Source organism: Pseudolabrys taiwanensis (assembly GCF_003367395.1).
GTDB classification, from domain to species: domain Bacteria; phylum Pseudomonadota; class Alphaproteobacteria; order Rhizobiales; family Xanthobacteraceae; genus Pseudolabrys; species Pseudolabrys taiwanensis.
Genome location: NZ_CP031417.1, coordinates 1,301,461 through 1,412,943, shown reverse-complemented (window position 1 = coordinate 1,412,943; position 111,483 = coordinate 1,301,461). Strand labels below are relative to the sequence as shown.

Below are 111,483 nucleotides of genomic sequence, written 5' to 3'. Positions count from 1 at the left end.
CCGACCAGTTTGAAACTCGCTTTGGCGCAGGTGCGCCGCGGCGCGACTTATGATTTCGTCACCTGCATGCGCACCGAATTCCGCATCGTGTCGCGCATCATCCACGATGAAGACTTCTACGAAGGTGTTCGCGCGGTGCTGGTCGACAAGGACAATACCCCGCGCTGGAGCCCGGCCTCGCTCGCCGACGTGAGCGACGCCGAGATCGAGCGTCATTTCGCCGCCCTGCCCGAAGGAGATCTTCCCCTGTCATGATCGATCGCGTCGAAACCGACGACCTGCGCAACCTCGAACCCGTGCACGAGCACGAGGACGAGGGACCCGGCCGCTGGACCAAGCGGCTGGTGCTGTTCCTGCGCGTGATGGCCGGCCTCGCCATGCTCAAGGGCCTGTATCACTGGTCGCGCGTCGTCGGCATCGGCGTCGGCGAGGACCTGTTCGAATATCATTCGATCGCCTGGCAGACGGCGACCATCTTCTTTGCCGTGATCGATCTCGTCGCCGCGGTCGGCCTGTGGCTCGCCGCCGCTTGGGGCGCGGTGATCTGGCTGATGTCGATCGCCTCCATGCTCGCCGTGGAAATATTTTTCCCGCAGGTGTTCGGCGGCGGTCTGGTGACCGGCTTTCTGGAATTCGCGCTGCTCGCGATTTATCTGTTGCTTGCCGTCAAGGCGGCGCAGGAAGCGCCGCCGTGATCAGAACATAACCAACAGGAGAGGGACGTCATGGCGCGCATCGGTTTCATCGGCTTGGGCAATATGGGGCTGCCGATGGCGCAGAACCTCATCAAGGCCGGCCACCAGGTCGAAGGCGTCGACGTCAATCCGGCTTCGGTCGAGAAGCTCAAAGCCGCGGGCGGCACCGGCGTCGAAACCGCGAAGGTCGCCGCGGCGCGCGCCGACGTCGTCATCACCATGCTGCCCTCCGGCAAGGAGGTGCGCGACATCTATCTCGGCGTGAACGGCATCGTCGAGAACGCCAATCCCGGCACCTTGCTGATCGACTGCTCCACCATCGACGTCGAGACTGCGCGCGCGGTCGCGCGCGAAGCCGAGACGCACGACCTGTTGATGATCGACGCGCCGGTGTCCGGCGGCGTCGGCGGCGCCAGCGGCGGCACGCTCACCTTCATGGTCGGCGGTCCGACGCAGGCATTCGTGCGCGCGCAATCGATCCTGGAGAAGATGGGCAAGACCATCGTGCATGCCGGCGGGGCAGGGAACGGCCAGGCGGCGAAGATCTGCAACAACATGATCCTCGGCATCTCGATGATCGCGGTGTCGGAAGCCTTCGTGCTCGCCGAGAAGCTCGGCCTCGAACATCAGAAGCTGTTCGACATCGCGTCGAAGTCGTCGGGCCAGTGCTGGTCGCTCACGAGCTATTGCCCGGTGCCGGGCCCGGTGCCGACATCGCCGGCGAACCGCGATTATCAGCCGGGCTTCACCGCCGCGATGATGCTGAAGGATCTCAAGCTGTCGCAGGAAGCGGCCAAGGCCGCCGGCGCGCGCACCGAGCTCGGCGCGGACGCGACGAAACTTTACTCACACTATGTTGAAAGCGGCGAGGCGGGCCGCGATTTCTCCGGGATCATAAGGTTTATGCGCGGGTAACCATCGCGTTGTTCCATGGCGCGCGGTTGCCACATTCTCCGTCGTGCCCGGGCTTGTCCCGGGCATCCACGCCTTTTCCGGAGTAAAACGGCGCTGCAAGACGCGTCACGCACGGCGCGCGACCCATCGAGGTGAATCGAATCTTTCCGCGAGCGTTTCAATTTGAGGCGAGGAACGAAGCGTTCACCGTTTCAAATAAACCTAATATTGATGCTGTTATTTAAGCCGTTTTTAGATCGTGCTGCGTAGGTTCGCGTCATGCTGGAACGAGGAAAACAGGGCCTCGTTACCGGGGACGTGAAGACAATAAATAGTAAGGGGCGTTGAACATGAAAGCCGTTGCCAAGACGGTCGAGCCCGCCGAACGTGAGGCGCGCTTTGATCACATCCGACCGCTGTATCTCGAAGCCTTGACTCTCGTCGAGCGTCTGCATCGCCGGCTGCTCGACGTGATCAAGGACGAGTTCGACCGCCGCGGTCGTTCCGACATCAACTCGGTGCAGGCGCTGCTGCTGTACAACATCGGCGACAAGGAGCTCACCGCGGGCGAGCTGCGCACGCGCGGCTACTACCTCGGCTCGAACGTGTCGTACAACTTGAAGAAGCTCGTCGAGATGGGCTTCCTCGACCATCAGCGTTCGCGCGTCGATCGCCGTTCGGTCCGCATCAAGCTGACCGACAAGGGCCGTGAAGTGCGCGACATCGTCGAGACGCTCTATCAGAAGCACGTGCGCACGGTCGAGCAGGTGGGCGGCATCACCGCCGACGAGTTCTCGACGCTCAACAAATCGCTGCATCGGCTCGAGCGCTTCTGGACCGATCAGATCCTGTATCGGCTCTAACCCTTCAACGCGTACCGGCGGAAGACTTGCCCCGGCTGCTCTCGGAGCGGCCGGGGTTTTGTCGTTGGCAAGGACGCCGGTCGCCGCGCTGGCCGTTGATATCGACGGGGCGGCCGGATCGGCCCGACAGCCCCGGGCCTCAATGCTGCGCCGGCCGCGTATCGCCGAAGCTGCGCTCCAGCGCCAGCGCTTCCTCGATATCGGCGCAGGGCACGGCGGTGGTCGTGTAGCGCGCCAGTTCCTCGTCCGAGGCGCCCGGCACCAGCGGCTTGCCCTTGATCAGATAGGTGTCGAAGCCGCGCGGCGTCCCATCCGGGTAGAGCGCGAACACGATCTCGTGCGACTCGATGGCCTCGCGCAGCGCCTCGGCGGGCGCCGGCGCGGCGGCGAAGCGGGCGAGGTTGTCCCGCGCCATTTCCAGAAGTTCGGCATTGGTCATGACGCTCCCATACGTCAGATCGCCGGCGAAGGCGAGTTGGCGGTGATGCGGGGGGGATGCGGTGAGGCGTCGGTGGGGTGGGAATGCGGGGGCGATGCGGTGAAGCGTCGGTGAGGGTGATGAGGCGGCGATGATGCGTTGGTGATGCGGCGGTGAGGCGGGGCAATCCGAGGTCTGTCTGGCGGCCTCGGCCGGCGACATCAGCGGCGACGTGTTCGCGGCGCTCAACAAATCGCGACACCGGCTCGCGCGGTTGTGGACAGACCAGATTCTTTATCGCCTCTAACCCATCAACGCGTACCGGCGGAAGACTTGGCTCGGCTGCTCCTGGAGCGGCCGAGGTTTTGTCGTGTCTGGCGAACTACGCGGCGCTCTGCGCGTGGCCGGGGTGTTGCCCTGCGCGTTGAGGTAGGATCAAGAGACAGCCGAGAATGAAGGCGGCGATCACTGCCGATGCGATCGGACGGCTCAAAGCGAGGCCGCCGTCCTGCAGGGGCTTGTCGAGAAAGTCGCCGACCGTCGCGCCGAGCGGCCGTGTGAGGATAAAAGCTGCCCAGAACAGCGACACGCGCGAAACGTTGGTGAGGTAATAGAGCGCGATCACGACAACCAGCCCGAAGGCAAAGACAAGCGCGCCGTCGCCGTAGCCGAGGCCGCCGGTGTCGGCCGCCCAGTCGCCGAGCGCGGTGCCTAAGGTCTGTGAGACGGTGATCGCCGCCCAATAGAACGCTTCGGTCTTCGGCGTCGACACGGTGTTCACCGAGATCGAGCCTTGCGACCGGTACCAGAGGCCGAGTGTCGCCAGCAGGCAGACGAGCAGCAGCGTCGTGCCGCCCGTGTAGCCAATGCCGAGCGAGCGATCGGCGAAATCTGCCATGGTTGTGCCGAAGGTCGTCGAGGCGATGATGGTCGCCCAGTACAGAAAGGGACGAAATCTCTTCGCCGCGATTTGGAGGAGAACGAGCACGACGAGCAGCACCAGAAACAGGGCGGTGCCGGCGAGATAGCCCCAATTCAGCGACATCGTGACGGTGTCGCCGCCGGTCTCGCCCAGCGTCGTCGCGGCGATCTTGATGATCCAGAAGACGAGAGTGACTTCCGGAACCTTGCTCAGTGTTGAACGCGTCGGGTCCTGCATGGGCGGACGCCTCCAATGGTGATCTGCACCTCGTCGCGTCGCCCCACTGCTTAGCAAGCGAAAGGATGTGGCCGATTTGTGAGGAGCTGTGAGTAGCGCCAGCGATAGGTGTCAACGCCGCCGCCACGGCCGGGTAAGAGAAAACCCAAAACACCCAATAGACCCAACATATTGCGGCATGCCGGGCCCGCCATCCTATCCCTTGGCGCTGCCGTCCCGATATGCTATTTCGCGCCCTTGAATCCTGACTTTTCCCAGTACGGGCGCCGCTGGCCGCCAGCCCCGGCGCCAGGAGATCGCAATGTCGGCCACATCCAGCCCCAAGCCCGTCAGCGACAGCGAGGCCTTTTTCACCGCCTCCGTGCGCGACACCGATCCGGAAATCGCGGAAGCCATCGGCCTGGAGCTCGGTCGCCAGCGCGACGAGATCGAGCTGATCGCCTCGGAGAACATCGTCTCCCGCGCGGTGCTGGAAGCGCAGGGCTCGGTGCTCACCAACAAGTACGCCGAAGGCCTGCCGGGTAAGCGCTATTACGGCGGCTGCCAGTTCGTCGACATCGCCGAGAAGCTGGCGATCGAGCGCGTCACCAAGCTGTTCGGCTGCAAGTTCGCCAACGTGCAGCCGCATTCGGGCGCGTCGGCCAATGCCGAGGTGTTCTTCGCGCTGATGCAGCCGGGCGACACCTTCATGGGCCTCAACCTCGCCGCCGGCGGCCATCTTTCGCACGGCATGGCGATCAACATGTCGGGCAAGTGGTTCAAGCCGGTGCCGTACAGCGTGCGCAAGGAAGACCAGCGCATCGACATGGACGAGGTGGAGAAGCTCGCCAAGGAGCACAAGCCGAAGGTCATCATCGCCGGCGGCTCGGCCTATCCGCGCATCATCGATTTCAAGCGCTTCCGCGAGATCGCCGATGAAGTCGGCGCTTATTTGATGGTCGACATGGCGCACTTTGCCGGTCTCGTCGCCGGCGGCGCGCATCCCTCGCCATTCCCGCACGCGCATGTGGTGACCACCACGACGCACAAGACGCTGCGCGGTCCGCGCGGCGGCGTGATCCTCACCAACGAGGAAGACCTCGCCAAGAAGATCAACTCGGCGGTGTTCCCCGGCATGCAGGGCGGCCCGCTGATGCACGTCATCGCGGCGAAGGCGGTGGCCTTCGGCGAGGCGCTGCGGCCGAGCTTCAAGGTCTACGCCAAGAACGTGGTCGAGAACGCCAAGGCGCTGGCCGAGAACCTCAAGTCGCACGGCCTCGACATCGTCTCCGGCGGCACCGACACGCATCTGATGCTGGTCGATCTGCGGCCCAAGCGGCTCACCGGCAAGGTCGCCGAGATCGCGCTCGGCCGCGCCCACATCACCTGCAACAAGAACGGCATCCCGTTCGATCCCGAGAAGCCGACGATCACGTCCGGCATCCGCCTCGGCACGCCGGCGGGCACGACCCGCGGCTTCGGCGTCGCCGAGTTCAAGCAGATCGGCGACATGATCAGCGAGGTGCTCGACGTGCTGTCGCAGAAGGGCGTCGAGGAAGACACCCTGGTTGAAGGCACCGTGCGCGAGAAGGTGAAGACGCTGCTGACGCGGTTCCCGATCTACAACTGATGAGGGGCGTGAGGGCATTTCAGTCGTCATGCCCGGCCTTGTGCCGGGCATCCACGCCTTCACGGCGGATGCAAAAGATAAAGACGTGGATGGCCGGGACGAGCCCGGCCATGACGGCGTGGGAGGGGGGAAGGTGATGCGCTGCCCGAGCTGCGGAAGTCTGGACACACAGGTGAAGGACTCGCGGCCAACCGAAGACTCCTCGGTGATCCGCCGCCGTCGCGTCTGTCTCGCCTGCAATTTCCGTTTCACCACGTTCGAGCGCGTGCAATTGCGCGAGCTCACCGTCATCAAGCGCAACGGCCGCCGCGTGCCGTTCGACCGCGACAAGCTGCTGCGGTCGGTGCAGGTGGCGCTGCGCAAGCGCTCGGTCGATCCCGAGCGCATCGAGCAGGAAGTCTCCAAGATCGTGCGCGAGCTTGAGAGCCTGGGCGAGAACGAGGTGACGTCCGAAACCATCGGGGAAACGGTGATGGAGCACTTGCGCAACATCGACGACGTTGCCTATGTGCGCTTTGCCTCGGTCTATCGCAATTTCCGCGAAGCCAAGGATTTCCGCGCCGCTCTCGACGAATTGTCGGAAGACGGCAAGCCCATCGTACCGGCCGAACGCAAGTGAGTTTCCGCATCGCGAGCCACACGCCGCAGCCTTTCCCTCCCCCCGCGAGCACTTGCGAGCGGTGGGGAGGGTCGGCAGCGAAGCTGCCGGGGTGGGGGGCTTTAGCGACGCTTGAACGAAATTCCCCCCACCCCCGACCCCTCCCCACCGCTCCGCTTTGCTACGCGGGGGGAGGGGAGCGCACACGCTTTGCCAAGACATGACGACAGACACCCCCATCACCACTGAAGACGAACGTTTCATGCGCCTCGCGCTCGCGCTCGGGCGCCGCGGGCTCGGCAACACCTGGCCGAACCCGGCCGTCGGTGCCGTCGTCGTCAAGGACGGCGTCGTGCTCGGCCGCGGTTGGACGCAACCCGGCGGCCGGCCGCATGCCGAGACCGAAGCGCTGCGCCGCGCCAAGCGTTCGGCGCGCGGCGCGACGCTCTACGTCACGCTCGAGCCGTGCTCGCACGAAGGCAAGACGCCGCCTTGCGCCGACGCCGTCATCCAGGCCGGCATCAAGCGCGTCGTCTCGGCGCTGGAAGATCCCAACCCGGAAGTCGCCGGGCAGGGCTACGCCAAGCTGCGCGAGAGCGGCATCCAGGTCGATACCGGCCTGCTGGCCGACGAAGCGCGGCTCGCGCATGCCGGCCACATCGCCAAGATCACGCAAGCGCGGCCGCATGTGCTGTTGAAGATGGCGCTCTCGTCCGACGACAAGGTCGGCTACGCCGGCAACAAGCGCGCCTTCATCACCGGCGACGAGGCGCAGGCCCGTGTGCACATGATGCGCGCGATGAGCGACGCCGTGCTCACCGGCATCGGCACCGTGCTGGCGGACAATCCGCAGCTCACCTGCCGTCTGCCCGGCATGTTCGAGCGCTCGCCGATCCGCGTCGTGCTCGACGCGAAATTGCAGACGCCGCTGTCGCTCGGCGTGCTGTCGACCGTGCGTGAGACGCCGACCTGGATTTTCTGCGCGACCAGCGCCTCCGAGGTCGCCGAGGACATCCTCGTGCACAAGGGCGCGAAGGTGTTCCGCGTGCCGGAGACCGACGGCAAGCTCGATCTCGGCGAAGTGCTCAAGGCGCTGGCCGGCGAGGGCATCACGCGGCTGATGGTCGAGGCGGGTCCCCGCGTCGCCGCCAGCTTCGTCGGCGCGGGCCTTGTCGACGAGGTCGCTTTGCTGCGCTCGCCCAAGCCGCTCGGCGAGGGCCTCGACGCGCTCGCCGACATGCCGCTGTCCGCGCTCACCGAAGGCATGCGCGAAGGCGACACCGAGCAGGTCGGCCCTGATACTCTCACCTGGTACGAGAAGGCGTGATGATCCTATCGACCGTTCGTTCCCGCGAAAGCGGGGACCCAGGGGCAAAGAGTTCTGAGTCTGAATTCCGGGCTCTGGATTCCCGCTTTCGCGGGAATGAACGGAGAATGTGATGTTCACAGGCATTGTCACCGACGTCGGCGAGATCCGTAGCGTCGAGGCGCGCGCCAACAATCTGCACCGGCTCACCATCTTCACGCGCTATCCGCGCGAGGAGCTCGTGGATGGCGCATCGATCGCCTGCAACGGCGTCTGCCTGACGGTGACCGGCAAGGGCGAGGAGGGCGGCCGCGCCTATTTCGCCGCCGATGCGGCGGACGAGACGCTGCGCATCACCACCGCGCAGCGGTGGCGCGAGGGCGGCAAGCTCAATCTCGAGCGGCCGCTGAAAGTCGGCGACGAACTCGGCGGCCACATGGTCGCGGGCCACGTCGACGGCATCGCCACGGTGATCGCGCGCGAGGACATGACCGACATGGCGCGCATCGTGTTCCAGGCGCCGCCGGACCTGTCGCGCTTCATCGCGCCGAAGGGCTCGGTCGCGCTCGACGGCATTTCGCTGACGGTGAATGCGGTCGAGGGCGACACCTTCTCGGTGCTGATCATTCCGCACACGCTCGCGGTGACGACATTCGGCGCGCTGAAGAAGGGCGACGACGTCAATCTCGAGGTCGATACCATGGCCCGCTACGCCGCGCGGCTGATGGGAAAGTGAGCCGTCACCCTGAGGTGCTCGGCGCGTAGCGGCGAGCCTCGAAGGGCGACGGCGGGCAATCACTGTGGCCGTCATCCTTCGAGGCTCGCCGCAAGTGCGGCTCGCACCTCAGGATGACGGTGAGAGCCCTTGTTCACACCGCGCTCGCTTGCTACACGCCGCGCTCAATCAGGAACGAGACTTCATGGCCAAAGCCCGGCGCAAGACCGCCCCCGTCACCAAATCCGCCGAGAAGCCGGCCAAGCGCGAAGCGCCGCCGCATATCGTGGTCGTGGAAGCGCGCTATTACGATAATTTCGCCGACATGCTGCTCGAGGGTGCCAAGCGCGTGCTGGACGAGGCGGGCGCGACCTATGATGTCGTGACCGTGCCCGGCGCGCTGGAAGTCCCCGGCGCCATCGCCATCGCCGTCGATGCGGCCGCGGCGAAGAAGGCGCCCTATGACGGCGCGGTGGCGCTCGGCTGCGTGGTGCAGGGCGAGACCTATCACTTCGAGATCGTGTCGAATGAATCCGCGCGCGGCCTGATGGACCTCACCATCCAGCGCAAGCTGCCGGTCGGCAACGGGATCCTCACCGTCGACACCGAGGCGCAGGCGCATGCCCGTCTCGGCGGCGCGCAGGGTCACAAGGGCGAGGACGCCGCCCGCGCCGCGCTCGCGGTCGTCCGGCTCAAACGCGACCTGGGTAGCAAATAATGGCACGCGCGCCGCAACCGGGCGACAAGGAAGCGCGCAAGGCCAATAAGCGTGGCGCGGCCCGGCTGGCCGCCGTGCAGGCGCTCTACCAGATGGACATGGCCGGCACCGGCCTCAACGACATCCTCGCCGAGTTCGAGAGCCACTGGCTCGGCCGTGAGGTCGAGGGCGCGCAGTATCTGCCGGCGGAGGCCGCGTTCTTCCGCGACATCGTTTCCGGCGTCGTGCGTGAGCAGCGCGCGCTCGATCCGCTCATCGACGAAGCGTTGCAGAGCGGCTGGCCGCTCAAGCGCATCGAGGCCGTGCTGCGCGCGGCGTTGCGCGCCGGCTGCTACGAGTTGAAGGACCGCCGCGACGTGCCGGCGCGCGTCGTCATCTCGGAATATGCCGACGTCGCCTCGGCCTTCGTCGAGCGCGACGAGACCGGCATGGTCAATGCGGTGCTCGACCTCATCGCGCGCAAGCTCCGCGCGGATGAGTTCACGCCGGGGTGAGCCGATGTCTTCGCCCGACGACAAACTGTCGGCCGAGGAACGCCTGATCGCGCATTACTTCAAGCCGGTCGCGACGCATCCCGGCGCGCTCGGCCTTGCCGACGACGCCGCCTTCGTCACGCCGCCGCCGGGGCACGATCTCGTGCTCAAGACCGACGGCGCCATCGCCGGCGTGCACTTCTTTCCCGAGGACGATGCGAGCACGGTCGCGCGCAAGGTGCTGCGCATGAACCTGTCGGACATCGCCGCCAAGGGAGCCAGGCCGCTCGGCTTCCTGGTCTCGGTCGCGCTGCCCCGCGACATCGATATGGCGTGGGTCGAGCGCTTCGCGCAGGGCCTCAAGGCGGATGCCGAGGCTTACGGCTGTCCGCTGTTCGGCGGCGACACCGACAAGACGCCAGGGCCGATCACGATCTCGGTCGGCATGTTCGGCATCGTGCCGACGGGCACGATGGTGCGCCGGGCAGGGGCAAGGCCCGGCGATCTCATTTTCGTCACCGGCACCATCGGCGATGCCGCGCTCGGCCTGAAGCTGCGCTTGGGCGCCGATTGGATGCTCGATGCCGGGCAGCGCGAGCACCTGCTGTCGCGCTATCTGCTGCCGCAGCCGCGCAACGCGGCGGCCGAGGCCGTGCGCACGCATTGCTCCGCGGCGATGGACGTGTCCGACGGCCTTGCCGGCGATCTGACCAAGCTCGTCCGCGTCTCGGGCGTCGCCGCCACCGTCGAAGCGGCAAAGGTTCCGCTGTCCGGCGCCGCGCGCGCGGCGATCGCCGCCGATCCGGCGATGCTGGAGACCGCGCTCACCGGCGGCGACGATTTCGAGATCCTCTGCACCGTGCCGCCGGACCGTGCCGCGGGCTTCCGCGCCGCGGCGCAAACGGCCGGCGTCGCCGTCACCGAGATCGGCGCTGTCGCGGTGGGCGAAGGCGCGCGTTTTCTCGATGCGCAAGGCGCGCCTCTCGCCTTCCAGCGCCTGTCGTTCAGCCATTTCTGAGCGCGGGGGCCGCTCGCGTCCGGCAACGGCCGGGTGCTATAACGCGCCGACTGGGGCAATGAGGAAACACCGATGCACGACATGACGGCGAAAAAAGAAGCGGCGTTCGTCGCCGCCGGGCCGCATCCGAACTTCGCCAAGTGGCACAAGCTGTTCCCGACGACCGCCTGGCTGCGCGAGCAGGCGCCGCGCAACGTGCCGCGCTTCTCGTTCGAATACGGCGACACCGGCGCCGGCAACGATATCGGCATCGCGCACAACTGGGCCGCCTTCGACAACATCAAGATCGTGCCGCGATACGGCGTCACCAACACGCTGCCGCCGGTCGATGTCGATCTGTTCGGCACGCGCTATGCGGCGCCAGTCGGCATCGCGCCGATGGGCGGTCCGGCGCTGGTATGGCCCGGCGCCGACCTGCTGATGGCCAAGGCCGCGCAGCGCGTGCGCATTCCCTATACGCTCGGCGTCGCCGGCGGCGCGACGATCGAAGAGATCGCGCGCGTCGCGCCCGACGTGTTCTGGCTGCAGCTCTATCGCTTCTATCGCAACGAGCACGCCATCGGCCTCGACCTGGTGCGCCGCGCGCACGATGCCGGCGTGAAGGTGCTCACGCTCACGCTCGACGTGCCGGTGCGCACGACGCGCTCGCGCGAGACCTATGCGGGTCTGGCGAACGAATTCAAACCGAACGCGCGCATGATCCGCGAGATGCTGGTGCGGCCGAAATGGCTGATGGCGCTGCTGCGCAACGGTTATCCGCGCTTCGCCACCATCGGCCCTTACGCCAACAGCACCAAGACCAACGAGATCATCCGCTTCGCGCGGCAGAACATGGGCGGCGCCTTCAACTGGGACGAGGTCGCGCGTTATCGCGACGCCTGGAAGGGGCCGATGACGGTGAAGGGCATCCTGCATCCGCACGATGCCGAGAAGGCGGTGTCGCTCGGCGTCGACGGCATCTGGATCTCGAACCATGGCGGCCGTCAGATCGAGGCGCTGGTGCCGTCGATCGATGCGCTGCCGGGCATCGTCGCCGCGGTCGGCAAGAAGGCGACCATCCTGCTCGACAGCGGCGTGCGCTCCGGCCAGGACGTCTTGCGCGCCGTCGCGCTCGGCGCCGACTGCGCCTTCGCCGGCAAGTCGTTCCTGTGGGCGGTGGCGGCGCTCGGCGACGAGGGCGCGGAGCAGCTGGTCGATCTCTACATCGACGAATTGCGCGCCTCGCTGGGCCAGATCGGCGCGCTGTCGCTCGCCGAAGCGCGCGAGGCGACCATCCTGCATCCCGGGGCGATCAAGTTCTGAGCTGGATGACCGCTGTATGGTGGGTTAGGCGCGCCGCGCCGTAACGCACCATCGAAACGTGCGGCAAATTCGGTCGGTGGGTTACGCGCCTTCGGCGCTAACCCACCCTACGACGTGCAAGGCAAGCCCGGCGACGCAAGCCCGGCTTCTTTCCCTCCCCCCCGCGAAGCGGTGGGGAGGGTCAGTTTGCAATCGCTTGCGATTGCAAACTGGGGTGGGGGGCTTTTCGGGGCCAGGTAGATTTTTCGCCCCCACCCCCGACCCCTCCCCACACGCGCGAAGTGCGCGCGGGGGAGGGGAGAGAAGCAGCCCTGCGCCCCGGGCAGTAGCTCCATTCTCCAAATCCGGCTAAGCGGAGAACGGCTTTTACCGGGAGAGCCTCGCAATGTCGGCGGTCGCTGAACCGATACAACACGCGGTCGCTGACGACCGCCTGGCGCGCCGCAACGCGCTGATCCTGTCGGCCGCGCAGGCCCTCGCCGGCGGTAATAACACCGTCATCGTCTCGACCACCGCCATTCTCGGCGGCATGCTGGCGCCGGAAAAAGGACTGGCAACGTTGCCCATCACCGGCATGGTCATGGGCATGTGGCTCGGCACGCTGCCCGTGGGCGCGCTCGCCCGCCGCTTTGGCCGGCGCACCGCGCTGCAGGTCGGTTCCTTCTTCGGCATCCTCTCGGGCTTCGTCTCTTACGCCGCGGTGATGCAGAACAGCTTCTGGGTGCTGATCCTCGGCACGTTCTGCGGCGGCCTCTATGCCGCAGCGCACCAATCGTACCGCTTTGCGGCAGCCGATACCGCGAGCGAGAAATTCCGCGCCAAGGCGGTGTCGTGGGTTCTGGCCGGCGGCATCTTTGCCGCGGTGATCGGGCCGCAGCTCGTCATCTTCACCAAGGATCTGATGGCGCCGCATCTGTTCGCCGCGAGCTTCATCGGCCAGTCGATCTGCGCGCTGCTCGCCGCCGTCGTGCTGCAGTTCGTGCGCATCCCGCGGCCCGTGGCCAGAGCAGGCGCCGCGCCGTCGCGGCCGCTGCCGGAGATCATCTGCAATCCGCGCTTCGTCGTCGCCGCCGCCTGCGGCATGGCCAGCTACGCGCTGATGAATCTAGTGATGACGTCGGCGCCGCTGGCGATGGTCGGCTGCGGTCATTCCGTGACCGACGCGGCGCTCGGCATCCAGTGGCACGTGCTGGCGATGTATGGCCCGAGCTTCTTCACCGGCGGCCTGATCAACCGCTTCGGCACCGAGCGCGTCACCGGCATCGGCCTCGTGTTGATCGCGCTCACCGCGGCGATCGCGATCTCCGGCACCAGCGTCATGCATTTCTGGTGGGCGCTGATCGCGCTCGGCGTCGGCTGGAATTTCGCTTTCATCGGCGCCACCACCATGGTGACCCGGTGCCACCATGCCGGCGAGCGCAACAAGGTGCAGGCCTTCAACGACTTCCTGGTGTTCGGCTCGATGGCGATATCGTCCTTCTCCTCCGGTCAGATGTTGGCCGCGTTCGGATGGGACGTGCTCAATCTGATGCTGGTGCCGTTCGTCGTCGCCGCCGCCGGGCTGCTGGCCTGGCTGCACTGGCGCACGCGACCTGCGATGGTGTGAAGAAACCGCGCGCGCAACGCAACGTCACGTCGCCCTTGAACAGCCGGTGCGAAAGCACCGTGGCCGCAGAGCGGTCGCGGTAAAATAGCGATCATTGGTATGATCGTAACTGCGTCTACCTCCATCGAGGTATCGCCGCGAATACATCCCGTGATCTATTGATCGCGTCGATGTTCCGCGTGCCGAGGCGTGCAATCGCACCGCAAGAAATCGCGCATCCGGATCATAAAGACGTCGTGCGTTTCGTCGCCGTTTGGCGGCGGCCGCGAGATCACGTGGGGGGAATTGGATGTCGGCAAGACGCTTGGTAACCGCCTTGGCCTGCACGGCCGCCGCTTTGTTCGTCCATGCGGCGCAGGCCCAAACGCAGCAGTCCGCGCCGCCGCCGAACATCGTCTATATCCTGGCCGACGATCTCGGCTGGAAGGATGTCGGTTTCCACGGCTCCGACATCAAGACACCGAACATCGACAAGCTCGCCGAAACGGGCGCGCGCCTCGAACAGTTCTATGCGCAGCAAATGTGCACGCCGACGCGCGCGGCTTTCATGACCGGCCGCTATCCGTTCCGCTACGGCATGCAGACCTTGGTCATTCCGGCGTCGATGAACTACGGCTTGCCGACCGACGAACGGCTGCTGCCGCAGGCGCTCAAGCAGGCCGGCTACACCACGGCGCTGATCGGCAAATGGCATCTCGGCCACGCCGACCGCAAATTCTGGCCGACCCAACGCGGCTTCGATTATCACTACGGCGCGTTGCTCGGCGAGATCGACTATTACAAGCATACGGTCGGCGGCAAGACGGACTGGTTCAAGAACGAGAAGGTGCTGAACGAGAAGGGCTATGCGACGACGCTGCTCGGCGACGAGGCGGTGCGTTACATCGACCGGCAGAGCCAGCAGAAGCCCTTCTTCCTCTATCTCGCTTTCACGGCGCCGCACACGCCGTTCCAGGTGCCGCAGAACTATCTCGACATGTATAAGTCGATCGGCGACGCCAATCGCCGCTCCTATGCGGCGATGGTCACCGCGATGGACGACCAGATCGGCCGCGTGATGGCCGAATTGCAGAAGCGCGGCCTGCGCGACAACACGATCGTCGTCTTTCACAGCGACAATGGCGGCAACCTGAATCCGCAGGCGAGCGGCGAGACCGAGGTTCACGGCAAGCTGCCGGCGGACAACGGTCCCTATCGCGGCGGCAAGGGCGATCTCTATGAGGGCGGCACGCGTGTCGTGTCGCTCGTCAACTGGCCCGGCAAGATCAAGCCCGGCGTCGTCGATCAGATGATGCACGTGGTCGACTGGTATCCGACCTTCGTGAAGCTCGCCGGCGGCACACTGGACAAGGGCAAGCCGCTCGACGGTCTCGATATGTGGCCGACGCTGAGCGAGGGTAAGCCTTCGCCGCGGCACGAGGTCGTCTACAATATCGAGATATTCCGCGGCGCCGTGCGCGAGGACGACTGGAAACTGTTCTGGCGGGCGACGTTGCCCTCGACGCTCGAGCTCTACAATCTCGCCAACGATCCGGGCGAGAAGAACAACGTCGCCGCGCAGAACCCCGACAAGGTGGACGCACTGCAAAAGCGGATCAACACGCTCGGCGGCGAGATGCAGAAATCGCTGCTGCTGCAGGCGCTGTTCAAGCAGATCATGAAGCAGAGCGTCGGGCAGGCGCCGCTGTTGCCGAACGAGGACGGCTTCTACGAGACGGTGGACTAAGGCAATTTCCGGCCAGGTTGAAACACTGTCCGTTCATTCCCGCCACCTTTAGTGCGCAAGTCGGCCCCGCTTTCGCGGGGGCGAGCGGAATGTGAGGCGATAGCTAAACGAGATACGCTCTAGGGGCGGGGGTTTATGTCCCGGTGTCGGCACGCCGCCACACCGGGAAGGGATCCTCGAGCCTTGCCCATGCGGCCGGGTGCATGCCGGGTTTGCCGGAGACGAGGCACGCATCGAGCCGCGCGCGCAGCGCCGCCTCGTCCATGCCGCTGCCGATGAAGACGATCTCCTGCCGGCGGTCGCCGTAGATCTCGTTCCAGTTCTTCTTGAGGTGCGCGCGCCATTCCACCTGGCGCGGCCAGCGCTCATGCGGGATCGCCGCCCACCACAGGCCCATGGCCTCGTTGCGCACGATCGCGCCGGCCTGGCTCAGTTCGCCGACCCAGTCCGGCCGGGTCGCGATCCAGAAATGGCCCTTGGCGCGGATCACGCCCGGCCAGTTCTCCTGCAGGAAGGCATGAAACTTCGCCGGTTCGAACGGCCGCCGGGCGCGATAGACGAAGTTGCTGACGCCGTATTCCTCGGTCTCCGGCCTGTGCTCGGCAAAGCCATACAGTTCCTTGAACCAGGTCGGATGCTGCTGCGCCTTCTCGAAGTCGAACTTGCCGGTGTCGAGCACGCGCTCGAACGGTACCTTGGCGAAGTCGCTTTCGACGATGTCGCAATCGGGATTGAGCGCGCGCACGATCTGGCGGGCGGCCTAGCGCTGCGCCGGCTTGGCGTCGTTGAACTTGTTGAGGATGACGACATCGGCGAATTCGATCTGCTCGACCAGCAGATCGACCAAGGTGCGCTTGTCGTCCGGTCCGAGCGACTCGCCGCGTTGCTTGAGGAAGTCGGTCGAGGCGTAGTCCTTGAGCAGATTGACCGTGTCGACCACGGTCACCATGGTGTCGAGCGTGGCCACGTCGGAGAGGCTGTCGCCGGCCTCGTCGCGGAAGTCGAAGGTGGCGGCGACCGGCAGCGGTTCTGAAATGCCCGTCGATTCGATCAGCAGATAATCGAAGCGACCGGCCGCGGCGAGCGCGCGGACTTCCTTGAGCAGGTCGTCGCGCAAGGTGCAGCAGATGCAGCCATTGGTCATTTCGACCAGCGTCTCATTCGTCCGCGACAGGTTCGCAGTGCCATTGCGGATCAGATCCGCGTCGATGTTCACCTCGCTCATGTCGTTCACAATCACCGCCACACGCATGCCGTGGCGGTTGTTGAGCACGTGATTCATCAGCGTTGTTTTTCCGGCGCCAAGGAAACCGGAAAGCACGGTCACGGGGAGCTTCTGCATCGGCATTGGAGTCCATTGTCGGGGCGGGATTATTGGCGGGAAGGGACGGAGGCCTCGAGGCAGCCGGCGAACATCGCCAGGATGCGGGCGGCATGTTCGGGACCGTAGGAGCCGGCGAGACGGGGGATGGCTTCGATGATGAGCACCGCCGCCAGCGTTATGTCGGGGAGGCCGGCCGCTTCGGCGTGGGCGAGCGCCGAGCGAACGAGGTCTTGCGCTTCCTCGAAGCGCGGCGGTCGCTGCATCGGCGCAATATCGTCCGACGCTTCGAGCATGGCATCGCGGAGACGTCGCATGGGTCCTGCCTGAGATAATGTTGTATGTAATGTTATAACATTACAATGATGGCAAGAAGAAGATGGGGGGCCGATACCGGACCGGTCGACGGGAAGGGTGCGCCAATATTCCTATCGAATATTGCTAAATATTCCCCGATAGAATATAGTCCTCATGTCCGGTTCGCTTGAGGGCGCTGTCATGAGGCGTGATGAGGGCGGAGCCGGATGCGGCGCTCGCGGGTCGGGAGACGAACGCATCTCCTGACGCTCGAGCGGCGGCGGCCACCGCCCGGGGGCACTAAGACCCCCTGCGAGGAGCTCGCTGACACCGAGGACCCACACCACTTGCGATGGGCCTCCGTTGAAAGCGCGGCCCGCCGTTGGAAGACGCCGCGATGGCGCGCCGAGAGGCGCCCGTGCTTCGGCAACGAAGCGCGGTCTTACGACCAACGTCGCGCCGCTCGGCGCGCCGTCTCCCTCTCATTTGAGAGGGCGAAAGGAATAGGGGCGTACCCGGCGCCTGCCAAACAATACGGGCGGCGGAGCTTTGGCGCTCTGAACGGCAACACGGTAGTCGCTTGCGCGCATCGATCGAACCGCCGTGCAAACCTGGTTATGGGCGCCTTTTCCGCGTTGCGCTCGTGCCGCGTTTTTGGCTTAATTCGGCCGCTTCGGTCGGGGTGAAGCGCAATAAACGGCGGCCATCCTCGACGCTCCCTGGGCTACGGCGGGAGCGTTCTTCTTCCGCCAAAGCTCCGAACAATAAGACATTGAGGAAATGGCCCCATGACTACACTGTGGCTCATCGTTGCGTGCGGTGCGCTTGCGATCTTGTACGGTATCTGGGCGACGATGTCGGTGCTCAGCGCCGACCAAGGCACTGCCCGGATGCAGGAGATTTCGGCCGCCGTCCGTGAAGGCGCACAGGCTTATCTCCGCCGCCAATACACCACCATCGGCATCGTCGGCGTGGTGATCTTCGTCATCATCGGCGTCACGCTCGGCTGGCTGGTCGCGCTCGGCTTTGCCGTCGGCGCCATCCTGTCCGGCGTTGCCGGCTTCATCGGCATGAACGTGTCGGTGCGCGCCAACGTCCGCACCGCGCAGGCGGCGACCAAGTCGCTGGCCGGCGGTCTCGACATCGCCTTCAAGGCCGGCGCCATCACCGGCATGCTGGTCGCAGGTCTGGCGCTGCTCGGCGTCACGATCTACTTCGGCTTTCTCACCGGCACCCGCGGCCTGGCGCCCGACAACCGCACGGTGATCGACGCCATCGTCGCGCTCGGCTTCGGCGCGTCGCTGATCTCGATCTTCGCCCGTCTCGGCGGCGGCATCTTCACCAAGGGTGCGGACGTCGGCGGCGACATGGTCGGTAAGGTCGAGGCCGGCATTCCGGAAGACGATCCGCGCAACCCGGCGACCATCGCCGACAACGTGGGCGACAACGTCGGCGACTGCGCCGGCATGGCGGCCGACTTGTTCGAGACCTACGCCGTGACCACGGTCGCGACCATGGTGCTCGCGGCCATCTTCTTCAAAGGCACGGCGCTGCTGTTGCCGATGATGATCCTGCCGCTCGCCATCGGCGGCGTCTGCATCATCACCTCGATCATCGGCACCTTCTTCGTGAAGCTGCCGGCGTCGCAGTCGATCATGGGCGCGCTGTACCGCGGCCTGATCGTCACCGGCATCCTGTCGCTGATCGGCATTGCCGGCGTCATCGCCTACGCGTTGCCGCAGGGCTTCGCCACTGCGCTGACCTCGGAAGGCAAGACCTATACCGGCATGACGCTGTTCCTGTGCGGCGTCGTCGGCCTGGTGGTCACCGGCCTGATCATCTGGATCACCGAGTACTACACCGGCACCGACTATCGCCCGGTGAAGTCGATCGCCCAGGCCTCGGTCACCGGCCACGGCACCAACGTGATCCAGGGCCTCGCCGTCTCGATGGAGGCGACCGCGCTACCCGCGCTCGTCATCATCGCCGGCATCCTGGTCACCTACAGCCTGGCCGGCCTGTTCGGCATCGCCATCGCCGTCACCACGATGCTGGCGCTCGCCGGCATGATCGTCGCGCTCGACGCCTTCGGTCCGGTCACCGACAATGCCGGCGGCATTGCCGAAATGGCCGGGCTGCCGAAGGAAGTGCGCAAGTCGACCGACGCGCTCGACGCGGTCGGCAACACCACCAAGGCGATCACCAAGGGCTACGCCATCGGTTCGGCCGGCCTCGGCGCATTGGTGCTGTTCGCGGCCTATAACCAGGACCTCGACTACTTCACCAAGACCGGCGCGGGCTACTTCCAGGGCGTCACGCTCGACTTCTCCTTGAAGAACCCCTACGTCGTCGTCGGTCTCTTGTTCGGGGGTCTGCTGCCGTATCTGTTCGCGGCGTTCGGCATGACCGCCGTGGGCCGTGCCGCCCAGTCGATCGTCGAGGAAGTGCGCCGGCAGTTCCGCGAAGACCCCGGCATCATGAAGGGCACGTCGAAGCCGAACTACAGCCGCGCGGTCGACCTGCTGACCAAGTCGGCGATCAAGGAAATGATCATCCCGTCGCTGCTGCCGGTGCTGTCGCCGATCGTCTGCTACTTCGTGATCTATCTGGTCGCGGGTGGCGGTGCGGCCGGCAAGTCGGCGGGCTTCTCGGCCCTCGGCGCCATGCTGCTCGGCGTGATCGTGACCGGCCTCTTCGTCGCCATCTCGATGACCTCCGGCGGCGGCGCCTGGGACAACGCCAAGAAGTACATCGAGGACGGCCACTTCGGCGGCAAGGGCTCGGATGCCCATAAGGCCGCGGTGACCGGCGACACCGTCGGCGATCCCTACAAGGACACGGCGGGCCCGGCCGTGAACCCGATGATCAAGATCACCAACATCGTCGCGTTGTTGCTGCTCGCGATCCTCGCGCACTAAGCTGGGCGACCGGCCGAAAATGAAAAGGGCCCGCGCGACGCGGGCCCTTTTTGCATCGGTGCTTGAGCGCTTAGCTGCGCGGCGCGATCGGGCCGACGCCGATGTTGCGGAAGATGTTGCGGATGTAGCTGAGTTCCTGGCCGCCGGTCGGGGTGGTCTGCGAGTAGAAGTCGAACAGCTTGCCGTCCTTCATGCCGTAATTGGCGAGCTTGGTGACGCGGCGGTCCTTGTCGAAATAGACCGCGATGACGCGCTGATCGACGACGCCGTAGGGCATGAAGGCCGCCGAGCGCTTGGCCGTCTGCGAGATGTAATAGAAGGCTTCGCCGCTTACGGTCGCGACGGTGGAGGGGGTGCCGAGCACGATCAGCACCTGGTCCTGGCTGGCGCCGATCGGAATCTGTTCGAGCGCGCCCTCGGGAAGCACGTAGCCGCGCTGAAGCGTCTCGGTGGTGCTGCCGCAGCCGGCGAGGGCAAGCGCGCCCACGAGCGCCAGCGCCAGACGAGAGTGACGAAAGTTCATGCGACCGGGCTTCCTCATTTCGACCTTGCATCCGGCGGGGCGTTGACGTACCCGGCGACTAAAGTCGCGCTCAACCCCGAACGGACAATGATATTTCCCCTGTTCCGCCGCAACCGGCGGGCCGACACCATTTCCGCCCTGTATGGCATGATCGTGGCGCAGGCGCGAATGCCGAGCTTTTACCAGGACTTCGTGGTTGCGGACACCATTAATGGGCGTTTCGACCTGCTGGTTCTCCACCTCGTTCTGGTGATCGAGCGGCTGAACCGGGAGGAGGGGGTGCGCGACTTGGCGCAGGGGCTGTTCGACCGCTTCTGCCGCGACATGGACGACAACCTGCGGGAAATCGGCATTGCCGACCTGAAGGTGCCCAAGGAGATGCGAAAGATGGGCCAGGCCTTTTATGGCCGGGCGCAGGCCTATCAGGCGGCTCTGGCGACGCCGGACAACGCGGCCTTGGTGGAGACGCTGGTGCGCAATATCTATGCCGGGTCAGCCCCCTCAGCTGCGGTGACGGACCGGCTCGCGGCCTATGTGCGGGACGCCATCCGGGCACTGGACACACAGGAGACGTCGGCGCTTGAATCCGGAAAATTGCATCTGCCGGATCCGGCCCGAAGTTTTGCCGTAGCTTGAGATGACGGCAGCAAGAGATTGAAGATCATGGATAAAGCATCTCATCCTTGGAGCGTTCCGGTGGCCGTCGAGGACATCCCGGAAACCGGGCTGCATCTCGAAATCGAGGCGCCGGACACCGTTCGTGCCGCCATTGCCGCGCTTGCTGGACTGCGCGAGGTCAAGCAGCTCTCGGCGGTGTTCGATCTCGCCCGGCGCGGTGCTGGCGTGCAGGTGGACGGCGCGATCACCGGCAGGATCGGCCAGACCTGCGTCGTCACCCTCGAGCCCATCGAGAACGATGTGGTCGAGACCGTGGATTTGCGCTTCACGCCGCAGACGGCGGCCGAGGAGGATCTCGAAACCGCGGCGCTCGCCGGCAGCGACGACGAGGACGCGCCCGAGCCGCTCATCGGCGGCAAGGTCGACCTCGGCGAACTGGCGACCGAGTTCCTCATGCTCGGCATCGATCCCTATCCGCGCAAACCGGGGGCGGAATTCGCGCCGCCGAAGGTTGAGGAGCCCGGCACGCACCCGTTTGCCGCGCTCGAGGCTCTTAAGAAGCGGCCAGGCGGCGGAAATACTTGAGCTATCCACATCCGCCTTGTCACGCGCGGCCGAGCCGCTATGGTCGCGCCGTGCTTACCCGCCTGACGACGACCCTCCTGTTGGCGCTCTACCGGACGCCGCCAAGGACGCCTTATGTCCGATAAAGTCCGTATCGCACTCGACGCCATGGGCGGCGATCATGGCCCCTCGGTTATTCTGCCGGGTGCGGACATCGCGCTCATGCGGCATCCCGATGTCGAATTTCTGCTGTTCGGCGACACCGCCCAGCTCAATCCGGTGCTCGATGGGTTGCCGCGGCTGAAGGCCGCCTCCAAGGTTACCCATACCGACGTTGCCATCCGCATGGACGACAAGCCGAGCCAGGCGTTGCGCTATGGCCGCTGGAAATCGTCGATGTGGCTGACGCTCGACGCCGTCAAGAAAGGGGAGGCCGACGTTGCCGTCTCCGCCGGCAATACCGGCGCCTTGATGGCCATGTCCCGCTTCAATCTGAAGATGCTGGAAGGAATCGAGCGGCCGGCCATCGCCGCGCTGTGGCCGACGCTGAAGGGCGAGTCGATCGTGCTCGACGTTGGCGCCTCCATCGGGGCCGACGAGTCGCATCTTATCAATCTTGCCGCCATGGGCAGCGCCATGGCCCGCGTGCTGTTCGACATCGAGCGGCCGACCGTCGGGCTGCTGAACATCGGCGTCGAAGAAGTGAAGGGTCTGGAGCAGGTCCGCGAAGCGGGCCGCATTTTGCGCGAGACGCCGTCGCTCGATTTCGACTATCACGGCTTCGTCGAGGGCGACGACATCGGCAAGGGTGTCGTGGACGTGGTTGTCACCGAGGGATTCGCCGGCAATATCGCGCTGAAGACCGCCGAGGGTACGGCGCACCAGCTCGCGTCTTATTTGCGGGCGGCGATGAACCGAACCTGGGCCTCGCGTCTCGGTTATCTGTTCGCCCGCGCGGCCTTCCAGGCTCTTCGCGAGAAGATGGATCCGCGCAAGGCCAATGGCGGGGTCTTCCTCGGCCTCAACGGCATTGTCATCAAGAGCCATGGCGGGGCCGACGCCGAAGGCACGGCCGCCGCCATCGATATGGGTTACGACATGGTGCGATATAAGCTGCTCGCCAAGATCGGGCAGTCGATGGAACGAGACCTGCAAGCGAGGTCCGCGCAGATTGCGACCGGAGCGGCCTCGTGAGTGTCCTGCGCTCCGTCGTTTTGGGCTGCGGCAGCTACCTGCCGAGCCGAATCCTGAGCAATGACGAATTGGCGCGATCGGTCGACACGACCGATGAGTGGATCGTGCAGCGCACCGGTATCCGCGAACGCCATATCGCCGCGCCGGGCGAGGTGACCTCCGACCTCGCCATCAACGCCGCGCGCGCGGCGCTCGCGCATGCGCATGTCGAGGCCTCATCGATCGACCTGATCGTGCTCGGCACCTCGACCCCCGACCAGACTTTTCCCGCGACCGCGGTGACGGTGCAAGCCGGCCTCGGCATCACGCAAGGCGCCGCCTTCGACCTTCAGGCCGTCTGCTCCGGCTTTGTCTATGCCTTGCAGGTGACCGACGCGCTGCTGCGCTCGGGCAGCTACAAGCGGGCGCTGGTGATCGGCGCGGAGACCTTCTCGCGCATCCTCGATTGGAACGACCGCACGACCTGCGTGCTGTTCGGCGATGGCGCCGGGGCGGTGGTCCTGGAAGCGCAGGAGCAGCCGGGAACCACCGAGGACCGCGGCATTCTCACCACGCACTTGCGCTCCGACGGCCGCCACAAGTCCAAGCTGTATGTCGACGGCGGTGTCTCTTCGACGCAGACCGTCGGTCATTTGCGCATGGAGGGTCGCGAGGTGTTCAAGCACGCCGTGGCCATGATTACCGACGTGATCTACGACGCCTTCAATGCCACGGGCACCAGCGCCGCCGATATCGACTGGTTTGTGCCGCACCAGGCCAACAAGCGCATCATCGACGGTTCGGCCCATAAGCTTGGTATTTCGCCGGAAAAGGTCGTCATGACGGTCGATCGCCACGGCAACACCTCCGCCGCGTCGATCCCGCTTGCTTTGGCCGATGCGGTTGCCGATCGCCGGATCAAGCGCGGGAATCTCATTCTTCTCGAGGCCATGGGCGGCGGGTTCACCTGGGGTTCGGCGCTATTGCGCTGGTAATTGCGGTTCGGCGGCTACGAAATGCGGCCGGGACGCTAAGTGCCTGCAAAATTTCACGTTCCCGGGTTGACCCATCCGGAACATGCTAATATCGTAGATTATTCAGCGAGATACCTTCCCCGGGGGGCAGGGCAGGCGATGACTGGAAAGACAGTGACGCGTGCGGACCTGTGCGAGGCGGTCTACCAAAAGGTGGGCCTCTCACGCACGGAATCCTCGGCATTGGTGGAATTGGTCCTGAAGGAGATCACCGACTGCCTCGAGCGGGGCGAGACGGTAAAGCTTTCCTCCTTTGGATCCTTCGTCGTGCGCAAGAAAGGCCAGCGCATCGGCCGCAACCCGAAGACCGGCAAGGAAGTGCCGATTTCGCCGCGCCGGGTGATGGTGTTCAAGCCGTCGGCGATTTTGAAACAGCGCATTAACGGCCACGACGTCCCCGACGAAGCGTAAGGCCACAATCGCTTCCCCGACTCAGGTTACAGTTAAACGTTCACGTGAGCGGAGGTCGTGCCTTGGACGAGAAGGCGCCTGACGCATTTCGCACCATCAGCGAAGCGGCGGAAGAGCTCGATCTGCCGCAGCATGTGCTGCGCTTCTGGGAAAGCCGCTTCCGCGAGATCAAGCCGATGAAGCGCGGCGGCGGCCGCCGCTATTATCGTCCCGAGGACATCGACCTCCTGCGCGGCATCCGCCATCTGTTGTACGGCGAGGGCTATACGATCCGCGGCGTGCAGCGGATTTTGCGCGAGCAGGGTATCAAGTTCGTCCAGACCGTGTGGGAAGAGGGCGCGCCGCAACCGCCGCACGGCAATGCTGACGAGGACGAGGAGATCGCTGAAGAGGCCGCATCCGCCGCCGAGATGCTGGAAGAGGAAAGCGGCCTTTCGGGCAAGCTCTCGTCGCTGATCGGTCGCGATCTCGGTGACCGGCATGACGATGTGACGGCGCGCCGTGAGCCGCCGATGCACGCGGCGCCGATGCCGCGCCTCGAGCCGGAGGATCGCGTCCAGCATCGGCCGATGCTGGAGGACGACGCCGAGCCTGAGGTGTCTGTGGCAATGCCCGTCGCACCGGTCGTGTCGTCCGTAGCGCCGGCCCCAACGGCCGCGGCCGTCGCGCCTGTTGTTTTCAACAGCGAGGAGCTCGGCCGGCTGCAGGCGGCGCTGAACGAGTTGGTCGAGTGCCGCAAGCTGATCGAGCTCGCGGTCGCGCGCCCGGAGTAGACGTTCGCGCGCTCTCTGCTCTTGTCGAATTCTGCACAATGCGGAGCGCTTTTCGCCCCGTGGCGCACATTGGCGGCTCATGTACAATCGCGCGACTTGGTCGCGAGGACGGGGCATGCGGCAGGCGGCGGCGAAAGTTCTGATGGCCATTGTCATGGCCACGGTGACGGCGTCGATGGTACGTGCCCAGATTGCGCCGCCGCCGCCACCACCACCGCCGCCGCCGGTCGTAACCCCGACCCCCACAGCGCCCGCGCCGCAGACGCCGCCGCCGCGCGCCAGTCAGCCGATCACGCCGCTCGGCTGGTACGTCATGGGCGGAATTGCCTGTGCGGCTGCGGCGCCGATCGCCGGCACCATCATTCTCGGGCGCGAAATGACCGCTGCCGAGGTCGGTCGTTCGACGCTCGGCTGCTTCCTCGGTCCCGTCGGCTGGGTGATCGGGCCGATGCTGTTTCCGGACGCACCGGTGACGACGGCCGGGCAGCCGCCGCAGGGACCGCGGCCGCCGCGCGCCGCCAACCGTGGCGGCAACCGTAACATCAGCATTCCGCCGGCAAGCGAGACGCGCTTCGTGCGCAATGAGATCTTGCTGCAGGTCGACGCAAATCTGTCCGAGCAGGCTTTGGCGCGCATCGCCGCGCGGCTGCAACTGACGCGCCTCGAGACGCAGAGCTTCACGCTGACATCGCGCACGCTGCAGCGCTGGCGCATCGACGGCAACCGCTCGGTGGCGCAGACATTGCGGCTGCTCGCGCGTTATCGCGGCATCGTCGCCGCGCAGCCCAATTATGTGTACGGGCTGACGCAGGCCGCGCAGGCCGCGCCGACCGACGCCGGCGCGCAATATGTCGTCGGCAAGCTGCGTCTCACCGAAGCGCATCGCATCACCAGCGGCGACAATGTGCTGGTGGCGGTCGTCGACTCGCGCGTCGATACGCAGCATCCCGACCTCGCCGGTGTGATCGCCGGTGAATACGACGCGCTCGGCGGCACATCGAAGCCGCATGCGCATGGCACGGCCATGGCCGGCGCCATCGCCGCGCATTCCAAGCTCATCGGCGTCGCGCCGAAAGTGCGGCTGCTGGCGATCCGCACCTTTGCCGGCGAGGGCGAGAGCGCGCAGGGCACGACCTTCAACATCCTCAAGGGCATCGACTGGGCTGCGGCGCAGGGCGCGCGCATCGTCAATATGAGCTTCGCCGGTCCGGCGGATGCGATGTTGCGTGAGTTGCTGTCGAAGGCGAGCGCGCGCGGCATCGTGTTGATCGCGGCCGTCGGCAATGACGGCCCGCGCGCGCCGCCGCTGTATCCTGCCGCCGACCGCCATGTGATCGGCGTGACGGCGACCGACGCCGAGGACAAGCTGATGCCGCAGGCCAACCGGGGAGCGCAGGTGGCGGTGGCGGCGCCCGGCGTCGATGTGCTCGCGGCGGCGCCGGATGGCGCGTACGCCATGACATCGGGAACGTCGGTCGCGGCCGCGCATGCGAGCGGCGTCGCGGCGCTGCTCTTGGCGGTCAAACCGGACCTGGGGCCGTTAGCGCTGCGGCAGACGCTGGTCCGCTCGGCGCGGCGCGTGCCCGGCAAGCCGGCCGACGTCGGCGCGGGCGTCGTCGACGCGCTCGGCGCGGTGGAAGCGGTGGGGCGGTAAGGTGTTGTGGCGGTGCGGGAATAATGGTCGGGGCGGCGGGATTCGAACCCACGACCTCTTGTCCCCCAGACAAGCGCGCTAACCGGGCTGCGCCACGCCCCGACCGGAACGGCGCGGACTATAGGGATGCACCTTTCGCGGCGCAACCTTTCAGCGGCCGTGGCGGCGATCTATCCCTCGGTTCGGCCCGCGGCGGCGATCCGGAACGGTCCGCGGACCATGTAGGACACGTACAGCGCGCCGCCGGCGATGTAGACGATGGCGTAGCCGGCGATGAAGCCGGTGATGCCGAGCCCGGCGCCGACCACGATGGCCGTCATCGCCGCCATGGCGATCACCAGGAAGGTGGCGACCCGCGCGATCTCGTGGAAGAAGCCGAGATGCAAAAGCAGGTTGTTTGCGACGTTCTGCGCCAGATTGGCGAGCAGCAGGACCACCAGGATCAAGGTGACCTCGTGCGGGATGGTGGCCGCGTTGCCGAGCAGGATCGCGAACAGACGGTCGCCGGCCACCAGCAACAGCGCACAGAGGATGACGGTCGGGATAGCACAGAGTATGGCCGAGGTGAGGGTCGCCTTCTTCAAGGTCGACACGTCGCGCGCGGCGTAGGCGCGTGTCTGCTGCGGCACCACGGGGTCGAGGCCAGCCGCGTAGATCAGCGTCGCGCCACGGAACACCTTGAACACAGTGTCCAGGATGATCATCGGCGCACCGAGGCCGAAGGCCGCCGGCACGATCATGTAGGGGAAATTGTACACGGTGAGTTCGCCGGCCGCGTAATTGCCGCTGCGCAAGAGCTCGCGCCTGTTCTCGTGCCAGAAGCGTTTGAGCGCCGCCGAAGCGCCGCGCAGCTTCAAGAGTAGCGCCTGCTTGTGGACGAGGCGCTTGATCGCGACCGCCAGCAGCACGAACCACAGGCCGTTGGCGAGCACAAGAAAAGCGGGGAGCGGTAAGCCGATCAGCATCGCCAGCATCAGTAAGATATGACCGATGCGGCGGATCGCCTCGAGCCCTTCGAAATGGACATATTCATCGACGGCGGCGCTGACATTGCGCAGCGGATACCAGACGAGGTTAAGCGCCGCGAAGCTGAAGAACAGCGAGAACTCGACCGCGTCGAGCAGCGGCACGGTAGGCCGCCGCAACATTACCGTGAGGCAGATGAGGGTGCAGAGCGCGACCAGCACGGCATAGGTGATGACGACGGCGGTCGATTGCGCGGCGATACCCGCATCCTTGGCGCCGGCAATGTAGAGCGCGCGCTGGCGCACGTAGAGGATCTTGGCCGCGCCGAGATCGAACAGCCACAGTGACATGCCGAGCGAACCGACGAGGATGTAAAGCGAAAAATCCTGCGCATCGAGCACGCGCGCAAACACGAAAGTTTGAACTAAACCGAACGCGACGGCAGCCGCGGCGGTCGAAGCCCGCAGGACGAGGAAGCGCAGCGACATCAGGCTGCCGAGCAGCCGGAGCGGTCGCCGCAACGCGGATTTCTGGTCGATCGTCGATATGTCCACACCCATGCCGATACAATAATCGGCGCCCCGCTGCATTCGCTTAATGAGCATGGTGAACAGAGTCTCAAGTCGATCGCGAAAAGTCGAAACGACCGTATTTCCCGGGATTAAGGGAAAATTGGGCGGAGCGATTTAAGGTGCGCACGCAATTTGGGACTGGCGGACAAGCAATGGATGCGACGGTAAAAGCGCTCGATGAGACGCGCGGCGCAGCGGACGGGAATGTTCCCGTCGTCAGCGTCGTCGTTCCGTGCTTCAACGGCGGTCGCTTTCTCGACGGCTTGATGGCCTCGCTCGATCGTCAGACCTTGCGCGCCTTCGAGACCATCATCGTTAACGACGGCTCGACCGACGAAGCGACGCTGCGAAAGCTCGCTACGTTCGAAGGCCGCGCGCGTATCATCCATCAAAACAATCGCGGTCTGTCGGCCGCGCGCAATGCCGGCATCGCGGCGGCGCGCTGCGAATTCGTCGCGGTGCTCGATTGCGACGACACCTTCGAGCCGCCGTTTCTGGAAGAGGCATCTGCGTTGCTGCGGAGCGCGCCAAAGGAGGTCGCGGTGGCGGTCAGCCATCTGCGTCTCGTCGGCGCGGTGCAGGGCCTGGTCGAGCGCTACTTCAATCCGTTCGATCTTCTGTTCACCAACACGATGCACTCGGGCGTGATGGTGCGCAAAGCGTCGTGGCAGGCGGTAGGCGGCTACGACGAGACCATGCTGCAGGGTTACGAGGATTGGGAGTTCTACCTGCGGCTTTCGCTGGCCGGCTACCGCGCCGTCGAAATCCCGAAGTACTATTACAATTATGCGCTGGCGACCGGTGGCATGCTGCTCGGACGCTCCTCGCAGGTTCACGCCGCGCTCTGGCGATCGATGCGTGCCAAGCACGCGGCGCATTACACGCCGCTCGCCATCGTCAGGCGGTGGCGGACGGCGCGCGGCGACAACAGCCACGTATCGCTCGCGAAAGCATTCATTGTCCTGGGTCTGGCGAAGATGCTGCCCGATGCCTGGTACAGCCGTCTGATCATGGAACACCGTCGCCGCAAGCTGCTCGAGGGGCGTTTGCCGACGGATGCAGGCCCTGTGAGCTACGACTATCCCGGTGTCGACGGCACCGTCAGCCACAGCCGATAGGCCGAACGTTAAGACCGATTTTGAAGGCACGCAGTTGCCGAGATGGAGAGTAAGAGCATGGCATACACGTCTACGACCCCTGCGTCCGTGCCGGTCAAGCGCCTGAGCTTCGATCGCGCTATCCGCAAGATTTTCCCGTCGACCTCGAAGCTGACGTTCAACCCGCTGTTCAAGGCGATGGTGAACGCGACCGACGTCGTGCCGCGCATGGTCTGGCCCGAGTTCCGCGACCTGCCGCCGAACCATCTGCGCATCCGCATCGGCGTGGGCAATCGCATCTTCAACAACCAGACCCACTTCCTGGTGCACGCGCGCGATTTCTGGATGTTCGTGTTCACGGAAAGGCTGGCCAACGCCAACTCGAACGTTCTCGACATCGGTTCGGGCTGTGGCCGCTGGGCGCACTGGTTGCGCGACTACAATTTCCGTGGGCGCCGATTCACCGGCACTTATGTCGGCATCGATATCGACGGCGAGGCGATCGCCTGGTGCGAGCAGCACTACGACAAGGAGCGCTTCCGCTTCCATCACTCGACGCATGCGAGCGTGTCGTACAATCAAAAGGGCGAGGCCAAGCTGTACCAGATCCCGGAGCCGGAAGGCACCATGGACCTCGTCGTGTCGAACTCGCTGCTGACGCACGTGCTGGAAACCGAGCTCGAGAACTACATCGCCGAAAGCTATCGCGTGCTGCGGTCCGGCGGCGCGATCATGCACTCGCATTTCAACCTCGACTATCCGCCGGCGAGCTACGGCACGCGCCACACCTTCCAGCACAGCATCGGCAACGCCTACGTCGAGTCGATGGCCCAGCCGGAGGCCGCGGTCGCCTATCGCACCGAATACCTGTTCAAGGTCTGCCGTGCGGTCGGCTTCAAGGATTGCGAGATCGTGCACATGCCGGGCGGCGCCCAGCATCAGCCGATCCTGCTGGCGAAGAAGTGACGGCGCCAGCCGTCGGCGGCTTCAGTGAGGAAGCGCACAATCTATCAGGTGTCATGGCCGGGCTCGTCCCGGCCATTTCATTTAAGGCGGATGGGATTTGTCTACGGGAAGGCACGGCGATGCCTTCCTGATCGGGGTTACCGGGACAAAGCCGGTGACCGCAAATACGCCGGCTGGCGCGCCTCGCGGAACGTCGCCGCCGCAAGGCCCCAGATGATGCCCAGCAGCAGGAAGAAGTGGCGCCAATGGTCCGTGTCGATCACGAAGCCCTCGGCCACCTCTCCGATGAACACGGCGACGGCGGTGATCATGTAGGGCTGCCACGGTGCGCGTACAAAGGCGCAGCGTAATCCGACGAGGATGGTCGTTATCAGCAGCAGGAAATAGGCCATCGCGCCGACCCAGCCGTAGACCAGGAAGGCCTGCAGATAGACGTTGTGCTGCTGGAGGCCGTGGACGCGCGCGAACTCGAACGGGCCCATGCCGTTCGGGAAGTTCAGGATCGAGGACAGCGCGATCTCCTGCAGCCGGAAGCGGCCGCCGGAGCCGACGTCGTAGGATTGGATGAGCTGCGCGCGTTCCTTGAACATGCCGCCGATGGCGTCGAACGACAGCAACAGCACCAGCAGGGCGGCGAGCGCCGCCGCCGCGATCGCCGTCAGCGTGATGATGCGCAGCCGCGTCTTGTGATCGGGTGCGGTCAATACCGCGAGCGCGAGCATGACCGTGATCGATACGCCGAAGTGAAACCAGGCGCCGCGCGAGAAGCTCAACAGCAGGCCGAACAGGATAGTGCCCGCGACGAGCAGGTCGGTCAGCGCGATGCGGCGGACGAGCAGACGTTCGAGCGTGATCAAGGCCGGCCAGATGAGGAAGGGGCCGAACACGTTCGGGTCTTTGAAGGCGCCGTTGGCGCGGCCGATCTTGGCGAACAATTCAGCCGCACCGGGGAATACATTGAGGTAGCCGATGGCGCCAAGCACCGCGGCAAAGCACGCCGTGCTCACATAGGCGACACGCATCACGGTGAGGCGCGGCATCGTATTGGTGGAAAACAGGCAGGCAAAGATGAGTGCCGCGACGGCGAGATAGACCGATGTCGCCGCATATTGCAGCGTCTTTTCGTATTCGAGCACGCGCAACAGCGAGCTCATGCCCGACATGTTCCAGATCAGCAGCAGGGCGAACGGCACGATCAGCGTACGGTTGAAGCGTACGCCGGCGATCACGCAGGCCACGGCCAGAACGCCCATCAACCCGTCGTGCGGCGAGGGCTCGATGAACGCGACGGAACTCGCGAACACCGTGATGAACAGAACAACGAGCAGGATACGTTCGGAAAGCGGGGTCGCGACCGGCCGCGGAATGGAATAGGGGCCGCTTATTCCGGCATATGCCGGCGTCCAGGCGCGGCCAGGGGCGGGCGCGTAGCTATTGGGGCCGCGGATGCCCGCGGGGGGCGGCATGACCGCGGCACGTGCTTGCGCCGACGGCATATTCGGCGCGGCCGCCGGCACCGCCATATCGCGGGCGGTGATCAATACGCGTTCTCGGTCTTGAGCAGCGAGCCGGGCGTGCGCCACAGGATCATGAGGTCGAAAAGCACCGACCAGTTTTCGATGTAGTAGAGGTCGTGTTCGACGCGCTTCTGGATCTTCTCGTGCGTGTCGGTCTCGCCGCGCCAGCCGTTGATCTGCGCCCAACCGGTGATGCCGGGCTTGACGCGATGCCGCGCGAAATAGCCGTCGACGGCTTCGTCGTAAAGGCGCGCCTCGGCCTTGGCGTTGACGGCATGCGGACGCGGGCCGACCAGCGACAGGTTGCCCTTGATGACGACATTGATGAGTTGCGGCAGCTCGTCGAGGCTGGTCTTGCGGATGAAGCGGCCGACCTTGGTGACGCGCGGGTCGTCCTTGGTGACGAGCTTGGCCGCGGTCGCGTCGGTCTTGTCGGTGTACATCGAGCGGAACTTGTAGACCTCGATGAGGTCGTTGTTGAAGCCGTAGCGCTTCTGCTTGAAGAACACCGGACCCTTGCTGTCGAGCTTGATGGCGATCGCGACGGCCGCCATGATCGGCAGGGCCGCGATCAGCATCAGGCCGCCGATGATCTTGTCGAACAACCACTTCATCACGACGTCCCAGTCCGCGATGGGACGGTCGAAGACGTCGATGACAGGCACGTTGCCGATGTAGGAGTAGGAGCGCGGCCGGAATTGCAGTTTGTTGGTGTGCGCGGCGAGGCGAATGTCGAGCGGCAGCACCCAGAGCTTCTTCAGCATCTGGAGGATGCGGCCTTCCGCCGAGATCGGCAGCGAGAAAATGACGAGATCGACGCGCGTGCGCCGGCCGAATTCGACGAGGTCGCTGACGCTGCCGAGCTTCGGCTCGCCGGCGCATGTCGCGGCGCTGCGGTCGTCGCCGCGGTCGTCGAACAGGCCGATAATCTCGATGCCGGCATCCTTCTGCCGGCGCAGGTCCTCGATCACGCTCTCGCCGGGCTTGCCGCCGCCGACAATGACGGTGCGGCGGGTGAGGCGGCCTTCGCGCGTCCACTTGCGGACGGCGTAATAGAGCGCTTTGCGCGAGGCGACCAGAGCGAGGATGCCGACCATGTAATAGCCGCCGAGCCAGACGCGCGAATACATGTCGCCGGCCTTGGCGAAAAACGACGCGCCGATGGTGATCAGGAACACGATCGACCAAGCCGAAGCCATGCGCATGTATTGCTTTTCGAGACCGCGGAAGGCCTGCACCTGATAGATGTCGGCGACCTGGAAGGCGAGCGTCGACAGGACCGCGACCACGAAGGACGCGATCAGGTAACGCCAGAACAGCGGCTCGAACGGCGCGACATACGCGCCATAGAGAGCCATGCCGACAAGGACGATGAGCGCGAACTCGCCCATACGGACGATGCCGGCGAGGACGATCGGCGACATCGGGGTGGGCATCGGCTTGGCCGCGACGGCCAAGGCGGCCGCACTAAGGCCGGGCGAACTGGCGTTGGAACGCGACGCGCCGGACCGCACATGCTCGAGAACGGCTGCAGCGTCGGGGGCGCTCAACGAGGAATGCACATCGATGTCGGTCATGACGTGACGCCACACATACGGAGCGCCGCAGGCGCGCGGCCGGTGCCGAGCCAGGGAGCCTTACTAATTCGCGGAAATTTCTAGGGAAAAACTCTCAAAAAAGGCTTATCGGGATTGCTGAAAATGTATTAACGGCGGCCCTTGAGGCGCAGGTTTTCGAGCGCCTCGCCATAGGCCGCGAGCACACCGTCGACCATCGTGTCGACCGAAAAAGCGGAGGCGACGCGCTCGCGCAGTCCGGCGGTCACCTCGGCGGTGGTTTCAGGGCGATTGAGAGCGCATTCGATTGCGGCAGCCATCGCGGCGGCATCGCCGGGCGGCACCAGGCGGTCGGCCAATGGGCCGTAAATCTCAGGGACGCCGCCGACGCGTGTCGCTACCAGCGGCTTGCCGGCGGCGGCGGTCTCCAGCACGACATAGGGCAGGGACTCCGCGCGGGAGGCCATCACCATGAGACGGCCGCGCGCGAGCGCCTGTCGCCCGGGCATGGCACCGGGCAGGCGCACCGCCTGTGTCAGGCCGAGCCGTGCGACCTGGGCTTCGAGCATGGCGCGATCGGGGCCGTCACCGACCAAGGTCGCGGTCACCGGGCGGCCTTTGGCGTGCAGCAGGGCGATGGCGTCAATCAACGTATCGACGCCTTTGACCCATTGCCGCAGTTCGCCGAGGAACACGATGTCGGTCGCGTCGTTGGCGACCGGCACCGGCTCGAACTCCTGGCACGAAACGCCGTTGTGCACGACACGCACGAGGCCGTGCGGCGCGGCGATCTTGCGGCGAAAGACGTCGGCGCTGAAGGCACTTTCGAATAGATAGAGGTCGCCGCCCAGCATCAGCAGGCGTTCGGTGCCGAGATAGAAGCGGCCGGCCAGATTGTCGTTGTTGAACAGCAGGCTGCCGCCATGCGGCGTGTAGGCGCGAACGGCGCGGCGCTGATTGAAAGCGAGCCGCGCATACGTGCCGCCCTTGGCGCCGTGGCCATGCACGACGTCGGCGTTGACCTCGGCGACGCGCCGCATGACGCGCAGCAAGGTACCCATGTCGCTGGGGCCGGCGTGACGCCGCATCGGCACGCGCATCAGCCCGAGCGCGAGCGACGGTTCGAGGCTTGCGAGAAGTTCCGCGGCACGCGGACCGCCCGTGCTGCTATCGGCAATGAGGCCGACGCGATGGCCACGCGCGGCTTGTTCGCGCGCGAGATCCTGCACATGCCGGAACAGCCCGCCCACCGGGGCGCGGAACACGTGCAGGATGTTCAGCGGAGTCATTGTCAAAAACCTCGTCGGCCCTTCTGGCCGGCGCGTGCGAAATCGGAACCGCGATTGCAGATACAAAAAGTTACGCGCTGATTACGCGGCGTCCTGGTTAACAACGGATAACCAAAGTGACGAATTGTGGGATGATGACACCTTGTCGCTCCGAAGTTAACGCGGAAGCAACCTTAATGGTTTGTGATCACGACGTTGCCGTAGAGCTGTGTGTCCGGAGTAGACATGTTTTTCCGTCGGAAGTCGAAAGTGAATGCCGCCCCGCCGGCTCCGGTGGCGGCTCCGTATGTACCCAGCGGTGAGCCCGATCTGCGCGGTTTAGGCCGCGTTCTCTGGCAAAAGCGGGCGCTGATCGGCGGTGTGACCCTGGTGGCCGCGGGCGCTGCATTCCTCGTCGTCAATGCGATCACGCCGCGCTATCGCTCCGAATCGCGAATCCTTTTGGAGACGCGGGAGAACGTGTTCTTGCGCGCCGAGGCCGACAAGAACAACGCCGACCGTACGACCATCGACGCCGAAGCGGTGGCGAGCCAGATCCAGGTCGTGTTGTCGCGCGATCTTGCCCGCCAGGTGATTCAGAAGGAGGGGCTCGCCGACAATCCGGAATTCGATTCGGGCGGCAGCCTGCGCGCCATCCTCGGTCTGTTCGGCATCGGCCGCGATCCGAGCGCGATGACCAAGGAAGAGCGCACGCTCGAGGCCTATTACGAACGCATCAATGTCTCGTCGGTGGAGAAGTCGCGGGTGATCGCGGTCGATTTCTCGTCGGCTAACGCCGATCTTGCCGCGCGCGTGGCCAACACTATCGCCGAAACTTATCTGAGCATGCAGCAGACGGCGAAGCAGGATCAGACGCGCGCTGCGGGCAACTGGCTGGCCGGCGAAATCGACAAGATGCGAAAGAAGGTCGAGGAGGCCGAGGCTAAGGTCGAAGACTATCGGTCGCGCTCTAATCTGTTCCTCGGCGCCAACAACACGCTGTTGCCGACGCAGCAGCTCACGGATCTTAACGCGCAGATCGCGGCGGCGCGCGGTCAGAAAGCAGACCTGGAAGCGCGTGCCAAACAATTGCGCGAGATGATTCGCAGCGGCAAGCCGATCGAGTCCGCCGATATCGCCAACTCCGACGCCATGCGCCGCTTGATCGAACAGCGCATCGCTTTGCGCTCGCAGCTTGCCGAGCAGTCGACGACCTTGCTCGATCAGCATCCGCGCATCAAGGAATTGCGGGCGCAGATCGCCGAAGTCGATCGCCAGATCAGGACGGAAGGCGAGCGCCTGGCGCGTCAGCTCGACAACGATGCGCAGCTTGCGGGCGACCGGCTCGACTCGCTCACCGCCAGCATCGATCAGGTCAAGCGCCTGGCGTCGCAGACCAACGAGCAGGACGTACAGTTGCGCGCGCTCGAGCGCGAGGCCAAGACGCAGCGCGACCTGTTGGAGTCGTATCTGTCCAAATATCGCGAGGCGTCCGCCCGCGACAACATCAACGCCGCGCCGCCGGAAGCGCGGATCATTTCGCGCGCCAGCGCCGCACTCAAGCCGGCCTATCCGAAGAAGCTGCAGACCGTGCTGATTGCCGCCTTCGCCGGCTTCGCTCTGTCTGCGGGCTTCACCGTGACCGGCGCGCTGCTGTCGGCGCCGACGCCATCGCCTTATGCCTATGGTTATGGTCCCGCCGCCTATGCCGCGCCGGGCTATGAGCCGACCATGGCTGCGCCGCCGGTGCAGCCAGTGCCGCCGATGGCCGCCCAACAGTTTGCTCCGCCGCCACCGATGCCGATGCAGCCGGTGCCGCCACCGATGCCGACAATGCCGCACGTCTCGTCGCCGTCGCTAACGCCGATGGCGGCTGCGCCGGCGATGGCCGCAACCGCAGCACCGGCGATGGCGCCATTGCCGGTGAGCACGGTCGAGCAGATCGCCAGCAGCCTGCGCACGGGCGGCGACACCGGCCGTCGTGTGACCGTCGTCGGCACGACGCGCAATGTCGGCACCACATATGCGGCGATCACGCTGGCACGCGCGCTGGCGCAGGAGGCCAACGTCATTCTGGTCGATCTTGCGTTCGGTGCGCCGAATCTGTCGGTCATCTCCACCGACCCGAATGCGCCAGGTCTTGCCGAACTCGTGCGCGGCACGGCGTCGTTCGGCGATATCATCACCCGCGACCAGTATTCCACGGTTCATCTGATCGCGACCGGTAACGTCGATCGCGACGGCCCGATGCTGACGGCTTCGCCAATGTTGGCGACGGTGATCGAGGCGCTGGTGCGCAGCTACGACCACATCGTTCTCGATATCGGCTCTGCGGCCGATATCGCGGTCGAGCGCTTTGCGCCGCTGGCGCAGCGCGCCGTGCTCGTCGCGGCCGATCCGGCCAATCCGTCGACACGGGCGGCGCGCGAGCGGCTGATGCTGGCTGGCTTTGCCGATGTCGCCGTGCTGACCGGCGTCAGCGCGGCTGTCGCGGCATAAGAGTCGTTACTAGATTTGCGGCTTGAGCCGTGCGCGCAGGCGGCGTGCACGGCCGACCAGTGACCACAGCATTGGCTGTTGTTTGACGACGCGCTTGACGACGGCGCTACCGCGAAAAGCGAAAGCGAGCAGGGTCCCTGCGGGCGTCAGCGGCAGATAATTGTCAAACAGCGGCTCGGCGTCTTCGCAGAACAGGTTCTTGTAGCGGGACTCGCCGATGCCGAGATCGAACGTTTCGAGGCCGCGCTCGCAGCATTGGCGCACGAGATTGACGATCAATTGTTCGCCCGGACTCTCGACCGCGTAGCGACCCGGCAGGATCGAGTTGAACATGGCGCAGAAGCGCCCGCCGCCGACGATGCCGCCCATGGTGGCGACGATGATGTTGTCGACGGAGAGCGCGTAGAGCTCGATCACAGGCTCGCCGTCATCGAGACGTTCGGTCGTCGCTGCCTCGATGAAGCGCCGCACGCCAGGTTCCGCGAACACGTCGGATACGCCGATCGCACGCATGCGCGCGCTCTTCTGCTTGAAGAATGCGTCGAGCACACGTCGGATCTCGTTCGGGCATTCGACGCGGCCGAAGTGAACCGTGCCGAGCTCCGCGAGCGCGCGTTCCTTCTTGCGCATCTTCTTGCGCGCGTTCGCATTGGTGCGCGCGCGCAGCAGCGCGTCGAAGTCGGGGGTAAGGCTGCCGGAAAAGCCGAAATTGGCGGAGCGCTGGTACGGCAGGAGGGCCAGCGGGTTTGTGGCACCGGTCCAAGTCAGCGGCTGGTTCATCAGCACCAGGAGGTCGGCGTGGCCGCGGAGCTGGCGAATGACCCTCTTCAACTCGGGCGCACCGACGCGCCCGGCAAGTTCCCGCCGCCACAATCCCATGTTGAAGTTGGCGTGCTTGCCGCCGAGGAATTCCGCGACCCGCAGGCCGCCGAGCCGCCGGATGCCAAGGGGCAGCAGAAAGAGCGGCGCATCGTCCGCGTTGAAACCGGCCACGATGAGCGGCGCGACGCCTTCGGCGGTACCCACGTGCGCCTGCCACGCTCTGAGGAAGTCATAGCGCTGATAAGGCGTGCGAAGGCGGTCGCCGCACTCCAGGGCGCGCCAGGCGGGTTCCGCCGCTTCAAAGGTCTCGAACACCGTCACCCGCGACACGTCGAGGTCGCGCACCGGTAAAAACCGGTCCTCGGCGGGCGGGATGCGCATCGCAACGACGTTCATGGTGTCCAATACGTGTGTGAGGGTGGGTCACAGCGTCGCAAAGAATTCTCAATAAAGATTTGAAACACTAAGGTGTTTTTGGCACTAGGCTTTTAAGAAACATGGCTAATTTGAAGAAAACCATCATCCGCTCGGGGCTGGAGACGCTCTATTTCAGTGGCCTTCATCACTGGTTGCGCCCGGTGGTGGGCGGCGTCGGCTCGATCCTGACCCTGCATCATGTTCGGCCGCCGCGCCCTGATGCGTTTCAGCCCAACCGGCTGCTGGAGATCTCGCCGAAGTTTTTCGAGCGGCTGCTGCGGCGGCTCAACCGCGCCCGCATCGATGTGATCTCGCTCGACGAGATGCACCGCCGTTTCATCGAAGGCGACTTCAAGCGCCGCTTCGTCGTCATCACCTTCGACGACGGGTATCGGGACCTCAAGGAGTGGGCCTATCCGGTCCTGAAGAAATACGAGATGCCGTTTGCGCTTTATATCGCGACCAGCTTTCCCGACCGCCTCGGCGAATTGTGGTGGGTGGCGCTCGAAGCGGTGATCGCGCAGAACGACCGTATCGGTCTCGTCATCAACGGTAAGGAGCAATTCTTCTCCTGCCGCTCGGTGCGTGAGAAGCGCGAGGTGTACGACGCGCTCTACGGCTATTTGCGCAGCTTGAAAACCGAGGAGGAGGTGCGCAAGACGGTGCGCGACCTCTGCGCCTGCTACAAGGTCGACATTGCGGCGTTCTGCCGCGACCTTTGCATGGATTGGAGCGAGATCGCCGAACTCGCCGACGATCCGCTGTGCACCATCGGTGCGCACACGGTGACGCATCCGATGCTGATGAAGGTGCCGAACGACGCCGCGGTGCGCTCCGAGATGGAGATGAGCCGCTCGGTGTTGGAGGCGGCGCTCGGCAAGCGGCCGGAGCATCTGGCCTATCCGGTCGGCGATCCGACCTCGGCGGGGCCGCGCGAGTTCCGCATCGCGGCGGAGCTCGGCTTCAAGACGGCGGTGACGACGCGGCCCGGCGTGTTGTTCAAGGCGCACCGCGACCATTTGACCGCGCTGCCGCGCATCTCCGTCAATGGCGAGTTCCAGCAGCAGCGCTATGTGAAGGTGCTGATGTCCGGCGCCGGAACGGCGCTGTGGAACGGCTTCCGTCGCGTCAACGCGGCTTAGGATCGCCGGGGCGCGGCCGCGCCATCCACGAAATAATCGGCATCGCCGGCAGCACCCAGCCAAGGCCGGCCACGACGTAATAGATCGTCGCCACCCAGCCGTTGATGTTGGTCAGGGCCGATTGCGCCAGCGCCATGGCGACCAGGGCCCAGACGCAAACCAGCGTCAGAAGCGCGACGGCGCCGATCAGTTTGCGAAGGCGAGGGTGCATGACAGGGTCTCTCGGCGGTCATTTGCGATGCTCGGCGAGGGTCTATATGGTCCGCGCCGCCTCCGGCAAGCAAGCATGCGATGACCGATTTGACCGACACCTCCCATACGCGCGCCGTGCGGCTGTGGCTGCTCTGCGCCGCCGCCATGATTTTCCTGACGCTGATCGTCGGCGGGGCGACCCGCCTGACCGAAAGCGGGCTGTCCATCGTCGAATGGAAGCCGGTGACCGGCGTTCTGCCGCCGCTGAGTGACGACGCTTGGCAGGCGGAGTTCACCAAGTACCAGGCCATCCCCCAGTACCAGCAGATCAACAAGGGCATGAGCCTTGGTGAGTTCAAAACCATCTTCTGGTGGGAGTGGTCGCACCGCTTCCTGGCGCGCAGCACTGGCGCCGTATTTCTGTTGCCGTTTCTGTTCTTCCTCTGGCGCGGCTGGATTCCGAAGGCGCTGACGTGGCGGCTGTGGGGCATCTTCGCCGGCGGCGCGGCGCTGGGCGCGGTCGGCTGGTGGATGGTGTCGTCGGGGCTCGTCGGCTCCGGACGCGTCAGCGTGTCGCAATATCGGCTCGCCTTCCATCTGACGCTCGCCTGCGCGATTTACGCCGCCATCGTCTGGACCGCGCAACAGCTCAGTCCGAAGCGTGCCAGCGAGGCGCCGCCGCGTCTGCGTGGTCTTGCCGTCGTGCTGGTCGTGCTTGTCCTAATGCAGATCTATCTGGGTGCGCTGGTGGCCGGGCTCGATGCCGGCCTGGTCTTCAACACCTGGCCGCTGATCGACGGGGCGCTCGTGCCGGACGCGCAGCGCCTGTGGTTCATTGCGCCGGCATGGCGCAATCTGTTCGAGAATACGCTGACGGTGCAGTTCAACCATCGCATGCTGGCTTATGCGATCTGGCTGCTGGTGATGTTCCACGCCTACGATGCCTGGCGTTTCGGGCGCGAGAAGCGAAGTGCGTTTCTGCTCGCCGGTCTCGTCACGCTCCAGGCCGCGCTCGGCATCGTCACATTGTTGCATCAGGCGCCGCTTACGCTGGCCCTCATGCATCAGATGTTGGCGATCATCGTCTTCACCGTCTCGATCGTGCACGCCGAACGGCTGGCGCATCGCGAGCCGTTCAAAGTGCCCGGCGGCGCCGTCGTGGAGCAGGGCGCATGATCGACGTCCGCAACGAGGGGGCCGTTGCCGTGCTGACGATGACGCACGGCAAAGCCAACGCGTTGGACGTCGAATTCTGCACGGCGCTCGCCGACCGGTTCGATGCGCTGCGCGGCGAGGCCGCCAAGGCGGTGATCCTCACCGCCGAGGGCAAGATATTTTCCGCCGGTGTCGATCTGAAGCGGTTGAGCGATGAAGGCCCGGTCTATGTGCGCCGATTTCTACCGGCACTGCACCGGCTTTATGAAGCCGTGTTCTTCCATCCCAAGCCGGTGGTCGCGGCGCTGAACGGCCACGCCATCGCCGGCGGCTGCGTGCTTGCGGCTTGTGCCGATCGACGCGTCATGGCGCAGGGCACGGCGCGTGTCGGCACCACCGAGCTCCTTGTCGGCGTGCCATTGCCGGCGCTGGCGTTCGAGGTGGTGCGCAGCGTCGTGCCGGAGCGCTTCCTCCCCGAGGTGATCTACAGCGGCGCCACTTACGATACCGACATGGCGCTCGAGCGCGGTTGGATCGACGAAGTGGTCGAAGCCGAAGACCTCATGGAAGACGCGCTGGCGGTGGCCGAGGAATTGGCCGAGCTCTCGCCGGCCGCCTTCGCGCTCACCAAGCAGCAACTGCGCATGCCGGTGCGCGAACGTCTCGACAGGGACCGCGCCGCGATCGAGGCCGCGGCCACCGAAATTTGGTGTGCCGACGACACGCTCAAGCGGGTCGCCGATTACGTCGCCAAGACGCTGCGGAAGTAAGGCAGCCGCGCTATCGCGGCTCAATCGCAAAATCATACGCGTTGCCGTTATCCGCGGCCGAATACGAGAAGTGCCACCATTCGCGCTTGTAGTTCACCAAGCCCTGGCGCCGCATGGCGTTCAGCAAGACGTCGCGGTTGGCGCGTTGCTGCGGCGTGATCAAGCCGTCCTGCGTGTGGCTCGTCGTATCGAAGCAATCGAAGCCCGTGCCCATGTCGAGGCTGTTGTCGGGCGCGCGGGTCGCGCTCGTGCAGGCGCCGTAGCGAAGCGTGGCGTCGTAAGGCGGCTGCTGCGAGCCCTGCGGCACCACGGTGAGATCGATGGCGACGCCGCGCGAATGCGCCGAGTGGCTGGCGATGTAACCGAGTGCAAACAGGCGGCTCTTTTGCAGGCGCGGATGGAAACGGCTGGTGTCGGGCAGGGCGTTAGGATCGTGCGCCCACCGCGCCATGGCCGTGACGGCGCGTGTTGGCCGATAGCAGTCGTAGACCTTCAGCGACAGGTTCTGCCGCGTCAGTTCCGCCTGCACGCGTTTGAGCGCTTCCGCGGCCGCCCGGCGTAAGGCGCACTCGGCCGCATTGTAGCCGGGCAGCGCATGGCCGGTGAAATTGTTCTCACCGGCATAGCGCATGTCCTGCGCGATACTCGGATCGATGTTGTGCAAGTAGACGAAGCCATCGGGCAGGCGGGTTTGATCCCTGCCTTGGGCCTGCGCGGCCCAAGGCGTCAGCGTAAGAGCGAACAGTGCGAAAAGCGAAGGCTTCACGCCCCCAACGCCTGCTCGAGGTCCGCGATGATGTCTTCCTTGTCCTCGAGCCCGATCGACAGACGCACCACGTCCGGCCCGGCGCCCGCTTGCACCTTTTGCGCGTCGGAGAGCTGTTTATGCGTGGTGGAGGCGGGATGGATGATGAGCGAGCGCGTGTCGCCGATATTGGCGAGATGCGAGAATAGCTTCACGTTCGACACCAGCTTCACGCCGGCGTCGTAACCGCCCTTGAGGCCGAACGTGAACAACGCGCCCGCACCCTTCGGCGCGTATTTCTTCGCTAGCGCGTGATACTTGTCGCTGGGCAAGCCCGGATAGCTCACCCACGCCACCTCCGGCCGCTTCGCCAGCCACTCGGCGACGGCCAACGCGTTCTCGGAATGGCGCTGCATCCGCAGCGGCAGCGTTTCGATGCCGGTGATGATCAGGAAGGCGTTGAACGGCGACAGCGCCGGGCCGAGATCGCGCAAGCCGAGCACACGGCAGGCGATGGCGAAGGCGAAATTGCCGAAGGTCTCGTGCAGCACGATGCCGGAATATTCCGGCCGCGGCTCAGACAGCATCGGATACTTCTTGTCGCGCGACCAGTTGAAGGTGCCAGCATCAACGATCATGCCGCCGATCGAGTTGCCGTGGCCGCCGAGGAACTTCGTGAGCGAATGGACCACCACGTCGGCGCCGTAGTCGATCGGCTTGCACAGATAGGGGGTTGCCAATGTGTTGTCGACGATAAGCGGCACGCCCGCCTTGCGGGCGATATTGGCGATCGCTTCGATGTCGGTGACGATACCGCCCGGATTGGCGATCGACTCGATGAAGATGGCCTTGGTCTTCGGTGTGATCGCCTTCTCGAACGTCGAGATATCGTCCGGATCGGCCCAGACCACGTTCCAACCGAAGTTCTTGAACGAGTGGTTGAACTGGTTGATCGAGCCGCCGTAGAGCTTCTTGGAGGCGACGAATTCGTCGCCCGACGTCATCAGCGTGTGCAGCACGAGAACCTGCGCGGCATGGCCGGAGGCGACCGCCAGCCCCGCGGTGCCGCCTTCAAGCGCGGCGACGCGCTCTTCGAGCACGGCGCAGGTCGGATTGCCGATGCGGGTGTAGATGTTGCCGAAGGTCTGCAGGCCGAACAGCGCGGCGGCATGGTCGACGTCGTCGAAAACGTAGGACGTCGTCTGATAGATCGGCGTCGCGCGTGCGCCTGTCGTCGGGTCGGGCTTGGCGCCCGCGTGAATCGAAAGCGTCGCAAAACCTGGAATGCGTTCGGCCTCGGCCATGAAATCCCCCGTTTGAACAAAACGGGCGTTCCCGGCCCGCCATCAGGCGGGATTAAGGGGGCGGGCCGGCCTCTCGTCAAGGCGGCGGCGCGGCCATGTGCAAATTCAGAAATTTGATCCAAGCGCTGGTGCGCCCGAAGTGCTTTTCTTCTCGCTTGTCGGCGCGCCGTCGGACGACCTCGATTTGGCTCCGCGACGCCCCGCAGATGCTGCGGCTCGGAAATTACAAGCCAGTCTCATCGCCCCTTAGTCGCTGCTCTCTTTGAGGCTCATGCGCTGCACCCCTTTACCGAGTGTCTGCGGGCGTCGCGAGGAGAGGGTGCGCGAGTTTACGCCGATCCAAGAGATTTCGGTCGACAGCCGGCCGTATTCTATTTTCGGACAGCGGTTCATGACCACTTTGATGCCGTTGTCCTCGGCAAGCTTGGCCGCCTCGTCATTGCGAACGGTGAGCTGCATCCAGATCACCTGCGGTTTGGGCGCGAGCGTGAGTGCTTCTTGAACCACCGCCAGCACGTGCTCGGACGCGCGGAAGATATCGACCATGTCGATGGGTTCAGGGACGTCGCTCAACGAGGCGTAGACCTTGTGCCCCAGCACCTCTTTGCCGGCATGCCCCGGATTGACGGGAAAGACCCGGTAGCCGCGCTCGATCAGATATTTGAACACGAAGTAACTGGGCCGGCTTTCTTTCGGGGAGAAGCCGACCATGGCGATGGTCTTTACGGTGTTCAGGATGCCGCGGATGTAGGCGTCGGGGTATGTGTCGTGGTTCATGGTGGCCTTTCCGGGTGGCCACATTATCACAATTGCGAGACCGAAAGTAAAAGCGCAGCGTTTTCGCTTCAGTCGGCCGGTTGCGGGCCCTTTCCGGCAGGATTGCGGACGGGAGCGACGCAAGAAAGACAATCTCGTTTGCTGCCATTGCCATGCCGAGGCACGCAGGCGTCGGCCTGCACAAGCAAAGGAGACACTCTATGTGTGACTACAGTCTACACGGTGTCGCGTCTCGCCCCGCCCGGGTGGGCGATAAGCTGGTATCGACCAGTTTTCGCAACTCGATCACGCGCGGCTTTGCGGCAAGCGGGCAGCCGGACGTGGCGGTCTGCCTGATGCCGGGCACGGAGCTGGCCTTTGACGGCGACGTCGAGGGACATGTTTTGCTGCAAGGCGGAGCCATGAGGAACTTCGGGCAGAAAGTTGCTCGTTTCCGGCAGGTGAACCTCGAAAACCCGGTCGCACATCACGACGCGATCGAGTTTCCCAACGGCGAGACCATTCTCGTGACGAACCTTCGTGAAGGCCAAACGGCGACAGTGTTGCAATTGCCGTCAAGCGGCCAGACCGTGCACGAAGAGCCGGAACAGCCGGCGGTCTCGACGCAGGAAAACCTGATCATCTCGAACGCTTAAAGCCTTCGGATGATCGGATCGCCCGAGCCGTTGTCAGGCCTGCGGCTCGGGTGGCGTGGATCTGGATGACTGCGCGAGCAAGGCGCGCAGGCGCGCATTCTCTGCCTGCAATTCTTCCATCTTGCTGCGCGCCGTGGCGAACGCTTCTTCAATCTCCGCTTCGGTGAACCGCGTCGTGATGTGCTGCGAGCAGTTGACGTCCCATGCATCGACGGTGAAGAGGATCGCGCGCTCGGGCTTGGCGCCATAGCCGGCATCGAACAACTTCTCGACCAGCGCCGGGTCGCCTTCGACCATGCGTGCATGACCCCAGATCTTGATGCGCTGGCGGCGCGCGGGGTCGAGCAGGAAGAGATAAGCGCGGTCGTTCTCCGACAGATTGGCCAGCGTGATGTATTGCCGGTTGCCGCGATAATCGGCGAAGCCCAAGGTCTTTTCGTCGATGACCTTGATGAAGCCCTTCGGTCCGCCCCGGTGCTGGATGTATGGCGCGCCATCCGCCGTGGCGGTGGCGAGAAATGCGGTGTCCTGCTCGGCGATGAAGGCGGCAAGCTCCGGCGTCACTTTATCGGGAAAGCCTTCGGCGACGCGTTGCGCGTAGGCCCGCGCCGAGCCGCGCTCGGCCTGCGCCTTCTGTACGGCCGGGGTGAAAACGAGAGCGCTGTTGTTTGCATTCGTCATGGTCTGAGGTCCCAATCAGCATGACGGGTCCGGCGCTCAGGCCGAACCCGTCGCAATCGATAAGGCGTCAGGCAGCGTGCGCCAGTTTAGCGGCCGGCGGAAAGTCGAGCTCGGTGTCGGCCGTGAGGTTGAGATAGTTGGTGAAGACATTCAGCGCGACCGCGGCAATGACTTCCAGAATCTCGGCGTCGCTGACCGAGGCGGTGCGCGCTGCGGCGATGTCGGCGTCGGTAGCGCGGCCGTGGGTCTCGACCAGCCGCCGGGTCAGCGCGACGATGCCGGCCGTACGCGTATCGAACGGCGTGCCAGCGCGGGCGGCGGCGATGTCGGCCGCGCTAAGGCCAGCGCCCGTGCCGAGCAGGGAATGGGCGGCCAGGCAATAGTCGCAGCCGTTGGCCTGGGCGACGGCGAGCGCAATCTGCTCGTGCAGTTTGGCGCCGAGCAGGCCACCTGACAGCGCCCCGCCAAAGCCGAGATAGGCGGCGAGCACGCTCGGGTTGGTCGCCATCACGCGCATCATGTTCGGCGTAGCGCCGAGCTTCTTCTGCACGCCCTCGAGCAGGGCCTTGGCGGCGGGTTGGGCGGCGGCGGGGTCGATCGGGGAAATACGGGTCATTTTGGTTTCCGGACGAAATGAGCCGGGTCGGCTCGGACATTCGGAAACATGGACTGTTTCGCATTCAGATATAATTGCGATAAAGTGAAAGACATTATTGCAGAACATGGAATTATCGTATGGACCGCATCGCCAGCATGGCCGTGTTCGTCGCCGTGGCGGAAACCGGCAGCTTCGCCGGCGCGGCGCGCCGGCTGCGCCGCTCGCCAGCCGCAGTGACTCGCGCGGTCGCCGAACTGGAACAGGTGCTCGCCGTGCGCCTGCTCGATCGCACCACCCGGGCGGTGAGCCTGACCGACGCCGGCGAGCGCTATCTGCCCGGCGCCAGGCGGTTGCTCGCCGATCTGGTCGAAGTTGAGCAATCGGCGACGGGGCTCGGCAGCGCGCCGCGCGGTGAATTGCGCGTGACGGCGCCGATTGTGTTCGGCCGCCGCCATGTGCTGCCGCTGGTGACCGAATTTCTCGGTCGCTATCCTGACATGAACGTGCGGCTCGAACTGACGGATCGCCCGGTCGATCTCATCGAAGAAGGGCTCGATGTCGCGATCCGAATCGGGGAACTGCCGAGCTCGACGGCGATCGCGACGCGCGTCGGATCGGTGCGGCGCGTGACGGTCGCAGCTCCGGCTTATCTTGCACGCCGCGGCGCGCCCGCTGCGCCGGACGAACTCGCCGCCCACGACGTGATTGCCTTTGTCGGACTCGAAGGTTTCGAACGCTGGCGGTTCCGTGACAATGAAAGGACCGTCGAGGTGGCGATCCGCCCGCGCATGATCGTCAACACGGCCGAAGCGGCCATCGACGTCGCATTGACCGGCTTCGGCATTACGCGCGTGTTGAGCTATCAGGCGGCCGATCTGATTGTCGGCAAGTCTCTGGTACGGCTGCTGCCTGCTTACGAGAACGAGCCGGCGCCGGTGCACTTGCTCTATCCGCAAGGGCGATACCCGGCGCCGAAGCTGCGCGCGTTTCTCGATCTTGTCGCGCCGCGGCTGCGTCAGACGTGTGAGCAGATCGCTACGATGCTAGGCGATGCGGCGGACTGACGATGAATTGATGCGCCTCGATACGGGCACGCCCGCCCCAGCCGTGAACAGCCGGAGCGGGGCAGGTGCCGGGACGCCGCTGGGGGCTTACTTCTTGGCGTCGGCGACCACCTTCTTGCAGGCGGCTGACAGCTTGTCGGTGTTTTTGGCGAGACAGGCGAGCACGCGGCCACCGCCGGGCATCGTGCCCTTGCAGAACTGGTCGTAATCGCCCTTGCACGCCGCGCGCTGCCCCGCGGTGAAGTCCTGCGCGTTCGCGGCTGTAAACGAAAAGGCCAGCGCGCCGAAGGCCAGCGCGAAGGTGACGGTGCGGATCATTGGTTTTCCCCCTGATAACGTAAGGTCATTCGGATGACCGGCAGACGACACGATCGGCCGGTCGCGTTCAATTGGAGAAATTTGACCGCAAATTCTTCCAGCGGCGCTCAGGCGTTCGGGCGCTTCGCAAAGGCGGCCAAAGGACCGATGGCAACAATGCCGGTTGCGACCGATACGAGGGTCGTAAACGCAATATCGTCGGGGCAGGGCAGGCCGCATTGAGTCAGCGCGATGCCGACGAAACCGGCCGACAGGGCCAGACCCCAAGCCGTACCAGCCACAATGCCGCGCAGGACAACGGCGCGATCGACATGTAGAGCAAGAACAGCCGACATCAGCGATCCTCCCAGGTTGGCTTGCGCTTCTCGATGAAGGCGCAGATGCCTTCCTCGGCATCGCGCGCCATCATGTTTTCAGTCATCACTTCGGATGCATAGGCATAAGCCTCGGCAAGGCCGAGTTCGCGCTGCCGATAGAAGGCTTCCTTGCCGATCTTCACGGTGTGGGACGATTTTGCTGCTATCTGCTTGGCGAGCGCAACGGCAACCGCGCGTTCCTCGCCGGGTGCGACCACGCGATTGACGAGACCCATCGCGGCGGCGCGATCGGCTTCGATCATCTCGCCGGTGAGCAACATCTCCATGGCATGCTTCGGTGCGACATTGCGTGACAGCGCGACCATGGGTGTCGAGCAGAACAGGCCGATATCGACCCCGGGCGTCGCGAACCTCGCGGCCTCCGAAGCAACGGCAAGATCGCAGCTCGCGACGAGCTGGCATCCGGCCGCGGTGGCGACGCCTTGTACCGCGGCGATCACCGGCTGCGGCAGGTTGACGATCTTCTGCATCATGGCGCTGCAGGTCGTCATGATGTGCTTGAAATAGGCGCGGCCGCCGTCGGCGTCGGTACGCCGGGACGTCAGTTCTTTCAGATCGTGCCCTGCCGAAAAAGCCACGCCATTGGCGGCTAAAACGATGGCGCGGATGCTTTTATCGGTCGCGATGTCATCGAAGGTGATGAACAGCGCGTTGAGCAGGTCTTCCGACAGGCTGTTGCGCGCGGCCGGGCGGTTGAGCGTGAGAATCGCGATCGAATCATCCTGCTCGCGCAGGAGAACTGCGTCGACAGCGCGGGCATCGGTTTGGATGTTCATGGGCCGATACTTACTCCGGTGGCGTATGCTTGCAAGCGGTCGGAACAGGGCGCCTGCCTACGCATTGTTTGCAGCGGAGGTATGACGATGGCGAAGAAACGCAAATCATCTGCCCGCAAGAAGACAAAGACAAAACGCCGCTGGTCGCAACGTGTGACAGAGACGAGCGACGCATTGACGCTCGACAAAGGCGTGTTCGTGAAGGGCAGTCCAAAAGCGATTGCACGTTCGCTCAAGCGGTCGGCGGAACATAGCCACCGGCGCAAGTCGTCGCCGTATCGATCCGCCATGTCGATGCTTACTTTTTACATCAACCGTGGTGGAAAGGGGCTTTCCAAGACCCGCCGGCACACCTTGGAAAAAGCGAAGGACGAGTTGCGGGCGCTTTACGGCAAGGATTGAATGCCCCCGGGTTTGCCGGCCGTGCCGGTCAAGAACAAGGTGGGGGTGAAAGTCCATGCGGCCATCCGTGATGACCGCCGAGGAGATCGGCAAGCTGCTGCACGAGGAGTTTCCGCAAGCCTTCTACCCAGGCTGCGGTCTGACCCTCGAAGACATCCATTACGGTGACGTGCGGGTACGGCGGGATTTCCACGAGGATCACATCCGGCCTGGTGGTACGATCTCGGGACCGACGATGATGGAACTGGCCGATTTCGCCATGTACGTGGCGGTGTTCTCCGCGATCGGTCCGCAGCCGCTGGCGGTCACGACCAATCTCAACATCAATTTCCTACGCAAGCCCACCCAGGCCGACCTCATCGCCCATGCCCGGCTCATGAAGGTCGGTAAAAGGCTGGCGGTCGGGGAGGTGACGCTCTATTCCGATGGCTCTGATGAGCCCGTCGCGCATGTCACCTCCACCTATTCAATCCCTGCTTCCCGATGATTAGATCAAGGTAACTAATTACCTATTTAATAAGTGACTGAAAACGTTGTAGAAAATGTAGCGATCTGGCGTTGACCGGTAGCGGGGGGTCGGGTACACGTTCGCCACGTCGCGCGGGCAGGCCTCGCGCGTTTATCCCCAAGGATTTGTCATGAAGACCTATTCGGCCAAAGCCGCCGACATTGAGAAGAAGTGGGTGACCATCGACGCCTCCGGGCTCGTGGTTGGCCGGCTCGCCTCGATCGTGGCCATGCGCCTGCGCGGCAAGCACAAGCCCAGCTACACCCCCCATGTCGACGACGGCGACAACGTCATCGTCATCAACGCCGCCAAGGTCGTCTTCACCGGCCGCAAGCGCGAGAAAAAAGTCTATCACCATCACACCGGTTTCATCGGTGGCATCAAGGAGCGTACGGCCCGCTCGATCCTCGAGGGCCGCTTCCCTGAGCGCATCGTCGAGAAGGCGGTTGAGCGTATGTTGCCGCGCGGGCCGCTCGGCCGCGTGCAGCTCGGAAATCTGCGCGTCTATCCGGGCGCCGAGCATCCGCACGAAGCGCAGAAGCCGGAAAAGCTGGATGTCGGTGCAATGAACCGCAAGAACGTGAGGAGTGCCTGATCGTGGCCGAGACCGTACAGTCGCTGGAAGGTTTGGCCGGGCTCAAGACGGCTGCTCCCGAAGGTCCCAAATACGAGAAGAAGGTCGACGCCCAGGGCCGCGCTTATGCGACCGGCAAGCGTAAGAATGCGGTTGCCCGCGTCTGGATCAAGCCGGGCTCCGGCAAGATCGAGGTCAACACGCGCACGATCGAAGTCTTCTTCGCGCGTCCCGTCCTGCGCATGCTGATTCAGCAGCCGCTGGTCGCAGCCGGCCGCTCGGGGCAATACGACGTGATCTGCACCGTTTCGGGCGGCGGACTGTCGGGCCAGGCCGGCGCGGTGCGCCACGGCCTTGCCAAGGCGCTCACGCTGTTCGAGCCGGAACTGCGCAGCGCGCTCAAGCGCGGCGGCTTCCTCACCCGCGACTCGCGCGTGGTCGAGCGTAAGAAGTACGGCCGTGCCAAGGCTCGTCGTTCCTTCCAGTTCTCGAAGCGCTAGGCGAGAGCTTCGCATTGTTGCCAAAAGGGCGCGCTTCGGCGCGCCCTTTTTTATTGCGCCAAAGGATTCACTGCATTGCGTGTATCGTGTTTACGACTCGGCAATGTTGCCGTGCACAAAACTTGGCGCGGTAACTCCACCCCAATCTTATGTTGATTACATCCGGCGTGGGGCGGCGGGTGGTGGACCTCGTTTGATGTATTTGGACATTCCAACGTTGGCCGTGGTGACGGTATTCGTCACGGCGCTTCTCGGCATATTGCTTATCTTCGCAAGTCTGCAGAATCGCGCCGTCCGTGCGCCGCGGCTGTGGGGCCTCGCCTTCGTGCTCGCCGCAGCCGGCATGGCGCTGGTCATCGTGCGCGGTCAGGTGCCTGATTGGCTGTCCATTCAAATCGCCAATGCTCTCGTGCTGACGGGCCTCGGCCTGATCTGGGTTGGCGCCCGTCTCTTTGACGGCCGGCCGCCGCAGTTCTTGCTGATCATGCCCGCGCCAGCGCTATGGTTCGTTGCCTGCGCCGTCCCGGCGATCGGCAATGACATTAACCTGCGCACCATCGTCGCGTCGGCCTTGAGTGCGGTGCTCGCTATTGTCGCCGCTGCAGAGATCTGGCGCGGGCGCGCCGAGCCATTGCTGTCGCGTTGGCCGACCGTTGTGACTTTGATCGCGTACGGCGGCGCTATGCTTGTGCGCATTCCGTTGACGCTTACCGTTCCGCAGCCGGACGGTGAACATCAGACCATTGCCAGCGCTCTCTATCCTTTGGTGGCTTTCGGCACCCTGATGTTTACCGTGGTTCTGGCGTTCCTGCTGCTCAACATGAGCAAGGAACGCACCGAGCTGCGGCATAAGACGGCGTCATTGATTGATCCCTTGTGCGGCGTGTCGAACCGCCGCGCCTTCCTCGCCGGGGCAGAGCGATTGATCGCGCAGCAGCGCGTCGACGGCACGCCGCTCGCGATGCTGCTGTTCGACCTCGATCATTTCAAGACCATCAACGATCATCTCGGCCACGCGGCCGGCGACGATGTGCTGAGAGCGTTTGCGATTGAAGCGACGCGCACGCTCGGAGCCGGCGTTCTGTTCGGCCGTATCGGCGGTGAGGAATTTGCGGCGTTGATGCCGGCCCGTTCTGTCGGGGAGGCCGCCGCGGTCGCCGAGCGCTTACGACGCAATTTTGTGGTGGCGGCGCATGCTCAGTTCGACATAGGCATCGTCACGCCCACCGTTTCGACCGGCGTGGCGCTGGGTTGCGATCAACACGTATCGGTCGCCGGTCTGATGGCGCAGGCCGACCGCGCCCTCTACCGCGCCAAGGCAAACGGTCGCAATCGCGTGGAGAGCGCTACCACAGAGGCCATCATGCCACCGGCCCCCAACGTCGAGGACATGGAGCGTCGCGTCTGGCGCAAGGTGTCCGCCCGCGCCTGAGCGGCGTGGGACGGCGATCTTTTCGAATTCAGGGCAGTTTTTCATCGAAGGGTAACGAAGGCCGCAAGCGTTCCGGCACGTTTGCTGACGTAGCTTTCTCGCGCGCCATTCGGGCATCCAGTACGGATGCGATGGCGGCAGGGGCCAAGAATGCTAGCCGCGGCCGGTGCGCACGGTTCTTCCCTCGATATCCCAACTCTTCTCATCGTCGCCGTGAGCCTGGCGACACTGCTGGGGCTGTTCCTCATTCTGGCCTGGGCGCAGCAGCGTGAGGTGCGCGCACTCGCGTGGTGGGGCTCGGCCTATCTCATCGGCGCATCGTCTATGGCGATGTGGAATACGTCGACGCCGGCGCTCGACATGCCGCGCGCGGTACCCGAGGCGCTTACCTTCCTTGCCTGCGGCATGATCTGGAGCGGCGTGCGGCTGTTTCACGGCCGGCGCATCACGCCGCTCGGCACTTGCGGGGGCGCGCTCGGCTGGCTCATCGTCAATCTCTTTACGGCGCTGCAAGTCGGTAGTGTGACCCGTATCGCCTTGGCCACATCGGTGGTCGCGGCTTACACCTTCGTCATCGCCTTCGAGCTCTGGCGCGAGCGCCGCAAATCGATGTTCTCGCGTTTCGCCGCGTTCGTCGTGCCGTCGCTGCACGCTGCGATCTTTCTAATGCCGATCGGCATCCGCGCCCTGTTGCCGGCCTTCGCGCCCGCTTGGATTACTTTGCTGGCGCTGGAAGCGATCATCTATGGCGTCGGCACGGCCTTCATCGTGCTGCTGATGGTCAAGGATCATCACGTGCATATCTATCGCCACGCGGCGACCACCGATGCGCTCACCGGCCTTTTGAACCGTCGCGCCTTCATGGAGCATGCGCGCGATCTGTGCGCGGTGCGCGGCCGCCGCCGTGAGCCCGTGACGCTGTTGATGTTCGATCTCGATAAGTTCAAGTCGATCAACGACACCTACGGCCATGGCGTCGGCGACGACGTGTTGCGCATATTCGGGCAGATAGCAGGCTCGAGCATGCGCGCGACCGACATCGTGGCGCGCCTCGGCGGCGAAGAGTTCGCTGCCATCCTGCCTGGCGACATGGAGGTTGCCCACAAGGTGGCCGAACGGGTGCGCACTAATTTCGAGGTCGCGGGCAAAGTGGTGGGCGAGTATGCGATCGGCGGTACCGTCTCGATCGGGGCGGCCACATCGCATGCCGCGGTGACCGACGTCGATGCGCTGATCAACCGGGCCGATGAAGCGCTTTACAAAGCCAAGCGCAACGGCCGCAATCGTGTGGAAGCTGCCGACGATCTGCCGGCGCCCGAGAGCGCTGACCTGGAGGAGAGAGGCAAGATCGCGTATTTCCCCATCCGCAAACGGGCCGCGCGGCGGACGCAAGCTGCGACCGCGTGACCCGCGCGCGTCGGTAACAGGACATTTACCATGCTGGCGCTATCGTTCGGCCATGTCACGGATGTCGCTTGCCGGCCGCACGGCCCCAGAAACGATTACGCTTGAAGCTTATGCCGAGCGTGCGGGCACTGCGCTTGCCTGCGCCTTCTCGAACTCGGCGGAATTCGACGCCGCGCTGATCGCGGCACGCCGCGCCGCCGGCGTCTATGGTCCGAAGCGGCAACGCCGGCAGATGCTGATGACGGTGTCCGGCGTTGTCGCCGGCCTTGCCGTGCTCGCCGTTTCGATCCTGCTGATCGGCTGACAACTCCTTTGCTCAAAAGAAAAAGGGCGCTCTCCGGAGAGAGCGCCCATCGAGTTGCTTGGGAAGCAAGGAGGTCAGTCGGGCCTCAGGCCGCAGCAGCCTTCGCGCCCGTCGGCACTTCCGAGATGGTCTTCAGGATCTGCGACGCGATCTGGTAGGGATCGCCCATGGAGTTCGGGCGACGATCTTCCAGATAGCCCTTGTAGCCATTGTTGACGAACGAGTGCGGCACGCGGATCGAGGCGCCGCGATCGGCCACGCCGTAGCTGAACTTGTTCCACGGCGCCGTCTCGTGCTTGCCGGTCAGACGCTTATCGTTGTCCGGACCGTACACCGCGATGTGCTGATCGAGGTTCTTCTCGAACTGCTTCATCAGTGATTCGAAATAGTCCTTACCGCCGACTTCGCGCATATGCTTGGTCGAGAAGTTCGAGTGCATGCCCGAACCGTTCCAGTCGGTGTCGCCGAGCGGCTTGCAATGCCATTCGATGTCGATGCCGTACTTCTCGGTCAGGCGCATCATGATGTAGCGGGCCATCCACATCTGGTCGGCGGCGGTTTTGGAGCCCTTGCCGAAGATCTGGAATTCCCACTGGCCCTTCGCCACTTCGGCGTTGATGCCTTCATGGTTGATGCCGGCCGCGAGGCAGAGGTCGAGATGTTCTTCGACGATCTGGCGTGCAACCGAGCCGACGTTCTTGTAGCCGACGCCGGTGTAGTAGGGGCCTTGCGGCGCCGGGTAACCTTCCGTCGGGAAGCCGAGCGGACGGCCGTCCTTGTAGAAGAAGTACTCCTGCTCGAAGCCGAACCATGCGCCTTCATCGTCGAGGATGGTCGCGCGCTTGTTCGACGGGTGCGGCGTGACGCCATCCGGCATCATGACTTCGCACATGACGAGCACGCCATTGGTGCGCGTGGCGTCGGGGAAGACCGCGACTGGCTTGAGCACGCAGTCCGACGAGTGGCCTTCGGCCTGCTGGGTCGACGAGCCGTCGAAGCCCCAGAGCGGAAGCTGCTCCAGCGTCGGGAAGTAGTCGAATTCTTTGATCTGAGTTTTGCCACGCAGGTTCGGGACCGGCGTGTAGCCGTCGAGCCATATGTACTCGAGCTTGTACTTTGCCATGCGATTCTCTCGTTAGCTGATGACGCGAGGTGGGATACGTTTGCGTACCTCAGCCGCCGACGGCTCCCGGCCGCCAACGTCCGGACGATTTCAAGCAGGAAACGTGCCAGTCCGGGCGCGATCCGCTGGACTTGGTTTGCGCCAAAAACGCTGTTGTTTTTCAGGGCAAGGACAGCGAGTGCCGTTGGTCGGCCTAGTGCTCCGGTCCCGTGCAGTCGCAAAATATGCTCAAAATATAGTCAAACGATTATTTGATGTGCGTCTTTGCGTAGAATCAAGAACCCTCGCGCTATATGGGAATTATACGAGACGAACATTGCGAGCGTGCGGCACGACAGAAGGAGCCGAACCATGACGACCAATGTGCATCGCGAGTCGGCAAAGATCTACGCGTTCCCCGCGCGCGGTCGCTTCGCGTCAGGTGCGTCTTACGAACGGCCTTCAACGGACGACAAGAGAATGGTGCCATCGCGCGCCGTTGCCGCGGCGCTGGGAAGCGCTTGGTATCACGAAGAGGCCCTGCGGGACGCTGACCGGACTCGTAAAAACTAGGTCTGAAGCGAGCCTCAGGCGCCGAAGATGGACCAGCCGAGGCGCTTGGTCAGCGCCTCGAGTGCGACGCGCCCAAGGTGCGAGTTTCCGTTGGCGTCGAGACCGGGCGACCATACGGCAATCGACGCCTTCCCGGGCGCGATCGCCAGGATGCCTCCGCCCACGCCGCTCTTGCCAGGCAGACCGACCCGATACGCGAACTCGCCTGAACCATCGTAGTGCCCGCACGTCAGCATGATGGCGTTGATGCGCCGCGCCCGCTCGGCCTGGACCACCGACAAACCGGTCGAGGGATTTCGGCCATTGTAGGCGAGAAATCGGCCGGCCATCGCCAACTGCCGGCACGACATGGCAATGGCGCAGTGATGAAAATAAACCCCCAGCGTGTAGTCCACGGGATTATCCAAGACGCCGAACGACTTCATGTAATTGGCGAGCGCGGCGTTGCGGAAGCCGGTCCGCTGCTCCGAGGCTGCGACCGCCTCGTCGATGGCGATCGAACTGTCCTCGGCGAGGAATTGCATAAAGCGCAGGATATCACCCAGCGCTTCGCGTGGCTGATGGCCGGATAGAATCAGATCGGTGACGGCGATCGCGCCCGCATTGATGAAAGGATTGCGTGGCCGGCCGCGCTCGTATTCGAGTTGCACAACCGAGTTGAAGGGGCTGCCGGAGGGCTCGCGGCCGACGCGCTCCCACAGGCGATCGCCAACCCTGCCCAGCGCGAGGGTCAGGGTGAACACCTTCGAGATGCTTTGAATGGAGAAGGGGACGTCGGCATCGCCGCCCACAGCGACATTGTCGTCGGCGTCGATGACGACGAGGCCGAACTGGCCGGCATCGACGCGCGCCAGCTCCGGAATGTAGCTCGCCACGTCGCCGCGGTCCGGCCGCTCGCGCATCTCCTCGGCGATCTCACGAACGACTTGCTCGATAGCGCTCACAGGGCAGTTTTGATCCCATTCAGGTCCGGCATTTCCGGTGCGCCTGCATACGGCATGGCTGACATCGTTGCATAGTGCCCGACGTTCTTGGTGAAAGCATCTTTGGTGCCATATTGGTACTGGTAGCCATAGGCCCGGGTTAGCGCCGAGCCGTCGACCGCGAGCGGGTAGGAGTACGATCGCCACACGCCGCGAGCGGTTGGAATGCGGCCACGGGTGCCGTGCCAGGCGAGAAGGAATGCAAGGCGGATCAGATACGGATGGACTTTGATCAGTCTTTTCTGAAAGGCTGCGGCGACCTCACGGGCGGTCATCGGCTCGTCCGGCGGGCTGACGTTGAACCTGCTGTAGGCCGAAAGCAGCGTGCCGAAGGCCAGCATGAGGACGACGGCGCTCAGATCGTCTTCGTGCACGAATTGCCGGCACCACTGCGGCGTCACCGGAATGAGGTTCATCAGCAGCGTTACGAGGCGCGCGACCGGAGAACCCTTGAAGCTGCCGTTCAGCGCCGACTGCAGTCCGAACAGCGACGCCCGGCTGCGTCCGCGCGGGCCGGTGACCGCGGCCGGACGCAGGACTGCGACTTGCTTGGTCTTATCGCTCTCTGCGAACCGCTGTTCCAGATGCTGTTCGGCAATGCGTTTCTCTTCGGCGTAGCCAAAGTCGGTCGGGCGGAAAGGAGCCTCTTCGGTGAAGCGCTGCGCGATGCTGTTGTCGGCGCGCGCGCCGTAGCTCGCCACCGTCGAGAAATGGATCAGCTTTTTCACCGACGGCGCCGCGAAGGCAAAATCGAAGACCGCGTCGCTGCCGGCGATATTGCTGCTATTTGCGGGACCGTAGGGCTCGCGAATGCGCCAGGCCGTATGCACGACAATGTCAGGGCGGGCGGCTCCCGCCGCCACTTGCCATGCGGGTTCGGCCGTATTGCCGATAATCCAGATCAGTTTCGGATTGCTGCGGAGCGCCTCGGGCATCGGTTTGAGGTCGACGCCGATAATGCTCTCGACGTCGCTTCGTTCCGACATGCGGTCGCAAAGCATCGTGCCGATATAGCCGGCGGCGCCGGTGATCAGGATGCGGTGGGCCATAGGCATTCACGCGCCATTGGGGAGGCCCGGACGACGGGCCAAGCGCCGGCACCGTAACGTCCCGGTCTAAATCCGAGGTAAAGGCGCGAGACTTCACGGCGCAGCAAGCGCGCGGGCGACCAACATCTTGCAATAGGTGGAGGTGAGCGCGACCCCGCCATAGAGAATGCGGTACATGATCGGCGCGACGATGAGGTCGATGAGGTCATTGACCGGCGGCGCGGTCTCGCCCCGGTCGGCGGCGCGGACACTGATCGTCGTGAGTTGGTCGATGGTGTAGCCGCAGCAGGTGCAGGCGTTCGCCGCGTTTGAGGCATCGCCGCAGACGTCGCGGATCATGGCGCGGCCGACATCGGATGACATCTCCTCCATGAACTGCTCGCTCCAGGCTTCGAGGTCGCCCGTGAGGGTACCGGTGTCGAGCGGGCTGCCAATCGGGCGCAGACGTTTGACGGCAACATCGGCCATCAACTCAGACAGGCCGCCCCAGCGCCGGTAGATCGTCGAGGGCGTCACGCCCGCCCGTGCGGCGATCAGCGGGACGGTCAGCTCGTCGCGGTCCATCTCGCTTGTCAGGGCCTCGACGGCCTGGTGAACCGAGGCCTGGATGCGGGCACTACGACCGCCGAAGCGTCTTTCCTTGCCGGACATGGCCCTGATGAACCGTTTTTGACGCCTCACGGACTCGTGAGCGCCGGTGGCAAATGTCGCTAATGCAAAATATTTGCGTTAGTGACGCGAATAACCTATCTGCTAAGTCCAATATTTAGCGTTTAGGTGCCGCATGTCCAGTCTCCACATCGGATCTGAGTCCCGTCCGCCCCGCTCCCGCGCGACCTTGGCCTTCGCCGCCGCGGGCCTCACCACGGTATTCGCTGCCTCCAGCGCGCCGACGCCCCTTTATCGGCTGTATCAGGATCACTGGAGCATGGCGCCGGTGATGCTGACCGTGATCTTTGCGCTGTATGCGCTGGGGATGCTGGTGGCCCTTCTGACGGTGGGATCATTATCGGACCACATCGGCCGCAAGAGGGTGATCCTCGGCTCGCTGATCCTCAATCTCGCGTCGCTCGCCTTGTTTATGGTCGCAACCTCGCCGCATTGGCTGATCGGCGCGCGACTGTTGCAGGGCTTCGCCACCGGCATCGCAGTGACCGCGCTCGGCGCCCAGCTTCTCGACGTCGAACGCCAACGGGGCCCGATGATCAACGCGATCGCGCCATTGACTGGCATGGCGCTTGGCGCGCTCGGCTCAGGGATCCTGGTCGCTTACGCGCCGGCGCCCTTCGAACTCGTCTATGGCCTGCTGGCGCTCGTCTACGCCGTGCAGGTCGTGGTGGTGATGGCCTGGATCCCGGAGACGGTCGCGCCGCGGCCTGGCGCCTGGGCTTCGCTACGGCCGCAGATCGTGGTGCCGGCGCGGGCGCGGACGATGCTGCTAACGATCACACCGGCGAATATCGCAATCTGGGCGCTCGGCGGTTTCTATCTGTCACTGATGCCGTCTTTGATCCGCACGGCGACTGGCCTGACCTCGCCGATGATCGGCGGCGTCGTCGTCGCGGCGCTGACCCTAAGCGGCGGCATCGCGATCCTCGCTTTGCGGCTCCGCCACTCCCGTCAGATATTGATGATCGGCACCACCGTCTTGTCGCTCGGCGTCGCCGTGACCTTGTGGGGCGTGCATCGTCATTCGATCCCGTGGATGCTCGCGGGCACATTGATCGCCGGCTTCGGTTGGGGCGGCGGCTTCTTCGGTAGCATGCGCGCGGTGATGCCGCTCGCCGAAGCGCACGAGCGGGGCGCGCTGCTCGCGGCACTCTATGTCGAGAGCTATCTCGCCTTCAGCCTGCCGGCGATAGCCGTCGGCTTTGCGGCGCCGCTGCTCGGCCTTGAGGCGGCGAGTTACATCTATGGCGGCGCCGTCATCGTCCTGTCGCTGATTTCGCTCGCGGCTGCCATGGCGGCCCATCGGCATGAGCGGCTCTGCACCGCCTGAGGGCACACGGCCGATGATTTCAGGCTGTGACCTTAGGCGGACGCGGCGGCGCCCTTGAGCAGGCCGAGCTCGACCAAGCTTTGCGCGGTGGCGACGATCGCTTCCTCGCTGGAGCGCGGCGCCCATTGCAGCAGGCGTCGTGCCTTTTCGTTGGTGGCGCCCTTCTTTTTGCCGAGTTCCGGCAGGATCAGGCGCGCGGCCGGATCGAACAGCGCGACGACTCTCATGAGCCAGTCAGGCAGTTGGCGCGTCGGCACCTTCCGCGCGTTCGTACCCATACGATTTCTCAGAACCATGGCGACGTCTTGCATCGACAGGATGTTGTCCGCGATGGCGAGGAAGCGCTCGCCCTTGGCCGCCGCATGCGTCATGGCGCGCAAATGGAGATCGGCGACGTCGCGCACGTCGACGACGCCGAAATAGAGGCGCGGACATGCGGGCAGGCTGCCGCTCATCAGGCGCTGGATCAGGAGGATCGAGGGCGACATGTCGCTCGTCAGAAGCGGCCCGAACACGGCGACCGGGTTGACGACGCAAAGCTCGAGGCCCTTGCCTTCGCGGGCGATGAAGTCCCATGCGGCGCGTTCAGCCAACGTCTTGGATTTGGCGTAAGCGGAGACATCAGTGCCATCCAGGTTGGTCCAGTCGGTTTCGTCGTACGGCATGGTGCGCTGCTCGTGCCCGTAGCCAATCGCGGCGAAGGACGAGGTCATCACCACGCGCTTGACGCCGGCGTCGCGCGCGGCGCGCAGCACGCGCAACGTGCCATCGCGTGCCGGGATGATGAGCTCGTCCTCGTTCTTGGGGATGCCAGGCGGAAAGGGCGAAGCGACGTGCAGGACATAGTCGCAGCCGGCGGCCGCTTCCGACCAGCCGGGATCGTATTGCAGATCGGCGGCAACGAATGAGAGGCGGTCTTCCGGATCGGTGCCCGCTTGCTTCAATAATGCGCGCACGTCACCTTCACGCTGCGGGTTGCGGACGGTGGTACGGACTCGATGGCCGGCCGACAAAAGCTGCAGGATGCACTGGCTGCCGATAAAGCCAGATCCGCCGGTCACCAAAACGACGCTCATGGGCACTCCATTGCCGTTGGTCACGCCGTTGCTTAGATGGCGTGAACCTTCATACTCTGGAGGCAGAGATCGTCCGTTCGACGGTGCTTATCAAGTACGCTGAAAAATGAGACCTGGTATGGAAAATCATACTATCGAGCAATCTGCCGACGCATGCGCCGACTGCCATCTGCCGACCGACGAGGATGTCGTCGCGTTCCTGAACGCCATTCGCGCATTCTCCGGCAAATGGAAGGTCCGCATCCTCTGCTTGTTGGTCGATGGACCTGGCCGCTTCGGTGAATTGCGGCGTGCGTTGCCCGGCGTCACGCAACAGATGTTAACGATGCAGTTGCGCGAGCTGGAGCAAAGCGGGCTTGTGCTGCGCACCGCCTTTGCCGAAGTTCCGCCGCGCGTCGAGTACGAACTGACCGAGGCGGCTTACGCCTTGCAACCGATGTTCAATGGATTGGTCGCGTGGTCGCTCAGGTACCGCGTGTCCGTGCGGAGCGAGAAAGCGAAGTCGCAAAAGAAAACGGGCGCTTCCTTTGAGGGAAGCGCCCGGTGAGTAGACCTCGCTTGGGAGCGAAGGTTTGGAGGAACCTTAAGCCGAGTAATACATCTCGAACTCGACCGGATGCGGAGTGTGCTCGAAGCGAATGACTTCGGTCATCTTCAGCTCGATGTAGCTGTCGATGAAGTCGTCGTCGAACACGCCGCCGGCCTTGAGGAACTCGCGGTCCTTGTCGAGGCTCTCGAGCGCTTCACGCAAGCTGCCGCAGACGGTCGGGATCTGCTTCAGCTCGGCGGGCGGCAGGTCGTAGAGATCCTTGTCCATCGCTTCGCCGGGGTGGAGCTTGTTCTTGACGCCGTCGAGGCCGGCCATCAGCAGCGCCGCGAAGCCGAGATACGGGTTGGCGAGCGGGTCGGGGAAGCGGACCTCGACGCGCTTGGCCTTCGGGCTCTCGGTGTAGGGGATGCGGCATGAGGCCGAACGGTTGCGCGCCGAATAAGCGAGCAGCACCGGCGCCTCGAACCCCGGCACCAGACGCTTGTAGGAGTTGGTGGTCGGATTGGTGAAGGCGTTGATGGCCTTGGCGTGCTTGATGACGCCCGCGATGTAGGAGAGGCAGATGTCCGAGAGGCCGGCATACTTGTCGCCGGCGAAAATCGGCTTGCCGTCCTTCCAGATCGACTGGTGGCAGTGCATGCCCGAGCCGTTGTCGCCATAAACCGGCTTCGGCATGAAGGTCGCGGTCTTGCCGTAGATCTGGGCGACCTGCTGGATGCAGTACTTATAGATCTGCAGCTGGTCGGCCATCACGGTGAGCGGCGAGAACTTGAGGCCGAGCTCGTGCTGGGCCGAGGCCACTTCGTGGTGATGCTTTTCAACCTTGGCGCCCATCTTCGCCATGGCCGCGAGCATTTCCGAACGCATGTCCTGCGCCGAATCCTGCGGCGGGACGGGGAAGTAGCCCTTCTTGATGCCGATGCGGTGGCCGAGATTGCCGCCCTCGTAATCGGTATCCGAATTGGTCGGCAGCTCGATGGAGTCGAGCTTGAAGCCGGTATTGTAGGGATCGGCCTTGTACTTGACGTCGTCGAACACGAAGAACTCGGCTTCCGGTCCGAAATAGATCACGTCGCCGATGCCCATCGACTTGACCAGCGCTTCCGCCTTCTTGGCCATGCCGCGCGGATCGCGGTTGTAGGGTTCGCCCGTGGTCGGCTCGAGCACGTCGCACACCAGAACGAGCGTCGTTTCCGCGAAGAACGGATCGATGCAAGCCGAAGCGGGGTCGGGCATCAGGCACATGTCGGATTCGTTGATCGCCTTCCAGCCGGCGATCGAGGAACCGTCGAACATGATGCCTTCGGCGAAGGTGTCTTCCTCGATCATGGTGACGTCGAAGGTGACGTGCTGCCACTTGCCACGCGGATCGGTGAAGCGGAAGTCGACGTACTTCACGTCGTCATCCTTGATCATCTTCATGACTTCTTTGGCTGTCGTCATGGGCTTTGCATCCCCCTTTTTACGGATGGCTAGCGGTTAGCTGAAAAACGAAGCGGCCGCTAGATGGCGTCGACCCCGGATTCGCCTGTTCTGATGCGAATTGCTTCTTCGATGTTGGAAACGAAGATTTTTCCATCGCCGATCCTGCCGGTTTGGGCGGCGCGGCGGATCGCGTCGATCGCCTTCTCCACCATTTCGTCGCCAAGCACGACTTCGATCTTCACCTTGGGGAGAAAGTCGACGACATATTCGGCGCCGCGATAGAGCTCGGTGTGTCCTTTCTGCCGGCCGAAGCCCTTGGCTTCGGTCACGGTGATGCCTTGGAGCCCGACTTCCTGCAAAGCCTCCTTCACCTCATCGAGCTTGAAGGGTTTGATGATGGCTTCGATTTTCTTCATCGCTTTCCTTTCCCCAGACCGGTCGGGGCGGCCGCACGGGGCCGCGCTTCCGGTTAGCAGGTCTTGTGCCAAGCCATTGAGACGCGCAAAGCGTCACGGGATCAATAGGTTGAGCCAGTTTGGTAGGGTGGTATGCGTTCCCGAAGTCGTGTCGCGTCTATTTAATAGGCTGTTTGCCTATTAAATAGACCGTCCAATCGGCGCATGTTTAGGCATGCGTATGCATGGAGTGGCTTCGATTGAAATTGTTCCTTTTCAATCCGGGCGTTAGGCTCGCTCCATGATTGAGCTTCTGACCACAGTGGAGATGGGCGAGGCGGATCGGTTGGCTGGTGCGCGCGGAGCAGCCGGCGCGGATTTGATGGAGAGCGCGGGCCTCGCCGTCGCCGATCGGGTGGTGGCGATGCTGCAGGGACGGCCGGTCACGGTCGTCGCGGGGACTGGCAATAACGGCGGCGACGGTTTCGTGGCGGCGCGTCTTCTCCAGTCGCGTGGCCACGCCGTGCGGCTGCTGCTGGTCGGTGATCGGGGCAAGCTGAAGGGCGACGCCGCCGCCGCGGCCGGGCGGTGGCAGGGGCCCGTCGAGGCGGCGACGCCCGAGCGCCTCGGCAACACGCCCGGCGTCATAGTCGACGCGCTGTTCGGGGCCGGGCTCGACCGTCCCGTCGAAGGCCTGCCGCGCGCCATGATCGAAGCCATGAATGCGTCCGGCGCGCCGGTTGTCGCCGTCGATCTGCCGAGCGGCATCAACGGCACCACCGGCACGGTCATGGGCGCCGCCGTCGAAGCCGTACACACGGTGACCTTCTTCCGGCTCAAGCCCGGCCATGTGCTGCTGCCGGGGCGGCTGCACTGCGGCGACCTGACCGTCGCCGACATCGGCATTCCCGCGGATGTTCTGGCCGAGATCAAGCCGCGCGCCTTCCTGAATCGCCCGGCACTATGGTCTGGCGTCTTTCCGGTGCCGAAGCCGGAGGGACACAAATATGGCCGTGGCCACGCCGTGGTCGTATCGGGCGGTCTCTCGTTCGGCGGGGCGGCGCGTCTTGCCGCCCGCGGGGCGCTGCGGGCGGGGGCGGGGCTTGCGACCCTTGCCACGCCGCGCGAGGCCCTGGCGGTGCAGGCGGCCGCGAACCTCGCCATCATGGTCCGCCCGGTCGACGGCGCCGAGGAGCTTAGGGGCTTCCTGTCCGACACGCGGCACAACGCCATGGTGCTTGGCCCGGGCGGGGGCGTCGGGGCGCCGATGCGGGCGCAGGTGCTGGCCGCGCTGGCGAGCGAGGCGGCGGTGGTGCTGGACGCCGACGCGCTCACCAGCTTCGCCGACAGTGCCGACGACCTGTTTTCGGCCATCGGCAAGCGCGCCGGGCGAGCCGTCATCCTGACGCCACATAGCGGTGAATTTGATAGGTTATTTAAAGAGATAAAGAAAAATCTGAAAGTTATAGGTAAACTTGATCAAGCGCGTGCGGCGGCGCGCCTGAGTGGCGCTGTTGTCTTGTTCAAGGGCGCCGACACGGTGGTCGCCGCGCCGGATGGGCGCACGTCCATCGCCGACAACGCGCCGCCTTATCTGGCGACGGCCGGCGCCGGCGACGTCCTGGCGGGGATGATTGCCGGGCTGCTCGCCCAGCACATGCCGGCTTTCGAGGCCGCCAGCGCGGCCGTCTGGCTGCATGGCGAGGCGGCGGCCGCGTTCGGTCCGGGGCTGATTTCCGAAGACCTGCCGGACGCGTTACCGGCCGTTTACCGGCGGCTGTTCGCCGCCCTCGGGGCCGCGTCCCCCGGTCCGCGCAAAACCTTGTGACGCGGCGAAAAGACCCCAAATTTTTGCTGCAGGCCGAACCCTCCATGATATAAGCCGCGCCGCTCGTTCGAGGCGGCCGCTGCGGCTTGCCTTGTCGGGTATCGGCGCGTTAAGCCCTGCCGATTGCGGCGCAGGATGTTTTCCTGCGGTGCCCTTTGCGGGCGTGGCGGAATTGGTAGACGCGCGGGATTTAGGTTCCCGTGTCGCAAGACGTGGGGGTTCGAGCCCCTCCGCCCGCACCAGGCCAAGGGCTCGTAATGACGTTCGCGGGCGTTGGTCCCGTATTCCGACACGAGTGGCGCGTGCGGCTTAATGGTGAGCCGATGCGACGCGAGTGCAAGCAGAGAAAAGTGTGGTCATGCAGGTTACCGAAACGCTCTCCGACGGTCTCAAGCGCGAATACAAGGTGGTCGTTCCGGCCTCCGAGCTCGACGCAAAGGTCAACGCCCGGTTGGATGAGCTGAAAGCGCGCGTCCAGATTCCCGGCTTCCGTCCGGGCAAGGTGCCGGTGTCTCACCTCAAGCGCCTCTACGGCCGCGCCACCATGGCCGAGGTGATCGAGAACGCCGTCCGCGAGGCCAACAACCAGATCGTGTCCGAGCGCGGCTACAAGCTCGCTGCCGACCCGAAGGTGACATTGCCGACGGAAGAGGGCGCCGTTCAGAGCCTGATCGATGGCAAGAGCGACCTCGACTACACGATGGCGATCGAAATCGTGCCGCCGATCACGCTCGGCGATTTCAAGACCATCAAGCTCACCAAGCTGACCAGCGACGTCACCGACGAAGAAGTCGATACCGCTCTGCAGCGCATCGTCGATCAGAACAGGCCGTTCGCGCCGAAGGCGGAAGGCGAGAAGGCCGCGCAGGGCGACCGCGTGGTGATCTCCTACGCCGGCTCGATCAACGGCGAGGCCTTCGAAGGCGGCACGTCGGACGAGGCGCCGGTGCTGATCGGCTCCAACACCTTCATCCCGGGCTTCGAGGAAGGGCTTGTCGGCATCGCCAATGGCGAGACGCGCACGCTCAAGGTCAAATTCCCCGAGCACTATCAGGCCGAGCACCTTGCCGGTAAGGACGCCGAGTTCGTCGTCACTGCCAAGGCGATCGAGACCCCCGGTGCGGTCGAGCTCAACGACGATTTCGCCAAGACGCTCGGCCTCGAATCGATCGCCAAGCTGCGCGAAGTGGTCAAGGAAAGCCTCGGGCGCGAGCACAGCGGCATGAGCCGGCAGAAGCTCAAGCGCGGGCTGCTCGACCAGCTCGACAAGATGCACAAGTTCGATCCGCCGCCGTCGCTGGTGGAGGAGGAGTTCAACCGCGTCTGGAAGTCCGTGCTCCAGGAGATGGAGACCGAGAAGAAGACGTTCGAAGACGAGAACACCACCGAAGAGAAGGCCAAGGCCGAGTATCAGGCCATTGCCGAGCGCCGCGTGCGCCTGGGTCTCGTTCTTGCGGAGATCGGCGAGAAGAACAATATCACCGTCACTGACGAGGAATTGAACCGCGCCGTGATGGAGCGCGTGCGTCAATTCCCGGGTCAGGAGCAGCGCGTCTACGAATATTTCCGCAAGACCCCGGAAGCCGTCGCCGGTTTGCGGGCGCCGATTTTCGAGGAGAAGGTGGTCGACTTCCTGCTGGAGCTCGCCAGCGTCACCGAAAACAAGGTGTCGCGCGAGGAGCTTTACAAGGAAGACGAGGCGGCTGCCGCTTAAGGGGGCGTACACCTTGCGGTAAGGCAGGGGCGCAAATAGATCATCGCCGCGCGGCCGGAAGGCTAAGCTCGTTCTAGCCTTCCGTGATTCGCGTCTAAGGAGCCGGTATGAAAGACCCCGTCGAAACTTATATGAACCTCGTCCCCATGGTGGTCGAGCAGACCAACCGGGGCGAGCGCGCCTACGACATTTTTTCGCGGCTCCTGAAGGAACGCATCATCTTCATCACCGGACCGATCGAAGATGGCATGTCGACCTTGGTGGTGGCGCAGCTTCTCTTCCTGGAAGCTGAGAACCCCAAGAAGGAAATTTCGATGTACATCAACTCGCCCGGCGGGGTGGTGACGTCGGGCATGGCGATCTACGACACCATGCAATTCATTCGTCCGGTCGTGTCGACGCTGTGCATCGGTCAGGCCGCTTCGATGGGCTCGCTGTTGCTCGCGGCCGGCGCCAAGGACATGCGCTTTGCCTTGCCGAACGCACGTATCATGGTGCACCAGCCGTCCGGCGGCTTCCAGGGCCAGGCGACCGACATCATGCTGCACGCGCAGGAAATTCTGAACCTGAAGAAGCGGCTGAACGAGATCTATGTCCACCACACCGGACAGTCGCTGAAGAAGATCGAAGACGCGCTCGAGCGTGATTATTTTCTCACGGCCGAGGCGGCTCGGGACTTCGGACTGGTCGATAAAGTGATCGACAAGCGGCCGGAAGAGATGATGGGCAAGTCCGTCTGAGGGGTCTCGGACGGTTCCCGTCAGGCGGCGAAGGTGCGAAAATCGCCTTCGTTGCCTCGGCAATACCGCTTTTGCACGCTGAAATGCGACGTTATCGTTAATCGATTCTTGATTATCACGTCGTTAGCATGCTTCGCTTAGGGTTGGGGGATTGGGCGTGCGGGCCCGTCCAGGTACCTGGGCCGCCGTGTCGGAGTTCCGGCGCGAAATTTGCTTCGCTCGTGGCGTAGAGGTGTAGGTAACTTTTAGCCCGCTACCAAAGCAGCTGACGAGCGCGTGTGACGGAGAATGGAATGAGCAAAGTTGGCGGTAGCGACTCCAAGAACACTCTCTATTGCTCGTTCTGCGGCAAGAGCCAGCATGAGGTGCGTAAGCTCATTGCTGGGCCGACAGTCTTCATCTGCGACGAGTGTGTTGAACTCTGCATGGACATCATTCGCGAGGAGAACAAATCCTCGCTCGTGAAGTCGCGCGACGGTATCCCGACCCCGAAGGAGATCCGCAAGGTTCTCGACGACTACGTCATCGGTCAGGACCACGCCAAGAAGGTGCTCTCGGTCGCGGTTCACAATCACTACAAGCGCCTCAACCATCAGGCCAAGCACAACGACGTCGAACTCGCGAAGTCGAACATCCTGCTGATCGGGCCGACCGGATCGGGCAAGACGTTGCTCGCGCAGACGCTCGCGCGCATCCTCGACGTGCCGTTCACGATGGCCGATGCGACCACGCTCACCGAAGCCGGCTATGTCGGCGAGGATGTGGAGAACATCATCCTCAAGCTGCTGCAGGCGGCCGACTACAACGTCGAGCGCGCGCAGCGCGGCATCGTCTACATCGACGAAATCGACAAGATCTCGCGCAAATCCGACAATCCGTCGATCACGCGCGATGTGTCGGGCGAGGGCGTGCAGCAGGCGCTCCTGAAGATCATGGAAGGCACCGTTGCGTCGGTGCCGCCGCAGGGCGGTCGCAAGCATCCCCAGCAGGAGTTCCTGCAGGTCGACACGACCAACATCCTCTTCATCTGCGGTGGCGCTTTTGCCGGCCTCGACAAGATCATCTCGGCGCGCGGCAAATCGACCTCAATCGGCTTTGCCGCCAGGGTCTCGGCGCCGGAAGATCGCCGACAGGGCGAAATCTTCCGCGAGGTCGAGCCCGAGGATCTTCTGAAGTACGGTCTGATCCCTGAGTTCGTCGGCCGCTTGCCGGTGGTCGCCACGCTCGAGGATCTCGACGAGACGTCGCTCAAGAAGATTCTGGTCGAGCCGAAGAACGCGCTGGTGAAGCAGTATCAGCGTCTGTTCGAAATGGAGTCGATCGATCTCACGCTCGCGGAAGAGGCGCTTGGCGCCATCGCCCGCAAGGCGATCGAACGCAAGACCGGTGCACGCGGCCTGCGCTCCATCATGGAGGGCATCCTGCTTGACACCATGTTCGACCTCCCGAGCCTCGAGGGCGTGGAAGAGGTGGTCATCTCCAAGGAAGTGGTCGAGGGGACCGCGCGTCCGCTCTACATCTATGCCGACCGCAGCGACCGGACGGCGGAACCAGGCAGCGCCAGCGCCTGACGCCCGAAAGCCTTCAGACGGCGGGTTCCCGTATGCCGGGGAAAACCCGCCGTCTCGTGCTTTGCGCGATACGATCGGACAAGAATCGGACAGACTCGGCGCAAATTTCGCTGACTTGCGGACCCCGAGTGGTCGGCATACGTATTGTATCCGAAAAGAACTGGCGTACGATTCATAGTTCCGATCGGGTGAGGTTTCGCACCCGCGAAAGCGCGACGGGCAGCCAGTTGGCCCTTCGCCGCCTTACCCGGACTTTCCGGCACCGTCTGGCGGGGCCACGCTGTGGGCCGCTCACGACGGGGGCACAACAACAAGGATCAAGGCCATGACGACCAAGCCACGACCTCCGCTGCAACCGGGCGAGACCCGGGCCTATCCGGTGCTGCCGCTGCGCGACATCGTGGTGTTTCCGCACATGATCGTTCCGCTCTTTGTCGGCCGTGAAAAGTCGATCAAGGCGCTGGAAGAGGTGATGCGCTCCGACACCTTCATTCTGCTCGCCACGCAGAAGAATGCATCCGACGACGATCCGGCGACCGACGCGATCTTCGAAGTCGGTACGCTGGCGAGCGTGTTGCAGCTTCTCAAGCTGCCCGACGGCACCGTGAAGGTGCTGGTCGAAGGCGCGGCGCGCGCGAAGGTGCTCAAGTACACCGACCGTAACGACTACTACGAAGCCGATGCGACGGCGATCGCCGACGATCTCGGCGAGCGCGTCGAGGCGGAAGCCATGGCGCGTTCGGTGGTCAACGAGTTCGAGAACTATGTGAAGCTCAATAAGAAGGTGTCGCCGGAAGTCGTCGGCGTGGTCCAGCAGATCGAGGACTATGCCAAGCTTGCCGACACCGTCGCTTCGCATCTCGCCGTCAAGATTCCCGACAAGCAGGACATCCTGGAGACGCCGTCCGTCACCGAACGCCTGGAGAAGGTGCTCGGTCTGATGGAGAGCGAGATCTCCGTGTTGCAGGTGGAGAAGCGCATCCGGACCCGCGTCAAGCGGCAGATGGAGAAGACGCAGCGCGAGTACTACCTCAACGAACAGATGAAGGCGATCCAGAAGGAGCTCGGCGACGAGGAAGGCCGCGACGAGCTTCAGGAGCTGGAAGACAAGATCAAGAAGACCAAGCTCTCCAAGGAAGCCCGCGAGAAGGCCACGCACGAACTCAAGAAGCTCCGTCAGATGTCGCCGATGTCTGCCGAGGCGACGGTCGTGCGCAACTATCTCGACTGGCTGCTCTCGATCCCGTGGGGCAAGAAGAGCAAGGTCAAGAAGGATCTCACCGCCGCCGAGATGGTGCTCGATGCCGATCACTATGGCCTGGAGAAGGTCAAGGAGCGCATCGTCGAGTATCTCGCCGTGCAGCAGCGCGCCAACAAGCTGACCGGCCCGATCCTGTGCCTCGTCGGCCCTCCGGGCGTCGGCAAGACCTCGCTCGGCAAGTCGATCGCCAAGGCGACCGGCCGTGAGTTCGTGCGCGTGTCGCTCGGCGGCGTGCGCGACGAGGCCGAGATCCGCGGTCACCGCCGCACCTATATCGGCTCGATGCCCGGCAAGATCATCCAGTCGATGCGCAAGGCCAAGACGTCGAACCCGCTGTTCCTGCTCGACGAGATCGACAAGATGGGCGCCGACTTCCGCGGCGACCCGTCCTCGGCTCTGCTCGAGGTGCTCGATCCGGAGCAGAACGGCACGTTCGCCGACCACTACCTCGAGGTCGAGTACGACCTCTCCAACGTGATGTTCATCACCACGGCCAACACGCTGAATATCCCTGGCCCGCTGATGGACCGCATGGAGATCATCCGCATCGCCGGTTACACGGAGGATGAGAAGGTCGAGATCGCGCGCAAGCATCTGATCCCGCACGCGGTCGCCAAGCACGGCCTCGAGAAGCAGGAATGGTCGATCGACGACGAGGCGCTCATCACGCTGATCCGCCGCTATACGCGGGAAGCGGGCGTGCGCAACCTCGAGCGTGAGCTCTCCAACCTGGCCCGCAAGGCCGTGAAGGAGCTGATGACCTCGAAGAAGAAGACGATCGCCGTCACCGCCGCCAACCTCGCAGATTACCTCGGTGTGCCGAAGTATCGCTACGGTGAGGTGGAGGCCGACGATCTCGTCGGCGTCGTCACCGGTCTCGCCTGGACCGACGTGGGCGGCGAGCTGCTCACCATCGAAGGCACGTCGATGCCGGGCAAGGGTCGCATGACCGTCACCGGCAACCTGCGCGACGTGATGAAGGAGTCGATATCGGCGGCGGCGTCCTACGTGCGCTCGCGCGCGGTCGCCTTCGGCATCGAGCCGCCGCTGTTCGACCGCAAGGACATCCACGTGCACGTGCCGGAAGGCGCGACGCCCAAGGACGGTCCGTCGGCGGGCGTCGCGATGGTGACATCGATCGTCTCGGTGATGACCGGCATTCCGGTGCGCAAGGATGTCGCCATGACCGGCGAGATCACGCTGCGCGGCCGCGTGCTGCCGATCGGCGGCCTCAAGGAGAAGCTGCTGGCTGCTGCCCGCGGCGGCATCAAGACGGTGCTGATCCCGGAAGAGAACGCGAAGGACCTGGTCGAGATCTCCGATACGATCAAGAAGAACCTCGAGATCGTTCCGGTCTCGCGCATGGACGAAGTGCTGGCGCGTGCGCTGACGCGCAAGCCCGAGCCGATCGAATGGGACGAGGCGAGCGCGAAGCTCGTGACGTCCGACGCCGGTGCCGAGGAAGAAGGCTCCGGGCTGACGGCGCACTGATCCAGGCCGACATTGAAGACAAAAACGGCGCCGCAAGGCGCCGTTTTTCTTTAGGGATTGCGCCCGAGGCCGGTCAGGCGCTATTGGCGTGTCGATGGGCGATTAGCTCAGTTGGTAGAGCGCCTCCTTTACACGGAGGATGTCGGCGGTTCGAGTCCGTCATCGCCCACCATCGGCCTGAAGCGCCGATGACGCCGGCCTGTCGTGGTGTCGGCTGCCTTGTGCGCCGCGACTTGGTTTGCCTTACCTCGTGGCCTTTTGCCGGATCCACAGCGCGGCCATGCCCACGATCGCCACCGCACCACCCACCCAATACGGCGCGCTGATGCTCATGGGCGACAGGATCGCAGGGGCCAGCGGCCCGAGCATCCGCGCGAGCGACTGCTGCGCTTGATTGGCGCCTTGGACGCGTCCTTGAGCGTCAGGCGGCGCAGCATTGGCGATGATTTCGCTCATCGCCGGTTGAAACAGGCCGTCGCCCAGGGTGAACACGAAGATGGATGCGGCCAGAAACTCGATCCTGGGGACGAAGACGAGGCTGGCGATCATCGCAAAGCCGACGGCGTTGATGGCGAGGCCGAGGCGCGTCAGCATGCGCGATCCGAGGCGTGGCAGCAGCACCCGTGTGAGCAGCCCCTGGCTCACGATGTCCATGACGCCGACGCCGAAGAGCGTCCAGCCGATACTTGTCGTTCCGAATTGCAGGACGTCTTTGAGATAGACGGACAGATTGCTCTGAAGCATGGCGCCCGCAAAGAAGAAGCAGAACGCGGCGAAGAAAGGCACGCGCAAGTTCGCGTAGCGCAGAACGCCGGCGAGTTGGCCGAGAGGGTTCAACTGCCGCCATTGCCAAGGCCCCGGCGGTTTGTCGCGGGCAACGCTCTCCGGCAAAGCGATGTAAACCCAAAACGCGCACAGGACCGTGATCGCAGCCGCGACGAACAACGGCATCGTCGGCGACAGCGCCCCTAAGAATCCGCCGGCCACCGGTCCGAACATGAAGCCGAAGCCCGCGACCGCGCCGAGCAGGCCGTAGATGCGGCCGCGCTCGGCGGGCGCATGCGTGTCGGCAATATAGGCGAAGATGGTGCTGATATTGCCGGCCGTCAGGCCGTCGACGATGCGGCCAAGAAACAGCACCCAAAGCGCGCCGCCCATGCCGAAGATGACGTAGCCGATGGCGGAGCCGATCAGCGACAGGAGAAGAACAGGCCGTCGTCCGAAACGGTCGCTCAACGCGCCAAGAACCGGGGCGGCGGCGAACGCGCACAGGGCGAAGACGGAGACGATCAATCCGACGTAAAGTCCGACACGGTCGGGCGGCACATAGCGGCCGACGAGAAACGGGATCACCGGCAAAATCAACGTGAAGCCGGTGACGTTCAGGAACAGTGTAACGGCGATGACTGCGACCGAACCGCGGCGCGGTGCGTCTGGATTTTCGACACTGATGTCGACCATGGAATGGGCTCCGAGGTTAAGGTCCGCCCGGAGCAGTGTGTCGGCTGACAACCCACGCGGACGAACCGGCGGCACAGCAGAGCTGCGCCGGGGACCGTCGGGGGTTCGACAGGCTCGCCGCATGCGGCGAAGCGAGGAACAGAGCCTCCGTTAACCGGAGGGGCGTGGGCCTACCCATTACCACGCCTGCCTTTTTCGACATGCGAGAATTATATCGTGCGACTTTCTCGCGCAAGGGCGCCTGTGTCCGCCGAAGTGACGGGGCCGCGGAAAGAGACCGTTGTTCATCAGCGGTCGCTCTGGTTCTCAGGTTGGCGCTTTCAGGCCGGCCGTGATGAAGCGCACGAGTTGCACGATCATGGCTTTGGCATCGGCGGTGTCGGCGGTGCCTTCCGACAAGCGCCGCAGGCGATAGCCGCGCGAGCCGTCGAGCAGGATGTGCATCAGCGCGCCGATCATGAAGTCGTAGCACCAGAACAATGTCGCGCGATCCCGAGCGGGCATGACGCGGGCGAGGGCGGAGACGAAGCGCATCGCGACCTGATCGGTCTCCTCCGACATCGCCTGATCGACGAATTGCTGCCGCAGCGCGAAGGTCAGAACGAGCACGCGGGCATAATGCCGATCCCAATCGTGCGAGCCCATGCAGGCTTCGACCGTCGGCTCGACCATCGCACGGACGACGTCCTCGACCGTGAAGTCGCCACGCGCCTCGACCGCGGCGAGGGCGGCGAAACGCTTCTCGTTCAACGGGGCGATCACCGAACGGATCGCCTGTTTGATGAGCTGCTCCTTGGCGCCGAAGTAGTAGCTGATGGCGGCCGGATTGGCCTCGGCCCGCTCCGCGATGTCGCGCACCGTGACCTCAGAGAACCCTCGCTCCGCGAACAACGTAATCGCGCTGTCGAGAATACGGGCCTGAGTGGCCGTTTCCGGCCGCTCCCGGGCGGCCTCCCGCATCAGCGCGGGCCTTTTCGTCATAGTGGGTCGCCTTCCGAACCAGATTGACAAACGATACCTTAAATGCTTGTTTCATACAAACGTATAAAACACTTGTTTAAGAGGACTCGAGGATGGCGCAGGATGCCCTGCCGTTCGGCTGGCCGGACGGACGACCGCTCGCAATTTCCGTCAGCGTGATGCTCGAAGGGTGGACGGACGATGCCGCGCCCGGCATCGGGCCGATGGGCAATCCGTTGCGCGCAGGCGTCTACGACACGCAGGCGAAGTCCTGGTCCGAATACGGCGCAAAGACGGGTGCGTGGCGGCTGCTCGATGTGCTTGCCGACACGAAGACGCAGGCGGTGTTCTACGTCAGCGGCATCCTCGCCGAACGCAATCCCGACCTGATGAAGGCGATCGTGCAACAGGGGCACATCATCGCCGCGCACTCCTGGTCGCAACACATCATTCCGGCCTATCAAAGCCGCCAGGAAGAGCTCACCGACCTCAAGCGCTGCATCGACGTGCTGCAGAAGACGTCGGGCATGCGGCCGCAAGGCTGGATCAGCCCGCGCGCGACGCCGAGCCTCAACACGCCGGAACTGCTGGCGGGCGAGGGGATGACCTGGCTCGCCGATGCTTTCGACCGTGATCTGCCTTACGTCGTCGATACCGCGAAGGGACCAGTCGTTGCGATCCCGTTCACCATGGAGGTCAACGACTTCCCGCTCTGCATCCGTTACGGCAACGAGCCGGACATGTTCGTCCGCGTGCTCAAGTCCATGCTCGACGGCTGGAGCGAGATCCGCTCGCCCGCCGCGTCTCTCGATATCACGGCGCATGCGCATGTGTTCGGTCGTCCGGCCGGTGCCATGGCGTTCAAGGCAGCGATCAAGCTGGCGCAGGAAAGCCGGTACGCGTGGATGACGCAGCACGCGCATCTGACCGATCTCGCGATGAAGAACGGCAAGGCCTGAAGGCGATGCGCTTCGTCAGCTACATCGCCGACAGTAAGCCCGGCTTCGGTCTCGCGACCGAGGCCGGCATCGTCGATCTGGCGGCGCGGCTGGGCGTACCATCGTTGCGCGCGCTGCTCGAAGGGGCAGGCGTGGCGGCGGCGGCGCCCTTCGCCGCGCAGAAGGCCGACCGGACGCTCGACAGCGTGACCTTGCTGCCGGTCATTCCCGACTGCGCGCATTGCTACTGCGTCGGCGTCAACTACGAGGACCATCTGCGCGAAGTGCAGGCTGCTGGTGTCGCGCGGCCGCGGCCAAAGCAGCCGTCGCTGTTCATCCGCTATCCGGAGACGTTCGTCGCCCACGGCGAGCCTCTGGTCATGCCGAAGGTCTCGAACGATTTCGACTACGAGGCCGAGTTGGCGATCATCGTCGGCAAGGGCGGCCGTTACATTGCGCGCGAAGACGCCATGGCCCATGTCGCGGGCTATTCCTGTTTCAACGACGGCAGCGTGCGCGACTGGCAGTTTCATTCCAGCCAGGTCACATCGGGAAAGAATTTTGTCGGCACCGGCGCCTTTGGGCCCTGGATGGTCACACCCGACGAGGTGGGCGATGTCGGCAAGCTCGCCATCAGCCTGACGGTGAACGGCACGGTCCTGCAGGATGGCAACACCTCGGACCTGTTGTTCGGCGTGGCCGAGATCGTCAGTTACGCGTCCGCTTTCCTGCCGTTGAAGGCGGGCGATGTCATCGCCACCGGCACGCCGGCCGGCGTCGGCTTCTCGCGCAAGCCGCCGATCTTCTTGAAGCCCGGCGACGTCTGCGATGTGCGCATCGAGCGCATCGGCACATTGCGCAACACCGTCGTCAAAGCCGCTGAGTGAGGGGATGATGCGCGACCGCGCCATCCCGGAAAGGACCTGACATGCTGACGCTTTACAACGCCGCGCACTCGACCTGCAGCCAGAAGGTGCGCATCTGCCTTGCCGAAAAGAAGCTGCCGTTCAAGGACGTGAAGCTCGATATCGGCAAGGCGAAAGAGCATCTGCGTCCGGAATATCTCAAGATCAATCCGAACGGCGTGGTGCCGACACTGGTCGACGACGATGAGATCATCGTCGATTCCAGCGTGATCTGCGAATATCTCGAGGAGCGTTACCCCGAGGTGCGGCTGTCGCCGGAGAATCTCGCCGACCGGGCGCGTATGCGCGCCTGGATGCGGTTCCTCGAAGAAGTGCCGACGGCGGCGGTGCGTGTGCCGTCATTCAACATGGGCTTCCTGCCGCGCTACGAAGGCATGGACCGCAAGACCTTCGAAGGCGTGGAGTCCGATGTCCGGCCGATCCGCAAGCAGTTCTATCGCCGCATGGGGCCGCAGGGCTTCAAGAAAGAGGACGTCGAAGCCTCGTACGAGCAGATCGCCAATACGTGTTCGCGCATGAATGCGGCGCTCGAGAAGGGCCCTTGGCTGCTCGGTGAGCAATACACGCTCGCCGACATCATCGTGGCGCCGCTGATCGACCGCATGGCCGACCTCGGCATGGACACCATCTGGAACGAGAAGTTTCCGCGCGTCGCCGATTGGTACGAGCGGATGAAGGCCCGTCCGGCTTTCCAGCAGACATTCTATCCCGGGGCGAGGATGTCGGAGTTCCTGCCTCTCGCGCCGGCCATCAAGGAGGAAACAACAAAATGACAAAACGGCTTCAGTTGATTGCGGCGGCGGTCGGCCTGGCGGCCCTGGCGGCGCCGGCCTTCGCCGACTCTTATCCGTCGCGGCCGATTACGCTTGTTGTGCCATTTCCGGCCGGCGGCCCGGTCGATACGACAAGCCGCATCGTTGCGGACAAGATGAAGGATGCGCTGGGGCAGACGGTCATCGTCGAGAACGTCGGCGGCGCGGCCGGCGGCCTCGCGGCGGCGCGCGTCGCCCGCGCCGCTCCCGACGGCTACACGATCATGACCGGGATCTGGGGAACCCACGTCGCCAACAGCGCGATCTACAAGCTGCCTTACGATGTGAAGGACGACTTCACGCCGATCGCGCTGGTGTCGGTCAATCCGCTGCTCATCGTGTCCAGCAAGAAGACGCCGGCCACCAATCTGAAAGAGCTGATCGCCTGGCTGAAGGCAAATCCCGGTAAGGCGACGCAGGGCACCTCGGGTGTCGGCAGCGTCGGGCACGTCGGCGGCGTCTTCTTCGAGAAGATGACGGGCGTGAAATACAACTATGTGCCTTACCGCGGGCTCGCGCCGGCGATGCAGGATCTCGCGGCGGGCAACATCGATCTGATGTTCGATACGCCCGCGACCTCGCTGCCGCACGTCAAAGCCGGCACCATTCGCGCCTATGCGGTGACGGCCAAGAAGCGGCTCGAATCGGCGCCGGACATTCCGACGGTCGATGAAGCGGGGTTGCCCGGTCTTTACATCTCGACCTGGACGGCCTTCTTCGGACCGAAGGGGATGGACAAAGAGGTCGTTGCCAAGCTCGAGGCGGCGGCGAAAAAGGCCCTGGCCGATCCGGACGTCAAGAAGCGACTCGCCAATGTCGGCCAGGATGTCTATCCGCCGGAGGAGCAGTCGGCGGCCTATCTCGCCAAGTTCCAGGACGAAGAACTCAAGAAGTGGACGCCCATCATCAAGGACGCCAACATCAAGGTCGAGTGACCGAGGCGGCGCGCGGGCGGCTATAGTCCGCGCGCCATTCGCCCTCAGGCTTGTTCTTCCCAGATCGTCGCCAGGTGCACGATGGTGCGCACGGCGGCTTCCATGTCCTGAACGCTGACCCATTCGAGCCGCGAGTGGAAGGCGTGTTCGCCGGCGAAGACGTTGGGGCAGGGCAGGCCCATGAAGGACAGGCGTGAGCCGTCGGTGCCGCCGCGGATGCTGTTCTTGATCGGCGCGAGGCCGGCGCGGTGCACCGCCTCCATCGCATTGGCGACCACCTGCGGATGACGCTCGAGCACCTGCCGCATGTTGCGGTACTGCTCGGTGACTTTCATGCGATAGCTCGAGCGCGGGAAGTCCTTGAGCGCGGTTTTGACCGCGCGCTCCAGCACCGCCGCTTTGTCCTTCAGCCCTTCATCGGTGAAGTCGCGCAGAATGAATTTGAGCGTGGCGCCGTCGAGCGCGGCTTCGACGCCGTGCGGATGCACGAAGCCTTCGCGGTCTTCCGTCGTCTCCGGCGAGCAGGTGTCCCTGGGCAGGTTGTCGATGATGCGGGCGGCGATCTTGATCGCGTTCTCCATCTTGCCTTTGGCAAAGCCGGGATGCGCGCTGACGCCCTGGATGGTGACGACCGCGGCATCGGCCGAGAAGGTCTCGTCCTCCACCGTGCCGGCGCTCTCGCCGTCGATGGTATAGGCGAAGTCGGCGGAGAGCCGTTTCAGATCGGCCTTGTCGACGCCGCGGCCGATCTCCTCGTCGGGCGTGAACAACACCTTGATGGTGCCGTGCTTGATCTCGGGATGGGCGACGAGGAAACGCATGGCATCGACGATCTCGGCGACGCCGGCCTTGTTGTCGGCGCCGAGCAGCGTTGTGCCGTCCGTGGTGACGATGTCGTTGCCGATCTGCTTGGCGAGGGCGGGATGCTCGGCGGCGCGGATGACCTGCGCCGGATCGCCCGGCAGGACGATGTCGCCGCCCTGGTAGTTGCGCACGATCTGCGGCTTCACACCGGCGCCGCTGCAGTCGGGCGAGGTGTCCATGTGCGAGCAGAAGCAGAGCACCGGCACCGTCTTGGCGCTGGTCGCCGGCAGCGTCGCGTAGACGTAGCCGTTGTCGTCCATGTCGGCGTCGGCAAGGCCGATCTCGCGCAGCTCCGTGACCAGCAGCCGGCCGAGATTCTTCTGTTTCTCGGTCGACGGCGTCGTCGGCGAATCGGGGTCGGATTGGGTGTCGATCGTCACATAGCGCAGGAAGCGCTCGAGGACGGTGTGGTCGAAGGCGGGGAAGGCTGGCACCGCGTCTCTCCAGGCTCGTGTGTCCCCCATAAATGCGCGGCAGGCTGCCAAGGCAAGAGGGCCTGGGGCCGATCAATGCCCATCGCGGTGACGATGACGGAACGCCGCCGCTTTGGCCCGGTTGCCGCACAGCGCCTGACTGCACCAGCGGCGCCGGTGCGACTTGGTGCGGTCGTAGAACCATAACGTGCACTGCTCGCCTTCGCAGCGGCGCACCAGCGCGAGATCGCCGTGACAGAGGAGGTCGGCGATCGCGGCGGCCAGCGGCGCCAGCAGGGCTTGCGCATCGTCCACCGGCCGGACGCTGACGGTCTTGAAGCCGTCCGATGTCGGCTCGACGCGCTGGAAGGTCGCGCCGCGCGCGAGCAACGCATTCAGCCGCTTGAGGTCGGACGGAGCCATGGCGCCGCGCCCCTTGGCCTTCACCCGCTCGAGTACGCCACGGAACCACTCACGCAATTCGATCGCGTCCTTTGCAGCGCCGTCGAGCGCCGCGCGCTCGAAGCGCGGCGGCTTGTCGATGACGGCGGCCGTCTTGAGCCACTCCAGGAATGCCTCGCCTGAACTCAGCCATTCGACGCGGCCACCGCGCGCCGTGGCGGTCGTGTTCAGGAAATCGAGCGCCAGGTGGTCGCCAAGCGCCGGCCAGGGCGCCGCGCCGGCGGGTTCGGCGTCGTCGGCTGGCACGGGGTGCGGGGTGGGGCTCATGCGAACTCCTCGATCACGAAGCGGTGATAACCGGCAATCGGCGCGTTGACAAGTTATGCGCAACAAGTAACCAATAAAATAGAAAAACAAAGGTTACTCATTCCGAGAGCCTGAGCGAGAGCGGAGAACTGCCTTATGCACTTCCGGACCGTGGGCGTGGACGGCGTCGACATTTTCTACCGCGAGGCCGGTGAGGCGGGCCGCCCGGTTATCCTGCTACTGCATGGTTTCCCGTCGGCCGGGCACATGTTCCGCGACCTGATCCCGGAACTGGCGGACGATTTTCACGTCATCGCGCCGGACCTGCCGGGCTTCGGCCAGTCGGCGCAGCCGTCGCGCGATACCTTCACCTACAGCTTTGCCAATCTGGCAAAGGTGATGGCTCGCTTCACCGAGGTGATCGGTCTCGATCGCTTCGCGCTCTATGTGTTCGATTACGGCGCGCCGGTCGGCTTCCGGCTGGCGAGCCGTCATCCCGAGCGCATAACCGCGATCGTGTCGCAGAACGGCAATGCCTATGTCGAAGGATTGAGTGACGGTTGGAATCCGATTCGCGCCTATTGGGAATCGCCGACGCTCGATAATCGCAACGCGTTGCGCGGTTTTCTGACGCCGGAGACGACGCTCTTTCAATATACGCATGGCGTGCCGGATCCGGCGACGGTGTCGCCGGACGGCCGCAGCCTCGACGACTTCTATCTGGCACGGCCCGGCAATGCCGACATCCAGCTCGATCTGATGCTCGATTACCAGTCGAACATCGAGGCGTATCCGAGCTTCCACGATTACTTCAGGAAGCACAGCCCGCCGTTTATCGCACTGTGGGGCCGTAACGATCCATTCTTCCTGCCGGCGGGAGCGGAGGCTTTCAAACGCGATCTGCCACAGGCCGAAGTGCGTTTCTTCGACACCGGGCATTTCGCCCTCGAGACGCATGCAGCGGAAATCGGCGCAGCGATCCGCGAATTCCTGCCGCGCCGCTAGCCGGAATCAAGACGACGGGCGCGAGCTTCGGCTTGGCGCCCGTCGTTACCATCGCCGAGATTGCGCTCAGGCGACAGCGCTTCCCCTCTTCGCCGGCGCGCCCCGTAAGGGGCGGCGCAAGAGCTCGGCGCAGGCGACGCCGAGGAGCGCAGCGCCGCCGCCGATGACATGATGGCGTTGTACGGGCTCGCCGAGGAACGCGATCGCAGCCAACGCCGTGAGTACCGGCAGCAGGTTCATGAAGGCGGCGCAGCGGCTGGGGCCGAGAAGGTGCACGCCGCGCAGCCAGAAGAAGGGCAGCACGACCGATGCAAGGCCGCCCGCATAAGCGATGAGCGGCAGGGTCGCGCCGTTCAACGCACGCATCGGCGCCGGCGTGGCAAGGAACGCGGGAAACATGATCGCCAGCGCGCAGATCGCCTGCATATAGGTCGATTGCCAGCCCGCAACGGGAAGATCCCAGCGCTTCAGCAGCACACCGTAAAGCGCGTAACCCAAAGCCGCGATGAACATAAGAGGATCGCCGAGGTGCACGCCTTCGCGCACCATCGCGCCGGGATCGCCGGCGCTCACCAGGTAGACAAGCCCTGCCAGCGACAGCACGCCGCCACCGACCATCCCGATGGTCGGCTGTTCCTTCAGCAGCAAAGCGCTCAGGGCCACCGTCAATAGCGGTGTCAGCGCCGTAAACACCGCCATGTTTGTCGCGGTTGTGCTCTCCGCGGCAAGATAAGACAGGCTTTGGAACAGGCACATCGCCAGAAAGCCGAGGATGGCCAACTGTCCGAGATTCGGCCAGATGATCGCACGATTGCGCCATGCCGGCACGGCGACGAATGTGCTCATTAAGAGCACGGCTAAGGCAAGACGATAGAAGGTGATCGCCTCGGGTCCGATCGTGTGCGCGGACAGTCTCGAGACGATGACATTTCCGGACCAAAGGACGATTGCGAAAAAGGGATAGAGGAAAGCGAATTTACTTTTCATGGGCTTCGGCTCTGAACGTCGTTGACGAGGTTCCGGCGTATCGCTTTCCGATCAGTCCGTATCGCTCTACTGTGACCTTGGATGTAGAGATTGGGACATGCTCGACGACCTCTCCACGCGGTACTTGGAATTCCACGACACGGATCGCGCGCTGGCGGCGATGGAGGTGGATTATCCCGACGGCACTTCCACCGGCCTTCATGCCCATCCACGCGGACAGCTTCTTTATGCGATCGAGGGCGTGATGATCGTGCGCTCGGCGGCCGGCACGTGGGTCGTGCCGCCCAATCGAGCGCTGTGGATCGTTGCCGGCCTAGAGCACGACGTCCGCATGTCCGGCGCGGTCAAGATTCGGACGGTTTTCATCGATGCGCGGAAGATCGGCAACCTTCCCGCGAAAAGCTGCGTCATCAACGTATCCGCGCTGCTGCGCGAACTCATCGTCGCGGCCGTCCAGGTGCCGGCCGACTACCAAGAGGACAGCCGGGACGATCGGGTCATGCGGCTGTTGGTGGACGAGCTTCGGGAATCGGATGTGTTGCCGTTGCACCTGCCGCTGCCGCGCGACCCGCGGCTCAAGTCGATCTGCCAGGCATTGATCGATCACCCGGCCGATTCGTCGACCGCCGATCAGTGGGGTGAGCGACTGAACGTGACGGCGAAAACGGTGCATCGGCTCTTCGTCAAAGAAACCGGAATGACTTTCGCGCAATGGCGCGAACAAGCGCGCCTGTTGTTCGCCCTTCGCAGAATTGCGAGCGGCGAGCGGATTATCGATGTCGCCTTCGATTGCGGTTATGCCAGTCAGAGCGCATTCACGGCGATGTTTCGACGCCATTTTGGGGCGCCGCCGTCGGCCTTCTATCGCTAGACCGGCGAGCATCGCGGGCAGGCGGCTGACTATCCCAGGCGGAAAACAAAACGGCAGGCGGGAGCCATCGCTCCGCGCCTGCCGCGAATCTTCTCTTCCCCGGAGGGTCGACCGCTGTGCGGTCAGATCGCTTCCTTCAGCTCCTTGGCGGCGCGGAAGGCCACTTTCTTGGAAGCCTTGATCTGAATCTGCTCGCCGGTTGCCGGATTACGGCCGACGCGCGCGGCGCGCTTGCGGACCTGCAGGATGCCCAGGCCGCCGATACGGATCTTCTCGCCCTTCTTCAGGTGTTTCACGATGTTGTCGACGAGATCGCCGAGTACGGTCTCTGCCTGCTTCTTCGGAATTTCGTGCGTATCCGCGAGCGCGGCAGCCAAATGCTTCAGGGTGACCGTAGCCGGAGTCGCTGTCTTTCCAGGTGTAGCCATCGTTGGGACCCTCCTGTCGAATCCGCGGCGCACGGCGTGACGCCGGGCGCCCGTGCCCGCATTAGACGATTCGGGGGCGTTATGCCCATCGATTTGTCGCATAAAATAAGGCTTTTTCGCAAATCGATGACAGTCCTACGAGGAGTTCTTGACTTAAGGTCGAGCCCCCTATAACTCCTGCGCCACGCCCGCGGGGGCGTAGCTCAGTTGGTTAGAGCGCTGCCCTGTCACGGCAGAGGCCGCGGGTTCGAGTCCCGTCGCTCCCGCCATTTTATCAAGCACTTAGCCCATATTTCGGGCCCCTAGTGGGGGGCGTGCCACATGTCCGCTGACACCCCCACGGCCGGCGTCCTGGCGCTTCTCTTCGATGTCTTCGGCACCCTGGTTGACTGGCGCGCGTCGGTTGCGCGCGAGGCCGAGCGCATCCTGGCGCCGCTCGGGCACCGCCTCGACTGGGCGGCCTTCGCCGACGCCTGGCGGGCCGAGTACCAGCCGGGGATGGAAGAGGTACGCGCCGGCCGAATCCCGTTCTCGAAGCTCGATGTGCTGCACCGCAGGAATCTCGAGCGGTTCGCGCCGCGTTTCGGGCTCGTCGGCCTGCCTGACACGGTGCTGCACGAGTTGACACTTGCCTGGCACCGGCTCGATGCCTGGCCGGAGGTGCCGGCGGCGCTCGCGCGGCTCAAGCGCAAGTTCCTGATCGCGCCGTGCTCGAACGGCAATATCTCGCTGATGGTCGATCTCGCCCGGCGTAATGGCTTGCCATGGGATGCGATTCTCGGCGCCGAGGTCGCGGGCGACTACAAGCCGAAACCGCGGGTCTATCTCGCGGCCTGTGAGGCGCTCGATCTGAGACCTGAGCAATGCATGATGGTCGCCGCGCATTCGCATGATCTCGCATCCGCCGCGCAATGCGGTTTGCGCACGGGCCACATTGCGCGGCCGAACGAGTACGGGCCGGGCAAGGGCGAGCGGGCGCCGACGGTGCCGGTCGATGTGATCGGGCAGGGGCTCGACGAGATCGCTGCCAAGCTGCAAGCCTGAACGCGAGGATGATCGCGCGGCGCCGGTGAGCGCGGCCGGAACACGGGTTTGTGAGCGAACTTCTGTCTTCTCTCTCCGGTTCACAATCGTGCAACGATGGAGAAGACAGTGATCAAAAAGATGATGTTGAGCGCGGCGCTCGTCTTCGCGGCGACGACCTTCGCAAACGCACAAAGCCTACCGAACTACGGCGCCAACGCGCCGGCCAACGTCGACAGCTACGGCAAACCGTATAGCGGCGCGAAGCCGCTACCCCAGCGCCGCGGCTATCGCGCTTACGGCTATGTACACGGGCATCACTATGACCGCGGGCACCGCCGTCACCATCGCTCTTATCGCTATTATCGGTGACGGCGCTTTCGCGGCGGGCGCTTAGCCCTTGTAGACGGGCGCGGGTTGCGAGAACCAGCCCGCGAGGATGTGGTAAACCATCATGTAGTTCTTCTGCTGGAAGCTGGCGTGCGAGATGCCGGACATGACGGTGAACTGCTTGTCCGGGTTGGGCAGCTTGGCGAAGAACTTCATGAGGTCGTCCATCGACGCGATGCCGTCGTGCTCGCCGCGCATGATCAGCGTCGGCGCTTGGATTTTCGCCGGATCGACGACCGGCAGCTTCGAGCACATGTCGACATAGGTGCCGGTCGGCACCGAGTCATCGAGCGCGCACACCGCCTCGGCGAAGGCTTCGATCACGTGACGCTCGGCCGTGTCGGGATGGTCGCGGTCGAAGACCGAATGGATGAAGGCCTTATTCATCGGTCGCCGGTTTTTGCCGATGAAGTCCGGCAGCTTCTTGCGGCGCTGCTCGAGCGTCGGCGAGCCTTCGCCGGTCCACACCATCGCATCGAGCGCAAGCCGCGCCACCATCTCGGGATGGCGCTCGGCAAAAAGCGCCGCGCGGAGCGCGCCGGACGAAATGCCGTAGACGAGCAGGGGACGCGCGCCGCGCAGCTTCTGGATATACAGCGCCGCCGCGTAGCAGTCGTCGGCGCCCATCGAGATCGGCGCGTTGTTGTCGCGTTCCTTGGTCGAGCGGCCGTAGCCTTCCATATCGACCGCCCAGCAATCGAAGCCGCGCTTGGCGAAATGATCCATCGCCGAGGAATCCGGCCGACCGGGAACTTGCAGATCGAAGGTCGGCTGCCCGGCCATGGAGGAGCCGTGAACGAACAGCACCGTGCCTTTCGTCGCCGCCGGATCGCCGACATATTTCTCGAACAGGAACAGCTTTACGCCGCCGTCCTTGGTGGTCCAGTGATCCTCGGCCTTGATGACCGCCTGCATCATTTCGTTCATCGTTTCCCCGTGACGCGTTTTCGCGCACTTGCGTTGCGTGGTTTGGCGAAGCGACGGTAAGTCAATGCCAGCGCTGCCGCCAGGGGGGTGTCTCACAACACGGGGAGTTGCCTTGCGACTCGCGCGCGGCGGCGTCTTAAATCGAAAACGGCGCTGAGCCGCGGCAACCCGAATGGAAGAAGACGTGACCCAATTTGGCACGATACGCCGTTCGCGGCCGGCAAGGTTTGGTGTTGCCGTCTGTGCGTCGGCGGTGTTGCTGTGCGGTCTGATCGGACCGGCCTCCGCCGATTGGTTCTGGCGCTACGACGATGGCGGCTATGAACAGGAGGCGCCGCCGGCGCCGCAAGTCCGCAAGCGTCACAAGCCGAAGCACAAAGTCACGCAAGAGAAGAAGCAAAGCGTGCCGCCGGGGCCGCTGCAGATCGTCGTGTCGATCGCCAAACAGCGGGCGACTCTGTTCGCCAACGACGTTCCTGTCGGGGAGGCGCCGATCTCGACAGGCGTGCCCGGCCATCCGACGCCGATGGGCGTGTTCTCGGTGATCGCCAGGTCGCGCTATCACAGTTCGAACATCTATAGCGGCGCGCCGATGCCCTACATGCAGCGCATCACCTGGTCGGGCATCGCCTTGCATCAGGGACCGCTGCCGGGCTTCCCGGCATCGCATGGCTGTATCCGCCTGCCTGAAGCTTTCGCGGTGAAGCTGTGGGGACTGTCGAAGCTCGGTATGCGCGTCGTCATCACACGCGATCAGGTCGTGCCGGTGCGGTTCGCCGATGCACATCTGATTGCGCCGAAGCCGGTGCAGGATGTCACGGGTACGGCGGTGGCCGCCGCGACCGAAGAGTTGGCGGCAGCCGCGGGGGCCAACAAGCCAGCCGATGCGCCCAAGCCGGCAGCGCGGCCGAAGCCGAAACCGCCGGTGCAGGCCTTCATCAGCCGCAAGGAAGGCAAGATCTACGTGCGGCAGGGCTTCGAGCCGCTGTTCGACGCGCCCGTCACCATCGCACAGCCGGACGAGCCCTGGGGCACGCACGTCTTCACGGTCACCGATATCAAGGATGGCAACGCGCTGTGGACGGCCCTGACCATTCCCAGTGGCTACGCGCAGAAGCCGGGTAAGCAGAAGATGTCGGCGAAGACGCGGGAGCGGCTGGAGAAACGCGCCGCCGATCTCGCCAAGACGCCGACCGCGGCGCAGGCGCTCGCGCGGTTCGAACTGCCGCCCGATGCGACCGCGCGCCTCGGCGAACTGTTGGCGGTCGGATCGTCGCTGATCGTGTCCGACAATGCGCTGAGCGACGAAACCGGCGCCGAGACCGGCTTCATTGTTCTGACCCAGTAGCCTGCCCGGCGGTCAGTTGATCGGCCGGATGTGATTGTCGGCGATCACCTTGGCCCATTTGTCGACCTGGGCCTTCATGAACGACGCGAATTCCGGCTGGCTCATCACCATCGGCGATGCGCCTTGCTTCTCCCAGGCGGCCTTGATGGCCGGCCGCTGCACGATCTTGGTGATCTCACGGTTGAGCTTTTCGACGATCGGCGCCGGGGTGCCGGCGGGGGCCATCAGGCCGACCCAGAGCGTGGCCTGGAAACCCGGTACGCCGGCCTCGGCGAGGGTCGGGACGTCCGGCAGGGTCGGAGAGCGTTGCGCGCCGCTCGTCCCCAGGGCGCGGACCATGCCGGCCTGGATCATCGGGGCCATAGTCGGCACGCTGTCGAAGAGAAGCTGGATCTGCCCGCTCAGGATGTCGTTGCGGGCGCCGGTCGAGCCTTTGTACGGCACGTGGATGATATCCACGCCAGTCAGGTTCCGCAGCAGCTCGCCGGCCATGTGATAGTTCGACCCCGGCCCTGACGAGCCATAATTGAGGGTGCCCGGCTTGGCGCGGGCGAGCGCCAGCAGCTCGCCCAGGGTCTTTGCCGGCACGGAGGGGTGGACCACCAGGACGAGGTCGCTGTCCATCAGTGGCGCCACCGGCACCAGGTCCTGCATGAGGTGGTAGGGCCGGCGGGCATACAGTGTCTCGTTGACCGTCTGGGTGCCCGACACCATGAGCAGCGTGTAACCGTCGGGGGCGGCCTTCGCGACGAGATCGGTGCCGATCGTGGTGCCGGCGCCGGGGCGATTCTCCAGCACGAAGGGCTCGTGGAGCGCTTTGTGCAGTTCCTCGGCGATCGCGCGCGTGAAGACATCGGTCGGACCGCCAGCGCCGAACGGCACGATGATTTTCACGGGACGGGACGGGTAATCGTCGGCGTATGCCGCCGTTGACGTCAGCAGGCCTGCTGCGACGAGCAGGGCTGCGACGGATCGCAGGATTGCCATGCGTTTCCTCGGGCTTATTTGTTTGTGACGGGCGCCCAGCGCGAACTATCGAACCCGGCGGAAAAGCCGTCAATCATGCAACAACGCGGTCCCGCTCTGCGGGCCGTGCGACCCTCGTGGATGCAGCCTAAGGACGGCTTGCCTCCCTTTGTGCGTTGCGTTAAGCCTCCCGCGCTCCCGTCCTTGAGCCATTCCAAACTAAACAAGGGCGTTTTGTGTGGTTTCACGGCGCCTCTCCGGCTGCCGAGCAGTCCAGGGCGGGCGTATTTCCGGGTTGGGCGGGCTATACGCTTGAGGTCGCCATGAGCGCATTGCTGCTGGATTATCTTCCGCTGGTCATCTTCATCGGCGTTTCGCTCGTGATCGGCCTCGCGCTGCTGATCGCGCCGTTCATCGTCGCCTATCAGCAGCCGGATCCGGAAAAGCTGTCGGCTTACGAGTGCGGCTTCAACGCGTTCGACGACGCGCGCATGAAGTTCGACGTGCGCTTCTATCTCGTCGCCATCCTTTTCATCATCTTCGACCTGGAAGTCGCCTTCCTGTTCCCCTGGGCCGTGGCCTTCAAGGAGGTCGGCCTGTTCGGCTTCTGGTCGATGATGATTTTCCTGGGCGTCCTGACCATCGGCTTCATATATGAGTGGAGGAAGGGGGCGCTGGAATGGGATTGAAGTCATGACTCTGGTCGCACCCGCACCCAAAGGCATTCTCGATCCGTCGACCGGTAAGCCGATCGGGTCCGACGACTCGTTTTTCGCCGGCGTGAACGCCGAATTGTCCGACAAGGGCTTCATCGTCACGGCCGCCGACGACCTCATCACCTGGGCCCGTACCGGCTCGCTGATGTGGATGACGTTCGGCTTGGCCTGCTGCGCCGTCGAAATGATGCAGATGTCGATGCCGCGTTACGACGCCGAGCGCTTCGGCTTCGCGCCGCGCGCCAGCCCGCGCCAGTCCGACGTGATGATCGTCGCCGGCACGCTGACCAACAAGATGGCGCCCGCGCTCCGCAAGGTCTACGACCAGATGCCGGAGCCTCGCTACGTCATCTCGATGGGCTCCTGCGCCAATGGCGGCGGCTATTATCACTACTCCTATTCGGTGGTCCGCGGCTGCGACCGCATCGTGCCCGTCGACATCTACGTGCCCGGTTGTCCGCCGACCGCCGAGGCGCTGCTGTACGGCGTGATGCTGCTGCAGAAGAAGATTCGCCGCACCGGCACGATCGAGCGGTAAGCGTCATGCAGATGGCCGGCATCCCGTTCGGAACGACAGACTGGGCCAGCGTCGAGGCGACGACGCATCAAGGCGATTCCGGGACGGCGACCTGGCGTACGCGTCAGTTCGGCGATATCCGGGTGCGCCTCGTCGACTACTCGCCCGGTTACGTGTCGGACCACTGGTGCGAGAAGGGCCACATCCTGTTCTGCGTTGACGGTGAGCTCACCACCAACCTCAAGGATGGCCGCGCCTTCACGCTCAAGCCGGGCATGAGTTACCAGGTGGCCGATGGAATCGACGCCCATCGGTCCCAGACAGCGCATGGCGCGCGCCTCTTTATCGTGGACTGACATGCAAGACACGCTCGACAACCTCGGCCACGCGATCAAGACGGCATTGCCGTCGGCGATCATGGGTCACGAAGTGGCGCATGGCGAATTGACCGTGCTGGCCCGCGCGGCCGATGTCGTGAAGGTCGCGACCTTCCTCCGCGACGACCCGGCCTGCCAGTTCGTCTGCATCATCGACGTCACCGCCATCGATTGGCCGGGCCGCGAGCAGCGCTTCGATGTCGTCTATCACTTCCTGTCGCCGCGGCTGAATCAGCGCATCCGGCTCAAGGTGCAGACCGACGAGGTCACGCCGGTGCCGTCGCTGATCGACGTGTTCAGGGGCGCCGACTGGTTCGAGCGCGAGACTTACGATCTCTATGGCGTGCTGTTCACCGGCCATCCGGATATGCGCCGAATCCTCACCGATTACGGCTTCCAGGGGCATCCGCTGCGCAAGGATTTCCCGCTGACCGGCTTCGTCGAGGTGCGCTGGGACGACGAGCAGAAGCGCGTCGTCTACGACAAGGTTCAGCTCGCGCAGGAATTCCGCAACTTCGACTTCCTCTCGCCGTGGGAAGGCACCGACTACGTGCTGCCGGGCGACGAAAAAGCGAAGACCGAGGGTAAGGGCTCGTAATGGCCGAAACCGCGCTCCGCAACTTCACCATCAACTTCGGGCCGCAGCATCCGGCCGCGCACGGCGTGTTGCGCCTCGTGCTGGAACTCGACGGCGAAATCGTCGAGCGCGTCGATCCGCATATCGGCTTGCTTCATCGCGGCACCGAGAAGCTGATCGAGGCCAAGACCTATACGCAGGCGGTGCCGTATTTCGACCGGCTCGACTACGTCGCGCCGATGAACCAGGAGCACGCTTTCTGCCTGGCGGTCGAAAAGCTCCTGGGCATCGAGGTACCCAAGCGCGCGCAGCTCATCCGCGTTCTGTACTCCGAGATCGGCCGCATCCTGTCGCATCTCTTGAACGTCACCACACAGGCGATGGACGTCGGCGCGCTCACCCCGCCGCTGTGGGGCTTCGAAGAGCGCGAGAAGCTGATGGTGTTTTATGAGCGCGCCTCCGGCTCGCGCATGCACGCCAACTACTTCCGGCCGGGCGGGGTGCATCAGGACCTGCCGGCCAAGCTGATCGACGATATCGACGCTTGGTGCGATCCGTTCCTGAAGGTCGTCGACGATCTCGACGCGCTGCTCACCGGTAACCGCATCTTCAAGCAGCGCAACGTCGATATCGGCGTCGTGTCGCTGCAGGACGCCTGGAACTGGGGCTTCTCCGGCGTGATGGTGCGCGGCTCGGGCGCGGCCTGGGACCTGCGCAAGTCGCAGCCTTACGAATGCTACGCCGAGCTCGAATTCGACATTCCGATCGGCAAGAACGGCGACTGCTTCGACCGCTATCTCATCCGCATGGAAGAGATGCGCCAGTCGATCAAGATCATGAAGCAGTGCATCGCCAAGCTGCGCTCGCCTGAGGGCCAAGGGCGCGTGCAGGTCGACGACCACAAGATCGTGCCGCCCAAGCGGGGTGAGATGAAGCGTTCGATGGAAGCGCTCATCCATCACTTCAAGCTCTTCACCGAGGGCTATCACGTGCCGGCCGGCGAAGTGTACGCGGCTGTCGAAGCGCCCAAGGGCGAGTTCGGGGTCTATCTCGTCTCCGACGGCACCAATAAGCCGTACAAGTGCAAGATCCGCGCGCCGGGATTCGCGCATCTGCAGGCCATGGATTTTCTCTGCAAGGGTCACATGCTCGCTGACGTCTCCGCCATCCTCGGCTCCCTCGATATCGTGTTCGGGGAGGTCGACCGATGAGCGTCCGCCGTCTCGCGCCGCCGGAGCAGCAGCCGAAAGAGTTCTCCTTCACCAAGGAGAATGTCGACTGGGCCAAGGCGACCATCGCGAAATATCCGGAAGGCCGGCAGTTCTCGGCTGTCATCCCGCTGTTGATGCGCGCCCAGGAGCAGATCGGCGGCTGGCTGCCGCAGAAGGCGATCGAGCGCGTCGCCGACATGCTCGGCATGCCCTACATTCGCGCGCTCGAGATCGCGACTTTCTATACGCAATTCCAACTGGCACCGGTCGGGCGCAAGGCGCATATCCAGGTCTGCGGCACGACGCCGTGCATGCTGCGCGGCGCCGGCGAACTGATCAAAGTCTGCCAGCACCGTATCCACCACGATCCCTTCCACCTGTCGGAAGATGGCAACCTCTCCTGGGAGGAAGTCGAGTGCGCGGGCGCCTGCGTGAACGCGCCGATGGCGCAGGTGCACAAGGACGTCTACGAGGATCTGACGCCTGAGAGCTTCGAGAAGATCATCGATGCGCTGGCGCGCGGCGAGAAGCCGAAGACGGGTCCGCAGATCGGCCGGCGAAGCTCCGAGCCGGTGTCCGGTTTGACAAGCCTGACCGATCCGTCGCTGTTCGACGGTTCGATGGTCGGGCAGGGCGCCGGCCTTGCGGCCGCACGCGCGGCGGTGGCCAGCCGGCAGGCGCCGGCTCCAGCCGCCGATGCGCCGGCCAAGCCGCCGGCGGCGCCGGCAGTGAAGGCCGAGGGCGAAGCCGACCGCGAGAAGGTCGGCGGCAAGCCGACCAGCGGCAAGAAGGGTAAGTGAGGCGCGGACGATGCTTTCGGACAAGGACCGCATCTTCACCAACATCTACGGTCACCACGATTGGGGCCTCGATGGCGCGCGCAAGCGCGGCTCCTGGGATGGCACGAAGGTCATTCTCGACGCCGGGCGCGACTGGATCATCGACCAGATGAAGGCGTCGGGCCTGCGCGGCCGTGGCGGTGCCGGCTTCCCGACGGGTCTGAAATGGTCGTTCATGCCGAAGCAGATCGGCGAGCGGCCGCATTACCTTGTCGTCAACGCCGACGAATCCGAGCCGGGCACCTGCAAAGACCGCGAGATCATGCGGCACGATCCGCATCATCTCGTCGAGGGCTGCCTGATCGCGGGCTTCGCCATGGGCGCGCACACCGCCTACATCTACGTGCGCGGCGAGTTCATCAACGAACGCGAGAATCTGCAGGCGGCGGTCGATCAGGCCTATGCGGCCAATCTGATCGGCAAGAACAACGTGCACGGCTGGGATTTCGATATCATCGTGCACCACGGCGCCGGCGCCTATATCTGCGGCGAAGAGACCGCCCTGCTCGAAAGCCTCGAAGGCAAGAAGGGCCAGCCGCGCCTCAAGCCGCCATTCCCGGCCAATGTCGGTCTCTATGGCTGCCCGACGACGGTGAACAACGTCGAGTCGATCGCGGTGGCGCCGACCATCTTGCGGCGCGGCGCGTCGTGGTTCGCCGGCATCGGCCGGGCGAACAATGTCGGCACCAAGCTGTTCGGCATCTCCGGCCACGTGAACACGCCCTGCATCGTCGAAGAGGCGATGGGCATTCCGTTCAAGGAACTGATCGAGAAGCACGGCGGCGGCGTCCGCGGCGGCTGGGACAATCTCCTCGCCATCATCCCCGGCGGCGCCTCCTGTCCGATCATTCCGGCCGCCGATTGCGCTGACCTGATCATGGACTTCGACGGCACGCGCGCGGCGAAGTCGAGCTTGGGCACTGCCGGCGTCCTCGTGATGGACAAGTCGACGGATGTCGTCCGCGCCATCGCGCGCATCTCGTACTTCTTCAAGCACGAAAGCTGCGGCCAGTGCACGCCGTGCCGCGAGGGCACCGGCTGGATGTGGCGCGTGCTGTCGCGCATGGCCGAGGGCCGCGCGCAGAAGCGCGAGATCGACATGCTGCTGGACGTCACCAAGCAGGTCGAAGGCCACACCATCTGCGCGCTCGGCGACGCGGCGGCTTGGCCGATCCAGGGCCTGATCCGGCATTTCCGACCCGAGATCGAAGCGCGCATCGACCGGTATGCGGCCAATCCGCATTCCGAGCCGGTTGCCGAGGCGGCGGAGTAGGCGATGACCGAGGCGCGCCATCAATTCTGGAAGACGGCGCGTTGCGGCGCGCCCAGCGAGCACGCGGCATGACAAAAGTTATCATCGACGGCCAGGAGATCGACGTTCCGCCGGAGTACACGCTGCTCCAGGCGTGCGAAGCGGCGGGTGCGGAGATTCCGCGTTTCTGCTTCCATGAGCGGCTGTCGATCGCCGGCAATTGCCGCATGTGCCTCATCGAGGTGAAAGGTGGCCCGCCGAAGCCGGTCGCGTCCTGCGCCCAGAACGTGCGCGACCTGCGGCCTGGCCCCAACGGTGAGCCGCCGGAGATGTTCACCAAGACGCCGATGGTGAAGAAGGCGCGCGAAGGCGTGATGGAGTTCCTGCTGATCAACCATCCGCTCGATTGCCCGATCTGCGATCAGGGCGGCGAGTGCGATCTGCAGGACCAGGCCATGGCCTATGGCGTCGACTCCTCGCGCTATGCCGAGAACAAGCGCGCGGTCGAGGACAAGTATATCGGCCCGCTGGTGAAGACGATCATGACGCGGTGCATCCACTGCACGCGCTGCGTCCGCTTCACCACGGAGGTCGCCGGCGTCAACGAGCTCGGCGCCATCGGCCGCGGCGAGGACATGGAGATCACGACCTATCTCGAGCACGCGATGACGTCGGAGCTGCAGTCCAACGTCGTCGATCTGTGCCCGGTCGGCGCGCTCACCTCCAAGCCTTACGCTTTCACCGCGCGCTCGTGGGAGCTCGGCAAGACGCAGTCGATCGACGTGATGGATGCGGTCGGCTCGGCCATCCGCGTCGATACGCGCGGCCGCGAAGTGCTGCGCATCCTGCCGCGCAACAACGACGCGGTGAACGAGGAGTGGATCTCCGACAAGACCCGCCACGTCGTCGACGGCCTGCGCACGCAGCGGCTCGACCAGCCGTATGTGCGCGTCAATGGCCGCCTTGCGCCGGCCTCGTGGAAGGAAGCCTTCGCGGTCATCGCCAACAAGGTGAAGGCGACGAACGCCAACAAGATCGGCGCCATCGTCGGCGATCTCGCCGGCGTGGAGGAGATGTTCGCGCTCAAGGATCTGATGGGCCGCCTCGGCAGCGCTAATATCGACGCGCGTCAGGACGGTGCGCCGTTCCATCCCAAGCACGGCCGCGCTTCGTATCTGTTCAACGCCACCATCGCCGGCATCGAGCAGGCCGATGCGCTGCTGATCATCGGCGCCAATCCGCGCCGCGAGGCGGCGGTGCTCAACGCGCGCATTCGCAAGCGCTGGCGTCAGGGCAACTTCCCGATCGCGCTGATCGGCGAGCAGGCCGATCTGACCTACGCTTACGACTATCTCGGCGCCGGCGCGGAGACGCTGGCTGGTGTCGCCGCTAGCAAGTTCGGCGAGACGCTGAAGGCGGCGAAGAATCCGCTGATCATCCTCGGCGCCGGCGCTCTGGCGCGCGCCGATGGCGCGGCGCTGCTGGCGCTCGCCGCCAAGGTCGCGGCCGATATCGGCGCGACGAAGGACGGCTGGAACGGCTTCTCGGTACTGCACACGGCGGCCTCGCGCGTCGGCGCGCTCGATCTCGGCCTGGTGCCGGGCGAGGGCGGCAAGACCGCGCACGAACTCGCCAACGGTCAGGCGGATGTGGTGTTCCTGCTCGGCGCCGACGAGATCGACGTGAAGCCGGGCGCCTTCGTCGTCTATATCGGCACGCACGGCGATCGCGGCGCGCACCGCGCCGACGTCATCCTGCCGGGCGCGGCCTATCCGGAGAAGTCGGCGATCTACGTCAACACCGAAGGCCGCGTGCAACTGGCCAACCGCGCCGCGTTCCCGCCGGGCGATGCCCGCGAGGACTGGGCGATCCTGCGCGCGCTGTCGGACGTGCTCGGCGTGAAGCTGCCGTACGACTCGCTCGGCGCGCTGCGTCAGCTGATGTTCGCCGCGCATCCGCATTTGATGCGCCTCGACCAGATCGAGACCGGCGACATCGCGCACATCGGCTCGCTCGCCAAGCTCGGCGGCGCGCCGGACAAAGCGCCGCTGCGCTCGCCGGTCACCGACTTCTATTTCACCAACCCGATCGCCCGTGCCTCCGCCATCATGGCGGAATGCTCGGCCCTGGCGAACGCGGCCCACAAGACCGCGGCGGAGTAGGGATGATGGACTTCTTCTGGACCTATCTCTGGCCTCTGATCATCATCGTCGCGCAGTCGCTGCTGATGCTGGTGCTGCTGCTGGTGGCGATCGCTTACGTGCTGCTCGCCGACCGCAAGATCTGGGCGGCGGTTCAGCTCCGGCGCGGCCCCAACGTGGTTGGGCCGTGGGGCCTGTTCCAGTCCTTCGCCGACTTGCTCAAGTTCGTGCTGAAGGAGCCGGTCATTCCGGCGGGCGCCAACAAAGGCGTGTTCCTGCTGGCGCCGCTCGTCTCCTGCGTGCTCGCGCTCGCCGCCTGGGCGGTGATGCCGGTGAATGCCGGCTGGGTGATCGCCAACATCAATGTCGGCATTCTCTACATCTTCGCGATTTCCTCGCTCGGCGTGTACGGCATCATCATGGCCGGCTGGGCGTCGAACTCGAAGTATCCGTTCCTCGCCGCGCTGCGCTCCGCCGCGCAGATGGTGTCGTACGAAGTCTCGATCGGCTTCGTCATCATCACCGTGCTGCTGTGCGCCGGTTCGCTGAACCTGTCGGCGATCGTCGAGGCGCAGGATTCGAAGTGGGGTCTGCTCGGCTGGTACTGGCTGCCGCTGCTGCCGATGTTCGTCGTGTTCTTCATTTCGGCGCTCGCCGAGACGAACCGCCCGCCCTTCGATCTCGTCGAAGCGGAGTCCGAGCTCGTCGCCGGCTTCATGGTCGAGTACGGCTCGACCCCGTACATGATGTTCATGCTGGGCGAGTACGTCGCCATCGCCACGATGTGCGCCATGGGCACGATCCTGTTCCTCGGCGGCTGGCTGCCGCCGGTGCCGTTCGCGCCGTTCACCTGGGTGCCGGGCGTGATCTGGTTCGTGCTCAAGGCTCTGTTCATGTTCTTCCTGTTCGCCATGGCCAAGGCCATGGTGCCGCGCTATCGCTACGACCAACTGATGCGGCTCGGCTGGAAGGTGTTTCTACCGCTGTCGCTCGCCATGGTCGTTATTGTCGCCGGTGTGCTGCAATACGGCGGCTTGGCGATGCAGGCGGTGAAGTGAGGTCGCTATGAGACTCGTCGGCGCCGCCAAGGCCCTGTTCCTCTGGGAGTTCGTGACCGGCTTCGTGCTGGCCATGCGCTATTTCTTCAGGCCCAAGGCCACGCTCAATTATCCGTTCGAGAAGAACCCGATTTCGCCGCGCTTCCGCGGCGAGCACGCGCTGCGCCGTTATCCTAACGGCGAAGAGCGCTGCATCGCCTGCAAGCTGTGCGAGGCGATCTGCCCGGCGCAGGCGATCACGATCGAGGCGGGGCCGCGCCGCAACGACGGCACGCGCCGCACGACCCGCTATGACATCGACATGGTGAAGTGCATCTACTGCGGCCTCTGCCAGGAGGCTTGCCCGGTGGACGCCATCGTCGAGGGGCCGAACTTCGAGTTCGCCACCGAGACGCGCGAGGAGCTCTATTACGACAAGGAGCGCCTGCTCGCGAACGGCGATCGCTGGGAGCGCGAGATCGCCAAGAACATCGCGCTCGACGCGCCTTATAGGTGATTTGGAGATGAGCAAGGCGTTGCCAAGCATTCAGCGTCATGGCCGGGCTCGTCCCGGCCATCCACGCCTTTCTTTGTTGATCGCTCGTAAGACGTGGATGCCCGGCACAAGGCCGGGCATGACGGCGGAGAGCGTGGAGCTTTGTTCATGATCGCCGCGCTCTTCTTCTACCTCTTCGCCGGCATCTGCGTCGCGAGCGCCTTCATGGTGATCGCGTCGAAGAACCCGGTGCATTCGGTGCTCTATCTCATCCTGGCCTTCGTCAACGCGGCGGGCCTGTTCGTCATGATGGGCGCCGAGTTCCTGGCGATGATCCTGATCGTCGTCTATGTCGGCGCCGTCGCCGTGCTCTTCCTGTTCGTCGTCATGATGCTCGACGTCGACTTCGCGCAGCTCAAGCAGGGCGCGCTGCAGTATCTGCCCGTCGGCCTGCTGATCGGCGGCATCTTCCTCGCCGAGCTTGTGCTGGTCGTGGGCGCCTGGGCAATCGGTCCGGGCGTGCCGACGGCCATCACCGCGCCGATCCCGGCCAACGTGACGAACACGCAGGCGCTCGGCCTCGTGCTCTACACCAAATACGTCTACTTCTTCGAAGCGGCGGGTATGATCCTCCTGGTCGCCATGGTCGGCGCCATCGTGCTGACGCTGCGCCACAAGGAGCGGGTCAAGCGCCAGAGCATCCCGGTGCAGAACGCGCGCACGCCGGCGACCGCGATTGAAGTCGTCAAGGTCAAGACCGGCCAGGGCCTGGGGAGCAACGTATGACGATCGGCCTCGGTCATTATCTCAGCGTCGCCGCGATCCTGTTCACGCTCGGGATCTTCGGCATCTTCCTGAACCGGAAGAACGTCATCATCATCCTGATGTCCGTCGAGCTCATCCTGCTGTCGGTCAACATCAACCTCGTGGCGTTCTCGACCCATTTGGGCGACATCGTCGGCCAGGTCTTCGCGCTGTTCGTGCTCACGGTCGCCGCGGCGGAAGCCGCCATCGGCCTCGCTATCCTCGTGGTCTTCTTCCGCAACCGCGGCTCGATCGCGGTCGAAGACATCAATCTGATGAAGGGCTGACGGGCTAATGTACCAGGCCATCGTTTTCCTTCCGCTGCTCGGCGCGATCCTGGCCGGCCTGATCGCGATCATTGGCGCGCGCGGCCGCTTCCCGGGGCAGGGGCCCGCGCCGGACGACGGCAGCCACGCCGTTCACCACGCCGCGCACGATGCGCACCACGGCGATGAAGCGCATGGCCACGACGACCATGGCCATGGCCCGGTCGAGCCTGCGGCCGTCGGCTCCCGCACGGCCGAGCTGATCACCACGACGCTCTTGATGATCTCGATGGTGCTGTCGTGGATCGCGCTGGTGCAGGTCGGCTTCGGCGGCCAGGACATCCGCGAGCCGTTGATGCCGTGGATCGTCGCCGGCGACCTGAAGGTCGACTGGGTCCTGCGCATCGACACGCTGACCGCCGTGATGCTCGTGGTGGTGAACTCGGTCTCCGCCTTCGTGCACCTCTATTCGATGGGCTACATGCACGAGGAGCCGTACCGGCCGCGCTTCTTCGCCTATCTGTCGCTGTTCACCTTCGCCATGCTGATGCTGGTGACCTCCGACAATCTGGTGCAGATGTTCTTCGGCTGGGAAGGCGTGGGTCTCGCCAGCTATCTGCTGATCGGCTTCTGGTACCAGAAGCCCGAAGCCTGCGCCGCCGCCATCAAGGCCTTCGTCGTTAACCGCGTCGGCGACTTCGGCTTCGCGCTCGGCATCTTCTCGATCTTCTATCTCACCGGCGCGATCGACTTCGACACGGCCTTCGCGCAGGCGCCGTCGCTGGTCGGCAAGACCATCCTGTTCTTCGGCTGGCACGTCGACGCGCTGACGCTGACCTGTCTGCTGCTGTTCATGGGCGCCATGGGCAAGTCGGCGCAGTTCCTGCTGCACACCTGGCTGCCGGACGCCATGGAAGGCCCGACGCCGGTCTCCGCGCTGATCCATGCAGCGACCATGGTCACCGCCGGCGTGTTCATGGTGGCGCGCCTGTCGCCGCTGTTCGAACTCTCGCCGAACGCGCAGACCTTCGTGACCTTCATCGGCGCCACCACGGCAATCTTCGCGGCCACCATCGGTCTCGTGCAGAACGACATCAAGCGCATCGTCGCTTATTCGACCTGCTCGCAGCTCGGCTACATGTTCGTGGCGATGGGGGTGGGCGGCTACTCGATCGGCATGTTCCACCTGTTCACGCACGCCTTCTTCAAGGCACTGCTGTTTCTCGGCTCGGGCTCGGTGATCCACGCGATGCACCACGAGCAGGACATCCGGAACATGGGTGGCCTGAAGGACCGCATCCCGTTCACTTACGCGGTGATGATCGTCGGCACGCTGGCGCTCACCGGTTTCCCGCTCACCGCCGGCTACTTCTCCAAGGACGCCATCATCGAGGCGGCCTATGTCGGCAAGAACCCAATGGCGCTCTATGCCTTCGCCTGCGTGGTGGTGGCGGCGCTGCTGACCTCGTTCTATTCCTGGCGCCTGGTGTTCAAGACCTTCCACGGCGAGCCGCACGACCGGCAGCACTGGAAGGACGCGCACGAGAGCCCGCTGGTGATGCTGATCCCGCTCGCCTTTCTGGCGATCGGCTCGTTCGCCGCCGGCTTCCCGTTCAAGGAGATCTTCGCCGGCCACGGTGTCGAGCACTTCTTCCGCGGCTCGCTGACCTTCGGCAAGGACAACCACATCCTCGAGGAGATGCACCACATCCCGCTCGGCATCACGACCTTGCCGACGGTGATGATGGCGGTCGGCTTCGTCATCGCCTGGGTGTTCTACATCAAGCGTCCGGACATCCCCGTCGAGCTCGCGCGCCAGCATCGGCCGCTGTACCTGTTCCTGCTCAACAAGTGGTACTTCGACGAGCTGTATGACGTGATCTTCGTGCGCCCGGTGAAGTGGCTCGGCCGCACATTGTGGAAGCGCGGCGACGGCTGGCTGATCGACGGCTTCGGTCCGGACGGCGTATCGGCCCGGGTGCTCGACATCACGCGCGGTGTCGTGCGGCTGCAGACCGGCTACCTCTATCACTATGCGTTCGCCATGCTGATCGGCGCGGCGCTGCTGATCACCTGGTTCATGTTCTCGGTGCACTAACGGGCGGATGCGACTTTGATGACCCTCAATTGGCCGATCCTCTCCGTCACCACCTTCCTGCCGGTGCTGGGCGCCGTGCTCATCATGCTGCTCGTGCGCGGCAATGAAGGGCTCGCCAAAGGCACCGCGCGGTGGATCGCGTTCTGGACCACGCTCGTCACGTTCGGCGTGTCGCTGCTGCTGGTGAAGGACTTCGATGCCTCGTCCGCCGAATTCCAGTTCGTCGAGAGGCACGACTGGCTGGGCGTCGCGTCCTACCACATGGGCGTCGACGGTATTTCGCTGCCCTTCGTCATCCTCACGACGGCGCTGATGCCCCTGTGCATCATGGCGAGCTGGGTGTCGGTGCAGAAGCGCGTCAAGGAATACATGATCGCGTTCCTGGTGCTCGAGACCTTGATGATCGGCACCTTCTCGGCGCTCGACCTCGTCCTGTTCTATCTGTTCTTCGAGGGCGGCCTGATCCCGATGTTCCTGATCATCGGCGTCTGGGGCGGGCCGCGCCGTGTCTACGCCTCGTTCAAGTTCTTCCTCTACACGCTGCTCGGCTCGGTCCTGATGCTGCTCGCCATCATGGCGATGTACTGGCAGGCCGGCACGACCGACATCACCGTGCTTCTCAAGCACGGCTTCCCGTCGGGTCTGCAGCAGTGGGCGTGGCTGGCATTCTTTGCCTCCTTCGCTGTGAAGATGCCGATGTGGCCGGTGCACACGTGGCTGCCGGACGCGCACGTCGAGGCGCCGACCGCGGGCTCGGTGATCCTCGCGGCCATCCTGCTGAAGATGGGCGGCTACGGCTTCCTGCGCTTCTCGCTGCCGATGTTCCCGGAGGCGAGCCATTACTTCGCGCCGTTCGTCTTTACGCTCTCGGTCGTCGCCATCGTCTATACCTCGCTGGTGGCGCTGATGCAGGAGGACGTGAAGAAGCTGATCGCCTATTCGTCCGTGGCGCACATGGGCTTCGTGACCATGGGCATCTTCGCGGCGACGACGCAGGGCGTCGCCGGCGGCATCTTCCAGATGATCTCGCACGGTATCGTCTCGGGCGCGCTCTTCCTGTGCGTCGGCGTCGTCTACGACCGGCTGCACACGCGCGAGATCGCCGCCTATGGTGGCCTCGTGAACCGCATGCCGGTCTATGCCTTGATCTTCATGCTGTTCACCATGGCCAATGTCGGCCTGCCGGGCACCTCGGGCTTCGTCGGCGAATTCCTGGCGCTGATCGGCACCTTCAAGGCCAACATCCAGGTCGCCACCATCGCCACGCTGGGCGTCATCCTGTCGGCGGCGTATGCATTGTGGCTCTACCGCAAGATGATCTTCGGCAAGCTCCGGCCGGGCCTCGAAAGCATGAAGGACATCGGCTGGCGCGAGGCGGTGATCTTCGCGCCGCTCGTGGTGCTGACCATCCTGTTCGGCGTCGCGCCTAAGCCCGTGCTCGACATGTCGGCGGCGTCCGTCGCCCAGTTGCTCGACGGCTACAACAAGGCCATCGCTGTCAAGAAGACGGCCGAAGCCGTCCCGCCCCAAGCTCCGACCGCAGGCATCGCGCAATGAACGAGTTGACGACCCTGAACGCTTACGCGCCGCTTCTGCCGGAGATCGTCCTGGCCTGCGGCGCCATGCTGATGCTGATGTTCGGCGCCTTCGCCGGCGAGCGCAGCGCGAATTTCGTCAACGGCCTTTCGATCCTGATCCTGATCGTCGCCGGGGCGGCGGTCGTCTGGCTGCCCGGCGGAAAGACGACCATGTTCGGCGGCAGCTTCATCATCGACGATTATGCGCGCTTCCTGAAGCTGCTTGCGATCACCGGTTCGGCCGGCGCGTTGCTGCTGTCGCTGAACTTCCTCACGCGCGAGAAGCTGCAGAAGTTCGAATACGGCGCGCTGTTCCTCCTGTCGACGCTCGGCATGCTGATGCTGATCTCGGCCGGCGATCTCCTGGCGCTCTATCTCGGCCTCGAGCTGATGAGCCTTGCGCTTTACGTGGTCGCGGCGTCCAACCGCGACAGCGTCAAGTCGACCGAAGCGGGCCTCAAATACTTCGTCCTCGGCGCGCTGTCTTCGGGCATGCTCCTCTATGGGGCGTCGCTGATTTACGGCTTCACCGGCACGATCGGCTTCGCCGGCATCGCCAAGGCGACGATGAGCGGCCCGAACGTCGGCTTGATCTTCGGCCTCGTGTTCCTGTTCGCCGGCTTCTGCTTCAAGATCTCGGCGGTGCCGTTCCACATGTGGACGCCCGACGTCTATGAAGGCTCGCCGTCGCCGGTCACCGCTTTCTTCGCTTCGGCGCCGAAGGTCGCCGGCATCGCCATCTTCGTGCGCGCCGCCGTGACCGCGTTCCCCGGCATTGTCCACGAATGGCAGCAGATCGTGGTGTTCGTCGCGATCGCCTCCATGGCGCTCGGTTCGTTCGCCGCCATCGGCCAGCGCAACTTGAAGCGCCTGTTGGCCTATTCGTCGATCGGCCACATGGGCTTCGCGCTGGTCGGCTTGGCAGCCGGCACGCCCGAGGGCGTGCAAGGCGTGCTGATCTATATCTCGATCTACGTGGCGATGACGCTCGGCTCCTTCGCCGTGGTCATCAGCATGCGCCGCGACGGCGTCATGGTCGAGAACATCAACGATCTCGCCGGCCTGTCGCGCACGCATCCGACGATGGCGTTCTTCTTCGGCATGCTGCTGTTCTCGCTGGCCGGCATTCCGCCGCTCGCGGGCTTCTTCGCGAAGTACTACGTGTTCCTGGCCGCCATCAAAGCGGGCCTGTTCACGCTGGCCGTGCTCGGCGTCCTGGCGAGCGTCGTGGGCGCCTATTACTACCTGTTGATCGTCAAGATCATGTACTTCGACGAGCCGGTGAAGGGCTTCGAGCCGATGCCGATGCTGCTGCGCCTCGTGCTCGGCGTGGCGGGCCTCGCGAACCTGTTGTTCTTCGCCTATCCGGCGCCGCTGGTCGGCGCGGCGACGGCGGCGGCGAAATCGCTCTTTTGATGTGATCCCCCGAGGGGCGATCGCGCCCGCGCGTGATCCCGAAAAGTGGATACCGGTTTTCGGATAAGATCACGCGCTGAAAAACGAGATGAACCGCGAAGCCACGGACCTGGCGGGGGTCCGACACGTGACTTACGAAACGCTCGGCTCGACCAATGCCGAGGCGCTGGCGCGTGCGCGTGCCGGCGAGGGTGGTCCTTTGTGGATCACGACCCGCACCCAATTGGCCGGACGCGGCCGGCGCGGCAGCGCCTGGGTGTCCGAACCCGGCAATCTCTACGCCACTTTGTTGCTCACCGAGCCGTCCCCCAAGGATCTCGCGCCGCAATTGGCGTTCGTGACGGCGCTGGCGGTGCACGACGCGGTCGCCGAATGCGCGCCGCAACTCGGGCCTATGCTCAGCGTGAAGTGGCCGAACGACCTGTTGCTCGGCGGCAAGAAGCTCGCCGGTATCCTGATCGAGGGTGAGAGCGATCCGCGGTTCGCCGTGGCGATCGGCATCGGCGTGAACTGCGCGCATCATCCGGCCGACACGCGCTATCCGGCAACCGACCTGGCGGCCGCCGGCGCCATCGTCGCGCCCGGCCATCTTGCCGGCGTGTTGTCCGCCGCCATGCAGCGCCGGCTGGCGCAGTGGCAGCGCGGTGAGCGCTTTGCATCGATACGGACCGACTGGCTCAAACGCGCCGCCAATCTCGGTCGCGACATTCAAGTGCGCTTGCCCGAGCGCGAACTGACCGGGCGTTTCGAAGGAGTGGATGAATTGGGTCGCTTGCTGCTGCAGGGTCCGTCGGGGCCGACCGTGGTCACCGCCGGTGAAGTTTTCGGGCTAGGAGCATCCTGATGGCGCGCGGACAGCAAGAATTGGTGTTCGCGCCGCTTGGCGGCGTCGGCGAGATCGGCATGAACCTGTCGATCTACGGCCTCGGCCCCGAGAACCGGCGCCAATGGCTCGCGGTCGATGTCGGCGTCTCCTTCGCGGCGGAGGAGCATCTGCCGGGCGTCGACCTCATTTTGCCGGACATCCGTTTTCTGGAATCCGAACGCAAGAACCTCGCCGGCATCGTCATCACCCATGCGCACGAAGATCATTTCGGCGCGCTGTTCGAGCTGTGGCCGAAGCTGAAGGTGCCGGCCTATGCGACGCCGTTCACGGCGGCGATGATCGAGGCCAAGCGCCGTGGCGAACCGGGTGCACCGGAGATCGAAGTGAAGACGATCCCGGTCGGCGGTCGCTTCACGGCCGGACCGTTCGACGTCGAACTGGTCACCGTCGCGCATTCGATCCCCGAAGCCAATGCGCTGATCATCCGCACGCCGCTCGGCAACGTGCTGCATACCGGCGATTGGAAGATCGATCCGACGCCGATCCTCAACGATCCGACCGATGAGAAGAAGCTGCGCGCGTTCGGCGAGGAGGGGTGCCTGGCGCTGATCGGCGACTCCACCAACGCCATCCGCGAAGGCCGCTCGCCGTCGGAGGCCGACGTCGCCAAGACGCTGACCGAGATCATCGGCAACGCGCGCGGGCGCGTCGCCGTCACCACCTTCGCGTCGAATGTGGCGCGGCTGCGCGCCGTGGCGGAGGCCGCGCGCACGGTCGGCCGCGAGGTCGTCGTGGTCGGCCGGGCGATGGAGCGCGTCGGCTTGATCGCGCGCGAACTCGGCTATTTCGATGGCATTCCGGATTTCCGGCCGATGGATGCCTACGGCTATCTGCCGCCCGACAGAGTGGTGGCGCTGTGCACGGGCAGTCAGGGCGAACCGCGCGCGGCGCTCTCGCGCATCGCCGAGGACCAGCATCCGGAAGTCACGCTGTCGAGGGGCGACACCGTGATCTATTCGGCGCGGACCATTCCCGGCAACGAGAAGGCGGTCGGCCGCGTCATCAACGGCCTGATCAACCAGGGCATCGAGGTCATCACCGACCGGACGCATCTTGTGCACGTGTCCGGACATCCGCGCCGGGCCGAAGTCGAGATGCTGCTCGGTTGGGTCAAGCCGAAGATGGTGCTGCCGGTGCACGGCGAGGCCCTGCATTTGAACGAGCACGGCAAGCTTGCCCGCCAGTGCGGCGTGAAGACCGTGCTCCAGTGCCGCAACGGCGATCTGATGCGGCTGGCGCCCGATCCCGGTCTGATCGACGAGGTGCCGGCGGGCCGCATCTACAAAGACGGCTGGCTGCTGGTCGACGCGCAGGCGCGCACCGTCGCGGATCGCCGGCGCTTGAGCTTTGCCGGCGCGGTGTCGGTCGCCGTGGCGCTGAGCGAGAAGGGCGAGATGATCGACGATCCGTCGGTCGATCTCATCGGTATCCCCGAGCGCGATCGCGAAGGGGCGTTGCTGCACGAGCTCGTCGTCGACGCCGTGCACGAGACCTACGATTCACTGCCGCGCGCCAAAAGGCGCGATCCCGACACCGTCGCCGAAGCGATGCGTCGCGCGGTGCGCGCGCGTGTCGCCGAGCGTTGGGGCAAGAAGCCGATGTGCTATGTGCATGTCTTGGCGGTATGATGAAAATTATTCGTCATTCCGGGGCGCGAGCGTTAGCGAGCGAACCCGGAATCCAGAAGCTTTGGCTCGATTCCGGGTTCGCGCTTTCAGCGCGCCCGGAATGACTGACTTTAGATTGGCGGCTATCATCGCGCGCCGGAATGAGGTGAGGGAAACATGATCGGCCGTCTCAATCACGTTGCCATTGCTGTGCGCGACATCGCCAAAGCGTCGGCTGTCTATCGCGATACCTTGGGCGCGGAGGTGTCCGAGAAGGTGGCGCAGCCCGATCACGGCGTCTCCACCGTGTTTATCCATCTGCCGAATACGAAGATCGAGCTGTTGGAGCCGCTGGGCGAGGGATCGCCGATCGCGAAATTCCTCGACAAGAATCCCGACGGCGGCATCCATCACGTCTGCTACGAGGTCGATGACATCAAAGCCGCGCGCGACAAGCTGAAGGCCGATGGCGCGCGTGTGCTCGGCGATGGCGAGCCGAAGATCGGCGCGCACGGCAAGCCGGTGCTGTTTCTGCATCCGAAGGATTTCTGCGGCACGCTCGTCGAGCTCGAGCAGGCGTAAGGAAAAACACACGTCATGAGTATCACCACCGTTATCGCCATCTACTTCGTGCTGTGGTGGGTGGTGTTGTTCGCCGTCCTGCCGTGGGGGATCCGCAGCCAGCACGAGAGCGGCGAAGAGATCGCCCCGGGCACCGATCCGGGCGCACCTGCGGCGCACGTCATCGGCCGCAAGTTGCTTTGGACGACGATCTACACCAGCGTGATCTTCGCGATCCTCTACGTGCTGTACACGCAGAATCTCATTCCGTTCGATTGGCTGGGCGCGATTTCAACGCCGCCGCGTCAGCAATAACGCCGGAGCGTCGCGCAAAAAAAAAGAGCAGGGCGCCTTGGCCCTGCTCAACTTATTTTATGTCCCTCGTCCTCGACTCTTATTGCTTGAAGCTTCGATCGAGGCGGCAGCGGTTTTATCGCGCCAAGGACTTACTTCCCTCCCAAGACTTGGACCGCATTGTTGGAGCCGGTCTTGTTGCCGGAATCTCCAGTCACACGGACATGTGAAGAGGCTAGCTGAACAAAAACGCACTGTCATCAGGAATTGACGAGTCAGCGTGCGATAACGATCGGCGCATCGAGCACGATTTTGGAACCCTCACGCGGCGTTATAGTCAGCCGCACGGTCCAAACGCCGTCTTGCGTACAATCCACGTTGCTGACTCGCCATGTGCCGTCGTCTTCTCGCACTGCAACATGCTCGATTGTTGAGCGTGCGTTTTTATTCGGCGGCTCGAGTGCCACCGTAACGGCGCGAGCGGCTAATTCGCTCATGTCATCGCGCCAGAGACGCGTACCAATTTCGACACGACCGACGCGACCAGGGTTGATCGTGACGTCGGCCATCGCCGCCGCGGTGTGTATGTGAACGAACGTAGCGTCGTCCGGGATGGTGCTCGTGGTGGAGTGGGCGTGGCCGCCGGGGGGCAACGTGCCTATGACTGCAACGAGGGCGAGGACCGCGAGGCCCAGGCCGGTTTCGGCAAGCGTGTTGCGACCAAGGGCCGTCCGCGCGCGGGCTGAAGGAAGCGCCGGCGTCAGGCGGAAACGGTTGACCGCGGCAAAGGCCAGCATCGCGGCGAAAAGAACGAGCTTGAGCGTGAGCCGCTGGCCGTATTCGGTATACAGAAGGTCCCGCGTGCCGCTCAGCAGGTAGCAGCTGTTGATAATCCCGCTGCCGAGGAGCGTCGCGACGGAGACGACCGCGAGCTGAGAAAACCGGCGCGTGGTCCAAACGATGCGGTCGTCGGCGTGCGGATCGCCGGGCGCTTCCCGCAGCGACAGCAGGAAGGCCGGCAGGCCGCCCAGCCACGCCCCGGCGGCCAGGAGATGCAGCGCGTCGGCCGTGATCGCGCCATAGCCCGCCGGACCGGGCAAGGCGCCGGCGTGGCCGGTCAGGGCGGGCAGGGCGACGAAGCCGAGCGCCAGGACGCCCTGAAGCGGTCGTGCGCGGGCCAAAGGCACCAAAAGCGCCAGGAGCACGGCGAGCAGCAGCCGGACCGCCGCCACCTGACCGAAGCGGATATCGGTGACCACCGGCCAGGCGCCGCCCGGCGTCACTTCCGCAATGGGAACGCCGAGGACGTCGGCTGCCACCAGCGCCAGCCATGCGAGGCCAGAAAGCACCGCTAGCGCCAACGCCACAAGCGCAAGGAGGCGCAGGCGACGATCGAGGGCGGCCGGGATCGGCCGGGGCACGAGCAGGGCAAACCAGATCGTGCCGCCGGCCGTCAGCGTCGCGGCGAAGTGGACCAAGCGCGCCAGGATCAGCGGTTCCATCGCGACCTCGCCCGGGACGTCACCTGGGCCCTCACGGACCGACGCGGAAGGTGAAGTCGCCCTGCGAGCGATGCGTATCGACCGAGAGCACGCGCCATTTCACGGTGTAGGTCCCGGCGGCGAGCGGCTTGAGCTTGACCCGCAATTGCGCCGTGTTGCCGGGTACGGCGGCCGCCGCGCCGTCCTGCACCGCGGCGCCTTTGGCGTCGCGCACCTCGATGCTGCTGAATTTCGGCTCCACGGCTTCGGTGAACCAGAGCATCACCTCCGGCGGCGGCTCCTTCAGCGCCGTGCCGGCCGCCGGTGTCGAACGGTCGAGATGGGCATGCGCGAAGGCAGCGACCGGTGCCATCAAGGCACCGGCGCAGACGAGGGCGAAAGAAACAGAACGCAAGCGTCGCATGTCAGCCTCACTTCTTCGGGGTCAGCATAACGCCCGGCGCCGGATCGCCGAGGTGAGCATCGGGCTTGTCGGCCGCCGGCACCTCGACCCACTGATGCTCGCCGCGTTCGCAGGTCTGCACCACCGGGAAATAGAGCATGCGCCCGGGTGTGAGGTCACCGGCGATAAACGCCGACAGCACGAACTCGTCGTAGAACGCGTCGGGCAGGTTGCCGCCGCTCCAGGTCACGGTCGTCACGCCTTCGGAGAAAGTCGCGCCGTGATAGAAGCTGTAGGTCTTGGCATAAGGGCCGCGCATCGTCGCGATCTGCCAGCCGGGCTTGACCATCGGCTTCACCGCGATGACGCCTTCCGGAATGCGCACCGTGAGCCGCACGGTCGACGATTGGTCGCAGCCATGCGGCACGCGGAACACCGCCTTGTAGGGGGCGCCGACCGGTGCCTCTGCCTGTTCGAGGGTGACGTGTGCGGCAGCGGAAGCCGCAACGAGTGCAAGCGATGCGGCGAGCGCAAGTTTTGTTATCGTGACTTTCATGATCTTCCTCGTTGTCAATGATGATGCGGCGGGTGGCCGCCATGGTCGTCCATGGTGACCAGCCCTTCGAAGCGCCCGAACATGGCGATGCGTTCGGGTGCGATCTTGCTTTCGGCGTCGCTTAACGCTGCGATCAGTGACTGGGCGTGGTCGTCAGATAATCCGGCCATCCGCAGCGCTTCGCTTGTCGTGAGTTGATCGCCGGCGCAAAGCACAATGGCCCAGACGCCGTTCTTGCGACGGAGCAGAGCCCGCCCGCCCATGTCTGCTTGCGTCCAACCTGCGATCGCATGATCGGCGACGATCACGACCGGCGCGACGGTGAGTGGTGCGTCAGGCTTGTCGAATTGCGCCATCATGACGTGCTGGATCGCTTGGCTATCCGCGTTGCGGGCCGTCTCGGCGCCCGCGGAGTTGGCGGCGAGGAGCGTTGCGACGACAAGCAGGAGTCTCATGAGCATCATGCTTCCTCCCTACAGCTTGAAGCGCAGGCCGGCGAAGATGCTGCGGCCATTGCCCGGGTTGTACAGACGCGAGCCTGCATTGGCGCGGTCGATGACGCTGGTCGCGGCGATGTACGTCGTGTCGGCGAGGTTGCGCGCTTCGATGTAGGCGCTGACATTCTTGCCGTCGTCGTAGACGGCGCGCAGGCCCCACAGCATGTAGGACGCGGTCGTCATCGTGTTGGCGCTGTCGACGAAATAATCGCTCGGCACCCATTCGATATTCGGACCGAACGAGATGCCGGAGGGATGCTTGTAGAGCAGCTCCGCCCGCAGATAATGCGGCGGCGCGCCCGGCAACCGGTTGTTGCCGAAGGTGGCGTCGTTGTCATACCGGAAGTCGTTGTAGGTGTAGGCGGCGTTGAGCCAGATCTTGTCGCGCGCCGTCAGCGTGTCCTTGAGAAGGGCGACGCCGAAGCCGAGCTCGAGGCCCTGGTGCACCGTGCGGTCGGCATTGGTGACGTTGCAGTTTCCGAAGGAGTTGGTGAAGCACTGCAGCTCGTTGCGGATCTCGGCGCGGTAGAGCGCCACGTCCCAGGTGAAGTCCGGCCGCCGGCCGCGCGTGCCGATTTCGTAGGTCGTCGCCGTCTGCGCCTTGATGTCGTACCACGGCACGGTGCTGCCCTGGCCTTCGCCGAAGCTCGGGGCTTCGCCGCTGCGCGAGACATTCGCGAAGACTTGTGTGTCGCGTGCCGGCTCCCACAGGACGCCGACTTTCGGGCTCCAGAGGTCGAAGGTGGCGCGGCCGGCAAGATCGCCCTCGATGGTGTAGTTCACAGTCTGCTGGCGCACCGCGTGCAGATACTGCGTGCCGGCGACGAGCGCGACCGACGGCACGACGTAGAACGCGTTCTCGAAATAGGCCGTGTAGTTCTCCGGGGTCTGCGTCAGCGACTTGGTCTTGATGCCTTTGTTGCCGCCGGTGTTGACGTACTGATCGGCATCGATGGTGCCGTTGAGGACGTTGATGCCGAAGGTGAAGCGGTTGCGATGGCCGGCGAGCGGGGCCTCGTGGACCAGCCGCCCGAAGCCGCCATAATCGCGGTAGCGGTAGTCGAGCCATTCGTAGATCGGATGCATCAAATGGCGGTCGATGCCGTACAGGCCGACGTCGACGGTCGTGTCGCCGAAGCGCAGGGTTGTCTTGTTGGCGACCCGCGCGGTGTCGATGTTGCGCTGCCAGTCGTTGTTGACGTTGTCGGTCCAGGCCTTTTGCGGATTGCTCAGCGCCGACGCCTTGTCGACCTCGCCGGGGATGCGCTGGCGGACGCGGTTGAAGTTCAGATAGAACCGCGTCTCGATGTCGGGCGTGAACTGATAGCCGAAATTGGCGCTCGCGCGCTGGCCGTGGCCGCCGCTGTGATCGCGATAACCGTCGCCGGTGAAGTTCGAGCCGGTGACGAAGAAGTCGAACGGCCCGTAGGCTTTGCCGGAACTCATCTGCTCGCGCAGATAACCGTAGCTGCCGCCGTCGATGCGGCTTTCGAACACGCTCGCGTCACGCCCCGTCGGCGTGACGAAGTTGATGGCGCCGCCGAGCGCGTTGGCGCCGAAGCGCAGCGCATTGGCCCCCTTATAGACCTCGACATAACGGTAGGCGGTCGGGTCGATTTCCTGGAAGTCGCCGTAGCCGTCCGAGGTGTTGATCGGAATGCCGTCCATCAGCAGCTGCGTCGAGCGCAGATGGAAGTTGCGCGACAGCCCTGAGCCGCGGATCGAGAATCGCGCGTCGTCGCCCCATTTCGGTTGGGCCCAGACGCCCGGCGTGTAGTCCACAATGTCCTTGATGGTGCGGGCCGCGGTGTCCTTGAACGCCGTGTCGGGCACGACTTCGACGGCGCCGGGCGTCTGCTCGACGGCGCGGCGCGCGGCTTCGGTGCCGGGTGAGGTCAGCGCGCCAGGCGAGCCGACGACAATCTCCGGAATCTGAACGGCATCTTGGGCTTTGGCATTGTGCGGCCAGCAGGCCGCGACAAGCGCCATCGCACCGAGATAGCGGTGCACGGCGAGGGAACGAGAGATGGGGCAGGCGACATCAAACGCACGCGTTGCGCGCGCGCGGCCACGAGGGCTCGGGCGAGACATGGAAACGGTCCTTGCAACAACAGAAACGGGAAGGGCGGCCGTGACGGCCGCGGGACTTCACGCCTGTTGCGGCGGACCTCGGGCGAGCTTGGGATCGGACGTGAGGCCGTCACGTTGCGGCAGGCTGACGGGGCTCAGAAGCGCAATGACGCGCTCCGGCAAAAGCCGCCCGAGCAGAACGACATCCGGCTCGGCCGCCGGGCCCGTGGCGCTGCAGAGGTTGCAGTGATCGCAGGCCGAGGTCGGTTTGGACAGCGGCGCACCGGGCGTCGTATCGGACGCGACGTCCGCCGGGCTGGGGCTGTGGCAGATCACCAGGAACGGATCGACGGAATTG

112 protein-coding genes, 4 tRNA genes and 2 pseudogenes (2 of these 118 cut by a window edge) are annotated in these 111,483 nt (G+C 64.5%); 77 read left to right on the top strand and 41 right to left on the bottom strand.

Annotated features, from left to right (window positions below; translation table 11 throughout):
* The 4 genes from DW352_RS06800 to ldtR all read left to right on the top strand — a co-directional run.
* Positions 1–255: the end of an enoyl-CoA hydratase/isomerase family protein gene (locus DW352_RS06800; protein WP_115689728.1), read on the top strand. Its footprint begins 801 nt before the window's first position; the window shows 255 of its 1,056 coding nt (coding positions 802–1,056); the start codon falls outside the window, past its left edge; it ends in the stop codon at positions 253–255.
* The gene (locus DW352_RS06795) at positions 252–695 is read left to right on the top strand and encodes a DUF6163 family protein (protein WP_245434348.1); all 444 of its coding nucleotides are present in this window, start codon (positions 252–254) and stop codon (positions 693–695) included. The genes DW352_RS06800 and DW352_RS06795 overlap by 4 nt, the downstream gene beginning before the upstream one ends.
* Before the next feature lie 30 nt (positions 696–725).
* Entirely contained in the window at positions 726–1,610 is an 885-nt protein-coding gene (gene mmsB / locus DW352_RS06790) for a 3-hydroxyisobutyrate dehydrogenase (RefSeq protein ID WP_115689726.1), read from the top strand.
* A 329-nt stretch (positions 1,611–1,939) separates the two neighbouring features.
* Positions 1,940–2,452, top strand: a complete 513-nt coding sequence (gene ldtR, locus DW352_RS06785; protein WP_115689725.1) for a transcriptional regulator LdtR — start codon at positions 1,940–1,942, stop codon at positions 2,450–2,452.
* A gap of 139 nt (positions 2,453–2,591) precedes the next feature.
* On the opposite strand, the gene DW352_RS06780 is transcribed toward ldtR, so the two are convergent.
* On the bottom strand, positions 2,592–2,891 hold the full coding sequence (locus DW352_RS06780) for a hypothetical protein (protein WP_115689724.1): 300 nt from the start codon (positions 2,889–2,891) through the stop codon (positions 2,592–2,594).
* A 193-nt stretch (positions 2,892–3,084) separates the two neighbouring features.
* On the opposite strand from DW352_RS06780, the pseudogene DW352_RS06775 reads away from it, so the two are divergent.
* Positions 3,085–3,177, top strand: a pseudogene (locus DW352_RS06775) (MarR family transcriptional regulator); the annotation flags it as partial.
* Between the two features lie 75 nt (positions 3,178–3,252).
* Here the strand turns inward: DW352_RS06775 and DW352_RS06770 are convergent.
* The gene (locus DW352_RS06770) at positions 3,253–4,029 is read right to left on the bottom strand and encodes a COG4705 family protein (protein ID WP_115689722.1); all 777 of its coding nucleotides are present in this window, start codon (positions 4,027–4,029) and stop codon (positions 3,253–3,255) included.
* Between the two features lie 301 nt (positions 4,030–4,330).
* On the opposite strand from DW352_RS06770, the gene glyA reads away from it, so the two are divergent.
* The 10 genes from glyA to DW352_RS06720 all read left to right on the top strand — a co-directional run bounded on the left by glyA (position 4,331) and on the right by DW352_RS06720 (position 15,100).
* Entirely contained in the window at positions 4,331–5,638 is a 1,308-nt protein-coding gene (gene glyA, locus DW352_RS06765) for a serine hydroxymethyltransferase (RefSeq protein ID WP_115689721.1), read from the top strand.
* Between the two features lie 136 nt (positions 5,639–5,774).
* The gene (nrdR, locus tag DW352_RS06760) at positions 5,775–6,257 is read left to right on the top strand and encodes a transcriptional regulator NrdR (RefSeq protein ID WP_115689719.1); all 483 of its coding nucleotides are present in this window, start codon (positions 5,775–5,777) and stop codon (positions 6,255–6,257) included.
* Between the two features lie 199 nt (positions 6,258–6,456).
* A complete protein-coding gene (gene ribD / locus DW352_RS06755; protein WP_115689717.1) occupies positions 6,457–7,563 on the top strand; it encodes a bifunctional diaminohydroxyphosphoribosylaminopyrimidine deaminase/5-amino-6-(5-phosphoribosylamino)uracil reductase RibD in 1,107 nt (368 codons plus the stop codon).
* Positions 7,564–7,675: 112 nt separating this feature from the next.
* A complete protein-coding gene (locus tag DW352_RS06750; RefSeq protein ID WP_115689715.1) occupies positions 7,676–8,278 on the top strand; it encodes a riboflavin synthase in 603 nt (200 codons plus the stop codon).
* A 184-nt stretch (positions 8,279–8,462) separates the two neighbouring features.
* A complete protein-coding gene (gene ribH, locus DW352_RS06745) occupies positions 8,463–8,975 on the top strand; it encodes a 6,7-dimethyl-8-ribityllumazine synthase (RefSeq protein ID WP_115689713.1) in 513 nt (170 codons plus the stop codon).
* On the top strand, positions 8,975–9,469 hold the full coding sequence (gene nusB / locus DW352_RS06740) for a transcription antitermination factor NusB (RefSeq protein ID WP_115689711.1): 495 nt from the start codon (positions 8,975–8,977) through the stop codon (positions 9,467–9,469). Before ribH ends, nusB begins: the two co-directional genes overlap by 1 nt.
* Positions 9,470–9,473: 4 nt before the next feature.
* Positions 9,474–10,466 (top strand): thiamine-phosphate kinase, encoded by a 993-nt coding sequence (gene thiL / locus DW352_RS06735; protein WP_115689709.1) that lies wholly within the window; start codon positions 9,474–9,476, stop codon positions 10,464–10,466.
* 72 nt (positions 10,467–10,538) lie between these two features.
* Positions 10,539–11,768 (top strand): alpha-hydroxy acid oxidase, encoded by a 1,230-nt coding sequence (locus DW352_RS06730; protein ID WP_115689707.1) that lies wholly within the window; start codon positions 10,539–10,541, stop codon positions 11,766–11,768.
* 385 nt (positions 11,769–12,153) lie between these two features.
* Entirely contained in the window at positions 12,154–13,374 is a 1,221-nt protein-coding gene (locus DW352_RS06725) for an MFS transporter (protein ID WP_115689705.1), read from the top strand.
* Positions 13,375–13,663: 289 nt separating this feature from the next.
* Positions 13,664–15,100, top strand: coding sequence for an arylsulfatase B (locus DW352_RS06720; RefSeq protein ID WP_115689703.1), 1,437 nt, complete (start codon positions 13,664–13,666; stop codon positions 15,098–15,100).
* 133 nt (positions 15,101–15,233) lie between these two features.
* Here DW352_RS06720 and zigA read toward each other — a convergent pair.
* Positions 15,234–16,442: pseudogene (gene zigA / locus DW352_RS06715) on the bottom strand (zinc metallochaperone GTPase ZigA).
* 29 nt (positions 16,443–16,471) lie between these two features.
* Entirely contained in the window at positions 16,472–16,738 is a 267-nt protein-coding gene (locus tag DW352_RS06710; RefSeq protein WP_115689701.1) for a hypothetical protein, read from the bottom strand.
* 768 nt (positions 16,739–17,506) lie between these two features.
* Between DW352_RS06710 and DW352_RS06705 the strand changes: the two genes are divergently transcribed.
* A complete protein-coding gene (locus tag DW352_RS06705) occupies positions 17,507–19,636 on the top strand; it encodes a sodium-translocating pyrophosphatase (RefSeq protein WP_115689699.1) in 2,130 nt (709 codons plus the stop codon).
* A gap of 70 nt (positions 19,637–19,706) precedes the next feature.
* Here the strand turns inward: DW352_RS06705 and DW352_RS06700 are convergent, their stop codons facing one another.
* Positions 19,707–20,159, bottom strand: a complete 453-nt coding sequence (locus DW352_RS06700) for an outer membrane protein assembly factor BamE (RefSeq protein ID WP_342634896.1) — start codon at positions 20,157–20,159, stop codon at positions 19,707–19,709.
* On the opposite strand from DW352_RS06700, the gene DW352_RS06695 reads away from it, so the two are divergent.
* The 7 genes from DW352_RS06695 (at position 20,145) to DW352_RS06665 (ending at position 26,386) form a co-directional block, all read left to right on the top strand.
* A complete protein-coding gene (locus DW352_RS06695) occupies positions 20,145–20,795 on the top strand; it encodes a ubiquinol-cytochrome C chaperone family protein (protein WP_245434347.1) in 651 nt (216 codons plus the stop codon). The two genes, DW352_RS06700 and DW352_RS06695, sit on opposite strands and share 15 nt — an antisense overlap.
* A gap of 27 nt (positions 20,796–20,822) precedes the next feature.
* The gene (locus tag DW352_RS06690; RefSeq protein ID WP_115689693.1) at positions 20,823–21,362 is read left to right on the top strand and encodes a YceD family protein; all 540 of its coding nucleotides are present in this window, start codon (positions 20,823–20,825) and stop codon (positions 21,360–21,362) included.
* A 114-nt stretch (positions 21,363–21,476) separates the two neighbouring features.
* Positions 21,477–22,535 (top strand): phosphate acyltransferase PlsX, encoded by a 1,059-nt coding sequence (plsX, locus tag DW352_RS06685; RefSeq protein WP_115689691.1) that lies wholly within the window; start codon positions 21,477–21,479, stop codon positions 22,533–22,535.
* Positions 22,532–23,509, top strand: a complete 978-nt coding sequence (locus DW352_RS06680; protein ID WP_115689689.1) for a beta-ketoacyl-ACP synthase III — start codon at positions 22,532–22,534, stop codon at positions 23,507–23,509. The genes plsX and DW352_RS06680 overlap by 4 nt, the downstream gene beginning before the upstream one ends.
* A gap of 138 nt (positions 23,510–23,647) precedes the next feature.
* Positions 23,648–23,959 (top strand): integration host factor subunit alpha, encoded by a 312-nt coding sequence (locus tag DW352_RS06675; protein ID WP_115689687.1) that lies wholly within the window; start codon positions 23,648–23,650, stop codon positions 23,957–23,959.
* Positions 23,960–24,021: 62 nt separating this feature from the next.
* Complete coding sequence (locus DW352_RS06670) at positions 24,022–24,732, top strand: MerR family transcriptional regulator (protein ID WP_115689685.1); 711 nt, start codon at positions 24,022–24,024, stop codon at positions 24,730–24,732.
* 142 nt (positions 24,733–24,874) lie between these two features.
* Positions 24,875–26,386: a S8 family serine peptidase gene (locus tag DW352_RS06665; RefSeq protein WP_162826826.1), complete on the top strand. Its 1,512-nt coding sequence runs from the start codon at positions 24,875–24,877 to the stop codon at positions 26,384–26,386.
* Positions 26,387–26,410: 24 nt separating this feature from the next.
* On the opposite strand, the gene DW352_RS06660 is transcribed toward DW352_RS06665, so the two are convergent.
* Positions 26,411–26,488, bottom strand: a tRNA-Pro gene (locus tag DW352_RS06660).
* Between the two features lie 68 nt (positions 26,489–26,556).
* Entirely contained in the window at positions 26,557–27,957 is a 1,401-nt protein-coding gene (locus DW352_RS06655; protein WP_162826825.1) for a hypothetical protein, read from the bottom strand.
* A gap of 119 nt (positions 27,958–28,076) precedes the next feature.
* Between DW352_RS06655 and DW352_RS06650 the strand changes: the two genes are divergently transcribed.
* Both DW352_RS06650 and DW352_RS06645 read left to right on the top strand, forming a co-directional pair.
* Positions 28,077–29,042, top strand: coding sequence for a glycosyltransferase family 2 protein (locus tag DW352_RS06650; protein WP_115689679.1), 966 nt, complete (start codon positions 28,077–28,079; stop codon positions 29,040–29,042).
* 57 nt (positions 29,043–29,099) lie between these two features.
* On the top strand, positions 29,100–29,987 hold the full coding sequence (locus tag DW352_RS06645; RefSeq protein ID WP_162826824.1) for a class I SAM-dependent methyltransferase: 888 nt from the start codon (positions 29,100–29,102) through the stop codon (positions 29,985–29,987).
* Positions 29,988–30,124: 137 nt separating this feature from the next.
* On the opposite strand, the gene DW352_RS06640 is transcribed toward DW352_RS06645, so the two are convergent.
* The 3 genes from DW352_RS06640 to DW352_RS06630 all read right to left on the bottom strand — a co-directional run bounded on the left by DW352_RS06640 (position 30,125) and on the right by DW352_RS06630 (position 34,349).
* Positions 30,125–31,528, bottom strand: a complete 1,404-nt coding sequence (locus DW352_RS06640; RefSeq protein WP_115689675.1) for an O-antigen ligase family protein — start codon at positions 31,526–31,528, stop codon at positions 30,125–30,127.
* Positions 31,525–33,081, bottom strand: coding sequence for an undecaprenyl-phosphate glucose phosphotransferase (locus DW352_RS06635; protein ID WP_115689673.1), 1,557 nt, complete (start codon positions 33,079–33,081; stop codon positions 31,525–31,527). Before DW352_RS06635 ends, DW352_RS06640 begins: the two co-directional genes overlap by 4 nt.
* Before the next feature lie 128 nt (positions 33,082–33,209).
* Positions 33,210–34,349, bottom strand: a complete 1,140-nt coding sequence (locus DW352_RS06630) for a glycosyltransferase family 4 protein (RefSeq protein ID WP_115689671.1) — start codon at positions 34,347–34,349, stop codon at positions 33,210–33,212.
* Between the two features lie 225 nt (positions 34,350–34,574).
* Between DW352_RS06630 and DW352_RS06625 the strand changes: the two genes are divergently transcribed.
* The gene (locus tag DW352_RS06625; RefSeq protein ID WP_115689669.1) at positions 34,575–36,827 is read left to right on the top strand and encodes a GumC family protein; all 2,253 of its coding nucleotides are present in this window, start codon (positions 34,575–34,577) and stop codon (positions 36,825–36,827) included.
* A gap of 9 nt (positions 36,828–36,836) precedes the next feature.
* On the opposite strand, the gene DW352_RS06620 is transcribed toward DW352_RS06625, so the two are convergent.
* Positions 36,837–38,045 carry a GNAT family N-acetyltransferase gene (locus DW352_RS06620; RefSeq protein ID WP_162826823.1) on the bottom strand — a complete coding sequence of 403 codons (1,209 nt, stop codon included), beginning with the start codon at positions 38,043–38,045 and terminating at the stop codon, positions 36,837–36,839.
* 101 nt (positions 38,046–38,146) lie between these two features.
* On the opposite strand from DW352_RS06620, the gene DW352_RS06615 reads away from it, so the two are divergent.
* Positions 38,147–39,208 carry a polysaccharide deacetylase family protein gene (locus DW352_RS06615; protein WP_115689665.1) on the top strand — a complete coding sequence of 354 codons (1,062 nt, stop codon included), beginning with the start codon at positions 38,147–38,149 and terminating at the stop codon, positions 39,206–39,208.
* Here DW352_RS06615 and DW352_RS06610 read toward each other — a convergent pair.
* Positions 39,195–39,419, bottom strand: coding sequence for a DUF2842 domain-containing protein (locus tag DW352_RS06610; protein WP_115689663.1), 225 nt, complete (start codon positions 39,417–39,419; stop codon positions 39,195–39,197). The two genes, DW352_RS06615 and DW352_RS06610, sit on opposite strands and share 14 nt — an antisense overlap.
* 80 nt (positions 39,420–39,499) lie before the next feature.
* On the opposite strand from DW352_RS06610, the gene DW352_RS06605 reads away from it, so the two are divergent.
* Together DW352_RS06605 and DW352_RS06600 are read left to right on the top strand one after the other, a co-directional pair.
* Entirely contained in the window at positions 39,500–40,576 is a 1,077-nt protein-coding gene (locus DW352_RS06605) for a COX15/CtaA family protein (protein ID WP_115689662.1), read from the top strand.
* On the top strand, positions 40,573–41,325 hold the full coding sequence (locus DW352_RS06600) for an enoyl-CoA hydratase/isomerase family protein (protein ID WP_115689660.1): 753 nt from the start codon (positions 40,573–40,575) through the stop codon (positions 41,323–41,325). The genes DW352_RS06605 and DW352_RS06600 overlap by 4 nt, the downstream gene beginning before the upstream one ends.
* 10 nt (positions 41,326–41,335) lie before the next feature.
* Here the strand turns inward: DW352_RS06600 and DW352_RS06595 are convergent, their stop codons facing one another.
* From DW352_RS06595 to DW352_RS06585, 3 genes are all read right to left on the bottom strand, one after another.
* Positions 41,336–42,091: a M15 family metallopeptidase gene (locus DW352_RS06595; RefSeq protein WP_245434346.1), complete on the bottom strand. Its 756-nt coding sequence runs from the start codon at positions 42,089–42,091 to the stop codon at positions 41,336–41,338.
* Positions 42,088–43,374 carry an O-acetylhomoserine aminocarboxypropyltransferase gene (locus tag DW352_RS06590; RefSeq protein ID WP_115689658.1) on the bottom strand — a complete coding sequence of 429 codons (1,287 nt, stop codon included), beginning with the start codon at positions 43,372–43,374 and terminating at the stop codon, positions 42,088–42,090. Before DW352_RS06590 ends, DW352_RS06595 begins: the two co-directional genes overlap by 4 nt.
* A gap of 246 nt (positions 43,375–43,620) precedes the next feature.
* Complete coding sequence (locus DW352_RS06585; protein WP_115689656.1) at positions 43,621–44,151, bottom strand: CoA-binding protein; 531 nt, start codon at positions 44,149–44,151, stop codon at positions 43,621–43,623.
* Positions 44,152–44,351: 200 nt separating this feature from the next.
* Between DW352_RS06585 and DW352_RS06580 the strand changes: the two genes are divergently transcribed.
* Positions 44,352–44,786 (top strand): hypothetical protein, encoded by a 435-nt coding sequence (locus DW352_RS06580; protein WP_115694269.1) that lies wholly within the window; start codon positions 44,352–44,354, stop codon positions 44,784–44,786.
* A 33-nt stretch (positions 44,787–44,819) separates the two neighbouring features.
* Here the strand turns inward: DW352_RS06580 and DW352_RS06575 are convergent, their stop codons facing one another.
* Entirely contained in the window at positions 44,820–45,467 is a 648-nt protein-coding gene (locus DW352_RS06575) for a pyridoxamine 5'-phosphate oxidase family protein (protein WP_115689654.1), read from the bottom strand.
* Positions 45,468–45,534: 67 nt separating this feature from the next.
* Positions 45,535–46,083, bottom strand: coding sequence for a carboxymuconolactone decarboxylase family protein (locus DW352_RS06570; RefSeq protein WP_115689652.1), 549 nt, complete (start codon positions 46,081–46,083; stop codon positions 45,535–45,537).
* Between the two features lie 119 nt (positions 46,084–46,202).
* On the opposite strand from DW352_RS06570, the gene DW352_RS06565 reads away from it, so the two are divergent.
* On the top strand, positions 46,203–47,129 hold the full coding sequence (locus DW352_RS06565) for a LysR family transcriptional regulator (RefSeq protein ID WP_115689650.1): 927 nt from the start codon (positions 46,203–46,205) through the stop codon (positions 47,127–47,129).
* A gap of 87 nt (positions 47,130–47,216) precedes the next feature.
* Here DW352_RS06565 and DW352_RS06560 read toward each other — a convergent pair whose 3' ends face one another.
* The 3 genes from DW352_RS06560 to DW352_RS06550 all read right to left on the bottom strand — a co-directional run bounded on the left by DW352_RS06560 (position 47,217) and on the right by DW352_RS06550 (position 48,600).
* On the bottom strand, positions 47,217–47,447 hold the full coding sequence (locus DW352_RS06560) for a cysteine rich repeat-containing protein (protein ID WP_115689648.1): 231 nt from the start codon (positions 47,445–47,447) through the stop codon (positions 47,217–47,219).
* Between the two features lie 107 nt (positions 47,448–47,554).
* Positions 47,555–47,782: a hypothetical protein gene (locus tag DW352_RS06555; protein ID WP_115689646.1), complete on the bottom strand. Its 228-nt coding sequence runs from the start codon at positions 47,780–47,782 to the stop codon at positions 47,555–47,557.
* Entirely contained in the window at positions 47,782–48,600 is an 819-nt protein-coding gene (locus DW352_RS06550; protein WP_115689644.1) for an enoyl-CoA hydratase, read from the bottom strand. Before DW352_RS06550 ends, DW352_RS06555 begins: the two co-directional genes overlap by 1 nt.
* Positions 48,601–48,687: 87 nt before the next feature.
* Between DW352_RS06550 and DW352_RS06545 the strand changes: the two genes are divergently transcribed.
* The 7 genes from DW352_RS06545 to DW352_RS06515 all read left to right on the top strand — a co-directional run bounded on the left by DW352_RS06545 (position 48,688) and on the right by DW352_RS06515 (position 53,727).
* Positions 48,688–49,002, top strand: coding sequence for a DUF3175 domain-containing protein (locus DW352_RS06545; protein WP_115694268.1), 315 nt, complete (start codon positions 48,688–48,690; stop codon positions 49,000–49,002).
* Positions 49,003–49,072: 70 nt separating this feature from the next.
* Positions 49,073–49,489 carry a PaaI family thioesterase gene (locus tag DW352_RS06540; RefSeq protein ID WP_245434345.1) on the top strand — a complete coding sequence of 139 codons (417 nt, stop codon included), beginning with the start codon at positions 49,073–49,075 and terminating at the stop codon, positions 49,487–49,489.
* A 151-nt stretch (positions 49,490–49,640) separates the two neighbouring features.
* Positions 49,641–50,105, top strand: a complete 465-nt coding sequence (rplM, locus tag DW352_RS06535; RefSeq protein ID WP_115689640.1) for a 50S ribosomal protein L13 — start codon at positions 49,641–49,643, stop codon at positions 50,103–50,105.
* 2 nt (positions 50,106–50,107) lie between these two features.
* Positions 50,108–50,584, top strand: a complete 477-nt coding sequence (rpsI, locus tag DW352_RS06530) for a 30S ribosomal protein S9 (RefSeq protein ID WP_115689638.1) — start codon at positions 50,108–50,110, stop codon at positions 50,582–50,584.
* Positions 50,544–52,016: a GGDEF domain-containing protein gene (locus DW352_RS06525; RefSeq protein ID WP_162826822.1), complete on the top strand. Its 1,473-nt coding sequence runs from the start codon at positions 50,544–50,546 to the stop codon at positions 52,014–52,016. The genes rpsI and DW352_RS06525 overlap by 41 nt, the downstream gene beginning before the upstream one ends.
* 150 nt (positions 52,017–52,166) lie before the next feature.
* On the top strand, positions 52,167–53,423 hold the full coding sequence (locus tag DW352_RS06520; protein ID WP_162826821.1) for a GGDEF domain-containing protein: 1,257 nt from the start codon (positions 52,167–52,169) through the stop codon (positions 53,421–53,423).
* A 52-nt stretch (positions 53,424–53,475) separates the two neighbouring features.
* A complete protein-coding gene (locus DW352_RS06515; RefSeq protein ID WP_162826820.1) occupies positions 53,476–53,727 on the top strand; it encodes a hypothetical protein in 252 nt (83 codons plus the stop codon).
* A gap of 85 nt (positions 53,728–53,812) precedes the next feature.
* On the opposite strand, the gene DW352_RS06510 is transcribed toward DW352_RS06515, so the two are convergent.
* Entirely contained in the window at positions 53,813–54,850 is a 1,038-nt protein-coding gene (locus tag DW352_RS06510; protein WP_115689630.1) for a glutamine synthetase beta-grasp domain-containing protein, read from the bottom strand.
* A 351-nt stretch (positions 54,851–55,201) separates the two neighbouring features.
* On the opposite strand from DW352_RS06510, the gene DW352_RS06505 reads away from it, so the two are divergent.
* A complete protein-coding gene (locus tag DW352_RS06505; RefSeq protein ID WP_115689628.1) occupies positions 55,202–55,402 on the top strand; it encodes a DUF2735 domain-containing protein in 201 nt (66 codons plus the stop codon).
* A gap of 14 nt (positions 55,403–55,416) precedes the next feature.
* Here the strand turns inward: DW352_RS06505 and DW352_RS06500 are convergent, their stop codons facing one another.
* From DW352_RS06500 to DW352_RS06490, 3 genes are all read right to left on the bottom strand, one after another.
* A complete protein-coding gene (locus tag DW352_RS06500) occupies positions 55,417–56,304 on the bottom strand; it encodes a glutaminase (RefSeq protein WP_245434344.1) in 888 nt (295 codons plus the stop codon).
* A gap of 38 nt (positions 56,305–56,342) precedes the next feature.
* The gene (locus DW352_RS06495) at positions 56,343–57,434 is read right to left on the bottom strand and encodes an NAD-dependent epimerase/dehydratase family protein (RefSeq protein ID WP_162826819.1); all 1,092 of its coding nucleotides are present in this window, start codon (positions 57,432–57,434) and stop codon (positions 56,343–56,345) included.
* 93 nt (positions 57,435–57,527) lie between these two features.
* Complete coding sequence (locus DW352_RS06490; RefSeq protein ID WP_115689622.1) at positions 57,528–58,085, bottom strand: TetR/AcrR family transcriptional regulator; 558 nt, start codon at positions 58,083–58,085, stop codon at positions 57,528–57,530.
* 133 nt (positions 58,086–58,218) lie between these two features.
* Between DW352_RS06490 and DW352_RS06485 the strand changes: the two genes are divergently transcribed.
* Positions 58,219–59,433, top strand: coding sequence for an MFS transporter (locus DW352_RS06485; RefSeq protein ID WP_115689620.1), 1,215 nt, complete (start codon positions 58,219–58,221; stop codon positions 59,431–59,433).
* Between the two features lie 32 nt (positions 59,434–59,465).
* Here the strand turns inward: DW352_RS06485 and DW352_RS06480 are convergent, their stop codons facing one another.
* Positions 59,466–60,509 carry an SDR family oxidoreductase gene (locus tag DW352_RS06480; RefSeq protein ID WP_115689618.1) on the bottom strand — a complete coding sequence of 348 codons (1,044 nt, stop codon included), beginning with the start codon at positions 60,507–60,509 and terminating at the stop codon, positions 59,466–59,468.
* 118 nt (positions 60,510–60,627) lie between these two features.
* On the opposite strand from DW352_RS06480, the gene DW352_RS06475 reads away from it, so the two are divergent.
* Complete coding sequence (locus DW352_RS06475; protein ID WP_115689616.1) at positions 60,628–61,056, top strand: winged helix-turn-helix transcriptional regulator; 429 nt, start codon at positions 60,628–60,630, stop codon at positions 61,054–61,056.
* 36 nt (positions 61,057–61,092) lie between these two features.
* On the opposite strand, the gene glnA is transcribed toward DW352_RS06475, so the two are convergent.
* Together glnA and DW352_RS06465 are read right to left on the bottom strand one after the other, a co-directional pair.
* Positions 61,093–62,502 (bottom strand): type I glutamate--ammonia ligase, encoded by a 1,410-nt coding sequence (glnA, locus tag DW352_RS06470; protein WP_115689614.1) that lies wholly within the window; start codon positions 62,500–62,502, stop codon positions 61,093–61,095.
* Positions 62,503–62,561: 59 nt separating this feature from the next.
* The gene (locus tag DW352_RS06465; protein WP_115689612.1) at positions 62,562–62,900 is read right to left on the bottom strand and encodes a P-II family nitrogen regulator; all 339 of its coding nucleotides are present in this window, start codon (positions 62,898–62,900) and stop codon (positions 62,562–62,564) included.
* 283 nt (positions 62,901–63,183) lie between these two features.
* Between DW352_RS06465 and DW352_RS06460 the strand changes: the two genes are divergently transcribed.
* The 7 genes from DW352_RS06460 to DW352_RS06430 all read left to right on the top strand — a co-directional run bounded on the left by DW352_RS06460 (position 63,184) and on the right by DW352_RS06430 (position 71,656).
* Positions 63,184–64,707, top strand: a complete 1,524-nt coding sequence (locus DW352_RS06460) for an NAD(P)H-hydrate dehydratase (RefSeq protein ID WP_115694267.1) — start codon at positions 63,184–63,186, stop codon at positions 64,705–64,707.
* Positions 64,708–64,864: 157 nt separating this feature from the next.
* A tRNA-Leu gene (locus tag DW352_RS06455) sits at positions 64,865–64,949 on the top strand.
* A 116-nt stretch (positions 64,950–65,065) separates the two neighbouring features.
* A complete protein-coding gene (gene tig, locus DW352_RS06450) occupies positions 65,066–66,421 on the top strand; it encodes a trigger factor (RefSeq protein WP_115689610.1) in 1,356 nt (451 codons plus the stop codon).
* A 107-nt stretch (positions 66,422–66,528) separates the two neighbouring features.
* Positions 66,529–67,161, top strand: coding sequence for an ATP-dependent Clp endopeptidase proteolytic subunit ClpP (gene clpP, locus DW352_RS06445; RefSeq protein ID WP_115689608.1), 633 nt, complete (start codon positions 66,529–66,531; stop codon positions 67,159–67,161).
* Positions 67,162–67,454: 293 nt separating this feature from the next.
* Positions 67,455–68,732, top strand: a complete 1,278-nt coding sequence (gene clpX / locus DW352_RS06440) for an ATP-dependent Clp protease ATP-binding subunit ClpX (RefSeq protein WP_115689606.1) — start codon at positions 67,455–67,457, stop codon at positions 68,730–68,732.
* Positions 68,733–69,057: 325 nt separating this feature from the next.
* Positions 69,058–71,484, top strand: a complete 2,427-nt coding sequence (gene lon / locus DW352_RS06435; protein WP_115689604.1) for an endopeptidase La — start codon at positions 69,058–69,060, stop codon at positions 71,482–71,484.
* A gap of 96 nt (positions 71,485–71,580) precedes the next feature.
* Positions 71,581–71,656, top strand: a tRNA-Val gene (locus DW352_RS06430).
* Positions 71,657–71,727: 71 nt separating this feature from the next.
* Here the strand turns inward: DW352_RS06430 and DW352_RS06425 are convergent.
* Both DW352_RS06425 and DW352_RS06420 read right to left on the bottom strand, forming a co-directional pair.
* The gene (locus tag DW352_RS06425; RefSeq protein ID WP_115689602.1) at positions 71,728–72,945 is read right to left on the bottom strand and encodes an MFS transporter; all 1,218 of its coding nucleotides are present in this window, start codon (positions 72,943–72,945) and stop codon (positions 71,728–71,730) included.
* 306 nt (positions 72,946–73,251) lie between these two features.
* On the bottom strand, positions 73,252–73,926 hold the full coding sequence (locus DW352_RS06420) for a TetR/AcrR family transcriptional regulator (protein ID WP_115689600.1): 675 nt from the start codon (positions 73,924–73,926) through the stop codon (positions 73,252–73,254).
* A 92-nt stretch (positions 73,927–74,018) separates the two neighbouring features.
* Between DW352_RS06420 and DW352_RS06415 the strand changes: the two genes are divergently transcribed.
* The 4 genes from DW352_RS06415 to DW352_RS06400 are packed head-to-tail and all read left to right on the top strand — an operon-like array spanning position 74,019 to position 77,516.
* Positions 74,019–74,864 (top strand): polysaccharide deacetylase family protein, encoded by an 846-nt coding sequence (locus tag DW352_RS06415; protein WP_115689598.1) that lies wholly within the window; start codon positions 74,019–74,021, stop codon positions 74,862–74,864.
* Positions 74,865–74,869: 5 nt separating this feature from the next.
* Complete coding sequence (locus DW352_RS06410) at positions 74,870–75,730, top strand: fumarylacetoacetate hydrolase family protein (RefSeq protein ID WP_115689596.1); 861 nt, start codon at positions 74,870–74,872, stop codon at positions 75,728–75,730.
* A gap of 41 nt (positions 75,731–75,771) precedes the next feature.
* The gene (locus DW352_RS06405) at positions 75,772–76,542 is read left to right on the top strand and encodes a glutathione S-transferase family protein (protein WP_115689594.1); all 771 of its coding nucleotides are present in this window, start codon (positions 75,772–75,774) and stop codon (positions 76,540–76,542) included.
* Positions 76,539–77,516 (top strand): Bug family tripartite tricarboxylate transporter substrate binding protein, encoded by a 978-nt coding sequence (locus tag DW352_RS06400; protein WP_115689592.1) that lies wholly within the window; start codon positions 76,539–76,541, stop codon positions 77,514–77,516. The genes DW352_RS06405 and DW352_RS06400 overlap by 4 nt, the downstream gene beginning before the upstream one ends.
* 44 nt (positions 77,517–77,560) lie before the next feature.
* Here DW352_RS06400 and pepT read toward each other — a convergent pair whose 3' ends face one another.
* Positions 77,561–78,844, bottom strand: coding sequence for a peptidase T (gene pepT, locus DW352_RS06395; RefSeq protein ID WP_115689590.1), 1,284 nt, complete (start codon positions 78,842–78,844; stop codon positions 77,561–77,563).
* A gap of 42 nt (positions 78,845–78,886) precedes the next feature.
* Complete coding sequence (locus tag DW352_RS27290; RefSeq protein WP_115689588.1) at positions 78,887–79,522, bottom strand: CGNR zinc finger domain-containing protein; 636 nt, start codon at positions 79,520–79,522, stop codon at positions 78,887–78,889.
* 135 nt (positions 79,523–79,657) lie between these two features.
* On the opposite strand from DW352_RS27290, the gene DW352_RS06385 reads away from it, so the two are divergent.
* On the top strand, positions 79,658–80,506 hold the full coding sequence (locus DW352_RS06385; protein ID WP_115689586.1) for an alpha/beta fold hydrolase: 849 nt from the start codon (positions 79,658–79,660) through the stop codon (positions 80,504–80,506).
* Between the two features lie 66 nt (positions 80,507–80,572).
* On the opposite strand, the gene DW352_RS06380 is transcribed toward DW352_RS06385, so the two are convergent.
* Positions 80,573–81,493, bottom strand: coding sequence for a DMT family transporter (locus tag DW352_RS06380; RefSeq protein ID WP_115689584.1), 921 nt, complete (start codon positions 81,491–81,493; stop codon positions 80,573–80,575).
* A 97-nt stretch (positions 81,494–81,590) separates the two neighbouring features.
* Between DW352_RS06380 and DW352_RS06375 the strand changes: the two genes are divergently transcribed.
* Positions 81,591–82,364 (top strand): AraC family transcriptional regulator, encoded by a 774-nt coding sequence (locus tag DW352_RS06375; protein WP_115689582.1) that lies wholly within the window; start codon positions 81,591–81,593, stop codon positions 82,362–82,364.
* Between the two features lie 122 nt (positions 82,365–82,486).
* Here DW352_RS06375 and DW352_RS06370 read toward each other — a convergent pair whose 3' ends face one another.
* Positions 82,487–82,792: an HU family DNA-binding protein gene (locus DW352_RS06370; protein WP_115689579.1), complete on the bottom strand. Its 306-nt coding sequence runs from the start codon at positions 82,790–82,792 to the stop codon at positions 82,487–82,489.
* 192 nt (positions 82,793–82,984) lie between these two features.
* On the opposite strand from DW352_RS06370, the gene DW352_RS06365 reads away from it, so the two are divergent.
* The 3 genes from DW352_RS06365 (at position 82,985) to DW352_RS06355 (ending at position 84,187) form a co-directional block, all read left to right on the top strand.
* Positions 82,985–83,061 (top strand) — tRNA-Asp (locus tag DW352_RS06365).
* A gap of 52 nt (positions 83,062–83,113) precedes the next feature.
* Positions 83,114–83,836, top strand: a complete 723-nt coding sequence (locus DW352_RS06360; protein WP_115689577.1) for a haloacid dehalogenase type II — start codon at positions 83,114–83,116, stop codon at positions 83,834–83,836.
* A 108-nt stretch (positions 83,837–83,944) separates the two neighbouring features.
* Positions 83,945–84,187 (top strand): hypothetical protein, encoded by a 243-nt coding sequence (locus DW352_RS06355; protein ID WP_162826818.1) that lies wholly within the window; start codon positions 83,945–83,947, stop codon positions 84,185–84,187.
* A 21-nt stretch (positions 84,188–84,208) separates the two neighbouring features.
* Here the strand turns inward: DW352_RS06355 and DW352_RS06350 are convergent, their stop codons facing one another.
* Positions 84,209–85,132, bottom strand: coding sequence for an alpha/beta hydrolase (locus DW352_RS06350; protein ID WP_115689573.1), 924 nt, complete (start codon positions 85,130–85,132; stop codon positions 84,209–84,211).
* A gap of 184 nt (positions 85,133–85,316) precedes the next feature.
* On the opposite strand from DW352_RS06350, the gene DW352_RS06345 reads away from it, so the two are divergent.
* Positions 85,317–86,480, top strand: coding sequence for a L,D-transpeptidase (locus DW352_RS06345; protein ID WP_245434342.1), 1,164 nt, complete (start codon positions 85,317–85,319; stop codon positions 86,478–86,480).
* 12 nt (positions 86,481–86,492) lie between these two features.
* Here DW352_RS06345 and DW352_RS06340 read toward each other — a convergent pair whose 3' ends face one another.
* A complete protein-coding gene (locus DW352_RS06340) occupies positions 86,493–87,467 on the bottom strand; it encodes a tripartite tricarboxylate transporter substrate binding protein (RefSeq protein WP_115689571.1) in 975 nt (324 codons plus the stop codon).
* A 302-nt stretch (positions 87,468–87,769) separates the two neighbouring features.
* On the opposite strand from DW352_RS06340, the gene DW352_RS06335 reads away from it, so the two are divergent.
* The 19 genes from DW352_RS06335 to DW352_RS06245 all read left to right on the top strand — a co-directional run bounded on the left by DW352_RS06335 (position 87,770) and on the right by DW352_RS06245 (position 106,139).
* Complete coding sequence (locus DW352_RS06335; protein WP_115689569.1) at positions 87,770–88,135, top strand: NADH-quinone oxidoreductase subunit A; 366 nt, start codon at positions 87,770–87,772, stop codon at positions 88,133–88,135.
* Between the two features lie 4 nt (positions 88,136–88,139).
* A complete protein-coding gene (locus tag DW352_RS06330) occupies positions 88,140–88,700 on the top strand; it encodes a NuoB/complex I 20 kDa subunit family protein (RefSeq protein ID WP_115689567.1) in 561 nt (186 codons plus the stop codon).
* A 5-nt stretch (positions 88,701–88,705) separates the two neighbouring features.
* The gene (locus DW352_RS06325; protein WP_115689565.1) at positions 88,706–89,035 is read left to right on the top strand and encodes a DHCW motif cupin fold protein; all 330 of its coding nucleotides are present in this window, start codon (positions 88,706–88,708) and stop codon (positions 89,033–89,035) included.
* 1 nt (position 89,036) lies between these two features.
* Positions 89,037–89,654, top strand: coding sequence for an NADH-quinone oxidoreductase subunit C (locus DW352_RS06320; RefSeq protein ID WP_115689563.1), 618 nt, complete (start codon positions 89,037–89,039; stop codon positions 89,652–89,654).
* Positions 89,654–90,844: an NADH-quinone oxidoreductase subunit D gene (locus tag DW352_RS06315; RefSeq protein ID WP_115689561.1), complete on the top strand. Its 1,191-nt coding sequence runs from the start codon at positions 89,654–89,656 to the stop codon at positions 90,842–90,844. Before DW352_RS06320 ends, DW352_RS06315 begins: the two co-directional genes overlap by 1 nt.
* On the top strand, positions 90,841–91,644 hold the full coding sequence (gene nuoE / locus DW352_RS06310) for an NADH-quinone oxidoreductase subunit NuoE (protein ID WP_115689559.1): 804 nt from the start codon (positions 90,841–90,843) through the stop codon (positions 91,642–91,644). Before DW352_RS06315 ends, nuoE begins: the two co-directional genes overlap by 4 nt.
* Before the next feature lie 10 nt (positions 91,645–91,654).
* Complete coding sequence (nuoF, locus tag DW352_RS06305) at positions 91,655–92,956, top strand: NADH-quinone oxidoreductase subunit NuoF (RefSeq protein ID WP_115689557.1); 1,302 nt, start codon at positions 91,655–91,657, stop codon at positions 92,954–92,956.
* A 68-nt stretch (positions 92,957–93,024) separates the two neighbouring features.
* Positions 93,025–95,097, top strand: a complete 2,073-nt coding sequence (nuoG, locus tag DW352_RS06300; RefSeq protein WP_115689555.1) for an NADH-quinone oxidoreductase subunit NuoG — start codon at positions 93,025–93,027, stop codon at positions 95,095–95,097.
* Between the two features lie 2 nt (positions 95,098–95,099).
* Entirely contained in the window at positions 95,100–96,134 is a 1,035-nt protein-coding gene (nuoH, locus tag DW352_RS06295; RefSeq protein WP_162826817.1) for an NADH-quinone oxidoreductase subunit NuoH, read from the top strand.
* 7 nt (positions 96,135–96,141) lie between these two features.
* Positions 96,142–96,630: an NADH-quinone oxidoreductase subunit NuoI gene (gene nuoI / locus DW352_RS06290; RefSeq protein WP_115689553.1), complete on the top strand. Its 489-nt coding sequence runs from the start codon at positions 96,142–96,144 to the stop codon at positions 96,628–96,630.
* Positions 96,631–96,777: 147 nt separating this feature from the next.
* Positions 96,778–97,395: an NADH-quinone oxidoreductase subunit J gene (locus DW352_RS06285; RefSeq protein ID WP_115689551.1), complete on the top strand. Its 618-nt coding sequence runs from the start codon at positions 96,778–96,780 to the stop codon at positions 97,393–97,395.
* Positions 97,392–97,700: an NADH-quinone oxidoreductase subunit NuoK gene (gene nuoK, locus DW352_RS06280; RefSeq protein ID WP_115689549.1), complete on the top strand. Its 309-nt coding sequence runs from the start codon at positions 97,392–97,394 to the stop codon at positions 97,698–97,700. Before DW352_RS06285 ends, nuoK begins: the two co-directional genes overlap by 4 nt.
* Before the next feature lie 7 nt (positions 97,701–97,707).
* The gene (nuoL, locus tag DW352_RS06275; RefSeq protein WP_115689547.1) at positions 97,708–99,777 is read left to right on the top strand and encodes an NADH-quinone oxidoreductase subunit L; all 2,070 of its coding nucleotides are present in this window, start codon (positions 97,708–97,710) and stop codon (positions 99,775–99,777) included.
* Positions 99,778–99,795: 18 nt separating this feature from the next.
* Positions 99,796–101,334, top strand: a complete 1,539-nt coding sequence (locus DW352_RS06270) for an NADH-quinone oxidoreductase subunit M (protein WP_115689545.1) — start codon at positions 99,796–99,798, stop codon at positions 101,332–101,334.
* A complete protein-coding gene (nuoN, locus tag DW352_RS06265) occupies positions 101,331–102,770 on the top strand; it encodes an NADH-quinone oxidoreductase subunit NuoN (protein WP_115689543.1) in 1,440 nt (479 codons plus the stop codon). The genes DW352_RS06270 and nuoN overlap by 4 nt, the downstream gene beginning before the upstream one ends.
* A gap of 127 nt (positions 102,771–102,897) precedes the next feature.
* The gene (locus DW352_RS06260; RefSeq protein ID WP_245434341.1) at positions 102,898–103,614 is read left to right on the top strand and encodes a biotin--[acetyl-CoA-carboxylase] ligase; all 717 of its coding nucleotides are present in this window, start codon (positions 102,898–102,900) and stop codon (positions 103,612–103,614) included.
* Positions 103,614–105,284, top strand: a complete 1,671-nt coding sequence (locus tag DW352_RS06255; protein ID WP_115689539.1) for a ribonuclease J — start codon at positions 103,614–103,616, stop codon at positions 105,282–105,284. Before DW352_RS06260 ends, DW352_RS06255 begins: the two co-directional genes overlap by 1 nt.
* Positions 105,285–105,440: 156 nt before the next feature.
* Entirely contained in the window at positions 105,441–105,845 is a 405-nt protein-coding gene (gene mce, locus DW352_RS06250) for a methylmalonyl-CoA epimerase (protein ID WP_115689537.1), read from the top strand.
* A 15-nt stretch (positions 105,846–105,860) separates the two neighbouring features.
* Positions 105,861–106,139, top strand: a complete 279-nt coding sequence (locus DW352_RS06245; RefSeq protein ID WP_115689535.1) for a DUF1467 family protein — start codon at positions 105,861–105,863, stop codon at positions 106,137–106,139.
* A 254-nt stretch (positions 106,140–106,393) separates the two neighbouring features.
* On the opposite strand, the gene copD is transcribed toward DW352_RS06245, so the two are convergent.
* The 6 genes from copD to DW352_RS06215 form a co-directional block, all read right to left on the bottom strand.
* The gene (gene copD, locus DW352_RS06240; protein WP_115689533.1) at positions 106,394–107,620 is read right to left on the bottom strand and encodes a copper homeostasis membrane protein CopD; all 1,227 of its coding nucleotides are present in this window, start codon (positions 107,618–107,620) and stop codon (positions 106,394–106,396) included.
* A 31-nt stretch (positions 107,621–107,651) separates the two neighbouring features.
* Positions 107,652–108,014: a copper homeostasis periplasmic binding protein CopC gene (gene copC, locus DW352_RS06235; protein WP_210209938.1), complete on the bottom strand. Its 363-nt coding sequence runs from the start codon at positions 108,012–108,014 to the stop codon at positions 107,652–107,654.
* Positions 108,015–108,030: 16 nt separating this feature from the next.
* The gene (locus DW352_RS06230; protein WP_115689529.1) at positions 108,031–108,558 is read right to left on the bottom strand and encodes a YcnI family protein; all 528 of its coding nucleotides are present in this window, start codon (positions 108,556–108,558) and stop codon (positions 108,031–108,033) included.
* Between the two features lie 14 nt (positions 108,559–108,572).
* Complete coding sequence (locus DW352_RS06225; protein ID WP_162826816.1) at positions 108,573–108,917, bottom strand: copper uptake system-associated protein; 345 nt, start codon at positions 108,915–108,917, stop codon at positions 108,573–108,575.
* Positions 108,918–109,031: 114 nt separating this feature from the next.
* On the bottom strand, positions 109,032–111,146 hold the full coding sequence (locus tag DW352_RS06220) for a TonB-dependent receptor family protein (RefSeq protein WP_115689525.1): 2,115 nt from the start codon (positions 111,144–111,146) through the stop codon (positions 109,032–109,034).
* 57 nt (positions 111,147–111,203) lie between these two features.
* A protein-coding gene (locus tag DW352_RS06215; RefSeq protein ID WP_115689523.1) for a DUF2946 family protein crosses the window boundary here: on the bottom strand, positions 111,204–111,483 show its 3' portion. 83 nt of this gene lie beyond the right edge of the window; only the last 280 of its 363 coding nucleotides appear in the window; its start codon lies beyond the right edge, outside the window; the stop codon is at positions 111,204–111,206.

Bases quoted from the DNA above. Each gene is read 5' to 3' on its own strand.
- DW352_RS06795 (WP_245434348.1), top strand. From the start codon at position 252: ATGATCGATCGCGTCGAAACCGACGACCTGCGCAACCTCGAACCCGTG.
- mmsB (WP_115689726.1), top strand. From the start codon at position 726: ATGGCGCGCATCGGTTTCATCGGCTTGGGCAATATGGGGCTGCCGATG.
- ldtR (WP_115689725.1), top strand. From the start codon at position 1,940: ATGAAAGCCGTTGCCAAGACGGTCGAGCCCGCCGAACGTGAGGCGCGC.
- DW352_RS06780 (WP_115689724.1), bottom strand. From the start codon at position 2,891: ATGACCAATGCCGAACTTCTGGAAATGGCGCGGGACAACCTCGCCCGC.
- DW352_RS06770 (WP_115689722.1), bottom strand. From the start codon at position 4,029: ATGCAGGACCCGACGCGTTCAACACTGAGCAAGGTTCCGGAAGTCACT.
- glyA (WP_115689721.1), top strand. From the start codon at position 4,331: ATGTCGGCCACATCCAGCCCCAAGCCCGTCAGCGACAGCGAGGCCTTT.
- nrdR (WP_115689719.1), top strand. From the start codon at position 5,775: ATGCGCTGCCCGAGCTGCGGAAGTCTGGACACACAGGTGAAGGACTCG.
- ribD (WP_115689717.1), top strand. From the start codon at position 6,457: ATGACGACAGACACCCCCATCACCACTGAAGACGAACGTTTCATGCGC.
- DW352_RS06750 (WP_115689715.1), top strand. From the start codon at position 7,676: ATGTTCACAGGCATTGTCACCGACGTCGGCGAGATCCGTAGCGTCGAG.
- ribH (WP_115689713.1), top strand. From the start codon at position 8,463: ATGGCCAAAGCCCGGCGCAAGACCGCCCCCGTCACCAAATCCGCCGAG.
- nusB (WP_115689711.1), top strand. From the start codon at position 8,975: ATGGCACGCGCGCCGCAACCGGGCGACAAGGAAGCGCGCAAGGCCAAT.
- thiL (WP_115689709.1), top strand. From the start codon at position 9,474: ATGTCTTCGCCCGACGACAAACTGTCGGCCGAGGAACGCCTGATCGCG.
- DW352_RS06730 (WP_115689707.1), top strand. From the start codon at position 10,539: ATGCACGACATGACGGCGAAAAAAGAAGCGGCGTTCGTCGCCGCCGGG.
- DW352_RS06725 (WP_115689705.1), top strand. From the start codon at position 12,154: ATGTCGGCGGTCGCTGAACCGATACAACACGCGGTCGCTGACGACCGC.
- DW352_RS06720 (WP_115689703.1), top strand. From the start codon at position 13,664: ATGTCGGCAAGACGCTTGGTAACCGCCTTGGCCTGCACGGCCGCCGCT.
- DW352_RS06710 (WP_115689701.1), bottom strand. From the start codon at position 16,738: ATGCGACGTCTCCGCGATGCCATGCTCGAAGCGTCGGACGATATTGCG.
- DW352_RS06705 (WP_115689699.1), top strand. From the start codon at position 17,507: ATGACTACACTGTGGCTCATCGTTGCGTGCGGTGCGCTTGCGATCTTG.
- DW352_RS06700 (WP_342634896.1), bottom strand. From the start codon at position 20,159: ATGAACTTTCGTCACTCTCGTCTGGCGCTGGCGCTCGTGGGCGCGCTT.
- DW352_RS06690 (WP_115689693.1), top strand. From the start codon at position 20,823: ATGGATAAAGCATCTCATCCTTGGAGCGTTCCGGTGGCCGTCGAGGAC.
- plsX (WP_115689691.1), top strand. From the start codon at position 21,477: ATGTCCGATAAAGTCCGTATCGCACTCGACGCCATGGGCGGCGATCAT.
- DW352_RS06675 (WP_115689687.1), top strand. From the start codon at position 23,648: ATGACTGGAAAGACAGTGACGCGTGCGGACCTGTGCGAGGCGGTCTAC.
- DW352_RS06665 (WP_162826826.1), top strand. From the start codon at position 24,875: ATGGCCATTGTCATGGCCACGGTGACGGCGTCGATGGTACGTGCCCAG.
- DW352_RS06655 (WP_162826825.1), bottom strand. From the start codon at position 27,957: ATGCTCATTAAGCGAATGCAGCGGGGCGCCGATTATTGTATCGGCATG.
- DW352_RS06650 (WP_115689679.1), top strand. From the start codon at position 28,077: ATGGATGCGACGGTAAAAGCGCTCGATGAGACGCGCGGCGCAGCGGAC.
- DW352_RS06645 (WP_162826824.1), top strand. From the start codon at position 29,100: ATGGCATACACGTCTACGACCCCTGCGTCCGTGCCGGTCAAGCGCCTG.
- DW352_RS06635 (WP_115689673.1), bottom strand. From the start codon at position 33,081: ATGACCGACATCGATGTGCATTCCTCGTTGAGCGCCCCCGACGCTGCA.
- DW352_RS06630 (WP_115689671.1), bottom strand. From the start codon at position 34,349: ATGACTCCGCTGAACATCCTGCACGTGTTCCGCGCCCCGGTGGGCGGG.
- DW352_RS06625 (WP_115689669.1), top strand. From the start codon at position 34,575: ATGTTTTTCCGTCGGAAGTCGAAAGTGAATGCCGCCCCGCCGGCTCCG.
- DW352_RS06620 (WP_162826823.1), bottom strand. From the start codon at position 38,045: ATGAACGTCGTTGCGATGCGCATCCCGCCCGCCGAGGACCGGTTTTTA.
- DW352_RS06615 (WP_115689665.1), top strand. From the start codon at position 38,147: ATGGCTAATTTGAAGAAAACCATCATCCGCTCGGGGCTGGAGACGCTC.
- DW352_RS06610 (WP_115689663.1), bottom strand. From the start codon at position 39,419: ATGCACCCTCGCCTTCGCAAACTGATCGGCGCCGTCGCGCTTCTGACG.
- DW352_RS06605 (WP_115689662.1), top strand. From the start codon at position 39,500: ATGACCGATTTGACCGACACCTCCCATACGCGCGCCGTGCGGCTGTGG.
- DW352_RS06600 (WP_115689660.1), top strand. From the start codon at position 40,573: ATGATCGACGTCCGCAACGAGGGGGCCGTTGCCGTGCTGACGATGACG.
- DW352_RS06590 (WP_115689658.1), bottom strand. From the start codon at position 43,374: ATGGCCGAGGCCGAACGCATTCCAGGTTTTGCGACGCTTTCGATTCAC.
- DW352_RS06585 (WP_115689656.1), bottom strand. From the start codon at position 44,151: ATGAACCACGACACATACCCCGACGCCTACATCCGCGGCATCCTGAAC.
- DW352_RS06580 (WP_115694269.1), top strand. From the start codon at position 44,352: ATGTGTGACTACAGTCTACACGGTGTCGCGTCTCGCCCCGCCCGGGTG.
- DW352_RS06575 (WP_115689654.1), bottom strand. From the start codon at position 45,467: ATGACGAATGCAAACAACAGCGCTCTCGTTTTCACCCCGGCCGTACAG.
- DW352_RS06570 (WP_115689652.1), bottom strand. From the start codon at position 46,083: ATGACCCGTATTTCCCCGATCGACCCCGCCGCCGCCCAACCCGCCGCC.
- DW352_RS06565 (WP_115689650.1), top strand. From the start codon at position 46,203: ATGGACCGCATCGCCAGCATGGCCGTGTTCGTCGCCGTGGCGGAAACC.
- DW352_RS06560 (WP_115689648.1), bottom strand. From the start codon at position 47,447: ATGATCCGCACCGTCACCTTCGCGCTGGCCTTCGGCGCGCTGGCCTTT.
- DW352_RS06555 (WP_115689646.1), bottom strand. From the start codon at position 47,782: ATGTCGGCTGTTCTTGCTCTACATGTCGATCGCGCCGTTGTCCTGCGC.
- DW352_RS06550 (WP_115689644.1), bottom strand. From the start codon at position 48,600: ATGAACATCCAAACCGATGCCCGCGCTGTCGACGCAGTTCTCCTGCGC.
- DW352_RS06545 (WP_115694268.1), top strand. From the start codon at position 48,688: ATGGCGAAGAAACGCAAATCATCTGCCCGCAAGAAGACAAAGACAAAA.
- DW352_RS06540 (WP_245434345.1), top strand. From the start codon at position 49,073: ATGACCGCCGAGGAGATCGGCAAGCTGCTGCACGAGGAGTTTCCGCAA.
- rplM (WP_115689640.1), top strand. From the start codon at position 49,641: ATGAAGACCTATTCGGCCAAAGCCGCCGACATTGAGAAGAAGTGGGTG.
- DW352_RS06520 (WP_162826821.1), top strand. From the start codon at position 52,167: ATGCTAGCCGCGGCCGGTGCGCACGGTTCTTCCCTCGATATCCCAACT.
- DW352_RS06515 (WP_162826820.1), top strand. From the start codon at position 53,476: ATGTCACGGATGTCGCTTGCCGGCCGCACGGCCCCAGAAACGATTACG.
- DW352_RS06510 (WP_115689630.1), bottom strand. From the start codon at position 54,850: ATGGCAAAGTACAAGCTCGAGTACATATGGCTCGACGGCTACACGCCG.
- DW352_RS06505 (WP_115689628.1), top strand. From the start codon at position 55,202: ATGACGACCAATGTGCATCGCGAGTCGGCAAAGATCTACGCGTTCCCC.
- DW352_RS06500 (WP_245434344.1), bottom strand. From the start codon at position 56,304: ATGCGCGAGCGGCCGGACCGCGGCGACGTGGCGAGCTACATTCCGGAG.
- DW352_RS06495 (WP_162826819.1), bottom strand. From the start codon at position 57,434: ATGGCCCACCGCATCCTGATCACCGGCGCCGCCGGCTATATCGGCACG.
- DW352_RS06490 (WP_115689622.1), bottom strand. From the start codon at position 58,085: ATGTCCGGCAAGGAAAGACGCTTCGGCGGTCGTAGTGCCCGCATCCAG.
- DW352_RS06485 (WP_115689620.1), top strand. From the start codon at position 58,219: ATGTCCAGTCTCCACATCGGATCTGAGTCCCGTCCGCCCCGCTCCCGC.
- DW352_RS06480 (WP_115689618.1), bottom strand. From the start codon at position 60,509: ATGAGCGTCGTTTTGGTGACCGGCGGATCTGGCTTTATCGGCAGCCAG.
- DW352_RS06475 (WP_115689616.1), top strand. From the start codon at position 60,628: ATGGAAAATCATACTATCGAGCAATCTGCCGACGCATGCGCCGACTGC.
- glnA (WP_115689614.1), bottom strand. From the start codon at position 62,502: ATGACGACAGCCAAAGAAGTCATGAAGATGATCAAGGATGACGACGTG.
- DW352_RS06465 (WP_115689612.1), bottom strand. From the start codon at position 62,900: ATGAAGAAAATCGAAGCCATCATCAAACCCTTCAAGCTCGATGAGGTG.
- tig (WP_115689610.1), top strand. From the start codon at position 65,066: ATGCAGGTTACCGAAACGCTCTCCGACGGTCTCAAGCGCGAATACAAG.
- clpP (WP_115689608.1), top strand. From the start codon at position 66,529: ATGAAAGACCCCGTCGAAACTTATATGAACCTCGTCCCCATGGTGGTC.
- clpX (WP_115689606.1), top strand. From the start codon at position 67,455: ATGAGCAAAGTTGGCGGTAGCGACTCCAAGAACACTCTCTATTGCTCG.
- lon (WP_115689604.1), top strand. From the start codon at position 69,058: ATGACGACCAAGCCACGACCTCCGCTGCAACCGGGCGAGACCCGGGCC.
- DW352_RS06425 (WP_115689602.1), bottom strand. From the start codon at position 72,945: ATGGTCGACATCAGTGTCGAAAATCCAGACGCACCGCGCCGCGGTTCG.
- DW352_RS06420 (WP_115689600.1), bottom strand. From the start codon at position 73,926: ATGACGAAAAGGCCCGCGCTGATGCGGGAGGCCGCCCGGGAGCGGCCG.
- DW352_RS06415 (WP_115689598.1), top strand. From the start codon at position 74,019: ATGGCGCAGGATGCCCTGCCGTTCGGCTGGCCGGACGGACGACCGCTC.
- DW352_RS06410 (WP_115689596.1), top strand. From the start codon at position 74,870: ATGCGCTTCGTCAGCTACATCGCCGACAGTAAGCCCGGCTTCGGTCTC.
- DW352_RS06405 (WP_115689594.1), top strand. From the start codon at position 75,772: ATGCTGACGCTTTACAACGCCGCGCACTCGACCTGCAGCCAGAAGGTG.
- DW352_RS06400 (WP_115689592.1), top strand. From the start codon at position 76,539: ATGACAAAACGGCTTCAGTTGATTGCGGCGGCGGTCGGCCTGGCGGCC.
- pepT (WP_115689590.1), bottom strand. From the start codon at position 78,844: ATGGGGGACACACGAGCCTGGAGAGACGCGGTGCCAGCCTTCCCCGCC.
- DW352_RS27290 (WP_115689588.1), bottom strand. From the start codon at position 79,522: ATGAGCCCCACCCCGCACCCCGTGCCAGCCGACGACGCCGAACCCGCC.
- DW352_RS06385 (WP_115689586.1), top strand. From the start codon at position 79,658: ATGCACTTCCGGACCGTGGGCGTGGACGGCGTCGACATTTTCTACCGC.
- DW352_RS06380 (WP_115689584.1), bottom strand. From the start codon at position 81,493: ATGAAAAGTAAATTCGCTTTCCTCTATCCCTTTTTCGCAATCGTCCTT.
- DW352_RS06375 (WP_115689582.1), top strand. From the start codon at position 81,591: ATGCTCGACGACCTCTCCACGCGGTACTTGGAATTCCACGACACGGAT.
- DW352_RS06370 (WP_115689579.1), bottom strand. From the start codon at position 82,792: ATGGCTACACCTGGAAAGACAGCGACTCCGGCTACGGTCACCCTGAAG.
- DW352_RS06360 (WP_115689577.1), top strand. From the start codon at position 83,114: ATGTCCGCTGACACCCCCACGGCCGGCGTCCTGGCGCTTCTCTTCGAT.
- DW352_RS06350 (WP_115689573.1), bottom strand. From the start codon at position 85,132: ATGAACGAAATGATGCAGGCGGTCATCAAGGCCGAGGATCACTGGACC.
- DW352_RS06340 (WP_115689571.1), bottom strand. From the start codon at position 87,467: ATGGCAATCCTGCGATCCGTCGCAGCCCTGCTCGTCGCAGCAGGCCTG.
- DW352_RS06335 (WP_115689569.1), top strand. From the start codon at position 87,770: ATGAGCGCATTGCTGCTGGATTATCTTCCGCTGGTCATCTTCATCGGC.
- DW352_RS06330 (WP_115689567.1), top strand. From the start codon at position 88,140: ATGACTCTGGTCGCACCCGCACCCAAAGGCATTCTCGATCCGTCGACC.
- DW352_RS06325 (WP_115689565.1), top strand. From the start codon at position 88,706: ATGCAGATGGCCGGCATCCCGTTCGGAACGACAGACTGGGCCAGCGTC.
- DW352_RS06320 (WP_115689563.1), top strand. From the start codon at position 89,037: ATGCAAGACACGCTCGACAACCTCGGCCACGCGATCAAGACGGCATTG.
- DW352_RS06315 (WP_115689561.1), top strand. From the start codon at position 89,654: ATGGCCGAAACCGCGCTCCGCAACTTCACCATCAACTTCGGGCCGCAG.
- nuoE (WP_115689559.1), top strand. From the start codon at position 90,841: ATGAGCGTCCGCCGTCTCGCGCCGCCGGAGCAGCAGCCGAAAGAGTTC.
- nuoF (WP_115689557.1), top strand. From the start codon at position 91,655: ATGCTTTCGGACAAGGACCGCATCTTCACCAACATCTACGGTCACCAC.
- nuoG (WP_115689555.1), top strand. From the start codon at position 93,025: ATGACAAAAGTTATCATCGACGGCCAGGAGATCGACGTTCCGCCGGAG.
- nuoH (WP_162826817.1), top strand. From the start codon at position 95,100: ATGATGGACTTCTTCTGGACCTATCTCTGGCCTCTGATCATCATCGTC.
- nuoI (WP_115689553.1), top strand. From the start codon at position 96,142: ATGAGACTCGTCGGCGCCGCCAAGGCCCTGTTCCTCTGGGAGTTCGTG.
- DW352_RS06285 (WP_115689551.1), top strand. From the start codon at position 96,778: ATGATCGCCGCGCTCTTCTTCTACCTCTTCGCCGGCATCTGCGTCGCG.
- nuoK (WP_115689549.1), top strand. From the start codon at position 97,392: ATGACGATCGGCCTCGGTCATTATCTCAGCGTCGCCGCGATCCTGTTC.
- nuoL (WP_115689547.1), top strand. From the start codon at position 97,708: ATGTACCAGGCCATCGTTTTCCTTCCGCTGCTCGGCGCGATCCTGGCC.
- DW352_RS06270 (WP_115689545.1), top strand. From the start codon at position 99,796: ATGACCCTCAATTGGCCGATCCTCTCCGTCACCACCTTCCTGCCGGTG.
- nuoN (WP_115689543.1), top strand. From the start codon at position 101,331: ATGAACGAGTTGACGACCCTGAACGCTTACGCGCCGCTTCTGCCGGAG.
- DW352_RS06255 (WP_115689539.1), top strand. From the start codon at position 103,614: ATGGCGCGCGGACAGCAAGAATTGGTGTTCGCGCCGCTTGGCGGCGTC.
- mce (WP_115689537.1), top strand. From the start codon at position 105,441: ATGATCGGCCGTCTCAATCACGTTGCCATTGCTGTGCGCGACATCGCC.
- DW352_RS06245 (WP_115689535.1), top strand. From the start codon at position 105,861: ATGAGTATCACCACCGTTATCGCCATCTACTTCGTGCTGTGGTGGGTG.
- copD (WP_115689533.1), bottom strand. From the start codon at position 107,620: ATGGAACCGCTGATCCTGGCGCGCTTGGTCCACTTCGCCGCGACGCTG.
- DW352_RS06230 (WP_115689529.1), bottom strand. From the start codon at position 108,558: ATGAAAGTCACGATAACAAAACTTGCGCTCGCCGCATCGCTTGCACTC.
- DW352_RS06225 (WP_162826816.1), bottom strand. From the start codon at position 108,917: ATGATGGCGCAATTCGACAAGCCTGACGCACCACTCACCGTCGCGCCG.
- DW352_RS06220 (WP_115689525.1), bottom strand. From the start codon at position 111,146: ATGTCTCGCCCGAGCCCTCGTGGCCGCGCGCGCGCAACGCGTGCGTTT.